The organism is Fimbriimonadaceae bacterium (assembly GCA_019638795.1).
GTDB lineage: Bacteria > Armatimonadota > Fimbriimonadia > Fimbriimonadales > Fimbriimonadaceae > JAHBTB01.
The window spans coordinates 1-93,461 of record JAHBTB010000009.1 but is presented as its reverse complement, the minus strand read 5'-3'; the positions used below and the strand labels follow the sequence as shown (position 1 = coordinate 93,461).

The window sequence follows — 93,461 nt, the reverse complement described above, 5'->3', positions numbered from 1 at the left end:
AAGGGACCTGCTTCTGGGCCGGTCTACCTCTTCGCGGCGCTGGTGTCGCCATGTAGCGCCCGATCGAGAATCTTTGCAAGGATCGGCTCGTTCAGGGTCTTGTTTTCGTAGACGCGGCGCAGTCCCGCGTCGGCCATCGCTGCCAACCGTCCGGGATCAGCCAGTAACTCCTTGCACTTCTGGGCGCACTCTGCCGCGTCGTCCCAGAACACCGCCTCCACGCCTTCGCAGTACAGCTCCAAGTGCTCGGTCGTCCGTTCAGCACAAAGCACGGTGCCGAGCATAGGGACTTCGATGCTGCGACCCGTATGGAGGTCGCGGTTGCCATGTGACAGGAGACCGATACAGATTTTCGCCGCCTGCACCCACTTTGCGTACTCGTCGTCGGACTTCGTGTGGCCTGACCGGACGTACGGTTTGAGGTCCTCAAACTCGGGGGCCTTGTTCCACCTGCCTCCGACGATCGTCAACGGCACGCCGAGCCTAATGAGCTCGTTGAGAAACGCGCCCCGACCCTTCATCCACGTCCCCAAGAACAAGACGTCAGACCGATAGGGGGCCAACTCTTCCTCCGTGAAGTCACGCCGTCGATGGGCGATTTCGTCGGCCGGTCGCCAGACAAACATGGCGTCCCGTGCCCCGCGGGCTAGGGCCTCACCAACGTTTGGTTGGCGCCGCACCGCGACCAGGTCGTACTCCTTGATCGCGCGCTTAAACGTGGTCCAAAGCAACCTGTCGCGCCAGCCAAAACCATCGTCGACATTGAATAGGACGGATTTCATGCCCTTGTCTCGGACTCGGCGAAGAAGCCAAGGTGACGTGAACTCTCCGTGGTCGACCCAGAGGATGTCAAAGTCCCGGCCCTTGATTTGCTCCCAAACGGCCTGGTCATAGCGGCGGGCAAAGAAGACGCCCCCAGTCTCGCGATGGAACAGTTCTGCCTTCGCATGGCTTGACATCAAAGGCTTCCAAGCGATTGACTCGACCGAATGCCCCAGGCGTTTCAGCGCCTCAAGGCGCTGCACGTTGGTTTCTCCCGCCCCTGAGTACAAGTAGACGATTCTCAGCGACATATCTGAAGTCATGGGACTTTACTTGATTGTCGCCTTCACCGCACGTGAGGGTCTCGACAGGAATACCGGATCGCCTGGGACATGAGTGAGGATATGACGAGGGTCCAAGACCTTATGCGGAGGGTCACTCAGGTCAGTCAGTTTGGGCCTGGACCTTCGACGCCGCGGTGGGGCCAGGCACGTATGCGACCCGGAGCCCCATGTGCGCCCCAGTGTACTTGACGGATTGTTTTGGGGCCGTCGGCCCCCCGTTGGGTGCCTGGGGCAACCCTCAGCGACCGAAGTTGTATAATCGTTCGACCGTCCTCGGGGTGCCGATTTTGTTCAAACGATTTTTCAACTGGCTGAAGGCGTTGTTCAACAAGACGATGGACAACCTGGAAGACCCAGACATCATGCTGGACCAGGCCCGTCGCGACATGCAGCAGGCCCTGATCGGCAACCGTGAGAAGGCCGTCCAAGCGATCACCCAAAAGAACCGCTTGCAGGGCATGCTTGACGAGGCTAACCGCAAGAGCGCCCAACTGGAGCAGCAGGCGAGCACGGCCCTCCGCCAGGGCAACCGCGAACTGGCCAAGCAGTTCCTGCGTGAAAAGGCCAACAACGACCAGACGATCGAGACCCTGAAGACCACCTTGGCCCAGGCGGTCGAGACGGTCGAGACGGTCAAGGTCGCGATCAAGCGCCAAGAGGAGGACGTCCGCCGCAAGACCGCCGAAGCCCTGGCGATGAAGGCCCAGTGGAAGCAGGCGCAAATCCAGACGTCGATCAGCAAGGCTCTCGAGGGCCTGACTTTTGAGAACGAGTACGAGGGTAGCTTCGCCGCCGCCCGCGACCGCATCAAGGACAAGCAGGCGGAGGCCGCCGCCCGCACCGAGATGATGGCGGGCAGCGTCCAGGGCAAGATGATGGCCATGGAGGACCAGGCCATGGACTTCGCCGCCGACGAAGAACTGCGCAAGCTCGAAGAAAAGCTCGGCTTGGCCGCCCCGAACATTCAGGCGACCACCCCGGCGGCGACGCAGAGCGTCGACGAGCAGCTTGAGGCGCTGGAGAAGCGCCTCGGCCAGGGTAACGGTCAGGCCTGACGCAGGCGGGTAGGGACTCGACGCCCGGGTAGGCCCGGCCCAGGTACAATCGGGGGTGTCATCTGGGTTCATTGCGAGCCCAAAAACCCTCTTTACCGACCATGTCCGCACCCAAAGACGACGCCGAGAACCAGCCCGCCAACGAGAACGAGAGTCACGTCGAGTCTCACGAGGCCGGGGAAGACGAGACGCTAGCCCAGAAGGTCGAAGGCACCTACGACGCCAGCAACATTCGTGTCCTCGAAGGTCTTGAGGCCGTACGGCTCCGTCCCGGCATGTACGTCGGCGACAACGGTCGGAAAGGCCTCCACCAAATGTTCCGGGAAGTCCTCGACAACGGTGTCGACGAGTCCTTGGCCGGGTACTGCGACAACATCAAGGTCCATATGTACGCGGACGGGTCGGTCAGTCACGAGGACAACGGCCGCGGCATCCCCGTCGACATCCACGCTGACGAGGGCATCAGCGCCCTGACGATCGTCATGACCAAGCTCCACGCCGGCGGCAAGTTCGGCGACGGGGGCGGCTACAAGGTCTCCGGTGGCCTGCACGGCGTCGGCGTCAGTTGCACCAACGCGCTCTCGGCCTGGATGGTCTCGACGGTCAAGCGCGACGGTAAGCTCTACCGGCAGAGGTTTGAACAGGGCGTCCCCGTCACCGACGTCGAGGTGGTCGGGACGTCCGAGGGCACCGGCACCACCCAACACTGGATGCCCGACGCGACGGTCTTGACCGAGACCAAGCACGACATCCACGTCATCAAACGGCGGATGAAAGAGATCGCCTACCTGAACCCGAAGCTCCAGCTGGAGATCACCAGCGACTTGGAGCCCGAGGAAAACGAGGTCTTCAAGTTCGACCGGGGCATCGTGCAGTTGGCCGAAGACATGAACGAGGCCGAGGACGCCATCCACAAGCCGATCTACTTCCACCGGGTCAGGGAAGGGATGGAGATCGAGGTGGCGATCCAGTACAACACGGGCTACCACACCAACATCCTCGCCTACAGCAACAACATCCACCAGCCGGACGGGGGCACCCACGTCAGCGGGTTCAGCCAGGCGATGACCCGCGTGATCAACGCCTACGCGCGGAAGATGAACTTCCTGAAAGAGAAGGACAAGAACCTGACCGCGGACGACGTCGCCGAGGGCCTGACCGCCGTGATCGCGCTCAAGCTCTCCAACCCCAGCTACAACTCCCAGGACAAGGTCAAGCTCGTGACCCCAGAGGTCCAGGGTGCGACCAACTCGCTGGTCGGTGACGGCCTGGCCACGTATTTGGAGGAGAACCCGAGCGTCGGCAAGCGGATCGTCGACAAGGCCATGCTCGCCCAGCGGGCGCGTGAAGAGGCCCGCAAGGCCGCCGAAGCGGTCAAGCGGAGCAGCGCGATGGACAGCTTCGGCCTTCCCGGCAAGCTCAGCGACTGTGTCAGCAAGGACCCGACCCAGTGCGAGATCTTCCTGGTCGAGGGCGACTCGGCCGGCGGTACGGTGAAGCAGGCCCGCGACCGGGCCACCCAGGCGTTGCTGCCCTTGCGCGGCAAGATCCTGAACGTCGAAAAGGCGCGCCTGGACAAGGCCCTCGACAACGAGGAGATCAAGTCGCTCATCGCTGCCTTAGGGGCGGGTATCGCGGTCGAGGCGGGACGCGTCACCGACGAAGACCTGCAGGCCAACGGGAACGGCAACGGCAAGGGTGAGAGCAAGAACTTCGACCTCCAGAAGCTCCGCTATCACAAGGTCATCATCATGACGGACGCCGATGTGGACGGCGAACACATCAGGACCCTCTTGCTGACGTTCTTCTACCGATACATGAAGCCGCTCATCACCGAGGGGTACGTCTATCTGGCCCAGCCGCCCCTTTTTGTCATCAAGGTCGGCAACAACGAGCGGCACTATGCGCAGACCATCGAGGAACGCGACGAGTTGCTGAAGACCCTGAAGAAGAAGAAAAACGTGTCGGTCACCCGCTTCAAAGGTCTGGGTGAAATGAACTCCGAAGAGCTTGAAGAGACGACGATGCGGCAGGAAAACCGCAAGCTCGTGAGGGTGGAGTACGACCGCGAGTTCGACACGGACATCGAGCTGATGTTCAGCCGGTTGATGGGCGACAAGGTGGAGCCGCGACGCGACTTCATCATCAAGCACGCGAACAAGACGGACATTGACTGGCACTATTGACGCGCCCCGGTGGGCGCGGGCCGGCAGGTAACCTGCCCGCCGCCATGGCCCGGAAGAAGCTCGTCATCATCGACGGATACAGCCTGTTGTTCCGGGCCTTCTACGGCACCGGATACCTCAGCACCGCCGACGGCCGGCCGACCAACGCGCTCTTTGGCTTCACCGCCATGCTCATGCTCATCTTTGAGCAGAAGCCCGACGCCCTGGTCATCGCCCTCGACGCACCGGGCAAAACGTTCCGCCACACCGACTACGCCGAGTACAAGGGGACGCGGAGAGAGACCCCGGCCGAACTCAGCACCCAGCTCGAAGCCTGCCGCGAGCTGATCGCCGACCTCCGGATCCCGTATGTGGAACTGGTCGGTTACGAAGCGGACGACGTGGTCGGCACGATCAGCAAGAAGGCAGAAGAAAACGGATACGACACGACGATCGTCACGGGCGACCTGGACAGCCTGCAGCTCGTCGACGAAAGCGTCCGGGTGATGACGACGAGGCGCGGCGTCACCGACGTCCTTGTCTACGGCCCCGAACAGGTGTACGAGCGGTATGGGTTCGGCCCCGAATTCGTTCCCGACTACAAGGCCCTGGTGGGTGACACGAGCGACAACATCCCGGGCGTCCCGGGCATCGGCGACAAGAGTGCGAAGCTCTTGATCCAAAAGTTCGGGCCGGTCGAGGAGATGGTCAGGCGGCAAGACGAGGTCGAGGAGAAGTTTTGGAAGAAGATCGCGCCGAACGTCGACCAGATGTTCAAGAGCAAGTGGCTGGCGACGATCGTCCGCGACGCCCCCGTCGAATATGACTTCGCACCATACGCGATCACCCGGGCAAGCCTGGAAGAGTCGAAGGCGGCGATGCTGGGCTGGGAGTTCCGCACTCACGCGAAGCGGCTGGACGCGGTGATGGCCCCCTACCTGGTCGCGGGAGACGAGGCGCCGACCGTCGCGAGCGTGGAGCGGGAGCCGGTGAGGGCCAACCTCCACGAAGGCAAGGCAAGCTGGATGTTGCTCAGCCAATGGGTCGGCCGACACCCGTACGCCGTCGTCACCCCGCCGCGCGCGGCCCAGGCGGCCATGTTCGACGAGGAACCCCCCGAGGCCTTTGTCGCCGTCGGAGAAGACGTGAGGGTGGTGGACTGGGAGACCTGCCGGCGGCTGGTCGAAGACCGGCCGGGCCAGTTGGTCGCCCACGAGACGAAGCCTCTGCTCAAGCGTGCCGGTGCCCTCGCGACACCCCGCTTCGACGCGACCCTCGCGGCATACGTGTTGCAGAGCGGACGGAGCAACTACGACCTCGGCGACCTCGTCCATGGCTATCTGGACATGGACCCTCCTGCCAGCCCTGAACTCCAGGCCGCGTCACTCCTCGCCTTGGTCCCCGTGATGGAGGCCCGGGTCGACCTGGAGGGGCAGACGAAAGTACTGAAGGAGATCGAATTGCCTCTGGTCCCCATCCTCGCCGAGATGGAACAGGCCGGGATCATGGTCAACACCGACGACCTGCGCGAGTTCAGCAAGCAACTCCAGGTCGCGATCGAGCAGTCTCAGGCCAAGGTTTACGAGTTGGCCGGGACGGAGTTCAACATCGGGTCGCCCAAACAGATCGGCGAAGTGCTCTTTGAGAAGCTAGGGCTACCGGGGCCGAAGAAAACGAAGACCGGCTATGCGACCGGGGCGGAGGTTCTTTCGGAGCTTGCCCCGGCGTACCCTGTCGCGGGGGAGATCCTTACCTATCGGGAGTTGACCAAGCTCAAGAGCACGTATGCCGACGCCCTGCCCAAGATGGTCGAGGCGGACGGGCGCATCCACACGACGTACAACCAGACGGTCGCGGCGACGGGCCGGCTGAGCAGCATCGACCCGAACCTCCAGAACATCCCGATCCGGACTGAGCTGGGCCGGACGGTCCGGCGGGCGTTTGTCGCCGGACCTGGCACGACCCTTGGCTCCTTCGACTATTCGCAGATCGAACTGCGGGTCTTGGCCCACTTCTGCCGCGACGAAGCTTTGGTCCAGGCGTTTGAAACCGGCGTCGACGTCCACACCGTCACCGCCTCCCTCATGTTCAACGTCGGCCAGGACGCGGTGGACAAACACCAGCGAGGCCTGGCCAAGATGCTCAACTACGCGGTGCTCTATGGCGTGACCGATTTTGGTCTGGCGAACCAATTGGGGGTCGGATTCGGGGTGGCGGAGGCCCGGGCGCTCATCCAACAGTACAACGAGCGTTTCCCCAAGGTAAAGGCCTACACCGACGGCATCATCGAGGAGGCGCGGAGCAAGGGCTTCACCGTCACGGCATGCGGCCGGCGGCGGTACTTCAGCGACATCCACGCAGGCAACCAGCAGATGCGCAAGTACGCCGAGCGCCAAGCGATGAACGCGCCGTTACAGGGCACGGCGGCGGACATGATCAAGCTGGCGATGCTGGACGTGAGAAAGCTCTTGGGCCCGTCGCCGACAAGGATGCTTCTCCAGGTCCACGACGAGCTCCTCTTCGAAATGGCCGACGACCGTGAGGAGTTGATGGGACCGGTCCGCCGGGCGATGGAGGGCTGCCTGCCCCTGTCGGTGCCCGTCGAGGTCGACGCCAAGGTCGGTCCAGACTGGCTCCAGATGACTCCGGTCTAGTCCGCCTCACTTGGACCAGCGGGCAAGGGTGCGGAACGTGGCCGGGACGTAGACCACCGCGACGGTCGGCTTTTTGGCCGGTGCCCAGACAAGGAGCCCGTCGTCCACCGACTGCATCTTGCAGTCCAGGGGCAACGGTAGTTCGGCACCCGATTCCAGGTTGAGCACCATTTGGCCTTGCTGGGTGCGGTACTGCACCAGGCAGGGGGCGTGCAGTCCCATGATCTTGCCGCGGATCTCGGCCGCCGGGCGGTAGCTCCACGTCGCCGTGTTGACGACACCGAGGCGGTAGGAGCCCGAGCGGGTCTTGTCGATGGTGACGGCATGGGTCGACCCGGGCACCAGGCGTCCGTCGCCGACCTTGGGGCCGACCGCCTTGTACCGGGAGTCACCGGTCTTGGGGTCGAGGGTCGAGATGCCGAAGCCGTCTTGGGTCTGGGTCAGGGCGACGAGCTTGCCCCCGACATAGGAGAGTCGGTCTCCGACCTTACCGGTCGCCGTGGTGAACCCGCGGAACCTCCCCGCGTAGGCAAACTCTGGCTCGTCCGCGTCGAGGTCGATGCTCACGACGACCTCGAACCAAGGTTTGCCGTCCCGCTCGTCCCACCGCACCAGCGTGTACAGTGTCGAACCCTGCAGGACATATCCGCTCAGGGCGCTGACTTCCCGCTTCCGCTTGCCCGACTTGAACGCCGCCTCGTTCTCGGCCATCTCCTTGGCGGAGAAGAGGCGCTTGCTCGTGGCGAACGTCGTGAACTTGGAAGAAAGCATCTTGCCCGGACGGCCGATGCTCAGGCCGCGGTTGTCAAAGGTGACGATGTCGTCCTTGTGATACAGGCGGAACGTCTGCTCCTCGACGTCCAAGGCGTCTTTCTTTGGTAAAGTAGACACTTGTTCGGTTCTCGCCGAGCCCTTGACGGTGAAGACACCGTCTTCAAAGGACAGGGTGACGCCTGGATCTTGCGCCCAGGCGGCAAGCAGGAGCGTCGCCGACCATAACATTGCCAAGTCTAGTATGAACTGCCGTGACTGCCCCCGGTACGACCACGAGGCCTCGACGTGCAAGGACGGCAAGATCAATCCGGCCACTTGGGGCCAGGCGGTGGACGCCGCCCATTACTTCGGCGTGCGTGCGGTGTGCGTCTTTTGCGAACACCGGGAAAGGCTGGTCGCCTGCCAAGTCGCCCCGTCGGCAAGGTCCCGTCCGCGCCCATAATGGGCCGATGCGTGACGAAGGTCTTTATCTGCTCTATAAGCTCCATCTGATCGACGCCGCGCTGTACGACCTCAAGCAGCATGCCGCCGCATTGGACGTCGGCAAGGAAGAGTCGGCGAAGATCAAGGCCCTGGAGACCCTGATCAAGCCGGTGAAGGATGAACTGGCCCAGGTCCAACGAGAAACCGAGGAGACCGAGACGGCCCAAAAAGCCGACGAGGAGAAGTTGGCCCGCTACGAGAAGCAGCTCTACGACGGTTCGATCACGAACTCCCGGGAAGTTGAAAACGTCCAAAAGGAGATCGAGATGCTCACGGGCCTGGTCATCACCCTGGACGACAAAGCCACTGCCCTCCGCGGACAGGCGAAGCCCTTACGGGACAAAGTGAAGCAGGCGGAGGCCAAGGTCGCCGAACTTCGGCAGGCGGGGTTGGCCAAGCAGGAGGCCGCCAAGGCCGAACACGCCCGGCTAGAGGCCGAGTACAAGCAGGCCGCCGCCAAGCGGCCGGATGCGGCGAAAGCGGTCGACCCCGGCCTGCTCCGGACTTATGAGGCGGTCAGGGCCAAGACAGGCAACACCGCGATGGCGACGGTGACGCCGCAGGACCGGTGCCAACACTGCGGGATGCATGTCCCCGAGAAGGCCCTTGACGCGATCAGGAGCGGCCGGCCGGCCCAGTGCGAGCAGTGCCGTCGCATCCTCTTCATCGTGGTGCCGGAGGCGTGATGCGCTGGATCGCCGCCCTTGTCCTCGCCTTGGTCGTGAGTGGGTGCGCCAAGTACCCGTCGAGTTCGGCGGGCCGGACGACCCGGCTCGTCTTCACCATGACGACCGACGGTCACTTCCGGACGGGCTTGGGCCCCGGTGAGTCGGGCCTCCCGTACATCTACATCGTTGCCCTGAAGCTGAACACGGACGAGAACCCGACGACCGACGGGCCGTTCCCCGTCGTCCAGCCCGGTGGCAACGGTTTTGTCGCCGGCGGTTGCACCCACTACATCCTGTGGAACCCATTGGCGTCCCCGCAGTACCAGATCTGGCAGTTCAATGACGCGACGCTGAACCAGTCGTTCTACGTCGGCGCCCCGGTCAACTACCAGACCCTGGGGGACAACGACAAGACCATGTCGTTTGAGGTCGATTTGTCCCAGCTTGTCCCGGCCGGCCAGGTGGACACGATCAAGAGCGTCCAGGTGAACTTCCTCACGATGAACAACCAGAACGTCAGCGGGGGCGGGCGTCTGTGGGACGCTTTGGGCGACTCGACGGTGACAACCCAGATCAACAGCCCGTTCCTTGTCCGGCTCCGGGCCAACCAGACGTTCACAAACGCGAACCAGGGCACCCTGGAACCGCGCGGCGACTGTCCCGACCCCGACCTTGACCTGACCGACTGGAGCGTCGAAGTCCGCTTGCCCTGACCCGATGCCGCGCGTCTCCGTCCTCCTCACTTGCTACAACCACATCGCGTACCTGCCCGCCGCGGTCGAGGGTGTCGCCGCCCAGACGTTCACTGACTATGAGGTCGTCGCGGTTGACGACGGCTCGACCGACGGCACCCGCGAGTGGCTCCGTGACTCGTGTCCCGTGCCCGTCAACTGCGTCTTCAACGAGAGGAACCTGGGGACTTACGGCGCGCTCAACGAGGCGCTGAAGCACGCGACGGGAGAGTTTGTCGCCGTGCTCAATGACGACGACCTCTGGCATCCCGAAAAGCTGGCTGAGCAGGTAAGGATGATGGACGAGCGGCCGGACGTGGGCCTTGTCCACACCGACGGGGCGTTCATCGACGGGCAGGGCGCCGAGACCGCGGGGTCGCCGCTCGGGTTCGAGTTCCCCCGCACCGAGACCGGCGACGTCCTGCTCGCCCTGGTGTACGCCAACAAGATCATCGCCAGCGCGGCGCTCGTGCGTCGGCGGTGCTTCGAGGAGTTGGGAGGGTTCAACGAGTCGTATTTCGGCTCGGGTGACTGGGAGATGTGGTACCGGGTCGCGGAGAAGTGGCAGGTGGGATATGTCGCGCGACGCCTGACCGACTACCGGGTCCACGGCGCGAACGCGTCGCACAAGCTCGACAAGATATGGCGCGACGACCAGATGTTGCGGGAATGGATCGCGCCTCGCCTGGAGACGTACCGAGGCCGGTTCCCTGACGGTGATCTCGCCGCGGCAGCCGCCCACAACTGGGCGTGTCTGGGGACGGTCCGGACGTTGAACGGCGACCCGGCGGGTGGCCGGGCGGCGTATCGGGAGTCCCTACGTCTTAGACCGGGCCGGTGGCAGAGCCGGGCAAGGCTCCTCGCGACCTTCCTGCCGAGGAACCTGTTCCGGCGCCTCCTCTAGCCGTTTCGCGGTCGGCATTTCGGCCGTATCCAAAGAAGAACAGGCCCCATGCCGACAGGGCCACAAGGCCGAAGACCACCTTGGCCGCTTGGGGCACTGCGGGGTTGAAACTGAAAAAGCCTTCGATCGGGGCGGCGATAAACATCATCGCCACACTGGTCATGCAAAGGGTGAAGGCGTCCTTGCCCGCCTCACGGACGGCGTCGAGCCGCTTCCGCCGGCCGGGAAAGACGAGGGCCCACGCCAAGACATATCCGGCGGCACCGGCGATGAACATCCCGGTCAGCTCACTGGCGCCGTGGGGCATGATCGACGAGATGAGGAACCCGATGTGGCCGACGCCGACCATGTCGTGGCTGAGCGCTCCCATTTGGATACCGGTTCGCCACAAAATGAAGGTCGTCAGGGTGCCCGCCGAGACGGTGGAGACCCCGACGGTCATGATCGCGACCCTCGGGTTGTTCGAACTGTAGAACCCCGACATCATCGTGCTCTCTCCCGCTGTGCGCGGGTCGAAGCGGCCCTCACGCCACGCGGCGAAGTTCTCCTCTTCTAGAGGGCTGACAAAGTATTCGCGGGACTCAGGGCGGACCGACAGCATGGTGTAGGAGTAACCCGCGCCGACGAGGAAGACCGCCACGGACAGCGCGAAGAAGGCGACGCGGCGGCGGAACGTCTGGGCGACGGCAAGCAGGCTCGACCGGACGACGTCGGCAAACCGCTTCGTCGGGGTCCGGTAGAGCACCGCGTAAGACTTGCCGACCACATTGTTTAGGTAGACGACGACCTCGGCGTTGCTCGAGTGGGTCATCAGGTAGGCGAGGTCGCCGCTGGCCTGGCGGTACAGGCGCACGAACTCGACGAGTTCGTTCCCGGAGAAGGCCCTTGTCGAAGCCGAACCCCGGGCGCACATCTCCTCCAACCGACGCCAGTCGGGGACGTGCTTGTTCAGGAAGGCTTCTTCGTTGTACATCCGCTCCTCTATTGTCACACGACTGAGGCGGAAACGGGGTTTCACGCCCACCGGAACCTTGGCCGGCGAGACGACGTAGCAAGGGATGAAGCCTGAGCGAACCATTCCTGACCAATAAGCGTCTAACCCTGTGGCCACCAACTTGGCGGAAAGGCGCTGGACTGGCACGGATCGTGCTACCAAGGAATGCACCGGCATTCCACCGGCGCTGAGGCCGAATGTTGAAACCGAGCACCATGCCCCGCGACGTGAGCGTTCCTGAAGAAGGCGTACCGAGCTACCTGAACCGGTTGACTCAGGCTCCATTGCTGGCGGCCGAAGAGGAGAAGGCCCTCTCGGTCGCGGCCCAGGACGGGTGCCGCGCCTCTCGCGAACGGCTCGTCGAGAGCAACATGCGCTTGGTGATCAACATCGCCAAGAGTTATCACAGCCGCTCCATCCCCCTCGAAGACCTGATCCAAGAAGGGGCGATCGGCCTCATGTACGCCATCGAGCGGTTTGACCCGACGAAGGGCTTCCGGTTCTCGACCTATGCCACCCACTGGATCCGCCAGACGATCGGACGCGCCATCGACAGCAAGGCGAAGGCCATCCGCCTGCCTGCGCACATCTCCCAGTCCCTCCGTCGTGTCGAGAAAGCGCGTCAGCAGTTGACCCGCGAGATGGGCCATGAGCCGACCCTTGAGCACCTGGCGGAGATGCTCGGCATCACACCCAAGCGGCTGGTGACGCTGATCCAGGCCTCCCAGGAACTGGTCAGCCTTGACGTCCAGGTGGGAGAGAACGAGGGCACGACGCTCGGCTCGCTCATCAAGGACGACAACTGCAACAGCCCCGAGACCATGCTGCTCAACGCGGAGATCGTCGACGAACTGCATGAGGTCATGCAGCAGCTCAACGACCGAGAGCGCAAGGTCGTCACCGCCCGCCTCCGCTATGGCGACACCGACGCGGTCAAAGTCCGGGAAGAACTGAGCGAAGAGTTCCAGGTCAGCCGGGAGCGGGTCCGCCAGTTGGAAGTCCAGGCGATCAAAAAGTTGCGCCAAGTCGCCCAGCGCCGCCGCCTGCGCGAATACCTGTCTTCCTAAGGGCCCTGGCCTGCAACCCCGGCGCGGTCCCGGGAGTCTTGACGAGGAAGACGCTGGCGCGCGTGCCAGAATCGGACTCCGGTCATGAAGGAACTCCTCGACCTAGCCCTGCACCTGGACAAACACCTCAGCGACCTTGTCGAGAAGTTTGGGACGCAGATCTACTGGATCTTGGCGCTCACCCTGTTTGTCGAGACCGGCCTGGTCGTGACTCCGTTCCTTCCCGGTGACTCCCTCCTCTTTGCCGCCGGGCTCTTCTCCCGACCCGGCACCGACGGGACGGAGCAGCTCAATGTCTGGATCCTGCTCCTCGCCCTCCCTCCCGCCTGCATCCTCGGCGACATGCTGAACTTTCAGCTGGGGCGGCTGCTGGGCCAAAAACTGTTCACCGAGAAAAGCAAGGGGATCTTCCACCGCGACAACCTGGCCAAGACCAGGGCGTTCTTTGAGCGGCATGGCGGAAAGGCGATCCTCATCGGCCGGTTTGTCCCGATCGTCCGCGCCTTGGCCCCGTTCGTGGCGGGCATGGAGGGCATGCAGTTCCGCACGTTCGTCCCGCTCAGCATGGTCGCCAACGTCCTCTGGGTCTGGGTGTGCGTCGGCGCCGGCCACATCTTTGGCAACATCCCGTGGGTGCGAGAGCACTTCGAGATCATCCTTCTCGGCCTCCTTGTGGTCATGGTCGTCTCCATCGGGCTCGAGCTCCGTCGTGACGCCAAGCACCGGGCGAAATCGGAGACCAAAGACCTCGCCCCTGATCCAGTCGAGTAAAAGCGGAACGCCCTCTGCTCACGTCGCCTGGTCGGTTTGAGGCCATAATCAGGGCGCATTGGCGTCCCTCCACATCAACGAGATCAAAGAGATCCTGCCCCACCGCTTTCCGATGCTGCTGGTGGACCGGATCTTGGAGTCAAACCCTGGCGTCAACGCCAGGGGCCTGAAGAACGTCTCGATCAACGAGGCGTTTTTCGACGGACATTATCCCGGGATGCCGATCATGCCGGGCGTCTTGATCGTCGAATTTATGGCGCAGGCTGGCGCGGTGATCTTGTTGCTCGATGAAAAGTACAAAGGAATGGTCCCGGTGATCGGGGCGATCGACGACGTGAAGTTCAAACGGCAGGTCGTGCCGGGCGACCAGCTCGTCGCCGACGTCGAACTCCTGTGGATCAAGGGCAGCATTGGTCGCATCCGCGCGGTCGCCACGGTCGAAGGCGAATTGGCCGCGCAAATGGAGATGACATTCAAACTCTTGCCGAAATGAGCGAGCAGCCCCGGGTGCACCCGTCGGCTGTCGTCGAGCCTGGCGCTGAGATCGGCGCCGGGGTGGTCGTGGGCCCGTTCTGCCATGTGGAGTCCGGCGCGACCATTGGTGAAGGCACCGTGCTGGAGTCGCATGTCACCGTAAAGGGCGGCACCACGATGGGTTGCCGCAACCGTGTCGCCCAGGGCGCGGTGGTGGGCGGCGACCCCCAAGACCGCAAGTTTCGTGGTGAACCCACTTTCCTGCGGCTCGGTGACGACAACGTCATCCGCGAGTACGTGACGATCCACCGGGCGACGGGCGAGGGTAACGCGACGACGGTGGGGAGCCGTTGCTATCTGATGGCCTTTGTCCACCTGGGGCACAACGTCCATATGGGCGACGACGTGACCGTCGCCAACAACGTCGGCCTGAGCGGGCACGTCGCCGTCGAGGACATGGTCACCATCGGCGGCATGACCGGGGTCCACCAGTGGGTGCGCATCGGTCGGCTGGCCATGGTCGGCGGCATGAGCCGCATCGTCCGCGACGCCCCGCCGTTCATGATCACCGAGGGCATGGAGCAGACCGTCCATGACATCAACGCGGTCGGCCTCCGCCGGGTCGGCATCACCCAGGAGTCGCGCCTGGCCCTCCACAAGGCGTGCAAGCTCCTCTTCAAATCCCAACTTGGACTGACCCACGCCCTGGAGATCGTCCGCCGCGAGGTGAAGATGACCCCGGAAGTCCAATCCCTTCTTGAGTTCCAGGAACGGCTGTTCTTTGGCAAGAACGGGCGCGGCGACCAGCGCTAGCGATGCGCGTGTTCCTGAGTGCGGGCGAGGCCAGCGGCGACACCTATGCCGCCGCCCTAGTCAGTCGCATTTCCGCCTTGAGGCCCGACACGACCTTCGAAGGTGTCGGGGGCAAGCGGATGGCGGCGGCCGGGTGCCGCCTCGTCGCCGACTCGACCAGTTGGGGAGTCATCGGCGTCACGATGGCGTTTGTCGCCTCGTGGAACGGGATCGGCGGCTTCTTTGCCGCCGAGCGGGCCCTCGCGACGGGGGCCCCTGGTCTCTTTGTCCCGATCGACTTTGGGTTCTTCAACATCAAACTGGCGCGGAAGGCGAAGGCTCTGGGCTGGAAGGTGGCGTACTTCGCGCCACCCGGCAGTTGGCGTCGCGACCGGCAGGGCCGCGACCTGGGCGCGGTCACTGACCTTGTGGTGACCCAGTTCTCATGGAGCCAGGAGATCCTGCAGCGGCAGGGGTGCGACGCGGTGTGGCTCGGCCACCCGCTGAAAGAGCTTGTCGCCAGCGCCCCGGCGGTGACCGACCGCGACGGCGTGGCGGTGTTGCCGGGCTCGCGCCACCATGAGGTGGCGGCAAACCTGCCCCTGGCCCGCGACGCGACCGCGGGCTTACGCGGCCCGATGCGGGTCGGCCTTGCGGCGTCGACCGACCGGGAGTGGGTCCGAGGCATGTGGCCCGAGGCCCTCTTGGTCGCCGGGGCGGTCGAGGCCCTGCGGACGTCACGGGCCGGCGTCGTCTGCAGCGGCACGGCGACCTTGGAGGCGGCCCTGTGCAAGTGCCCCTGCGTGATCGTCTACCGGGGGAACTGGCTCATGGAGATGGAGGCCCAGGTCCGTCGCCCCCGGATCGCCCACATCGGCCTGCCCAACATCATTCTGGGGCGGCGGGCGGTGCCCGAGATGTACCTGTGGCAGGCGACGCCCGAAGCCGTCCGCGCGGCCTTGGAGCCCTTGCTCGACGAGACCCTTGACCGCGGGGCCCAGCTCGCGGCGTTCGAAGAGATCGACGAACTGCTGGGGCCCGACGACGCCATCACCCAGACCGCGGCTCTTCTTGTCGAGCGATTTGGCTGAAGGGGCCCGGTCACTCCTCCAGCAGGTATTCCGCGATCATCGTCGCGGTGTCCTTCAGGGCGTCCGTGTGGGTGCGCTCGTAGCCGTGGCTTGTGTCAACGCCCGGCCCGATCAGGGCGACTTGGGCCCGGCCTCCCGCACGCCAGTACGCTGAGCCGTCGGACCCGTAGTACGGATAGACGTCCGGCACCAGTTCGACACCTTCCCGCGCCGCGATGCCGATGAGCTTGTCGCTGAGTTCTCGACTGTAGGGGCTGGCGGAATCTTTGAGGCAGATGGAGCAGTGGTGTTCGTCGCCCGCGCATCCGCTGCCGACCACCGCCATGTCCAGCACGAGAAGTTCGGCAAGGTCCTCGGGCAGGCCGTCCATACCGCCGTGCCCGACCTCCTCATAGTTGCTGAACAGCAGGTGGGTGCGCTGGGCTGGACTGACGCCGGCCTCATGGAGCGCCTTGACGGCGGCGAGCAGGCAAGCGACACAGGCCTTGTCGTCAAGGAACCGGCTACGGACAAACCCCGAGGCACTCTTCTCAAACCTGGGGTCAAAGCTGACGAAGTCGCCGACGCAGATGCCAAGCAGCTGGGTCTCTTCATTGCTCCTCGTGCGTTCGTCAATCCGGACCTCCATCGTGTCGGCGTTTCGAGGGGCGGTCCGCGCCTCCTTGTTGACGTGGTCGGCACCGTTGGCCAAGACGAGCGAGCCACGCACGTTCGTGCCGCCCCGCGCGTGGACGGTGCAGCCTTCACTCTCGACGGTGGGCCACATCAGGCCGTTGAGCGCGGTGAGCCGCAGGCGCCCGTTGGCCTTGATCTCGGCGACCATAGCGCCAAGGGTGTCGATGTGGGCCGTCAGGGCGCGGGGGTGGGCGTCGCTGAGCCCGGGCAACGTGCTCGTCAGGGCGCCTTTGCGGGTAAGCGCCGAAGGCGCGCCGAAGCTGTCGAGCTCGTTTTGCACAAACCGGACGGCCCAGGCGGTGTCGCCGCTCGGGCTGGGGGTGTTGACAAGGTCTTCGAGGACGTTCAGCAGATAGTCGGTCGAGACGTCGAGCCGCGGCATGGCGACGAGTTTAGCCGAAGGCCCGCCCACCTCGGCCTGGCTGGGGGTACATCATGCGGTCATGCCGCAAAACGTCCGCATCATCACGCTCGGTTGCGCGAAAAACGAGGTGGACAGCGAGGAGATCGCCGGGGTCTTGCGGGCGGCGGGTTATACGGTCGACGCGAGCCGGCCGGCGGACCTGACCGTGGTCAACACCTGCGGCTTTCTGGAACGTGCCAAGGCAGAGTCGATCGAGGCGATCAAGTCGGCCGTCGCCGCCAAGGGGTCGGGTCGCGTGGTCGTGGCCGGGTGCCTGTCCCAGCGTCTCGGCGAAGAGCTGGCCTCTCTCGCCCCCGGGGCTGACGCTTACGTCGGGGTCGGGCAGATGGGACGCTTCGCCGACGTCGCCGCGGCGGTGTTCGGGCATCGAGAGTCTTTTGTCGACGTCCGACCTCCCCACCACCAATGGGCCACGGTCGGTACCCGCCAGCGGACGGGCAAGCCCTGGAGCGCCTACATCAAGGTCAGCGAGGGATGCGACCACCAATGCACCTTCTGCACGATCCCGTCGTTCCGGGGCAAGCACGTCAGCAAGCCGGTCGAACGGGTCGTCGAAGAGGCCCGCCACTTGGCCGCGACCGGGTGTGTCGAGGCCAACCTCATCGCCCAAGACGTCACCCAATACGGTTACGACCTCTACCGGGAGTTCACTTTGCCCCGGTTGCTCCGCGAGCTCAACGGAGTCGACGGGCTGAAGTGGGTCCGCCTGCTTTACTTCTATCCGAACCGCCTGACCGACGAGGTCATCGAGGCGATGGCCACGCTGGAACACGTCGTGCCGTACATCGACATCCCGTTCCAGCACACCCACCCCGACGTTCTGCGGCGGATGAAGCGGCCATGGGACGGGGAACGCTACCTGCGAGTCATCGAAAAGGTCCGGGCCGCGGTGCCCGACGTGGCGGTGCGGACCACCTTCATCGTCGGGTTCCCCGGCGAGACCGAGGCGGAGTTCAGTTCGCTCCTGGACTTTGTCCAGGAGGCCCGCCTTGACCGGGTCGGAGCCTTCACCTATTCGCGCGAGGCGGGCACACCCAGTGCCGACATGCCGGGCCAGGTGCCGTTCCGGGTCAAACGCGAGCGCTACGACCGACTGATGCGCGCCCAGTCGGTGGTCGCCTTGGAGAAGAACTGGTCTTGGGTCGGCAGGGAACTCGAAGTGCTGGTCGACGAGGTGAAGGACGGCTGGGTGGCGGGCCGGTCGTTTCGCGACGCCCCGGAAATCGACGGCTGGGTCTACGCCAAGGGGTCGGCCCGCCCCGGTTCGTTTGTCAGGGTCACCGTTGACGAGGCCCATACCCACGACCTGTACGGCCACCTTGAGGGCGTTTCGCGCGCCAGAAAAGAACTTGTGCCGCTCAAGATGTCGTCGGCCGAACCGCGCTAGCCGTCACTCTTGACGACCCACGCTCCGACCTGGAACCGGGCGGTCTCGGGTTGGGCGGCCTCGTCGGCTTCCTCCTCCTCGACGACAGGGCGCGGCTCCTCCTCCATGGTTTCGCGCTGCTCTTCCCGCGCGGGGTCCCACTCGGCCTTGTCCGAGTCGGCCAAGACGCTGGCGAGGACGCCGTTGACAAACCGCCCGCTCTCGGCAGAGCCGAAGAGCTTGGCCAGTTCCACCGCCTGGGTGATCGTCACCTTGGGGGGCATGCCGGGAAGGTGATGGATCTCGTATGTCGCGAGCCGCAACACCAAGAGATCGGTGAGGGCGAGCCGGTCGACGGACCAGCCTCGGGCGAGGAACCGGTCGACGACCGCGTCGAGGGCGGGCACGTTGCGGGAGACGCCTTCGACCAAGCCCCGGAAGAACGCCTCGTTCTCGGGCGTGAGGGGGTGTCGGGTCAGGACGTCGTCACAAGCGACGGTCGAGGTGGTGCCGCCGACTTTGACGGCGTACAGGGCTTGGACGGCCATCTCGCGGGCCAGGCGGCGCGAATGGGACGGGTCGCTCATGGTGCCTGGCCTTCTGCCAGGAACCGGCCGACGAACGCGGTGCTCACGTCTCCGGAGATGTAGTCCGGGTGGCGCACCAAGCGGCGGAGGAACGGGATGTTGGTCTGGATGCCCTCGACATGGAACTCGTCGAGGCAGACGCGGAGCCGGTTGACGGCCTCGGCGCGGTCGCGTCCCGTGACGATCAGCTTGGCGATCATCGGGTCGTAGAACGGCGACACGGTGAAACCGGCGTAGACGTGGGTGTCGAGACGTACTCCGCCGAATCCGGGCGGCTCCCAGCGGGTGATCTTGCCGGTGCAGGGGGCGAAGTCCTTGTCGGGGTCTTGCGCGGTGATCCTTGCCTCGATCGCATGCCCGGCAAGGTCGACGTCGTCCTGGGTCACGGGCAACGGCTCTCCCGCAGCGATGCGGACTTGCCACTGCACCAGGTCGAGCCCGGTGACCGATTCGGTGACAGGGTGCTCGACCTGGATGCGCGTGTTCATTTCCAGGAAGTAGAAGCTGCCCGACTTGTCAAGGAGAAACTCGACGGTCCCGGCGTTCGTGTAGCCGACACTCTTGGCGACGCGCACGGCGGCTTCGCCCATGCGCCGTCTTGTGTCCGTGTCCAAGACCGCACAAGGGGCCTCCTCGACAATCTTCTGGTGGCGGAGGTTCTGGACGCTGCACTCGCGCTCGCCGAGGTGGATGACGTTGCCGTGCTCGTCTCCGAGGATTTGAATCTCCACGTGGCGCGGCTCCACCACGCACTTCTCGACCAAGAGGTCGCCGTTGCCAAAACTGGCCTGGGCTTCGGCCTGGGCGGTCTTGAACAGGCGGCCCAGTTCGTCTTCGTCATTGACCCGGCGGATGCCCCGACCGCCGCCGCCCGCGACCGCCTTCAGCAGGACGGGGTATTCGATCTGTTCGGCCCACCGGGCCGCGTCGGCCTCGTTGGCGACGACGCCGTCCGAGCCTGGGACGACCGGACAGTTGGCGTCGATCGCGGCTTCCTTGGCTCTCGCTTTGTCTCCCATCGCCTCGATGGCGCTGACGGAGGGGCCTATGAAGGTGACACCCATCGCTCCGAGGGCCTCCGCGAACCGGGCTCGCTCGGAGAAGTAGCCGAAGCCCGGGTGGACGGCCTGCGCGCCGGTGATCTCCGCCGCCATGAGGACGTTGGCGAGGTTAAGGTAGCTGTCGGTGTTGCTGGCCTCACCGACACAGACGGACCGGTCGGCGATGTGGACGTGGCGGCTGTCCGCGTCGGCCTTGGAATGGACGGCGATCGCCTCGACGCCCAACTCATGGAGGGCGCGGATGACGCGGCAAGCGATTTCGCCACGGTTGGCGACCAGAACACGTTCAAACATTCAGTACTTCTCGTGGCCCGGGTGGGGGCAGTGGATACTACCGGTCGCCGGGTCGTAGACGTAAGGCTCTTTGCCGATCGGGCACCGGGCGAGGTCTCCGGTGACCTTGGCTTCGGCTAGGCTGGCCGGCTTGGTCTCTTCGACCGGGTCGGTCGCGACCTGGATCATCTGCCGGTCTTCTTGCAGTTGCTCAAGGCAGACGGTGTCTTTGGCCTTCAGCAGCGATTTGCCGACGAGGGTCTTGCCTTGGCCGTCGGCGCGCTCGGGCTCCTTTTTGCCGCCAAAGATCGACGACCCGTTGGTGAAGACGAGCACAAGGACCAGCGCCACTGCCGCCGCCGCGATCACTCCGACCAAACCACCCCGTCCCGATTCTTTTCTCATTTTTCCATGATCCTCGCCAGGCCCTGGCCGAACTCGACAGCGGACTCATCTTCAGCAAGAAACCTTTCAAAGACACCGGAGACGGTGCTGGGCACGTCGTTGCTGATGCCCAGGGCGACGACCTCGCCGACCGATTGGCCGACCTCGATTTCATCGCCCTCGGCCAGCGTTGCGGCCCGGAAGTAGCCTACAACGGGGGCGGTCACGACGGCGACCCGGGCGACGTCGTCGGCACTGGGCTCGTCGCTTACGACCGGCGTGGGCTCCCAGTCGGGGGACAGGGTGGCCGTGACCGAACCGCCTTCGACGGCGACCTTGATGCGAGCCAGCCCGCGGGCCCTGGCCACCGCCACGGCGCGCCGCACCGTCTCTTGGTCGAGGCTGGACATGGACAGCATGTTACCTGGGCACAATTTGGGGACAAATTCGTCTCTGGGGACGGAACAGAAGCGCGCCGTTGGGCTTCCAAGTAAAAAGTGGGATACGACTGGAGAGGAGCAACGTCGTATCCCGATGCTTGTGTTCCGAAGCCTCCCTATGAACCCGTCCTGCCGCATGCGCGGCTGTCGTGCTCTTCGAGGCCCCGTATAATAATAGACAAGTCAGGTCGCCAAACGACTCTCAATTACGAACTTTTGTGCATTGTTCGTTGAAGTTTTCCCCTTGCCCGCTGGAGTGAGCCCGTAGCCGGCAGGCGCCGCCACCCTGTGGAAAACACCAGGCCCTCGCTAAATCAGCCCTGTCCGGGTGTGGCGACTGCGCCGGTGTGCCGACATGTGAATTGGCGGGGATGTTCAGGATGACGGGAGAACAAGGCACATACGGGCTTCTCGAAATGTCGGCGGTCCGCGAGATGGCGAACATTGGCCTCGGCCATGCCACGACCGCGCTTTCGGACTTGACCGGGCGGTCCTTCAACATGGAGGTGCCGAATGTCGAGACGGTCGCGATCGAGAACGTACCGGCCTTGGTCGGAGACCCCGAGGCGGTGGTCGTCGGGATCATGATGCCGATCGAGGGTGACGTCACCGGGCACATCGCGTTTGTGTTCCCGTGGGAAAGTGCCCAGACGGTGTGGCGCTACTTGCTCGGTACTTGCCCCGACAGCTTCGCCGAGGTCGACGACCTTGCCGCCAGCGCGATGCTGGAGATCGGAAACATCCTCAACTCCAGCTTCATGAACGCGCTCTCGAACATGACCGGACTGGCCATCCACGCCACTCCGCCGGTCGTGTCGATCGACCTGTGCTATTCGGTTGTGAGCACGGTGGTCGCCGAGGCCGAGCTGCAGGAAGTGGTCGCGCTGGCCATCGAAACCAAGATTTACGACTACGAGGACACCGCCACGCAGGGCTATTTCCTCTGCATCCCGACTGTCGAGGGCCTGAACCTGATGCTTCGCCGCCTCGGTGTGGCGGAGGCGGCGTAGATGTCCACGGTGTCGGCGATGATGGTCGGCATGGGGGACATCCATGTCGCCAAGGGCGACGCCGCGTACAACTGCCTCGGCCTAGGGAGTTGCATCGGCCTGGTGTTGTACGACCCGACCACCCAGGTCAGCGGCATGATCCACGTCATGCTGCCCGCGTCGTTCCCCGGGCGTCCCGCCGACAAGATCGGCAAGTTCGCCGACACGGGCGTCCCCGAAATGGTGCGCCAAATGACCGCTCTGGGTGCGGTGCCCTCCCGGATGGTCGCCGCCTACGCGGGCGGCGCACAGGTCTTCAAGTTCGGCACTCCCGGTGACTCCAAGCTCGACGTGGGGGCGCGCAATGTCGAGGCGGTCGCCGCCTTGGTCAAGAAAAACGGCTTCAAGGTCCTCGCCACGGACACCGGCGGCTCAAACGGTCGGACGGTGGTCGTGACGATCCAGGACGGCCTGGTGAAGGTCCGCACGGTCAACACGGGCGAAAAAACGCTCTGCAACCTGAAGGGATGAACTGATGAGCCAAGCGACCATCACCATTGATGACATCATCAAGAAGACGTCGGACCTCCCGACGATCCCGGCCGCGGCGATCCGTGTCATGCAGGCGACGGAGTCGCCGAACTCCACGGCGGCTTCCGTGGCGCAGATTCTGTCGGCCGACCAATCGCTCAGCGCGCGGGTCCTCCGGCTGGCAAACAGCGCCTTTTACGGGCTTTCGCGCCAAGTCAGCGACCTTCAGGAAGCGGTCGTGATCTTGGGGATGCGCAACGTCAAGAACCTTGCCCTCGTCGCGGGGACTTACCCCTGGATGAGCCGGCCTTTGCCCGGCTACTCGCTGGGTCCGCGCGCGATGTGGACGCATGCCTTCGGCACCGCGGTCGGTGCGCAGCAAGTCGCCAAGCTCAGCGGCAAGCAAAAGGACGACGTCGCGTTCACTGCGGGATTGCTCCACGACATCGGCAAGGTCGCCGTCAGCATTTGGCTGGAAAACAAGATTGTCGCGATCCTGAACTACGCGAACCGCGAAGGGCTCTCCTTTGACGAGGCAGAACGCAAGATCCTGGGTTATGACCACACCCAGGTCGGAGAGCACCTCGCCAACGCTTGGAACCTGCCGGCCGACCTTGTCGCGGCGGTGCGTTGGCACCACATGCCCGACGACGCGCCGGAGAACCCGCCGTTGGTCGACTGCGTGCACCTGGGCAACTACCTGACGATGACCATGGGCTTCGGCCTGGGTGGCGACGGTCTGCTCTATCGGTTTTCCGAAAGCTCCCTGACGCGGCTGGGTTTGAAAGCGGTCGATCTCGACCAGGTCACCGACGCCTTTGTCGAGAGCTACGAGGAGTACGAGAAGCTGTTCGAGGATTTGGTGGCGGCATGAAGCGAAAGGTATTGATTGTCGATGACTCGGCGTTCGTGCGCCGGATGCTCCAGGACTGGCTGAAGGAAGAGCCGGACTTTGAGGTCGTCGGGGTGGCGAAGGACGGGCTCGAAGGTGTGGCCAAGGCGGCCGAGCTCGACCCTGACGTCGTGACCCTCGACGTGGAGATGCCCAACATGGACGGCATCACCGCCCTGGACAAGATCATGGGGCAAAAGCAGCGGGCCGTCCTTATGGTGAGCAGCGTCACGACGGCTGGTGCGGCAGCGACGCTCAAGGCTCTTGAACTGGGTGCTTACGACTTCGTCACGAAGCCACAAGGCGGCAACAGCCTCCGGTTGGTCGAGGCGAAGAACGACTTTCTCGAACGGTTGCGTGCTTCTCGATACGCCCGGTTCGGTGGAGGCAGGCCAGCAAGCCCGCCGCCGCCGGTCCGGGCCTCGTCCAAGCCGTCGGACAAGGTGGTCTTGGTCGCGAGTTCGACTGGCGGGCCCCGCTCGCTGGTGAGCCTGTTCCAATCACTACCCAAGGGGTTTCCCTGCCCGGTCGTGATCGTGCAGCATATGCCGCAGGGATTCACCGCGAGCTTGTCCGCCCGGCTGGACAGCTTGGGCACGGTTCCTTGCCGCGAGGCAAGGGACGGAGACCGTCTGGAATCTGGTCAGGCCTACATCGCGCCGGGTGGCTTCCACCTCTCGATCGGCCATGGCGCCCGTCTGACCGTTGGTGACGGCCCGACCGTCCACGGGGTCAAGCCGGCCGCCGACATTTTGTTCAAGTCGGCGAGCGAAGCGTTTGGCTCCCGCTGTCTGGGGGTGGTCATGACCGGTATGGGACGTGACGGTGCCGACGGCGCCGTCGCCATCCGGGCGAAGGGGGGCAAGGTCTTTGGCGAGGCGGAGTCGTCCTGCGTCATCTATGGGATGCCCCAGGCGGCCAAGAAGGCCGGAGGGATCGACGCCGAGTTTGACCTAAGAGAGCTGGGTGCGGCGATTGTCGCCGGTACGACGGGGAGGACGGCGCTTGCTTCCTAGTTCCGCCGACTGGGCCACGTTTTACGCGCACTTTCTGCGTAAGACCGGCATCGACCTGGCGCTGTACAAGGCAAACCAACTCCAACGGCGCATCATCGGGATGGCCGAGCAGCAAGGTTGCGCCGACCTTGCCGCCCTGTGGGTTTGGCTGGGCAAGGGGCCGCAGAACCTGGACTGGTTCCTCGACAAGATGGCGATCAACGTCAGCGAACTGTTCCGCAACCCGGAAAAGTGGGCCGACCTAGACACCCGGGTGATCCCCGACCTCTTGATGCGGTCGAAGTCCCTGCGAGTTTGGAGCGCGGGATGCAGCTATGGGGCGGAGGCCCACAGTCTCGCCATGGTCTTGGACGCTAAGTACCCCGGCTCGCACCGCATCGACGGTACCGACATCGACACCGCCGCGCTGACGCAGGCCAAAGAAGGGCGCTTCGTGGACTCCGACGTCCGGTGTGTCCCCGATGCATACAAACGTGCCTATCTCCACCGGTCCGGCGACCACTGGGTGGCCGACGACAAGCTGCGCAAGTACCTGAGGTTCAGCCGTCAAAACCTTCTGGCCGACCGGTTTGACAAGGGCTTTGACCTGATAATGTGCCGGAACGTGGTGATCTATTTCACCGATGAAGCCAAGGATAACTTGTACCAAAGGTTCTTTGACGCCTTGGCTCCCGGCGGCTACCTGTGGGTGGGTAGCACCGAGCGTGTCTTCAAGGCCCACGACCTTGGGTTCGAGACACCTTTACCGTTTTTCTACAAGAAACCACTGATGGGTCAAAAAGAATGGCGAACCGCATCCTGATCACGGACGACGCCCTCTTCATGAGGGTGACGTTGAAGAACATCCTGTCGCAAAACGGCTACGAGGTCGTCGGCGAAGCCCAGAACGGGCTGGAAGCCGTGAAGCTCTACCAAGAGTTGAAGCCCGACCTTGTGACCATGGACATCACCATGCCGGAGATGGACGGCCTGGCTGCCCTGAAGGAGATCCGGGGGATCGATCCAGGCGCCAAGGTGGTCATGTGCTCGGCGATGGGGCAAAAGAACATGGTCGTCGAGGCGATCCAGTCGGGGGCGAAGGACTTCATCGTGAAGCCCTTCCAGCCTGACCGCGTCTTGGAGGCCGTCAAGAAGCTTCTCGCGGCCTGAGCGGAAGCGGAGACATTGGCATGAAAGTCGAATACGTCTCCCCGTTCGTGGGCGCGTCGATCAACGTGGTCCAGACTTTGATCGGGACGACACCGAACCGTGGCCAGTTAAGCGCCCGGCCGCAGGTGTTCACTTCGCAGCAAGTGAACATCGTGTGCGGTGTCACCGGCGACGTCGAGGGCCAGGTCATCTACGGTATGTCCGTCGTCACGGCCGACAAAATCGCCTCGGCAATGTGCGGCACCCAGATCGTCACCTTCGACCAGCTGGCGGCGTCGGCCATCGCCGAACTGGGCAACATGATCAGCGGCAACAGTGCGACGTTGCTTTCCCAGCAAGGGTACGTCGTGGACATCACCCCGCCGACCATCGTCAAGGGCACGAACGTCAAGATCACGACGCTGGACATCCCTGCCCTGGTCATCCCGATCGAGATCGGTGACCTCGGCCACATTGAGATCAACGTCAGCCTCCAAGAGCGCGCCAAGCGGTCGGCGGCCTGACAAAAGCCCGAGGGGCCCATCAAGCGACCCGTCCCGGACATTTCCGGGGCGGGCCGTCCCTTTTGTCATTCGGGCTGGACAAGCATGTTCCCGCTGGTGACCGTTCGCGCCGCCCCGCGCAATAAGACCCGGTCGCCCCGGACCGCGGTGCCGACGCGGCCGCGTCGGGACGACAGTTGTTCGCCGACAAGGCTGTCTTGGCCCAAGACCCTGCTCCAATAGGGGCCAAGGGCGCAGTGGGCCGACCCCGTCACCGGGTCTTCGTCGATGCCGCTCTGGGGGGCAAAAAACCGGCTGACGTAGTCGGGGCCGCCCGGAGCGGCACGGGCGGTCAAGACGACACCCCGGAGGCCGGTGGCCCTGACGGCGTCCATGTGGGGGGCCGCCGCCTCGACCTCGGCCTGTGAGCCCACCACGACGAACCAGTCCATACGGTTCGCGCCGGTCCAGACGGGGCGGACACCCAGGGCCTCCCCGACGCCAGGCGCGTCCCCCGGCTGGGGGGCCTCGGCTGGAAAATCAAGGACGACCAGACCGGACTCTTGCCGGGCGGTGAGCACGCCGGACTTGGAGCGGAACGTCGCGGGCGACGTGGCGGGAATGACGCCGGACTCCCAGAGCCAGTGGGCCGAAGCGAGGGTGGCGTGTCCGCACAGGTCCACCTCGACCGACGGCGTGAACCATCGGAGACCGAACGCGCCGGCTTCGGCGACGAGGAAGGCGGTCTCCGCCTGGTTCATCTCCGCCGCGACGCCCTGCATCCAAGCGTCGCTCGGCCAGGCTTCCAGCAGGCAGACTCCGGCGGGGTTGCCCGACCAGGGCCTCTCGGTGACAAAGGCGTCGACGAGGGCGAAGGGTCTCGACATGGCTCGAGTCTGGGTCAACCGGGGACGAGAGCCTAGGCCAAGGACGTCCCGTGCAACTCTGGGCTTGGCGCGTCGTATCCTATCAAGCACGCCATGGCACGCAAGCGGTTCCCCGACATCAGCACCGATGCCTTTATGGCCGACACCGACCGGCAAGCCCTTGAGGCCCTCAAGAAGATCCCGTTCTTCGAGGTCGTGCTCCGCAAGTTCCACGAGATCGGCGTCGACCGGGCCCTCTACGTGATGAACATGGGGATGTCGGTCCGGTGCGGGCCCAAGCAGTTCAAGACGCTGCACGAGATCCTGCGGGAGTCGTGCGAGATCCTCGACATGCCGGAGCCGGAACTCTACGTGACCAACAATCCGTTCCCGAACGCATGGACGGGCGGGGTGGAGCGACCCTACATCACGTTGCGCAGTTCGATCGTCGACGCGTTCACGGACGAACAGCTCTTCGACCTGATCGGCCATGAGTTGGGCCACATCAAGGCCGGCCACGTCTTGTACATGGAGATGGGCCGGGTGCTCATGCAACTGCTCGACTTGCTCGGGCAATACACGTTCGGCGTCACCAGCGCGGCGTCCACCGGGTTGGTCGTCGCGTTCTTTGAATGGAGCCGGCAGGCCGAACTGACGTGTGACCGGGCTGGTCTCTTGACGTGCCAGGACTTCCACGTCGCCTCGGACTCCTTACTCCGCCTGACCGCCGGGTCCACCCGCTTTGCCGGGGAGATGAGCGTCGACGCCTTCCTTGACCAAGCGAGGATGTACCAGGACATGTCGCTCGGCGACGAGATCATGAAGCTGTTGGTGTTCCTGGCCTACGGGGCGTGGTTGACCCACCCGATCCCCGTCCAGCGCATGCAGGAACTGGAAAGGTGGCACCTGAGCGGGGCCTACGACAAGATCATGGCGGGCGACTACGCCAAGTCCCCGGCCAAGGCCGCCCGCTTGCCCTGAGGCGGCGGTTCGGGGCAAGATGCTTCCGTGAACCCAATGATGACTCCTCAGGCCCAGCAGCTCCATGCATGGGTCACGACCGCGAACGGCTTCGAGGGGTACAAAGTCGTCCGCTACATCGGGGTCGTGCGCGGCCTCACCGTGCGCAGCCGTTCTGTGATCGGGCAGGTCGGCGCGGGGCTGCAGTCCCTGTTTGGCGGCAACATCACCCTCTATTCAGAGCTGTGCGAACACGCCCGCCAAGAAGCCTATGACCTGATGATCAGCCACGCGGCCCAGATGGGGGCGAACGCGATCGTGGCGATGCGCTACGACGCCACCGAACTGGCCCAGGGCATCACTGAGGTGCTCGCCTATGGGACGGCTTGCGTGATCCAGCAGGTGGGCCCTTAGCCCTTGGTCTTGTAGCGCGAGTCCGACTCAAGGACCGCCTTGCCTTTGCACAGGCTGCCTAGGGTCGTCTTGAGGGTGCGCACGACGTCCGACTTTTCCCAGATGAGGAAGTAGCCCGCCCCACCCTGGGCCAGGCTCGTCGGCATGGCGACCTCGTAGGTCTTGGCGTCCTCCAAGGGTGCGCCCAGTACGGTGATCGACGTGACGCGGTGGTCGGCCGGTTGGTCTTTGTCAAAGGTGACGTCGACCCCACTCAACTGCAGGAAGCTCGGGTTGGGCGATGGATAAAGGCTTACCGAACGCTCGATCGCGGCCCGGAACTTCTTGCCGGTGAGCTTGACCACGGAGACCGTGCCGGCGGGGAACTGGAGCCACGAGGAGAGGTCGTTGTTCTTGCCGGTGGGGTTGAGCACACCGTCGGGAACGAAAGCCACCGGGGCCGACGTGGCCGAACACAGGATGTCGGCGATCGACTGGCCGGGTGAGGCCTTCGACGGCTCTTCGGCCAAGGCCGAGCACGCCGCCAAGGCAACGGCGGCGACAAGGCATTGACGAATCAAGAGTTTCATGGCGACCCTCAACCTATTTGTAGGGCCAAACCGCTCGGCGTTCCGGCCGACCGGGACCTTTTCCGGGTTCAGAAGTCCGTGTCGATGCCCATCGAGCGTGCGGTCCCCGCGACGATCCGGATGGCCATCTCTTCGTCAGTGGTGTTCAAGTCCGGCATCTTGCGCTTTGCAACCTCGATCGCCTTAGCCTTGGTCAGCACGGCGACCGTCTGCTTGCCCGGGGTCTTGGATCCGGTCTCGATCCCCACCGCCTGCTTGATGAGGGCGCTCATCAGCGGCTGCTTGACGACAAAACTATAGGAGCGGTCTTCGAAGACGGAGATCTCGACCGGCAGGAGGAAGCCCATCTGCGGGGCGGTCATCTCGTTGAATTTCTTCAGAAACTCCATCATGTTGATGCCGGCCTGACCGAGGGCGGGGCCGACGGGGGGAGCCGGCGTGCCTTTGCCCGCGGCGATGTTCAACTTGATGACGCTGGTGATCTTCTTGGCCATAGGAGCGCTTTCCTTTCCGTCCTCGTCACGGAGACTGTGGAAGCGGCAGTCGGGACCACGAGGGACGCGTGAGGGACGAAAGATACCCGGTCCGGAGCGGCATCTCAGGACCCGGCCGGGCTGTGTCACACTTCATCGCAACCCCCGAGAGCAATAGCCGACGATGCCTGAAGTCTCTTTGAAAATCCCCCAGATCGGCGAAGGCCTTCAAGAGGCCCGCTTGGTCGCGTTTCTGAAGCAACCTGGTGACCACGTCAAACGCGACGAGGCGATTTACCAGATGGAGACCGACAAAGCGGTCATGGACGTCGAGTCGCCCCATGAAGGCAAGGTGGTGAGGTGGTTGGCCCGACCCGACGACGTCCTCGCCATCGGAGCCGACGTCCTCGTGATGGACGTGGCCGACGCGGCCCCGACCGAGCCCGCCGGGGGCGAGGTGACCGTCCACGTGCCCCAGATCGGCGAAGGTCTCCAGGAGGCCCGTATCGTCGCTTTCCTCAAGCAGCCCGGCGACGCGGTCAAACGCGACGAGGCGATCTACCAAATGGAGACGGACAAGGCGGTCATGGACGTCGAGTCGCCGTACGCCGGCACGGTGCTCCGCTGGCTGGTCGAGCCCGACCAGATCGTCGCCATTGGGGCGCCGGTCGGTGTCCTGGCAAGTTCCGACACTCCGGTCGCGGCGCCGGCCCACGGCCCCGCCCCCACGGCCGCGCCAACTTCGGCAGTGACCCCCCCCGCGGCCACGCGCCGTGACGTGCCCCCTCGCACCCGCGCCTACGCCAAGGAAAAGGGCCTGACCGAAGAGGTGCTGGCCCAAGTCCCCGCCGCAGGCGCAAAGCTGATGCCTGCCGACATCGACGCCTACCTGGCGTCGTCGGCCCCGTCCGGGGCGAAGGGTCACACCGAGGCGCCGTTGCCTGCCAAGCAGAGGGTGCTGGCCAGTCGGCTTGTCCGCGGCAACCAGCTCGTCGTGCCCGGCATGATGAGCGTCGCGGTGGACTGGACGGCCATCGAGGCGGCCAGGGCGAAGGTGAAGGAGTCGCACAGCGATTTTCAGCCGAGCCTTTTCACCATGTTCGCTTATGCCGTCGCGAAGGCGGCCGCGCAGCACCCCGTCGTGCGATCGACCCTGGTCGGCGACAGCACGGTGCGGACGTACGAGCACGTCAACCTCGGTGTGGCCGTGGCGCGGCCGGGGGACGAGCTCGTCGTCGCCGTCGTCCACGACGCCGACACGTTGTCGTGGCCAGACTTCGCCGCCGCCCTGCGCGACCGGATCCACGAGGCGCGCGATGGCAAGGACCAGGCCGACGAGAGCGTCACCCTGAGCATCACGAACATGGCGGGCCACGGTGTGCGCGACGCCATGGCGGTCGTCGTCCCCCCCGGGGTGGTGACCGTGTTCCTCGGCGAAGCCCACTGGGGCGTCACCAACGACCACGAGCCGCCGCGGTTTCAACGGCAGAGCAATGTGGGCGTCACCATTGACCACCGGCTGATCAACGGCGTCGGCGGGGCGGAGTTCCTGAACACACTCAAGCAACTGGTCGAGCAGATCGACACAGTCCTCGGACCATGAAGAAACCGATCATTGGCGTCACGATGGGGAGCACCGACGACCCGAAGACCGGTGCGAAGTACGTCAAGCACGTCCTGAACCGCGACTATGTCGACCGGCTGGCCGAGGCAGGCGCCGCCGTCGTGTTGCTGCCCCCCGGAACAGACCCCCTCACCGTCCTGCCCGTCCTCGACGGGTTGCTGATGACCGGCGGCAATGATATCGACAGCTCGCGGTGGGGTGAGCCCCTCCATCCCGAGGCTGACCTTGAGGACCCCCGCCGGGCTGCCCTCGAACTGGAACTCTTGAAGCACGCCGACCCCCGCTTGCCGGTGTTCGGCATTTGCTACGGCTGCCAGATGATCAACGTCCACCATGGTGGTGGCCTGACCCAGCACCTCCCCGACGTCGTGGGCGACGACAAGCACCGGGGCAACCCCATGCAGGACTACAAGGTGGAGCCCGGGTCAAAGCTCGGCCAGATCGTCGGCCCCGACGCCCAGGGCCGGAGCAGCCACCATCAAGCGGTGGGCGCGGTGGCGCCAGGCCTGCGCGTGGTGGCGCGTCACGAGGACGGCACAGTCGAGGCCGTCGAGACCGACGACGACCGGTGGGTGATCGGTGTCCAGTGGCACCCGGAGCGGAGCGAGGCCGACGCCACCCCCAAGTTGTTCGAGTCCTTTGTCGCCGCCGCCCGGCGATACCAGGAGGAAAAGGCCGCTTGCGGCACCTGGTGAACGGGCGCGAGGTCGAACTGACGGCCGACCCGAGCGTCACCGTCGTCAGAGGGCCGGACCGGTTGGTCGTGCACACCCCGGAGGGCACATCGACGGCCCTCGTCACACGGGTCGGAGCGAAAACCCTTGTTTCGGTCGGAGGACGGCAGTTTGAGGTCTCCCGCGCGACGCGAGAACGTTCTGGCGAAGGCGCCCAAGGCTCAGGGACGAAACTAGCACCGATGCCTGGCCTGGTCGTGGACGTGTTTGTGGAACAAGACCAATGTGTGGCTGTCGGTGACAAGCTCTTGGTGCTTGAAGCCATGAAAATGCAACACGTGGTCACGGCGGACGTCGCGGGGAAGGTCTCCGCTCTACCGGTGGCCAAGGGCCAGCAGGTTTCAGAGGGCGACCTGCTGGTAAGAGTCGAACCTTCGGCTGGGGTAGGGCATGGCGACAAAGATCGCGGATCTTGACTTTGCGATGCAAGTGGGTCGCTATCGCGACGCTTGCGACTTCGCTGGCGTCCGCGAGCGCAACCTGTTCCTCGTCGACTTCCGCGCCGCACTCCAGCGACTGCCCTACTTCCAGGTCCACAAGTCCGAGATCACCTACGGCAACGACCCGATGGTCGAGGTCTGGGGCAAATACAGCGTGACGCGCAGGCACATCGACATGGTCAAGCTCGACCTGATCAACGTCATCGAGCAAGACGTCGCCGACGACCGCTCGTGGTGCTATAGCTTGGTGGCCAAGGAAAGCGGGTTCCAGCTGCGGTTCTTGTGCCGGCTGGACAACAACTGCTTTGTGACCGCCCTTCTTCACGTCCATCCCGTCCGCTGACGGACGGACCAGGCACAATCCCCACCGTGGCCCGCATCATCGAAGTCGGCCCCCGCGACGGTCTTCAGAACGAAAAGACCCCGGTCGACACCGCCGTCAAGGCTGCCTTTGCCCTGGCCCTTGCCGACGCTGGTCTGCGCGAGATTGAACTGACCAGTTTCGTGTCGCCCAAGTGGGTGCCGCAGTTGGCCGACGCGGCCGAAGTGTCGGCGGCGGTTTTGGGCCGTGAGGATGTCGCATGGTCGGCCCTTGTGCCAAACGTGAAGGGGCTCGACCGGGCCGTGGCCGGCGGCCACCGGCGGATCGCGCTCTTCACTGCCGCGAGCGACGCGTTCACGACCAAGAACATCAACATGACGGTTGCCGAGTCGCTCGATGCCTTCGCCGAGGTTGTCCGCTCGTTCCGGGACCAGGTGCCGGGCGGGCACGTCCGGGGGTACGTGTCGACGGCCTTCGAGTGTCCCTATTCGGGCCGGGTCGAGCCTGCCGCGGTCGTCAGGGTCTGCGAGCGGTTACTGGAGGCCGGTGTCGACGAGTTGAGCTTGGGCGACACGATTGGCGTCGCTGTCCCCGCTGAAGTCCGGCGTCTCGCCACGGCCGTCCGGTCGTCCGTGCCCACGGAGCAAGTCGCCTGGCACTTCCACGACACCCGGGGCACGGCGATGGCCAACGTGTTCGCTGCCATGGAGCAGGGCTACGACGCCTTCGATTCCAGTGCCGCGGGCCTTGGTGGGTGTCCCTATGCCCCGGGTGCGGGAGGAAACCTCGCCACCGACGACCTGGTCTACGCGCTGGAGCGGACCGGGGTCGAGACCGGGGTCGACCCCGTAAGACTCGCTATGGCGAGCCTGCCGGTGCTTGAGGCCCTGGGTCGGGCACCGCATGCGAAGGCTCAGCAGGCGGTTCTGGCGGGGGCTTGTAGGTGAGGCGTTGGTAGACGCCGTATCCGGCTAGGGCGACGGACACCGCCGCGACGACCCATGTCGCCACGCGCTCCTGACCCTGAAGACCGAACTCACGCCAGTTGACGGCGAGGACGGTGATCCCGATGGGGACCATGGCGGGCAGCATGCCGATCCCGAACGGCGAGATGGCGAGCAGGAAGTAGAGGGCCATGACCGGGGCGAGCCACAGCACCGTCCGGCGGGCGCGCATGCCGAAGCGGTGCAGGCAGGCGAAGAACATGCCCATGAACGCCAAGTCGGCGGGCCCGACAAGCCCGAGGTCCACGACCTTGGCGGCCGGAGGAGGCTCGCCGGGCTTGGCCTGGTTCACCTGGGGCACCGACATCGCGACCGCCTTGAGGACACCGGGGTTCTGTTCGACCACCTTGGCGGTGGGGGCGAACGGCGTCATGACCAGAAAGACGTCGAACCCGGCGAGGAACAGCGCGACGGGGAGGAGGAGGCCCTTCTCTTTGAGCACCAGCGACACCAAGCCGCCCAAGCCAAGGCACCACACCAGGACCCCGCTCTGCATGGCCACGACACCGCCGACGCCTGCCGGCCCCTGTCCACCGGCTGACCGTGCCACCGCAAACCCGACGACATGGAGGGCGACACCGGCGGCCAAGACGAGGGACGCCTGCCCGGCCCGCCAGGCCGTCGCCCCGCCGACGTAGAGGGCGACGATCGGCCCACCGACGAAGACCAGGGTCGAAAGCAGGGAGAGCGGGGCGACAAGGTCTACCGGCACCGGCACCGCCGCGACGAGCAGCCGCAAGAGCGCCAAGACGGCGACCCAGGCGAGGAAGAGACCAAAGGGGCGGCCGTCAGTCCACCGCGACGGTTTGGATGTCTGCTCGTTCGGTCCCAAGGGCCTCATGGTACACCGCGACGACCCGCGAGACCATCTTCTCGACCGTGTATTCCGCGGCGGTTTCGCGTGCGCCGGCGGACAGACGTTCGGCGAGGCGCCGGTCGGTGATGATCTGGCGCAACGCCTCGGTGACCTCTTGGGGCCGGTTGGAGACCAGGAACCCGTTCTCGCCGTCGCGGACGGCGGCACCGGCCCCGCCGCCTTGGACGACGACGGCAGGCAGACCGTGGGCCATCGCCTCCACGACGACCAAGCCCTGGGTCTCCGTCATCGAAGTGAAGGCGAAGACGTCGGCGGCGGCATAGTACTGGTCGATCTCTTCGCGGGAGACAAAGCCAAAGAACCGGACCCGGTCACCGACCCCGGTCTGGCGCGCCAGGGTGCGCAGTTCTTCACGCTGGGGACCGTCGCCGACGACCCACAGGTGGAGGCGGGACGATTCGGCGAGAAGGGGGGCCATAGCGGCGACGAGGACGGGCAGGTTCTTCTCTCGGGCGATCCGGCCGGCATACAAGACGACGGTGTCCGCGGGGCCAAGGTCGAAGCGGGCGCGGGCGGGCCCGCGCATATCGGGCGGGGGGAGGCGGACCCCCGTCGGGACCACGACATAGGGTGTCCGCACGGCGTGCCGGCGGAGCCACAGCCCGGCCGCGTCGCTGGGGGTGACCACACGGGCGACGTGGTTGTAGAAGTAGTTGGTGTGCTTGGCGATCTTGAACCGGGTGTACCGATGGGGCAGGAACGGGACGTAGTGGGCGTACTTGTCGTACTGGGTGTGGTAGGTGGCGACGACGGCCGTCTCCTCGGACTGCGCCCACCGGAGGCCCACCATACCGACCGTGAACGGGGTGTGGCAGTGCACGACGTCGAACCGGCGTCGGCGGAACTCGCGCAGGTAACCGTAGAACGGGGGGACGCTCAGCGGGTAACCGGGTGCCCATGGGGTCAAGACACTGTGGAACCGGACGGTGTTGGGGTCGCTCTCAACATGCCCGGGGTAGCCGGACGTGAAGAGTGACACTGAGTGCCCCAGGGCACGCAGGCCCCGGACCAGTTGGTCGACAGAAACGCTGACGCCGTTCAAGACCGGCAACGCGCTGTCGGTGAACATCGCGATGCTCAACCGGCGGCCGGCGGCGTCTGGGGTCACTCCTCGGGGAGTCTACCGTGCTCTTCGACGAACTTAGCGAGGCCGCTCAAGCGGAAGCGGCGCTGTCCGCCCGCCGTGCGGTGGTGCTCCAGCCAGCCCCGGTTGGTGTACCGCCGGACGGTGGCGGGGCAGACGCCCAGAAGGCGGCTGACGTCTTCCAGGGTAAGGACCGGGTCGACGAGGCGGCGGATCAACTGCTCGCGGGTCTCGCCGAACTCGCCTTGGTAGTAGCGGGCGGTCACGTTGTCGCTGAAGAACCGACCGAGGAACTCCATGTGCCGGGGCAGGCTCTCCAAGAGTTCCTTGAGGCCCTGGTCGATGACTTGCTCGGGCTGCTTGTTCTTGGCGCGGCGTGGGCGCGGGGCGCTCAACTGCGTCTTGCGGAAGCGCTTGGGCTCCGACGAGCTTGCCGACTTGCTCCCCTTCTTGGTGTCGAGATACGCGTTTTCGATGTACTCAAGCGGATCAAAGGACTTCGTCGAACCGGCCATGGCGTATGCGTGATAATGACACAATGGGCCTAGGCCGTTAGGCCGTAAATCACGCGAGAATCATCGCATCTCCAAAGGAGAGGAACCTGTACTTTGCCTTCACCGCCTCCTCATAGGCGTCGAACAGGTGTTTTTGACAGGTGAACGCGCACAGCATGGCCAGCATCGTGGTGCGGGGCATGTGGAAGTTCGTGACGATGGCGTCCACATTGCGGAATGTGTAGCCTGGCGTGATAAAAATTGACGTCTTCTTTCGGCCCGGGGTGACTTGGCGGGGGCCGTCGGAGAAGGACTCGATCGTGCGGACGGAGGTGGTGCCGACCGCCCAGACTCGACGTTGGCAATTGGCAATCAATTCTGCCGTTTCCGGAGGCATCTCGCAGGTCTCGCCGTGGATCTGGTACGACTCGACCGTCTCGGTCTGGATCGGACGGAACGTGTCGAGGCTCACATCGAGGGTGACGAAAGCGATATCGACCCCCCTTCCCTTGATCGCTTCGAGGAGCGAAGGGGTGAAGTGCAATCCGGCCGTCGGGGCCGCCGCACTGCCGGGACGAGTCGCGTAAACGGTCTGATAACGTTCTCGCTGGTCATGCGCGGATTGGATATATGGAGGAAGGGGCACCGTGCCGTGTTCCTGCAGCTTGTCCCGCCACCTTTGGCCGTGGAGGCGGATCCGCCGGAGGGGGCCGTCCTCTCCCACTTCCACCGTGCCGTCGAGGCCGTCGCCAAAGGCGACCCGCGTCCCAGGCTTGAGCCGCTTGGCCGGGCGGAGAAGGCACTCGAACAGGCCGTCATCGACCTCACGGAGGAGGAGTGCCTCTGCTTCGCCGCCGCTGGACTTTCGGCCGACGAGTCGGAGCGCGCTGACGCGCGTGTTGTTGAGGACGAGGAGGTCGCCCGGCTCGAACTCCTCGACGATGTCGCGGAAGACCAGGTGACGGACCGCCCCGGTGATCCGGTCCACCCGCATCAGGCGCGAGGCGGACCGGTCCGCCAGGGGCTCTTGGGCAATGAGCTCCTCGGGCAGTTCGTAGTCGAGCTCGCCGGTCCTCACCCTTCAACCACCTTGGGCAGGTCGGCGAGCGTCGCCAGCACGCCTTCGGCCGATTGGCTCGCTGAACGGTCGAGGAGCAGGGCGTGGCAGCCGGCCTCCTTGGCCCCGCGCACGTCGTCCAGGGGGTTGTCGCCGATGTGGAGCACCTCGTCGGGCCGGACGCCGGCCCGGTCAAAGAGGGCCTGGAACAGACGGGGGTCGGGCTTCTCCCAGCCTTCTTCCATGCTGGCGAGCACGTGGGCGAACCAGTCGGTCAGAGCGAACTCACGCAAGACCCGGTGGAGCGAGTTGTCCCAATTGCTCACGACGACCATTGGGAACCCCATCGTCTGGAGCGTCGCCAAGCAGGGCAAGACGTCGTCATAGAGGCGGAACACCCGCGACGGCGGGCCATAGATGATCCGGTCGGCCTCGTGCACGACGGCGTCGGTGTGCCCGCGTCCCAGCCCGACGCGGTCGAGCCAGTCACTGGTCAGTTCCTTCCACCAGGCACCACAGGCCGCCTCGCTGCGCTGAAGGTTGATCTGGCGGAAGCCACCCCAGCGGGAGGCCAGTAACCGGTCATACACCTCGCCGGCCACTTGCCGGTCAAAGCGGAGTCCGGCCGCTTCGGCAGACTCACAGGCGACGCCCGAGGGGTTCCACCTCGCCTCGACCAGCGTCTGGGCGCAGTCAAAGCTGATGACACGGATCGGCATGGGCACCGCCTAGGATGACCAAGCCCACGCCCATGCCGGGGCCGAACGGTCAAACGTCCCATTTCTCAGGGGTGCACGTCACCTCAGCCCTGGTGCATAGTATTTCTAGCCATGCGTTCAGGCTTCACTCAGCGAGCGTCCTTCTTACTTGCAGCCTCCTTGTTGGTCGCGGCATTGGCGACCGCCGCCGTCGATGGTTTTGTCCTTAAGCGGACGGCAAAGGCAGGCGACACCAGCAAGTCCAAGATCAAGATTGACTTTGATTACCAAGGCAGTCCGGTGAACGTGACCATCGACGCGACGTCGAAGATCCTCGAGGTCAAGGACGACGGCAGTGTCGTCGAGGAAACGGTCCAGTCAAACCTCTCGGTGATGATGGCCGGCACCGAAGTCGCCCACCAAGACGAGGCCGGCACTTCGAAGGTGACCCGCGACAAGCGTGGCTTGGCCACCGAAATCGGCTCTGCCGAAGAAGGGGGCAACAACTGGCGCAACGAGCGCATTGTCGGCTTGGTCTATCCGGAGAAGGCGGTGAGCGTCGGAGACAAGTGGACCCACGAGTCGGCGGCGGACAAAAACAAGGAGCTCCCTGCTGCCAAGGCCAGTTACGAGGTCCAGGGCAAAGAATCCTACAAAGGCAAGGATGTCCTCAAGATCTCCTTTGAGTTCGAGGAGTCGGGCGTGGACGACGCGATCACCTCGACCGGGACGATGTGGGTCAGCATCGCGTCGGGCGAAGTGCTGAAGGCCGAGGGCAAGATCAAGAACTTCCCGATCCCTCAGACCGGCCCGGTCGACGCGACTTGGAAGCAAGAGTCGGCCTGACCGAGAAACCAACCGGCAGCTAAGGGGCGCACCGTGCGAAACGGTGCGCCTCTTCCGCGTCTGGGGGACACCCAAGTATCATGGGGTCAGGGTGAGACGTTTCTTGGTCCTCTTGACATTCATGGTGGTCGCGACCGCGTTCGCCGCCGCACCGGTGGGCTTGGAGCGGACGACGAAGGTCGGTGACAAGGCCGAGTACACGCTCCTGTTGGACTTCAAATATCCGAGCGGCTCGGGCACCTTCAAGGCGTCGATCTCTGAGGAGACCAAGTCGGCGGGAGAGTCGGGTTTCCAGGTCACGCGCACCTATAAAGACGCCGTCGTCATCGTCGACACCAGCGAGTACAAGCAGAACATGGCGCCTTACACGGTGACCTTTGACAAGTCGGGCAAGCTGACCATGGTGAGCGGCGACGAGATCGGCCCGGACTCGCTCAGGTTTACGCGGCTGTGGACTTTCGTCGCGCCAGGGAAGCCGGTGGAGGTGAACGACACTTGGAAAATGACCGAGGCGGAGAACAAGGACGCCGACCGGCCCGCCTTCGAGATTGATTTCACCTATGTCGGTCAGGACGCCATGGCCGGCTTTGACTGCGCCAAAGTGTCCTTCACTTCCAAGGAATCGGGGGAGAGCAAAGCCTCCGCCGAAGGGACGTTTTGGATTCGGCTGAGCGACGGGGCCGCGGTCAAGACGGAGGCCGGACTGCACCAGGCCCCGAACGCGGGCCAGGCGATCGACGGCAAAATCAGCTACGCCCTCAAACCCTGACGCTTGGGCCGCGCCACCTGGTGGCACCGGCGGCACCGGGCTTCGTAGGCCTCGGTCGCCCCGACCAAGACGATCGGGTCGTCCCACTTTGCGGGCTTTCCGTCCACGAGGCGTTGGGTGTGGCTGGCCAGGGCGCCGCACCGGATGCAGATCGCCCGGAGCTTGACGACCTCGTCGGCGAGGGCCAAGAGTTGCGGCATCGGTCCGAACGGCATGCGCCGGAAATCTTGGTCAAGTCCGGCGGCAACGACCTCCTTGCCCCCGTCCGCCCACGCGACGACGGCGTCGACGATCCGGTCGTCAAAGAACTGGCATTCTTCCACGACGACGACGTCGGTGTCGGGCCGCACCAAGGAGACCAGTTCGTCGACGCCGCTCACGGGAGTGGACTCCAGCGAGACTCCCATATGTGAGACGATCCGGACGGCGTCGAACCGGCGGTCAATGGCCGGCTTGAAGACCTGGACCTTCTTTTGGGCGTAAAGGGCACGTCGAGCACGTCGGATCAGCTCTTCGGTCTTGCCCGCGAACATGCTGCCGCAGACGACGGTGATCTCGCCAGGACGCTTCATTCGTCTCCGTCCTCCATGTCCGCCTCGAACATCTCTTCCATCTCGTCGCCCAAGTCCTCGTCCATCGCCTTGCCCATCTCGCGGACCATGCCGCGCATCGCCGAAGGGCTGTCGGGCTCGCCCATGGCCTCTAGGTCGTCGGCCAACTCGTCGATCCGGGTGTCTTCGTTCCGGCCCCGACGAAACCTGCTCATGAGCCGGGTGAGTTGGCGGCCGCCGCATCGGGGGCAGACCTCCTCGTCGGGTTCGGCGGTGACACCCATGAGGAGAGCCACCTTGGCGCCACAGGCGCCGCAACGGTACTCATAGACGGGCATCGGCCCAAAGATTACCGCTCGTCGGGGAGGACGATGCCGCGCATGATGACCCGTTGGGCGGCGAGGAACACGACCAGGGTCGGCAAGGCGACCAGGGTCACGGCGGCCAGCATCACCGCCTTGGGTGCGGCCTGCTGTAACTGGTACACGTAGACCATGAGCGTCCAGATGTTGCGGTCTTGGGCGACCAGGAACGCGTACAGGAACGAGCCGTAAGCGCCCATGAAGGCCATGAGGGCCAGGTAGCCCAGCACCGGCGTGCTGAGCGGCAAGGCGAGCCGCCAATACATCGTCACCTCCCTCGCTCCGTCCATCTGGCCGCTCTCAAAGACTTCGCGGGGGAGCGAGTCGAAGAACCCCTTGAGCAGGAAGATCATGTAGCCGCTGGCGGCCCCGGGCAAGACGAGGGCGGCAAAGGTGTTGAGCAGGTGCAACTCCTTGAGCTGCAGGAAGGCAGGGATCATCGTCACCTCGGCGGGGAACGCCATGGTGGCCAGGAGGAATACGAGGATCCGGGCGGTGGCCCGCATCGGGTACCGGCTGAGCGCATAGGCCGCCATCGGGTTGACCGTCAACTGGATGACGATGGCGAGGACGCAGAAGACCGCGGTGTTGACGAGGGCGCGACCGTTGGTGAAGACGGCCCGGGTCACATACCGGAAGTTGCGCGTCGCCATCTCGGCGGCAATGTCGACGCGGTGGGCGGAGACCCATGCCCTCTCGTCGGCCATGACGGGAAACTCCCCGCCCGGCGGTACGGCGAAGTGGACGGGGCTGGCCTTGACTCGGGCGTCGAAAGCCTCCCGGAGGGGCCCGGCCGAGGGGAGCCTCAACTGCTCGAAGGACTTTGCGTCCCGGGCCACGTCGGGTGGGACCCTGGCGAACTGGTTCTCGCACCGCACTCTCATCCAGGCCTGGAAGACCGCGTCGGGACGGACAGGGACACGGAACTCCGCGGGCAGTCCGCGCTTGAACTCCAGCCAGTCGGACCATCGCTGGGTCTTGGCGGGTTTCCAGTCGGCCCGGTCCAGGTGCTCGGGCACCGGGGTCATGGCGAGAAAGTCCCCCTGAAACTCGTTGAAGGCGTAGTTGACCGCCTCGACCGACTTGTACTTGCGGCGGAGCCAGTCCTGCCACCTTTCGGCCAGGCGGCTGGTGACCGCGTTAGTCGGCATCGTGAATCCTGCCGTCCACTGGTCTGGCTCCAGGGAGGTCAGCCAAGCCCGGTACGCGTCGATCTCGGCGGCGTCTGCCTGGTCCCCGACTGCTGCGGAGGCCATGGCGTCGAGCTTGCCTCCGTACTTGTCGAAGCGGTATTTGGCGAGGAGTTCGTCGTCGCTGGCCAGGTAGGCGGGGACAAAGTGACCGTCGTTCTGGTCGCTCGGGCCCTTGAGGGCGATGCTGAGCATCGAGGCGAACGGGTAGACGGTGGTCAGGGCGCCAAGGGTCAGGACGATGTACAAGACGGCCATCGCTAGCCGCGCCCGCGGCCGGTGCCTGCCAACCCGTCCGACCAGGGACATGGCCACATTGTAGCCGTCCCAGGTGTTTTCACCGGACTTCAAAAAACCCGGCAAAAACACTGAATACTAGTAATTTTACTAGGTGCCCAGCAATTGTGACAGGGAACAAGACACGTGTCAGGCCGGAAACGAGCACGGGATCCCCAAGGACGGGGAGCGAGGTCCGGCATCAAGGAAGAGAAACATGTCTTTTCGCATCAACACTAACGTCACGGCGATCAACGCCCTTCGCAACCTCGGCATGACCGGCCAGTCTTTCGCCAAGTCGGTCAACCGCCTCTCCACCGGTCTGAAGATCAATTCGGCCGCCGACGATCCGTCTGGCCTCATCTTCAGCGAGAACTTCCGCGCCCAGATCAGCGGTGTCGACGCGGCGATCCGCAACAACCAGGACGCGATCAACTACACGAAGACCGCCGAGGGCGCCCTCGACGAGATCTCCAACCTCCTCCGCGACGCACGGTCCTTGGCGGTGCAGAGCGCCAACACCGCCGTCCTCAGCTCCGACCAGTTGCAGGCGAACCAGACCCAGATGAACCTGATCGCGGAGTCGATCAACCGCATTGCCTCGCAGACGCAGTTCGGCACCAAGAAGCTCCTCGACGGAAGCTCAGGCGTCAACGGCTCCGTCATCGACGCGGCGGCTCTCAAGAGCATCACGTTGAGCGGCACCTTCGACGGGACGTCGCTGACGACGACCGGCACCATCGGTGTCAATGTCACGACGGCGGCTACAAAAGGCTCGGTGTCGGGCACCCGGACGGTCGCGGCGGCCAGCGAGGCGGCCTACCTAGGCACCGCCGTGGGTGCGGCAGCGGCCGGCAACTTCTCGATCAACGGCTTCCAGTTCACCGTCGCGGCGACGGACACTTGGGGTCAGGTCATCGACAAGGTGAACGCGGCAAGCGGGTCTACCGGTGTCGTGGCCCAGTCCAACTACTCTGCTGGCAACGGCAGCATCGTCTTGAACTCTACGACTTACGGCAAGAAGGGCGACTTCACGCTGGCTGACAGCGGAGTCCTTCTCAGCGCGGCCGGTTCATCGGCCAGTGCCGCGGTCGACGCGGTCGCCGACGTCACCATCGGTGGCCAGACCGTGACGTTCAACGGCGGTAAGGCGGGCAATGACGGCCTCACCGTGACGGACACGGAAGGCAACCGGATCGTCCTCACCGAGACGGCTTCGGGCAACTACGCCTCGGCTGGCTTCGTGAACGTCGGCTCGGCCCAGTTCCAGACTGGCGGCAACGCCAACCAGACGTCCGTCCTCTCGATCGGCAACTTCTCCGCGTCGACATTGGGGTTCAACAACCTTGACTTGACGAGCCAGACCGGGGCGACGGCGGCGATCATGGCGATCGACGCGGCGATCAGCAACCTCAGCGACAAGCGGGGCGAGATCGGCAGCTTCCAGCGCAACATCCTCGAGTCCAACGTCCGCTCGTTGGGTATCGCCAAGGAGAACCTCAGCGCGACCGAGTCGGCCGTCCGCGACACCGACATCGCCGAGGAGATGACCAACTACACCAAGCTCCAGATCCTGCAGCAGAGCGGTCTGGCCGTCTTGGCCCAGGCCAACCAGGCGCCCCAGTCCGTCCTCTCCCTGCTGCGAGGCTAAGGGTGAGGCGCCGGCGAGCGCCGTCCGAAGACGGTGGGGGGCTACCCTCACCGCCCTCCGGAGACAACCAGAAGGACTTTTATCCTGCGAAGAGACCGCCCGGGCACCCGTCCCGGGCAGTCGTCGCGTCTGGGCCTGTCACCATGGGACGGAGTGGACAGGCACGACCTTGCTGACGAAGCGGCGACCCGCGCTTGCGGGGCGTCGTTTGCCGACATTTGGGCCCCCGGCGACGTGGTGCTCTTGGAGGGCCCGCTCGGGGTCGGTAAAACGACCTTTGTCCGCGGGTACTTGGCTGAGCTGGGCTTCACCGGGCCCGTGAGGTCTCCGTCTTTCAACATCGTGTCGGTCTACGGGACGGAGCCTCCGGTGGCGCACATCGACCTGTACCGGCTCACCACCTGGCACGGGGTCGGGATCGAAGATTTGCTCGACGACCATGTCGTCTTGGTCGAGTGGCCGGATCGCGCCGAAGGGATGGTCGCCCCGGACCGTGCCTGGCGGCTTAAGTTCCTGTTCCGCGAGGCAGGCCGGACGGTGGCGGTCTTGCCGCCGAGACGCTAAGCCATACTGAGGCATGCCCGTCCGCGTCGGTGTGCTGAGCTCGGCCCACGTCCACGCCCCAAGTTTCGTCGCTTGTTGCCAGGCCAGTGCCCAGGCCGAGGTCGTCGGGCTCTGGGACGACGAGCCGGCGCGGGGGCAGAGCTTCGCCGACGGACGGGGACTCGCGTTCTTCGGCGACATCGACGAGCTCTGTGGCCAAGTGGACGCCGTCGTCGTGTGTAGCGAGAACATGAAGCACGCCGACCAAATCGAGGTGGCGTCGCGCCATGGGCTGCACATCCTGTGCGAGAAGCCCGTCGCGCCCGTTCCTGACCATGCGGTGAGAATTGAGAAGGCCGCCACACTGGGCAAGGTGTTCATGACCGCGTTCCCGTGCCCCTTCTCCCCGGCCTTCCAGCTTCTCCACCAAAAGGTGAAGGACGGCGTGGTCGGTCGGATTCTCGCGGTCAACGCCACGAACCAAGGCACGTGCCCCTTCGGGTGGTTTATCGAGAAGGACAAGTCAGGAGGCGGGGCGATGGTCGACCACACCGTCCATGTCACCGACCTGCTGCGGCGCCTGCTCGGCGAGGAGCCGGAAACCGTGCAGGCCTTTACGGGCAACAACGTCTACGGTCAGGACTGGGAAGACACCGCGATGGTGAGCGTCGGCTTTCCCAGTGGGGTTTTCGCCACCATCGACAGCAGCTGGAGCAAACCGATGGGTTACAAGACGTGGGGCAACGTCAAGCTCACGGTGGTCGGCGAGAAAGGAGTGGTCGAGACTGACCTCTTCACCCAGGGGTACGACGTTTACACCCAGGCCCACCGGCAGTATGGCGTCGGGGCAAACCTGGACCAGATGATGGTCGATGAGTTCCTCAATGCGGTCATCGAGGGACGGAGCCCGTCGGTCACATTGTTCGACGGCCTCCAGGCCAGCCGCGTGGCCATGGCCGCCTACCGAAGCGCCACAAGCCAGGGCGAAGTCGTCCTCTTGTAGGCGGAACCCCTTAGTTGCCAAGAATGGCCGGGAACACGGCGACGCCCGTCAGACTTGTCTTGGTCGGCGTGCGGGGGATGATCCGGAGGTATCGGCCCACCACCGCCTGGGCACGGTAAGTCAGGGTGGTCGCCCCGTCGGCGTCGTTTGCGACTCGGGCTTTGTGGGCGGCCAAGTCGGTCTCGCGGAGCCAGGTGCGGGCCGACGCGACGGGTTGTGCCGTGCCGTAGACCGCGATGTCGAAGGCCTGCCAGGGCGGACTCCCCTTGGCAAAGGCCAGCCGGACCTCGCCGATCGGTCGGTCGCGGCCCAGGTCGATCTCGATCCAGCCTGGCTTGGACGTGGTGTCGATCTCGAACGCTGTGTCCGGCTTGCCGTCGACCAATGCGACCAGTTGGGCCGGGGGACTGCCTGCCCCGTCGCTGACGATCTTGTTGATGGCAAGGTCTTGGTCGGTGGCGATCTCTCCGCTGCTCTGGTTCACCCGGAACTCGACCGTCCCGACCGACTTGTTGCCTCGCGCGACCTCCTGCCATAGCGTCCACACGGGCAACCAGACCGACTCAACCGTCTTGCCCCGCTTTGTACGGACTTGGACAAAGAGGTTGCTGCCGTCCGCGGCGACGTGGCCGAAGCAGTTCTTCTTGCCGGCGCCGTCGTCACGGCCTGACACCCGGACAATGCCGTTGGCGTCGGTCTTGAGGTGAAGGGCGGCGGCATCGTCCGGCACCCCGTCTTTGGCCGGAACGTAGTCCACGTCGCATCCCGCCAAGGGTTGACCCTGGTAGTCGCGCAACTTGATGAGCAAGACGGTGGGCACCTGTTGGAGCAAAGGCAGGCACTGTTCCCGCGTCTTCCCCATGCTGGCGTTGGCAAGGTAGACCTCGGGGGCGCTGAATCCAAGCGACGCCTGGAGGGCGACGGGGTTCTCGACGGCCTCGGGGAACCCAAGGGGCGGCAAGGGGAGCAGGCTCAGCCAGTGGGTGTCGTCCCGGTAGTCGCGGGCGACCTGTGGCCTCGCCTCAGGGCCAGACTTGCCAAAGACGGGGCCGTACCGCGTCTCCAAGAAAGCCCGCCACAGCGTGCGGATGTTCGTCGTGGCCGACAGGGTGACCTGAGCGGCGTCGGCGACCGGCCGGGTCGAGACGCGGAAACGGACGCGCCCACCATCCTTGGCAAAGCTGTACCGGCTCATCGGCAAGAGGTACGAGTTCATCGCCAAGACCAACGACTGGGCGGTCGCCAACTCTTGGGGCCCGCCCCCGGTGCAGACGATCGGCTCGCCGTCGGTCCAAACGACCGTCTCGTTGTTACCGAGGTCGGTGTCGCCGGGGCAGTCGGCGCTGACCGTCATCCGGTTCAGGCGGGGGTCGGCGGCAAAGGCCTTGGGGTGGGCCGCCAGAGCGACGGTCGCCGTCTCGCCGGGTGACAACGCGGCCCGGTCGCTGGTGCCCGATTCGGTCCCGAGACGCCAGGCCACCTTGCCTGCGGGGGCCGGGGCAGCGCCTAGGTTGGCGACGGTCGCCGACCATCCGTCGCCCGCGGGTTCCACCGCCAGCACGGCCAGGTCTGGCCCGTCCGCGCCTGGTTCGCCGAACTCGACGACAAGCTTAGGCTTGCCCTCATAGAAGTCGTGGCTGAGGAAGGCGGTGCTTCCGGAGAAGGTGAGCCGGAACCCATAGTTCTGGCCCGGATGGTCAAGTTGCCATTGGACGGCCTCGGCCAACCCGTCGATGACGTACTCTTCCCCGGCCAAGGCCCCCTTGGCGGAGACGGCGACGGCGTCGTCGGCCGCGCCGGGCGTCGTCCACTTTTCAAATCCGTGCCACGCGCTGTTCCAGGTGGCGGCGAACGCCGGAGTCGCCGTCGGCTTCTTTGCGGTGTCCGCCCCGTCGTCCGGCCCCTCGTCCCAGTCCCGGGTGAGCCGCCCGACGGACTCCAGTCGGGGGTCGTCCTTGGAGACCGGGGTCAAGACGAGTTTGGCGCTGGTCACACGCCGAGACTTGCCCGCCGGAGTGTCGATCTGAGGAAACCGTAGCAGGACGGCCAATCCCGGTCCGCCCCGAAGGACGGTGTCCCGGCCAAAGTCCACGTCGGCCTTGGAGCGGTCGATGGTGGTGTCCTGCGACAAAGTGGTCGTCACGACGGCCGGGGCGACGCGGTGAGGCATGACCGGCGAGGCCAACGCGAGCAGCGGGACGAACATGCCCGCAGTCTATCCGGGCAGGAGGGCCGCGTAGTGGACCCGGTCGCTGCGCTTGCGCGGCGGGTCCAGAGTGTAGCTCTCGAAGGCGCGGACCTGGGTGAACCCCGCGTCAGCGAGAGCTTGACGGACCTCTTCGTCACTGTGGGCCCGCTGCACGTGCGTCTCGTGGATCTCTTCGCCGTCGCGCCAAAAGGTCATGTCCACGTGGATGACCCGGGTCGAAGGGTCGTAGTCACCCTTCCATTGGTAGCGGATCTTTGCGTTGCGCCTGAGCTCCACTTGGTCGAACATCGCCTCCTCGAAGGCGTAGGAGGTGTTCAGGTCGAAGATGAAGGACCCGCCCGGCTCAAGGTGTTTGGCGACGCGGTCGACCGCGGCGCGAAAGCCGTCGAGGTCGGCGACGTAGTTCAGGCTGTCAAAGAAAGAAAAGGCCCCGTCGAACGTCTGGCCTAGGTCGACGGTGCGCGCGTCGGCCACGTGATAGCCGATGTCGAGCCCCTTCTCCGCGGCCTTGCGACGGGCCGCATCGACCATCCCTGGGGCGATGTCAAACCCGACGACCTCGTAGCCCGCTTCGACCATCAGTTCGGCGACGTTGCCCGTGCCGCAACAAACGTCGAGGAGACGGTCGGGCTGGTGTTCGATGGTGGCGAGCAACAGGCGGTAATAGCCCGCCCACATGTCGTAGGGGACGTTGGCCATCAAGACGTCGTAGTGGGGCGCTATCGGCCCGAACGATGCCATCGACCGCTATCTTACGCTTTGGGCTGGCTTCGGGCCCGGATGATGATCGCCACGGAGTTGAGGAGCACCAGCGAGGCGACCAGCACGATGATCGCGGCGGCGACGAGGGGCTTGAACCCGGGGGCCGGCCGCGTGATCCAGTCAAAGATCTGGAGCGGTAACACCGTGTAGCGCGACGTGACGTCCTGGGGCAAGAATGTGACGTAGCCGACCGCACCCACCACGATGAGCGGGGCGGTCTCGCCGATAGCCCGGCTGGCGGCGAGGATGATGCCGGTCAGGATGCCTCCCATAGCGTTCGGGAGGACGACGCGGACGATGGTCTGCCACTTGGTGCACCCAAGGGCTAGGGAGGCCTCCCGATAGGAGCGCGGCACCGCCTTGATCGCTTCCTGGGAAACGATGATGACCATAGGGAGGACGAGGATCGACATCGTCAACGAGCCGGCGAGGATGTTGAAGTCGAGGCCCATGACGGCGACAAAGACCCCGAGGCCCAGCATGCCGAAGACGATCGACGGGACACCGGCAAGGTTGGCGATGTTGATCTGGATGAACTCGGTGAGGCGAGTCTTACGGCTGGTGAACTCTTCCAAATAGACCGCCGCCGCGATCCCGACGGGGACGGTGAAGAGCAGCGTCAGGCCCATCACCCAGAGGCTCCCTACGATCGGGGACAGGATGCCGGCCTTTTCCGGGCGCGGGGCCGGGAAGGTCGTGAGGAAGTCGGGTCGGAGACGGGCGGCCCCGTCGACGAGGAGTTTGCCGATGATGACGACTAGGACGGCGACGGCGAACGCCGCCGCCAGGAGGCAGAGGCTCCCGAACAACTTGTCCGCCCGCCGGCGGCGCCTGAGAACGGCGGCCGACTGGTCGGCGGTCAGTTGCCTCACGCGTACCCCCTGCGGAACCGGCGGACCAGCTTTTGGGCGACGAGGTTCATCACGAGGGTCATGATGAAGAGGGTGATGCCGACGGCAAAGATCGTCTGGTACTCCGGCGACCCCCGGGACGCGTCGCCTTTGCTCACGTTGACAATGTATGCGGTCATCGTCTGGATCTCCTCGGCGGGGTTCAGGGTCAGCTTGGGAGTCGCCCCGGCCGCGATGGTCACCGCCATCGTCTCGCCGATCGCCCGCGAGACCGCGAGGATGAACGCCGCGACGATGCCGCTCAAGGCGGAAGGGATGACGATCTTGGCCGTCACCTCGGCCTTGGTGGAGCCCAGGCCGTAAGCCGCCTCACGCATCGCTTTCGGCACGGCGGCGACGGCGTCTTGGCACAGGGACGCGACCAGGGGGAGGGCCATGATCCCGACGACGATGCCGCCCGAGAGGGCGTTGGTCGAACTGATCTCGGGAAAGACGGTCTGGAGGACGGGGGTCACCAAATTGAGCCCCAGGTAGCCGAAGACGACCGACGGGATGCCCGCGAGCAACTCTAGGGCGGGCTTGAGGACACGCCGCACATTGAACGGGGCGTACTCGGCCAGGTAGACGCCGACGAGCAGGCCGAGGGGAACGGAGACAAGGGCGGAGACCGCTGTGACGAGGAGCGTCCCGCAAACCAGGGGGAGGACGCCGTATTGGGCGGGCTCAGCGGCGGGGGTCCACGTCGTGCCGGTCAAAAAGCTAACCGGGCTGTGGGCCTGGAAGAACACAAACGCTTCGCGAGCGAGGACAAAGACGATGCCGACCGTGGAGAGGACGCAGGCCAGCGCGCACAAGAAGCACGCCCCGCGGGCGACGCCTTCGGACAGCCTCCGGGTGTCCCATCGTTTGGCGGCAAACGCGGGTGGGCGGGCCGGGCCCAAGGTGGGTTCGCTGGCACCTCCCATAAAGTCAGGCCTTCTTGGCGGCCAGGTCGCGGTACGGGGTCCCCGGCGCGGCCCCCAGAGTCAGCGAGCCGACCGTCCGCTTGGCCAGCCGGTCGAGGGCAAACTCGTAAAGGTCGTCGGGCAATGGGACGTAACCGGCGTCGGTCACGGCTTGAACGGCGTTTTTGGGGTCAAGGACGAACTGGGCGAACTCGAGGAGAGACTCCTTGGTGTCGAGGGCCTTGGCGTCGATGTAGAGAAGCAAGGGCCGGCTGAAAGGCGCGTAAGAGCCTTCGAGGATCGAGTCCTTGGTCGGGGTCACCGGCCCTTTGCCCGCGTCCACTGGGATGACGCGGACTTTGTCGGCGTTGAGTTCGGCGTACGAAAAACCCATGTAGCCCAAGGCGTTTTCGTCACGGCCCACGACCCCGACGATTCCGTCGTATTCGGCCTGTTGACTGTAGTCCTGGCGGGTGTTCTTGCCGCTCTTGTTGACCACCTCGTTGAAGTACTCGTAGGTCCCGTGGGCGCTGGTGGGGCCGACAAGCTTGATCTCCGCGTCGGGCCAAGTCGGATCGACTTCGTTCCACTTCCTCACCGTGCTCGATTTGTCCCAGATCTTATGGAGTTGGTCGACCGTGATCGACTTGAGCCAGGTGTTCTTGGGGCTGACGACGATGCACAGTCCGTCGTAGGCGATGGCGACCTCGATGTAGGTCTTGCCGATCGATTTCAGCTTGACGTCCTCGTCCTTCTTGATCGGTCGGGAGGCGTCGGCAATGTCGATTTCCCCAGCGATGAACTTCTTCATCCCGGCGCCAGTCCCCGCTTTGCCGACCGTGACGGGGGTCTTGCTGAGCGCCCGATGGGCGGACGCGGCCGCCTCCATGATCGGATAGACCGTGTTGGACCCGTCCACGTTGACCGCCACGCCGGTATTGCCCTTTGGCGCCGGCCCGGAGCCGCATCCTGCCGACGCCAAGGCGACGAACAGGGTGACCGAACTAAGAAGACCTGTGACCAAGGGGCGCGCCGTCATGCCATGGACAATGTAGGTCCGCGATGTTAAAGGAGTGTTAACACCCGGACTTGCGCTCTAAAACGACCATTGCGGCGGCGAGGCCGCGCTCGTGGCTGATGGAGAGATGGAGGACGTGGGTCGAGGCGTCGAAGGAGGGATGGTGGACCTCCAGGTAGGGGCTGCCGTCCTCCTTGTTGAAGACCTCGACGTCGTGCCAACGGCGCACACCGGGAAGGCATTTGGCCACGGCCTCCTTGGCGGCCCATCGGCCCGCGACCCGGGCCAGTGACATCTTCTGCCCGCGTTCGCGGGAGGTCAGGATGCGCTCCGTGAACCCCGGGCGTTTCATCGCTTGGGCGACCCGCGCGGTTTCGACAACATCGACGCCGATCCGCTCGATCATGCCTCGGGGTTCGCCTCCAGCAGGAGCTCGGACACGTCGGCGAGGCGCCGGTCGGCCAAAGCGGGTTCCAGCATGATGCGGCAGAACGGGCAGGCGACGGCGATGGTCGGCGCCCCGGTGGCAAGGAGTTCTTGGGCGCGTCGGTCGGCCGGTCGGTGCCCGGGGGCGTCGTCGGCCCACATCCTTCCTCCCCCTGCCCCGCAACACAGGGTCTTTTGGGCGTGGCGCTCTGGTTCGACAAGGCCGGTGACGACGGGGAGCGGGTGCAGCGTCTCGCGGGCCCACAGCGAGATGTCTTCGTTGAAGTCCGATTCGACGCCGAGGAGCGCCCGGGGCGCGTCGGCCTCGTTGTTCACGCGGGCCAGGTAGCACGGGTCGTGGAGGGTCACGCCACCGTCGGCGGAGGCTGGCTCGAGCTTGCCCTCTTGCACCAACTTGGCGAGGAGCTGGGTGTGGTGCCAAACCTCCATCTCGGCCCCGAAGTCGCCGTACTCGTTCCGAAGGCTGTTGAAGCAGTGTGGGCAAGCGGTCACGACCTTGGTGACGCCGTATCGTCCGAAGACCGAGGTGTTTTGCTCGGCCATCGCCTGGAAGGTGAACTCGTCGCCCGTACGACGGGCCGGGTCTCCCGTGCACGCTTCTTCGCGGCCCAGGCACGCAAAACTGACCCCGGCCGCCCGCAGCAGGCGGGCCACTGCCTTGGTCGTCTTGACCGCTCCCGGGTCGGTGGCCCCCGCGCAACCCACCCAAAAGAGGTACTCGAACGGTGCTCCGTCCCGGCAGAGGGGCACGTCGAGCCCCTTCATCCAGTCTTCGCGGACATTGTCGGCTTGCCCCCAGGCGTGGCCCGTCGAGCCGACTTGGCGCAGCATCATCGCCTGCGGTCCGGCCAGTTTGCCTTCGGCGACGAGGTTTCGCCGGACATCGACGATGAGGTCCACGTGGCGGATCGAGACGGGACAGGCCTCGACGCAGGCGTGGCAGGTCGTACAGGCCCACAGGTCGTCCTCCCGGAGGCTGTCGAGCAAGGGGCTGTCACCGGCTGTCCGGACGCCTTGCACGATTTGGCGGGGGTCCAGGGTCTTGCCGACGCCGTTGGCGGGGCAGACTTCGGTGCACCGGCCGCACTCCATGCAAGCGTCGAGGCTGGCGAGGTGCCACTGGCTGAAGTCCTTGGCCTCCACGGCCCCGACCACGCCGGTGGCCTCCACGTCTTCCATCGCCACCTTGGCCAAGGCCCCCATGGGGCGTGCGGGCCGCTGGGTGGCGACGAGGGTGCCGACGACGATGTGGCGGAGCCGCATACGGGGGAGCATCACGAAGAACGCCCACACCCACGCCATGTGGAACCACCAGAGTCCGACATACACCGGAGGGCTCAGGGGGCCGATGACTTGAGCGAGCCCGTGTCCTACCGGTGACCAAACGTCCCAGACATGGGGGTCGGCGGCCATCCGGGCGGCCTCAAGGACAAAGCCCGTGACACCGCACACGAGCAGGATGACCAGGGCGGCGATGTCGGTCTTGTCGCCCTTCAACGTCGGGGGCCGGCCAGCGCCAAGACGGCGGGCAAGCGCCCAGACACACCCGACGACGAACATCGCGCCAAGCATGTCAAAGGTGGCCTCGTAGAGGAGGAAGTAGGCCCCCCGGTGCCAGTTTGGTATCCCCACCAACGGCGCGTAGGTGGCCATGGCCAGCAGGGTGGTCGCCAGGGTGAGGGCGACGAACCCGTAGAACAGCATCAAATGCATCGGGGCGCCGCTTCGCGGCCGGCTCCCCTTCACCTTGCGCTGGCCAAGGACCAGCCTGGCGACCTCCGGCCACCACGGCAAGGCGGGTTCGTTCTTCTTGCCCCGCCACCAAGCCCGGGCCATCACGACGAACTGCCCCGTCATGACCGCCAGGCTGGCGAACGTCAGGATGTAGAAGACCGCCTTGGGCACCGGGCCCGGCATGAACAGGAACTCAGTCCGCGTCGGCTGCATGTTCTTGGCCTGGTCCAGTTTGACCTGGTAAAGGGTCTTGAGTCTATCGCCTGGCACAGTTGCCTGATCTTCATGCCAAGAGGCAAGGCTCGTTGCCAGTCACAGTATCCTCGGCCCTATGGACACTGTGAGCGTCGACCGGTTTGGTCGCGTCGTGATCCCTAAGCCCGTGCGCGACCAGTTGGGGCTGGATGCGGGGGCAGAACTGACCGTCGAAGTCGTCGGCGACGCGGTTCACCTGGTGCCGGTCAGCGACAGCGACCGGATCGAGACGCGCGACGGCTTGGTCGTCTTCACCGGCGAGGTGCTTGACCAAATCCGATCGGGCAGGGGTGCTTGATGGTCGTCGTCTTCAGCCTTGACGTCCTCCTGGCGGCGATGGTCCAGGGACACCCCGACCACGCGCGGTGTTCGGCCGCGCTGCGGAAAGCGAAGCAGGGCGAGATGACCATGCTGGTCGCCCAGCCGACAGTGACGAGCCTCTTCGCCGCCCTGACCGGCTTGTCCGTCCGCCCACGGATCACCGCCTCCATGGCGGCCCGTCTGGTGAAGGGCAACATTGACCCGAGCCAGGTGATCGCGGTGAGCCCCGCGGTGGTGTGGCAGGTGGTGGACCGGGCGGCACGGACCGGTGCCCGTGGCCGCGAAGTGGCGGAGCTTGTCGTCGTCCACGCCGCCCAAGCCGCCAACGCCGACCACGTGCTGAGCCTTGACCCGCGCGCCCTGGACCGACTCGGCGACCTGCCGCCCGGCTTCGTCGTGGCTCCCTAGGCCAAGCGGAGCGGCGAGGTGCCGACGCCGGTCGCGGCGTAGGCGGCCGCGATCACGGGAAGCACCGTCACGCTCTTGTTCGCTTCGACCAAGTAGTCAAGAAGGAAGTCGTGGGCGGCGGCGTCGACGGCGTTGTCGCCCGTCCCGACTCCCTCGAAGGCAAAGACCACCCAGGAGCGGTTGCGCTCGGCGGTTTTCACGACGTCGACCAACTGGCGCCCGGTGAAGTCAGCGGTGGGCACGCAGGCCAAGCGTTGGTTGTCGGGCTTGGGGAGGTTGTTCAGGCCGGTGACCCCGGTGCGGACGACGTTGAACAGTTGGCCGACGTCGTCCAGGTAGGGCAAGCCGTCGGCGCACACGTCGTTCCCCCACGGGAGGCCGAGGCTATGGTCGGTTTGTTCGGGGAACAACTCTTCAAGCAGGAAGTCGGCCTCCTCGACGTCGTCCACGATCATCTGGGGGGTCCATGCGGGGAGCGAACCGTCGGGGAGCGAGGACCCGAACAGGCACCCGTTCCCCATTTCGTGGCCCGCCTTTTGGGCCGCACGCCACTCGACCACTGATTCGAGCAACAGGGTGGGTTCGGCGTAGAACGTGCCTTTCAACCCGTGCCTGTCCAGAGCGGGCAGGGCCGTGTTCAGATGACACAGGAGGGTGCCGTCGTAACTCAGCGAGACAAGTGCACCCATTGTTCGTCCCCGCAAACCTCTCCTCACTGTAATGTACGAAAAGAAGTTGGGTTTCGAAAAAATACTGGGGCATTTTGTGATCAATAAGTTTGTTTCGGCGTCAGATTGGCCGTCGGCGTGGCCCGGTTAGCCTGCTGAGGTCGGGATAAACTCGCCCCATGTCTAGTTCGTACGGGCGTGTTTTCAACTTTTCTGCTGGGCCAGCCGCCATTCCGGTTCCCGTCCTAGAGCAGGCGCGCGACGAGATGCTGAACTGGAACGGAGCCGGACTCAGCGTCATGGAGATGTCGCACCGGGGCAAGTCGTTCCTCTCGATCTACGAGGCGACCGTGGCAAGCGTCCGCGAGCTGCTGGGCGTGCCTGACAATTACAAGGTCTTGTTCTTGCAGGGTGGGGCCAGCACCCAGTTCTCCCTGGTCGCCCAAAACTTTCTGAAGAGCTCCGCGGACTATGTCGTGACCGGTGTTTGGGGCAAGAAGGCGGTCGAGGCCGCCAAGATCGAAGGTCCGGTCAACGTGGTTTGGGACGGCAAGGCTGAGAACTACAACCAGGCTCCCGACCTCGGTTCGCTCACCTTCGACCCCGGTGCCGACTACATCCACGTGACGAGCAACGAGACGATCCAAGGTGTCGACTACGGCACCGACCCAGACCTAGCCGGCACGGTCTTCTGCGACATGTCGTCCAACATCGCGTCGAGGCCGCTGGACATCAAGAAGTACGCACTGGTTTATGCCGGCGCCCAGAAGAACCTTGGGCCGAGCGGCGTGACGTTGGTGATCGTCCGTGACGACCTCCTGGAGCAGGTCAACCCCGGGCTCCCGCCAATGGCCGACTACAAGGTCCAGGCGGCCAACGACTCCATGTACAACACGCCGCCCTGTTGGGGGATTTACATCCTCGGCCTGGTCTGCCGCCACTGGTTGGCGTTCGGCGGACTGGCGGCAGTCGAGAAGAGCAACCGGGCCAAGTCCGACGTCCTTTATGCCGCCATCGACGGTAGCGGCGGGTTCTACAAGGGCCATGCCGTACCGGCCAGCCGGTCGCTGATGAACATCCCGTTCACCCTGCCGAGCGACGAATTGACCGAGGCGTTCCTCGCCGAGACGAAGAAGCTGGGATTCTTGGAGCTGAAGGGCCATCGGTCGGTCGGCGGGTGCCGGGCGAGCCTCTACAACGCCTTCCCCATCGAAGGGGCCCAGGCCTTGGCCTCGTTCATGGCCGACTTCGCGAGCAAGAACGGCTGATCGGCCACAATCAGGGACTGTATGGCTGGCCATTCCAAATGGAAGAACATCCGCTTGCGCAAGGGCAAGCAGGACGCGATCCGCGGCAAGCTCTTCACCAAGATGGCGCGCGAAATCATCGTCGCCGCCCGTCTCGGCGGTGGTGACCCGGGCACCAACGCACGGCTGCGCTTTGCGATTGACAAGGCCAAGGCGGCGTCCTTGCCCAAAGAGAACATTGACCGGGCCGTCGCCAAGGGCGTCGGCGGCGGGGAGGGCAGCAACTACGAAGAGATCTGCTACGAAGGCGTCGGCCCCGGTGGCGTCGCGTTCATGGTCGACGTCTACTCGGACAACCGGAACCGCACCGTCGGCGAGTTGCGCCATGCCTTCACCAAGTGCGGCGGGAACTTGGCCGAGAACGGTGCGGTGGCTTGGCAGTTCAAGCAGGTCGGGCAGATCATGGTGAAGAAGTCGGCGGTGGACGAAGACACCCTGACCTTGGCGGCACTGGAAGGGGGCGCGGACGACGTGGACAGCGACGACGAAGAGTTCTACACCGTCGAGACTCAGGTGTCCATGTTGCACGCCTGCAACGACGCACTCAACAGCCAGGGTATCCCGACCGAGGAGGTCGGCATCACCCGAGTGGCCACCAACATGGCCGAACCTGACGCCGATGTCTTTCCCAAAATCATCAGACTGATGGACATGCTGGAGGACCTTGACGACGTGAAGGAGACTTACGTCAACGTCGAGATCCCTGAGGACGCCTACGAGGATTGACGCCGACTTGGCCGACCGGACACCGCGCGAGCACCGCTGGCCCGTCCTGACCCTGGCGGTGATCTTGGTCGACCTGGGTGTCGCCGCGCTGTCCCTGTTCCGACCCGAGACCGTCGACGTCTTGGCCTTCTATCCCGACCGTCCGGTCGTGTGGCAGGCCGTCACCAGCCTCTTTGTCCACGCGAACACGGTGCACCTCCTGGGCAACCTGGTCTTCTTGGCGGCGGTCGGCCCGCTGGTCGAGCTGTCGAAGGGGCCCGCCCGGACGGCCCTCGTCTTCTTGGCTTCGGGGGTGGTCGGCGTCGCCGCCCACTGGGCGTTCGCCCGAGGCACCGGCTCGCTCGTCGGGGCCAGCGGAGCCATCGCCGGTTGCGTCGGCTATGCCAGCGTCGCCTATATGGGCAAGCGGGTCGCCGTCGCCCCGAACGTCGGGGCCCCGGTCTGGGTGCTGGCCTTGGTTTGGCTGGTTGCCCAGGCCGTCGGGATGATGATGAAGGCGGGCGACGGGGGGGCGGGGGCGTCCTTTTCCGCCCACCTCGGCGGCTTCTTGGCGGGCATTCTGGTCGCGGCGGCTTGCCGGGTGTGGCGTGACCAAAACGTGAGCTTGGGCCACGAGGTACTGGAACGGTTGAACAGCCAGGGGCCGGTCGCGGCCCTCGCCGCCGCCGAAGCTCACCTGGCCAAACACCCCGACGACGTCGTGGCCCATCGCCAGGCGGCACGGGCCATGCTCGACCTTGGCCGGTCGGACCAGGCGACGAAGCAGTGGTGGCACATGGCTTGGGCTTGTCCAGGCCATGCCGCCGAGGCGGTCCGGGAGGTCGCAAGGCTGGACGGGTGGCGGGCCGAGACAAGCGTCCGCCGTTTGCGGCTCGCCGCCACTCTGGAGGCCACGGACCCGGAGACGTCCGGGGCGTTGCTCCGCTCGGTGGCCGAGGGGCCGACCGACGACCCGGAAAGGCCCAACGCCCTCCTCGCCTTGGCTCTTGCCGCCCCGTCGCCGGAGAGCGCTTCGGCTTTCGCCGCCCGTCTCGCCGAGGACTATGCCCTGCATCCGGCGACCGAGGTGGCCCGGCACCGGGGGCTGCTGCCATGAAGCAACACTGGCGCAACGTGCGGCCCGCCGTCCTGCCGGTGCCGATCTACCTCTTGGCGCGGCTGATCGGTATGACGGTCCGGATCAAGAGCGAGGGTTACGAAGAGGTCAAGGCCCTGCCCGGAGGCAAGATCATGGCCGGCTGGCATGGCCGCACCTTTTTGGCGACCCAGTTCTTCCGCAACAAGGGCGTCTGGACGATCATCAGCCAAAGCAAGGACGGTGACATGCAGGACGCGATCTTCCGCCGCTTCGGGTTCAAGACGATCCGGGGGTCGACGGGCCGCGGTGGCATGAAGGCGGCGATCGAGTCCATCCGGGTGCTCAAGGACGGTGCGACGATGGCCTTCACGCCGGACGGCCCGCGCGGGCCGAGCGGCGTGGTGCAAGAGGGGATCATGCTGATGGCCCGCAAGTCCGGCGCGGCGATCGTGCCGGTCGGGGTCGCGGCCGAGCCGTGCTGGCACGCGCGGACGTGGGACCGCTACATGGTGCCGAAGCCGTTCGCCCGCGGGATCATGGTCTTTGGCGACCCGATCTATGTTCCGGCCGATGTGTCGGCCGAAGACCAAGAGGCGATCCGGTCACGATTTGAGCGGGAGATGCACCGGCTGGAAGCGTACGCGGAAGATTGCCTGAGGGCCAAGTAATGTGGTTGTTGAAGACGTCGCATCCCTGGCTTGCGTGAGGCGCGTTCAGACTTCGCCGAGAATCTCGGCGGTAGGCGAGCTGGCCCGGACCTTCTCGATGTGCAAGGCCAGGATGCGCCGGCCGTCGCTCTCCGAGACGGTGAACCGGAAGCCAGAGTCGTCGATTTGCTCACCTTCGGCGGGCTGGCGGCCGAACAGGCCGAAGACGTAGCCGCCCACGGTGTCGAACTCTTCGCTGGAGAGGTCGCTGCCGATCACATCGTTGAGGTCGTCGAGGTGCAGTTTGCCTTTGACCGTCCAGCCGTCGCCGTCGGCATGGACATGGAGGTCTTCGACGTCGTACTCGTCGACGATTTCGCCCACGACCTCCTCGACGAGGTCCTCGACGGTCACGATGCCGGCAGTGCCGCCGAACTCGTCTTGGACGACCGCGAGCTGGGTCTTGTGTTGCCGAAGCTCACGCAAGAGGTCGTGAAGCGGCTTGCTCTCGGGGACAAAGAGGGCGGGCCGGACGATCTCCGAGAGTGGTCGCTCGATTTCCCCGGCGAGGAGGGCGGAGAGGACGTCTTTGGCATGGACGATCCCGACGATCTCGTCGTCGGTACCTTCGAACACAGGCAACCGCGAGTGCCCGGACGCCTCGACAAGGCGGGCGACGTCGACGAGGGACGTGGTGGTCGGGATGCTCTCCACGTCGGTCCGTGGGGTCATTACCTCGCGGGCGACGGTGTCCCCGAACTCAAACACCGAGTGGAGCATGACGCTTTCCTCCTGCTCGATCTCGCCCGTCTCCTCGTAGCTCTCCAGGATGCCCCGGATCTCTTCTTCCGCCTTGTCTCCGGGGGCGAACGTCGCCTCGGCACCAAACCGCTGGGTGAAGAGGCCCGCCGCGGCCATGGCCAAACGTCCCGGCACGGAGAAGACCAGGCTGGCCACGGTGATGAACCGGTGCAGGCGCAGGGCGGTCCGGTGGGGGTGCACGACCGCGAAGGACTTGGCGACAAGTTCGGAGAAAACCACGTTCAGGCCGACGACGGGGACGCTGAGGAGGGCGGCCGCGCCAAGCACGGGTCCGAGGGCAAGGTTCCAGGGTGACTCGGGCCTGAGCCAACCGAACTGGATGGCGAGGAACGGGGCGGGAAGGAGGCAGAGGAGGAGCAGCCAGGCCCGCATCGTCTCGGCCCCGAGGACACAGGCGGCGGCGTAACGCGGCTTGTTGTCCAAGAGGTCGCGAAGCGTGGCCGGCTGCGGTGCCCCTTCGTCGTACATCTTGGTGTGGGCAGGGCGAAGAAACTCGACGGCGGCCTCACCGGCGACGAAGGCGGCGCTCATCGCCATCACGGCGACAAAGGCGAGCGTGAGCAAGGTGCCCGAGCCCAGGTCGAGCCGGTCGAGAAGGCCGACCGACTTGAGTCCGGCGGCCAAACCCCCGATGGGGGCGGCGAAAAGAAGGGTGCCGAAGGTGGAAGCCAGGAGCGTGCTACCCATGGTCATTCGCGGGCGCGGGGCCGGCGAACGTTCAGGAGGCTCGTCTTTCATACTGCGTGCGGGGTCATTGTACTATTTCGGCCAAAAACCGAAGAGAAGCGCACCCACGATCGACCCTACCGCGGCGCCGAGTGACAATTCGAAGATCGTGTGGTACTTGGCCTCCCAACGGCTTTGGGCGATGATGCAGGCCAGGAGCACGGCAAGTGCGGAGGCGACCACGTTGCCGCCGCTGACAAAAATGACGCAGGTGGCGAAGAAGAAGCCGTAGGCGGCGTGCCCCGAGACCAGGCCCCCTTGGAGCACCTGACCGTGGCGCCCGATGCCCTTGCCGATCAGCACCGCCACGAACACGAGGAAGACACCGGCAAGGATGCGCACCATAGCCGGGGTGGTCAGGGTCTCACTGGTCAGGTTGATGCGGATCCGTTCCCAGTTGTCTTCGCCCAGGGCGATCATGGAGCCGACGATGATCGCCATGATCGTCGTGATGAGGACGGCACCGGCGGCGATGTCTTTGGCGAACTTGGCGAGGGGGTGGTACTTGTCGGTGACGAGGTCGACCGTGGCCTCGATCGCCGAGTTGAACATCTCGGCGACGAGGACAAACGTGATCATGAAGAGGAGCACGAGGATCTCGCGCAGGCGGAGGCGGAGGATCAGCGCGCCGATGACGGTGACCAAGGTCACGTAGAGATGCACCCGCATGTGACGCTGGGTGCGGAACGTGTGGATGATGCCGTTGAACGCCACGCGGAACGGCGTGACGACGTCGCGCCTCGGCTTAGCCATCCAGGGCTCCGTGAGGCAGGCTCGACCACTCGGGTTCCACGGGCAGTCCGGCGGCGGCCATCACCATGTTCATACGGGACAGCATGGCCGATCGATCCGCGTCGGAATGGTCGTCGTAGCCGAGGAGGTGGAGGACGCCGTGGACGGCGAGCATGGCCGCCTCGTCCACCGGCCGCACCCGGCGGCGCTTGGCCTGGGCGACGGCAAACCGCCACGACACCATCACGTCGCCGAGATGCCCCGCCGGATTGGGTTGCGCGGGAAAGCTGAGGACGTCGGTGTCCTCGTCCAGGCCCCGATGCGTGCGGTTGGCCTGGCGGATCTCGTCGCCGGCGCAGACGACGACGCAAACATGGCCCGGGTGCCGCGGGCGTTCGAGTTCAAGGGCGGTCCGTACGGCGTCGGTCAAGGGCCGCAGCACCTTGCGGCCCGCGGTCAAGTTGACGACCTCGACAGAGTGTCGGGCCAGACGTGGCGACACCCCGGACTCAGGAGCTTGGGGCCGGGGTGTCGGGCTTGTTGACACGGTGCGCCTCAGCGCATCGTCATGCGGCGTCGGCTTTGGCGACGTCGCTTCTCACTCGGCTTCTCGTAGTGGGAGTGCTCTTTCAGCTCCCGCAGAAGGCCCGACTGCTGCAACTTGAGGTTGAAGCGCTTCAGGGCCTGGTCAATGGATTCGTTGGCGTGGACGGAAACTTGGATCAAAAGGATGCTCCTGTAACCTTAGAATGATACCCTGGTCGGGGCGGTTTCTTCAGGGTGCCGGGTCCTCGTGGGGAGGGGCGACAAACAGATATTCGCCGACCCCCTTGCTCACTTTGTCGCCGGGCTTCTTGTCGAGGCAGACGACAAGGAGCCGGGAAGTCTCCCCCATTTGGGCGAGTCGGTAGGCGATGCCCTGGCCGTAGGCGACGTGGCCCGAGCCGGCAAGAATGACCATGGTCGAGTTCCCTCGCCACGACATAAAGTCCTTGGCCGACTTGGCCATCCCCGTGTCCCAAGTCACCTGGGCGGCGTACATGTTCTCAAACTGACCCGGAGGCATGTCTGGGTGACCGCCCATCATCGCGGTGAAGTAGGCGCGGTGGTCGGCGTTCTTCGTGTCGATGCCCGGCACCCAAGTGCGTTGGTCGGCGGTCAGCGCGTCGGGTCCCTTGCGGCCCACTTGGCGCACCCAGTCGCGGGGGACGTTCAGGGCCGCCATGCGCAGGTGCCGCGCCCTGATGACGTCGAAGACCGGCTTGTAGAGGTTGTAGTCGTAACCCCACTGCGTCTTCCAGTTCGCAGTTTGCTGAAACTCAGCGTCGCTGATCCGGCCCGTGGTGAACGGGTCGATGTTCTTCTGGTTGTCGCGGGTGAACATCTCAAAGCCGACGACGACGTCGCGCCCGGTTGCCGCGACGGCCTCGATGATGGCGGCCTGGGCCCGGTGGTGCTCGGCGTCCGGGTGACTTTCGCCGACAAGGACGTACCGACAGGCCGCCCCCGCCTTGCCGATCTCGGCCAGGCTGACGCCGGCCCCGTCCGAGGCCCGCGTGTATCCGGCCCGGACCGTGACCTGCCCCGGAGCCCCGATGGCCAGGTTCCACGGATCGACGTCGGCCAAAGCCACAGCGAAGAACATGGCCCTAGTCTAGCTGAACCACAGGGCGTTCCCTCCCCGCGTGTTGTCGCCGCGCGGTGCCCGCAGGACAAGGGCGACGACGACGCCGGCCGCCGCCACGCATCCTGCCGCCGCAAGCGGCGCCCAGGTGTCCTTGATGGTAAAGCCGCAAAACACCGCCCCGCCGAGGCCGAGACCCAAGGCGGCCCAAGCGATGACGAGACGGCCAAGGAACCGGGAGCGCGCGTCGCTCCGGCGGACGACTTCGAGAAGGAACGGCTTTTGGCAACCGCCGCAAGCCAGGTTGCCCGGAGGGTTGAGGTGGCCGCAAAGCGGGCATTTCACCGGTTGGTGGAGTCGCGGGTCCGTGCTCTCCCGCATCCATCTCTTCAGCATGGCCTCTTCGCGATAGAACAGCTGGCGGACCGACTGGAACTTGACCGGGTCGAGGTTTGTGCTCAGCCCCTCCAGAGTCTTGGTGGCGAGGCCGATGGCATGGCCCTGGAACCCATGGTTGTAGAGAGCTTCGCTCAGGGCGAAGTAAGCCGCGATGTTGTCCTGGTGCGCCGAGATGGCGGCATGGAGTTTGTCGATCAGTCCCGCGTTGATCTCGCGGAACTCGTGGAGGCCCATGCGGTGGCAAGCGAACGGGAAAAACGCCAAGGTCAGGGCCGAGACGATCAGGATGCCGCCCGAGACGACGAGGGAGCCGCTGGCGACGGTGAGGCCGGCGAGAGCCCCGACGACGGCAAGGGCGATGACCCCGGCGACCAGGTCAAGTTCACCCATGACCAGGGACCTGACGATCCAGACGACCGCCCAACCCATGACGGGCACAGTGGCCAAGGCGATGAGCAGTCCGTACATGTCTGAGTCGGCCCTCCGCCACTCAGTGTAACGGAATCAGCGGGTTTTTTCGAGGTCGGACTCGCCGACGAGCAACACGTAATGGGGTGTGAACTCGAGTTCTTCTTTGGTCAGATGCTTCTTGGCCTCTTCGCCCACGCTTTCGAGAAACTTCGTGCGGAGTCGTTCGGTGGCCTCGCTGTGGACTTGCCGCATGGCGGGGCTGAGGCTGTCCAAGTCGACTTGGACGGCGACCTCGTCGGTGTTGTAGTGGTTCGACACCGTTCCGGTCAGGCCGACAAGGTGGGGGAACAGCTTTTCGGAGAGGTTGCCCGAGCCGTCCTTCTCGCCCGTCACGCGGACGCTGTCGCCTTCCTTGACCTTCGCCATTGTCTGCCAGGATACCTGGCCCAATGTCGGTCACCAAGACCGGTCGACGGCGAAGCTGGCCAAAGCTCGCAGGACGACGCCCCGGCTGCCGAACCCGTCCAGGTGGGCCATTGCCGCCTCAGTGGCCCACTGGGCGGCTTGTCGCGAGGCCTCCAGGCCGACTACCGACGGGTAGGTCAGCTTCTTCTTGTTGGCGTCGCTACCGACCGCCTTGCCGAGTTCTTCGGCGGTGGAAACAACGTTCAGAACGTCGTCATGGATCTGGAAGGCGAGACCCACCGCGTCGCCAAACGCCCGGACCGACGTGACTTGGCCCGAGTCTGCACCGCCCAAGACCGCCCCGACGACGCAAGACGCGGAGATGAGGGCCCCGGTCTTCCGACGGTGGATCTCCTTCAGATGGTCGAGCCCGGCCCCGCTCCCCTCTGCGAGGATGTCCATCGTCTCTCCCCCGACAAGCCCCCGGGAGCCGGTCGCCTGGCTGACGGTGCCGACGGCGGCGACGACGCGGCCCGGTTCGCGGTGGCAGGTGGAAAGCGTCTCGAACGCAAGGGCAAAGAGGGCGTCCCCCGCGAGGACGGCCATGGCCTCTCCGAACTGGACGTGGCACGTCGGACGGCCTCGCCGCAGGTCGTCGTCGTCGATCGCGGGAAGGTCGTCGTGGATCAGGGAGAAGGTGTGCACGAGCTCAAGCGCGCACGCCGCGTCGAGGGACTCGGCCGGATCGCCGCCGACCGCCTCGCAGGCCGCCAGGCACAGGGAGGGCCGAAGCCGCTTTCCCGGTGCCAACGCGGAATACCGCATGGCCTCGTGAAGGGAGGTGGGCTCGACGTCGGCAGGAGGGAGCAGGGCGTCGAGACGGGCGTCGACCAACGACCGGTAGGCCGTAAGTCGCTGTTGGCCGTCCACGGCGGGCAGTGTACCAGTGGCCCAAATTGACGCTGAGGTAACTTGACCCGAGCCATGGCGACCATCAGGCCTTTCCGGGGCCTTCGCTTCAACGCCGCAGCGGGTCGGCCAGCCGACCTCGTCGCACCCCCCTACGACGTGATCAGCCCCGAAGAGCGTGAGGCTCTGGCAGCGAAGAACCCCCACAATGTCGTCCGCTTGACTTTGCCGGAATCTGCACCGGACGACCGGAGCAAGTTTGTCAAGTACGCGCGAAGCGCGGCCCGGTTGGAGGAGTGGCGACGCGAAGACGTCCTGTCCCTGGAAGAGAAGCCCGCCTTCTACCGCTACACTCAGACCTTTGACGTCCCCGGCATGGCGACGTTGGAGCGGACGACCCTAGTGACCCTGATCAAGGTCGAGCCCTATGACAAGGGGGTCGTCCTGCCGCACGAGCAGACTTTCCCCAAGCACAAAGAAGACCGCTTGCGGATCCTTGAGGCGACCCGTTCCCACCTGGAGTGCATTTTTGGACTCTACGAAGACGAAGCGGGCGTCCATCAGGCCGTGGTCTCCGCGCCGGGCCGAGAGGTCGCCGACTTCACGACTCCCGAGGACGGCATCCGCCACCGGTTTGCCGTCGTGGACGACGCACCGACATGCGCCGTGCTGGCGGAGATGGTCGGGCCGAAGACGGTGTGGATCGCCGACGGTCACCATCGGTACGAGACCGCATTGGCGTTCCGGGAGCAACTTGGCCCGCGGGACGGCTTGGTCCCCGAAGACTTCATGATGATGGCGCTCTGCAGCATTGACGACCCTGGACTCGTTTTGCTGCCCACCCACCGCATTCTGAAGCGGTCGACCGGGACCGTCGCCGAACTGAAATCCGGCCTTGCGGAACATTTCCTGGTGACGGAGGCCTCGAACGCAACATTGATGGCACGTATCGCCGCCGCGAAAGAGAACGACGGGGCGCAGGCGTTTGGGGTCGCCCTGCCTGGTGGCACTGGGTGGGTGTGCGTCGCGAAGGATCCGGCGGGTCTTGCCGCGAGCGTCGCGGGGGGGCGTTCGCCCCGACTCGCGGGTTTGGACGTGACGATCCTGCACGACCACATCTTCGCCCAATTGCTGGGCCTGACCGGACACGACTTCTTTGACTACACCCGGATCGAAGAGGAAGCCTTGGCCAGCGTTGAGAACGGGGCCCCCGCCGCTTTCCTGATGAACCCGCCGTCGGTCGAGGACATGCGGGTCATCGCGTTGGGCGGGGAGAAAATGCCCCAGAAGAGCACGTATTACTATCCAAAGTTGCTGAGCGGCTTGGTCGTTTGGTCGCTTAAGGATTTTGAGGCATGAGGCTGCGGCTCATGGGCACCGGAGGGGCGGACGGCGTCCCCGGTTTCTACAGCGACTCCCGCGTGAGCCGCTATGCCCGTGAGCACAAAGGCAAAGACGTCAGGACCCGGGCCGCCGCGGTCGTCGACGACGCGCTCAAGATCGACCTTGGCCCGGACACCTGGTACCAGGCGGCCCGCGACGGGCTGGACGCCCGGGACTGGACGGCGATCCTCTTCACTCACTCCGACGCAGACCACTTCGCTCCCGACGAGCTGATGTACTGCCTGTTCCCGTTCAACCAAATGGAGTACGCGGGGTTCACGATCTATGCGAACGGGTTCATCTGCCGTCGGATCTTGGAGAAGTTTCCCGAGTGGCCGTTTGAGCTCGTCATGACCAAGAGCTTCTGCCCCTTTGTCCACGGCGGGTACCGGATCACTCCGGTCCAGGCGCACCACAATCCGAGCGAAGACTCACACAACTACATCGTTCAGGACGGCGAGTCCACCCTGCTTTACGGTACCGACACCGGTGTCTGGGACGAGCCGACGTGGGAGGCCCTCCGCCACTTCGAACTGGACTGCTTGGTCTTGGAATGCAGCGAAGGACTCGCGAGCACGACCTACGACGGACACTTGGACGCCGCCGAATATCTGCAGGTGGTGGCGCGGCTCCGAGACATGGGGACGGTGACGGACCGGACGACGGTGGTGACGACCCATCACAGTCACAACGGCGAAGCCACCCATGCCGAACTCCTGGACTTCTTCACGCCTCACGGCGTCATCGTCGGTTACGACGGCCTGGAAATCACCTTCTAGAAACCGACAAGCCCCTGGGTAAAGCAACCCAGGGGCTCGTCAGTCCTGCGACGAGGAGTGGCCTTTCAGCCCTTGCGACGGCGGCGCACCAGGGCGGCGACACCAAGGCCAAGGGCGGCCATCGTGCCGGGCTCCGGCACGGCGCACGCGGTGTAGCGGACGTCGTCGATGCCGATCAGGTCTCGGGTTCCGTCGAGGGCGTCGCGGGTCATCGTCACCGTGACCATGTTGACGGCCAGCTGCGGATCGACGAACCCAAGGAACTCGGTGGCGGCGGTGCCGTCATTCGGGTTCGGCGCCGGCTTGTCCAAGATGGCGCTGCCGCTGTTCCCGTTGAGGTCGTTCCACGCCACGGTGAAGACGCCCGGGAAGTTCTCTTGGGCACCGGTGAAGTACGCGCCGAAAGCGCTGACCGGCATGTCGAAGACGAACGTGACCGACTCCACCAAGTTGTTGCCGGTCTGCCAGAACTTCAGGAACTTGCGGCCGAACGGGGTGGTGTTGTAACCCAAGTCCACGGTCGAGTCCGCACTGACCTCAGTCTCCGGGCCTGAGCCGTTGACGACCGTCACGCCGGGTTTCGGCGAGAACGAATTGAACGTGCCCAGCGGCGAAGACTCGAACGTGATGACTCCGATCGGGTTGATGTCACCGGCCAAGGTGTCAAACGCGGCGGCGGCGGCGTCGGAGTTGGGCCGCGGGTCTCCCGGTCCGGTGTCCGGATCGGTGCCCCAGATAACAAGAGCCATTGAGTTGGCTGAAAAGGCCGCCAATACGGCCAAGGAGAGCAAAGTCCTCTTCATCTCTAGTACCTCGAACAGACGCAGGCATAGTTACTTGCCCGCACGTGAGATTATATCAACGATTCGCCAGATTGGCGAAAAAATAGTCCGTAAAGTCACATCTATTTGACACCCTGCGCCGCTTTTCCACACTCCGGTCCGTCCCAACCTCCAGGCACGGAAGAGCCTGCCGTCGGCCATGGAGGGCCAGAAAGCCCGTCGGGAAACCGACAATGAGGAATCCATGGCCTTCATCGCCGACTGGTTCACGTTTGGGTTCGACCCCGACTTCGACGACGGGGTGCGTGCGTTTGAGCGGGGCGAAGACATGGCGGCCGCCCAGGCCTTTCGCAAGTCGGCCGCCGCGGCGCCCGACTCCTGCCATCGCGAACGCGCGGCCGGCCGACTGGTGTCCGTCCTCCGCCGGATGGGACAGCAGGCGACCCATCGCGGCGACTTGGTGACGGCCCGAGAGGCGTTTGCCGAAGCCATGCGCCTGAGGCCCACTTACGCCGACCTGAGAATCGGCGCGTCGTGGGCGTGTTTCGTCGGCCATGACTTCAAGGGGGCCTTCGACCACGCCCAGGCGGCGGTGGCCATTAATGCCGAAAACGGTCAGGCCCGGGTACTGATGGGCCTCGCCTTGACCGGACTCGGAAGGGCTGAGGAAGGCTTTGCCACGGTGCAAGAGAACCTCAAGGCGTGGAGGGAGGCGCCGGGCTCGATACTGGACGCGCTCGGACTGTGGTCGGCGGGTGACAAGAGCGGCGCCGCAAACCTCGCCATGGCGATCAAACCACCGCCACCGCTCGCCGTCGACCAACAGATCGCGACCGCGGACGCGGCGATGAAGGACCGCAAGTGGGACCAGGCCGAGGCGGGGTACCGGGCTGTCTTGACGATGAAGCCGGGCTATGCCGACGTGTGGGCGAAGCTCGGGCAGTGCCACCTGAACATGGACGACTACGAACGGGCCGCCGTCGCGTTCCAGGAGGCCATCAGCATCAACGAACGATACGCCCAGGCATGGTCTTTGCTTGGGGTGGCTCTGAGACGCTCGGGAGAGGAGGAGCCTGCCTTGGAGGCGTTTCGGCGGGCCCTCGAAATCGACCCCAACGAGCCGGTCGCGACGCACGAACTGACTCGCCGCCGGGTTTGAAAATGGACGACCGGGCGGCCTTGGGCCGCCCGGTATGTACTCGGCCTTAGGGGAAGATGCCGCGCGTCGTCGTGGCCCGGGCGACCCGCTCGACGGCGATGATCATCGCCGCGGTCCGCATGTCGGTCTTGTGCTTTTGGTGCTTCTCAAAGACCGCCGCATAGGCGTTGCGCATGATGTTCGCCAGCCGCTCGTTCACCTGGTCTTCGGACCAGAAGAAGTTCTGAAGGTCTTGGACCCATTCGAAGTACGACGTGACGACGCCGCCGGCGTTGGCGAGGATGTCGGGGATGACCGGCACACCCTTGTCCGAGAGGATGTTGTCGGCCTCAAGCGTCGTCGGGCCGTTGGCGCCTTCGACGACAAGCTTGGCCTTGATCTTGTCGGCGTTCTCGCCCGTCAACTGGCCTTGGATGGCGCACGGCATGAGGATGTCGCAGGAGAGCTCAAGGAGTTCTTCGTTCGACAGGGCGTCGGCGTCCTTGTAGTTGCGGATACCGCCCTCGACGCCGCTGTAGCGGGAGTAGAGCTCCTTGACGGGGAGGCCCTTCGGGTTGTAGATGCCGCCGGTGGCGTCGCTGACCGCGACGACGACGGCCCCGTTTTGTTCGGCCAGCTCTGCGGCCACCGATCCCACGTTGCCGAAGCCTTGCACGGCGACGCGCTGGCCCTCGAAAGACTTGCCCATCGACTTACAGGCCTCGATGGCGGTCACGACGACGCCGCGCCCAGTGGCTTCGATGCGGCCCTCGGACCCTCCCAACTCGATCGGCTTGCCGGTCACGACGCCAGGGACGGTGTAGCCGGCTTGCATGGAGATCGTGTCCATGATCCAGGCCATGACTTGGGCGTTCGTCCCGATGTCGGGAGCGGGGATGTCGCTGCGCTCGCCGACGATAAGGTTGATCTCGGTGATGAACCGGCGGGTCAACTTCTCCAACTCACGGCGGGAGAGTTGCTTCGTGTTGACCTTGACGCCACCCTTGGCGCCGCCGTAGGGGATGTTGACGACCGCGCACTTCCAGGTCATCCACATGGCGAGGGCGGTCGTCTCGTCGACGTCGACGTGGGGATGGTAGCGCAGGCCGCCCTTGGTCGGTCCCCGGCTGGAGTTGTGCTGGACCCGGTAACCCTGATAAACCTTGACTTCGCCGTTGTCCATGACGACGGGGAAGTTGACGGTCAATTGCCGTCTGGGTGTCCCGAGGACCTCGACCAGTCCCTCGTCAAGGTCTAGATGTTTTGCCGCGACGGACAGCTGCTTGCGCGCCATCCCGAGAACGTCGATTTCACTCATGCCCTTCAATCATCCTTGTTGCGGAACATGCGGCGCACCAGCCCGTAGATGGGAAAGGCAAGCACACCGTTGTACACAGCCGAGCCGATTGTAGCCCGCATGAATCCGCCAATGTCCGACGGTGGGGAGATCAGCATGGTGAAGCCGGCATCGACACAGGTGCCGACTGCGACCAAAGCCGCACCAAGGGGTAGGGCGACCTTGATCTCGACCCGCTCCAAGAACCCGAGGAAAAAGCACACCAGAGTCCGGCCGACGGTGAACGCGGCCATGCTTGCTCCGGAGAGGCCCCCGGTCAAGACGCCCGAAACGCAGGCGACGACGGCGGCCCGCCCGGGCCGGACGCTGAGCCCATAGGACAAGGCGAGGACGAGGAGGAAGCTCGGCCTGGCGTCGTAGATGGCCAAGTGGCGCGCCAACCCGGCTTCCAGCACAGCGGCGACGAACAGGAGCCCGGCCGTGGCGAGATACTGACGCCAGACGTTCACCGCAGCACCACCACGTCGGCACCCTGGGACAACTTGGCGCGCGGCACGACATAGGCTCGCTTGGAGCCGGTCTCGATGTCGTCCCTTACCTCGACCACGTCACCGATGCGCAGGCCACGGGGGTAGTACTGGGAGAACCCCGACGTGACGATCACGTCGCCGAGCTTGACGTCCACGTCTTCGACAATCTCCATGACCAGCCGGCGGCTTGTCTCGCCGCGCACCAGGCCGACGGCCTTCTGGTTCCCTTCCAGCAGGGCGGCCACACGCAGACTGGGCGATGTCAACAGGGTCGCGGTCGAGGTGTTCGGGCCCACCGAGCTGATCTGGGCCAGCAGCCCTTGCCCGTTGGCCACCGGCATGGCCGGTTGGATGCCCTTGTCCTTGCCGACGTTCAGGGTGATGCGGTTGTCGAACGGGGAATAGCCGATGATTTGCGCCCCCACTTTCTGCCGGCCGTAGTCAGGCAGCTGCTGAAGGGCCCGCAACGATGCGATTTGGGCCTGAAGTTCCTGGGCCGAGTCGAGATAGATCTTGGCGGCCTGAAGTTGTTCGCGGAGTCGGGAGTTCTCTTGGCGGAGCCGAGGCGCCTCACCGACGCCGACCACGTTGTCCCGGAGGTTTTGGGCGGTACGGTCGATGCCGCCCCCCAAGCGGGCCAGGGTCGTCTGCACGACGGTGGTGACCGGGTCCATTTGGCCCGCGGCCCGCGCCCGGTTCTGCCACTGACCCAGCGCGACGCTGACGACCAAGCATGCCGCCAGGGTCATCCAGTCGAACTTGATGGGCCGGTCTACGTCCGCGATGCTCGCTCCAGCATGCGCCGGATGGCCGGGCTTTCGCTCAGGGCGTCCAGCATGCGTCCCGTGCCGATCGCCACGCAACTGAGCGGGTCGTGGGCGACATGGACAGGCATACCGGTTTCGCGTTCGATGAGCTTGTCAAAGCCACGGATCAGCGCACCTCCTCCTGCGATGACAATACCGCTGTTCATGCAGTCGGCGGCAAGCTCGGGCGGGGTGGCCTCCAGGGTGAGCTTGATCGCCTCCACGATCGTCATGAGCGGCTCTTTGATGGCGTCACGGATCTCGACGCTGGTGACCTCTGTGCTACGGGGAAGGCCGGTGATCAAGTCGCGGCCCTTGACGACGATCGAGAGTTCGCGCTCGAGCGGATAGGCCGAGCCGATCTCGATCTTCGTCTGTTCGGCGGTGCGGTCGCCGATGTAGAGGCTGTAGGCACGGCGGACGTAAGCGGCGATGGCCTCGTCGATCTCGTCTCCGGCCACGCGGATCGACTTGCAGTGAACGATGCCGGCCAGCGAGATCACGGCCACCTCGGTCGTGCCCCCGCCGATGTCGACGATCATCGAACCCACCGGCTCCTCGACCGGCATGCCTGCCCCGATCGCGGCGGCCATGGGCTCTTCGATAACGTAGGCTTTGTGGGCCCCCGCCTTCTTGCACGCGTCAAGGACGGCGTCGCGCTCGACCTCGGTCACACCGCTGGGGATCCCGACCACGACGGTGGTCATGAGTGTCCATCGCTTCTTCGACCGCTGGACAAAGTCACGGATCATCGCCGCGGTCTGCTCGTAGTCGGCGATCACGCCGTCGCGCAACGGGCGCATGGCGACGATGTTCGCGGGGGTGCGCCCCAGCATCCGCTTGGCCTGCTCGCCGACGGCAAGGGTCCGTTTGGTCTCCTTGTCGATGGCGACGACGCTGGGCTCGCGGATCGTGATGCCCCGGCCGGCGACATGGACCAGCGTGTTGGCGGTGCCGAGATCGATTCCGATGTCTCGGGCAAACGTGCTATGGAACCACTTGGAGACGGGGTCGCTCATCGTTGCGCCATGGGCCGCGGGGCCTCGTTCCGCTCAATCGGGGTTCCACAGGACTCGACGCAGACAAAGGCTGGGCTGACCAATGATGCCAGCCCAGCCTTGGTTTCTGCCGGAACCCTAGGCCTTATGAGGCCGTCCAGGGCAAGGTCACTTGCCAGCGGCGCGCACACCGGTCGGCGCGAGAGGGGCGCCCGGCCCACCGGCCCCGATGTTGTCCCACTTACTCTTGCCGCCGCCGACGCCCGCCGGGCCGCCTCGGCGTCCTCCGACGCTCCCGCCGCCACCGCCAGGAAGGCTGTTGGCATAGGTCACGGCCCCAGCAGGGACCTGGGAGGCCGCGGTCGGCACCTGGGTCGGTTCCGCCGGCTTTGCCGGGGTGCGTCGGGCGAAGATGAAGTACGCGGACGCTCCGACGGCGAGCACAGCCGCCACGATGATCGCGATCAAATCGTTCTGGTTCTTCAATGAAGTTCTCCTACCAAGTCCTTATCTTGTTCTGACATCCATTTTACGCCAGAGGTCACAGCCTCAGTGCCTAAAATGCCTCGTCCCGGTCACAACCATCGCGATGCCGAGTTCGTCGGCCTTGGTAATGACATCGGCGTCTTTTTTACTCCCTCCAGGTTGGATGACCGCGGTGACCCCTGCCGCCGCGGCAGTCTCGATGCTGTCGGGGAAGGGGAAAAAGGCGTCGCTGGCGAGAGCGGCCCCTTGAGCCCCGGCACCGGCCTGCTCCAGCGCGAGTCGGACGCTCTGGACACGGTTCATCTGGCCCGCGCCGACACCGAGCAGCCGGAGGGCGTCGGTGATGACGATGGCGTTCGACTTGACGTGGGGCACGATGGCCCAGGCTAGGCGCAGGGCCGCCGCTTCTTCTTCAGTCGGCGCGCGCTGGGTGACGACGGCCCACTCGTTCCCGGGGTCCTCGTCGGACTCTTGCACCAGCACCCCGCCCCGGACGGCCCGGACGGTCATGGTCTGGACGTTCGGCGGCAGGGCCGCCTCCAGCAATCGGACGTCTTGCCCCCATCCGGACCGGTTCCGGAACACGTCGAGTGCCTCGGGCGTGTAGCCGAGGCCGATCACGACCTCAAGGAAGTTGCCTTTCTCCGCCATCGCCTCGGCGGTCTCGCCGTCGATCAGACCATGAAAAGCCGCGATACCGCCGAAGGCGCTCACCGGGTCGCTAGCCTTGGCGACCCGGTAGCTGGCCCCAAGGGTCGAGCCGACCGCCGCCCCGCAAGGGTTTCCGTGCTTGATGATGGCGCAGGCACCGGCGGGCAGGTCGGCGACCAACTCCCAGGCCGCCTCGGCGTCCAGGATGTTGTTGTAACTCAGTTCCTTGCCGTAGAGCTGTTTGGCCTGGGCGATGCCGGGCTCGGCGAGGGGGTCGACGTAGAGGGCGCCGCGTTGGTGGCTGTTTTCGCCATAGCGCAACGACAGGGACCGGCGGAGCCCGACGGTCAAGGTCTCGGTGAAGGGGTCTTCCCCGGCCGACTTCGTCAGGTACCGGCTGACCATGGAGTCGTAAAACGCGGTGTGGCGGTAGGCCTTCGCGGCCAAGGCCTGCCGCTTGTCCGCCAGTGTCCCGTCCGCCAGCGCGGCGAGGACGGCGGAATAGTCGGCCGGGTCGACGACCACCGCGACGTTGGCGAAGTTCTTCGCCGCCGCCCGGATCATCGCCGGGCCGCCGATGTCGATCGACTCCACCGCCTCCTCGAGGTCGTGGGGGCGCGTCACGGTCTGCTCGAAGGCGTAGAGGTTGACCGCGACGACGCTGATCGGCTCGATGCCGGCCTCAGCCATCTGGCCCTGGTGAGACGGGAGTCGGACGTCGCCGAGCAGGCCGCCGTGGACCTTGGGGTGGAGCGTCTTGACCCGTCCGTCCAGCATCTCGGGAAAACCCGTGACGTCGGCCACGTCGGTGACGGAGAGCCCGGCGTCGCGGAGGGTTTTGGCCGTCCCACCGGTGCTGACGAGATCAAACCCCTGGGCCGCGAGGCCTTGGGCAAATTCGACGGCACCTGACTTGTCGGTCAGGCTGAGAAGGGCCCTCGGCACGGCTAACCTCCCGTCCCCGTCGTCGTGGTCGTCGGATGTCCGACGTCTCCGCCGGTGAGAGGGGTCGATTCAGGGTTCTTCATCTTGATGTCGATCTTTTGTTGGGTGGCGAGCCCCTCGGCGTCGGTCGCAGTGAGTATCAGGGTCGTGGCCTTGAGGACGGTGATGTCTTGCTTGCCCTTGGTGGGGTCGAGTTCCAGAGTCTGGTCGCCGGACTGGAGTTGCAGTTTGGTGGTCTGGGCGCATTCCCACTCGATCGTGACCCGGTTGTTGAACGAGTCGATTTCGACGGGGGTGGCCTTGAACTTCAGTATCTGGGCCCGGCTTTCCTGCAGGATGTTCATCGTCACCGACTTGTCCACCGTCTTGCCGTCCGCGTTACGGGCGATGAGCTTGTAGACCACGGTGCCCTGCATGTCGGCCCGGACCTGCACCTGGTCGGTGGCGAGGTCGAGTTTGATGTTGACCGGCTGGAGGATAGCCTCGGTGACCGACGGGCCGAACTTATAGGCGACTAAAAACGTGTCGCCAAACCTGACCTTGCTGGGCTTGATGACGAACTCAAGGATCTCAGGCAGGGGCGCCTCGGTCCGGGGGACGATGACCAAGCGGCGGACCACCTCTTCGCTCTTCCTGTCGTCGCGTACGGCGTGGATCGTCACGGGTACCTCGCCGGCGGTGGTGAACGTCTCCGTGCGCTCGCCGACCGGGTCTGTCTCGATCGTCTTGTTGCCGATGGTCAGCACGACTCCCGAGGCGTTGGTGGCCTTCCACCGGATGACGACCTGGTCGTTCACGGTGGCACGGTCGGTGCTGAGGCGAAGGTACTCGACGTCGGGCGGTTTGGGCAGGAGGAGCACCCAGGCCATGGCGATGATGGCGAAGACCATCGCGGCGACAAAGGACATCGGCGTCATCAGGGCGCGTTGCTCGATCTGGGCCGAGGCGCTGGCGGCGACCGCCGGGTTCGCCACGCTGCGACCGGTGACGCTGACCTGGTGCAGGCGGGTGCGGGCGAACAGCGACTTCGAGGTCGAACTGGCGCGAAAATGGACGTCGCGGGAGCTGCCCGGGGCCAGGCTCACCTGGTTCATCTCGAACTCGTAGGCAAAGGCGTCCTCGGTGTCGTTGGCAAAGAGTTGGAGGGCCTGCTCGGTGTTGCCCAGGTTGCTCGCGATGACGGTGAACGCGGCGTCCTGCCGGAAGAGTGAGACCTGGGATCGTCGGGGCGAGACGTCGATGGCGAGGTGCGTGAACGATTTGATCTCGAGCATGCCCTGCATGGACTTCGCCTCGCCGCTTTCCAGCGAGCGGACGCGCACCACGAAGGGGTAGGAGCCTGCTGTGCTGTCGCTGTCGCGGGGCGGCTTGAGAAAGATCCGTTCCGAGCGGTCCGAACCCGGCTCCAGGGCAAACGTGGGCACGGGCACCGCCGTCCATTCGGGGTCAAGGCCCTCGACGCTCAGCTCGTAATGGTCCTCGGCCTCGCCGTGGTTCACGACCTCGACGATCATGGGCACCGACGTCCCCGGCTCGACCTGAGCCGTGTCTGTCAGCAGGTTGACCGCGAAGCTCATCGGTAGGCGATTGTAGCAGACCTCCCGCGGGTCTACCGGGGACGTAAACTGGTCTGATGCTCGCCGTATGGAGCTTGGCGGCCACCTCGGCGTGGGCCCTCGGAGTCCAGACCGGGGCGGTCGACATGACCCCGCCGGAGCCGCTGCCGTTGGGCGGCTACACCGCGCGAAAGGGGGCCGTGTCCGAGCCCGGCGAGGACAAGCTTTGGGCCCGGGCCGTGGTCCTGACCCAGGGAGGAAGGCGGTTGGCCGTCGTCTCCTTTGAGACCCTGACCATCCCGGAAAGCCTGGTCGAGGCGGTCCGCGCCGGCGTCCCCCGTGGGACCGACCTCTTTTTGGTCGCCACCCACACCCACTGCGCCCCCGACAGCCAAATGCTGAACAAGCGCATGACGTTGGGGATTCCTGGCATCGCCGACTACAAGAGGAAGTGGCTGGACTGGACGGCGGGCAGGCTGGCCGGGCTGGTACAGACGACCTTACGCCGCCCCACCGTCCGGGTCGACGGCCTGGTGGAGCGTCAAGCCTTTGTCAATCTCAACCGAGCCCGCCGCAAAGGTGCCCATCCGGACCCCACCTTGACCATGGTGTCGGCGGGTTCCCGGCCCCTTTTCGCGTCGTTTGCGGCCCATGCGACGGTCTACGGCGAGCGCCGGCTCCGCGTCAGCGGAGACTGGCCGGGTGCATTGTCGGCGGCGACCGGGGCGGCGTTCTTACCCGGGGCGATCGGCGACATGTCGCCGGTCGCGGACGGGGCCGACCCAGACAAGGCGGTGGCGGGGATGGTCGAGACGATGCGGGCGGCCCTGGGGCGTGCCAGACCGGTGACGGTACGGGGACGCTTGAGGACGGCGAGCCAGGCGGTGCGCCTCGAACCGCCGGTGCCGAGCCCGGCGTTCATCGCCGAGAACAACGTCCCCGAGGTGCTGGCCAAGGTGATGGTCGCCAAGTTCGCGCCTCCTTCGGCCACGGTGTCGGCCTGGTCTTACGGGAACCTGGCCGTCGTCGGGGTCCCGGGCGAGCCGACGGCGGCGGTCGGGCGAAGGATCGTGGCGGCGGGCCGGGCGGCCGGGTTCGCGACGACGCTGGTCGTCAGCCACTGCAACGGGTGGTGCGGCTATATCCTGGAGGCCGACGACTATGCCCGAGGCGGCTACGAGGCGACGCTGAGTTTCAACGGGCCCACCACCGCCGACCGCGTCGTGGAGGCGTGCCGGGCCGCCCTCCGCCACATGCGCTAGTTGATTTGGTAGGCGGCGCTCCGGCGCGCCATCCAGCGCCCATGGGGGATCAGGCTGAAGCCGAACTGCTCGTAAAGGCCATGGGCGTCTTTGGTCGCCAGCACCACCTGGCGGATCTCTCGGTAGTCCGGGTGTTCGACGACCGCTTGCATGAGGGCTTTACCGACGCCTTGCCCTCGTGCGCCCGGGTCCACGATGACGTCGCACACCCAGGCGAACGTGGCATGGTCGGTGACGACCCGGGTGAATCCGACCTGCTTGCCGTCGATAAACGCGGCAAAACAATGGGAGTTGGCGATCGACTTCTCGATGACCTCGCGTGGACGCTCGGCCGCCCAATACGAGTCATGAAGCCACTGGCTGACCAGGTCGACATCGATTCGGGACCGGTCGTCCGAGACTTCGACCATCACCCTTGCTTCCTGGCCCACGTGGTGCCCCCGGGCGTGTCGCGCAGTTCGACGCCGGCCTCGGCCAGAGTCGCCCGGACGCGGTCGGCCTCGGCGAAGTCCTTGTTCTTCTTTGCGGCCGCCCGACGTTCGATCCACTCCGTGACCGTGACGCCGTCGACCACCGGCTCGGCGTCGGCGCATTTCTCTTCGGCGGTCTCGCGCCAGAGCCCCAACAGGCCTTCGACCCGGCGGAGGAACCAGGCCGCCGCCTCGGCCTCGTCTTTGCCGAGTTCGTTCTGACGGAGGATCACTTTGGTCCCTTCGATCGCTTTGGCGATGGCGACCGACGTGTTGAGGTCGTCGCACATGGCGTCGAGCATCTCTCCGGCCACGCGCTCCAGGTCGGAGCCTGTCGGGGCGCCCGGTGCGGCCGGTACGGCCCCGAGGGTCGAGGCGACGCGGCGCTCGCACTCGCGGAACCGCTCGACGTTGCCTTGGGCGTCGCGGAGGTTCTGCATGGTGAAGTTGAGCGGCTTGCCGTAAGGGACGCTGATCAGGGCATAGCGGAGGGCGAGGGGGTCGAAGCCTTGCTCGATCAGGTCGCGGACGGTGAAGAAGTTGCCCTTGGACTTGGCCATCTTTTCGCCCTCGACCTGAAGGAAGCGGGTGTGGACCCAGTGGTTGCTGAACGGCTTGCCCGTGTAAGCCTCGCTTTGGGCGATCTCGCACTCGTGGTGGGGGAACATGTTGTCCTCGCCGCCGCTGTGGAGGTCGATGGTGTCACCTAGGTAAGCCCGGGCCATGGCGGAGCACTCGATGTGCCACCCCGGGAACCCCCACCCCCAGGGCGAATACCACTGCATGAGGTGTTTGTCGTCCTTCTTCCACAGGGCAAAGTCAGCCTGCTGACGCTTGTTTTCGTCGAGGACGACGTCCCGGACGGCTTCCTTGAGACCGTCCCTCGTGTTGCCGCTGAGTTTGCCGTAGCCAGGGTCACTGTCGACGTCGAAGTAGACGCCGGTGGGAGTCTCGTAGGCGTGGCCCTTGTCGATAAGGGCTTGGGTCATCACGATCTGTTCGCGGACGTGCTGGGTGGCCTTTGGGCGGACGGAGGGCTCGGTGAGGTTGAGGCGTTCCCAATCCTCGCGGTACTTCTCGCCGTAGTACTCGGCGAGCTCCCAGACGTTGCTGAACCCTTCGCCCTCCTTGCTCCGCAGGGCCTTCTCCATGCGGTCCTCGCCGCCGGCGTCGGCGACGTCGTCCTGGGTGAGGTGGCCGACGTCGGTGATGTTCGTCACCCAAGTGACGCGCCAGCCGATCTCCTTGGCAGTGCGGACGATGAGGTCGCCGGTCAGGAAGCTCCGGAAGTTGCCGATGTGGGCGTAAGAGTAGACCGTCGGTCCACACGAGTAGAAGCGCAGGTGTCCGGGCTCAAGGAGCTCCAGGGGCTTCACCACTCTCGACATGCTGTCGTAGAGCCTCAGCGTGCGGTCGGCCATTGGCGGGGATTCTACTTTTCGTTCATGACGCCGGTTCGGGCCCGGCTGTTCGGAAGCTACCCCGCCCCGCGCGGCGAGGCGGGTAGGTGTCAAGATTGTCTGACGGCCTTGACACACAAGCACATTTGGTCACCTCAGGGCGAGGGTGCCCCGGTCTTGATCGTCCTCCACGGGACAGACAGCGACGAAGAGGAAGTCCTCCCCCTGGGCAGAGCGGTCTGGCCCGAAGCGTCGTTGCTGAGTGTCCGGGGAAGCGTCACTGAGTATGGTTCGGCCCGCTTTTTTAACCGTGTCGCGGCGGGCGCGTTCGACCTTGAAGACATCACGGCCCGGACCAATGAGCTCCTGGATTTTCTTGCCTGGGCGGGCAAGGAGTACAAGTTCGACCGGTGCAGTGTCGTCGGCTATTCCAACGGCGCGAACATGGCCGCCGCCCTGATGCTGGCGGGGTACGACTTTGAACGGGCCGTGCTGATGCGGCCCATGGCGACGCACACGCCGACCCAACTGCCCAAGATCTCGACCGAGGTCATGCTTTTGCTGGGCAACCAAGACACCGTCTGCGAACCGGAGTCGGGGATCATCTTGGCCTCGACGCTGCACCGGGCGGGTGCCAAGACGCAGGTCGTCAGGATCGCCGCGCGGCACAACCTGACCCAGACGGACGCCGCCCAGGCCCGGGAGTTCTTCGGCCGAACCGGTTAGGGTCACCAAATCGCCGCGCCGTTGCTGGCGATCACGTCTCGGTACCAGTAAGCCGAGTCTTTCGGCGTCCGTTTCAGGGTCTCGAAATCGACGTGGACGAGGCCAAACCTCTGCTTGTACCCTTCTGCCCATTCGAAGTTGTCCATCAGGCTCCAGTGCGTGTAGCCCTCGACCGGTACGCCTTCGGCCGTGGCGCGGTGGAGCCACTGGAGGTAGCGGCGCGTGTAGTCGATCCGCTGGGGGTCGTGGACGCCGCCGTCGAGGGCCACCCAGTCGGTGCAGGAGGTGCCGTTCTCGGTGATGAAGAGCGGAACACCGTACCGTTCCCAGAAGAAGCGCACCGACCAGTAGATGCCGTCGGGGGTGACCGGCCAATCGAAGGCGGTGCGAGGCGCCCCGACCGACGGCCTGACCAAGCGGGCCACCCCGTCGTGATCCGGCGCGACCGGGTCGGCCTGATAGAAATTGAGGCCGAGGACGTCGATCTTCTGGTGCATTGTCGCCAGTTCGGCGCTCGTGACCCGGGGGTCGTCGTCACCCAGGGTCTGGGCCACGTCTTCGGGCCAGACTCCCTTCAAGACAGGCTCAAAGTAGAGGGCGGGCGACCAGAAGAAGTTGTCCGGCCAAACCGCAAAGGTCGCTCGGCGCGCCGCCTCGACCGCCTCGGGAGACTCGTCGGTGGGGTAGCGGACGCTCGCCACGGGGGCGTAGCTGACCCGTGCCGGTGTCTTGGCGTGCTCGCGGACTGCCATGCAGGAGCGCCCGTGGGCGAGGAGGGCGTGCTTGAGCATCAGCATCACCTCGGCGCGGCTGAACTTGGTCCCGGGGGCATGGACGCCGGTGAGGTGGCCCAGGATAAGGAAGACGACGGTCTCGTTCATCGTGATCCAGTCGCTGACCCGGTCGGAAAGAAACCCGACCGCGTCGGCGGTGTACTCCTCGAACCACTGCGGGCTCTGGGGGTTCATCCACCCGCCCTGCTTGTAAAGCTCATGGGGGTAGTCCCAGTGGAACAGGGTGACGAACGGCTTGATGCCTGCCTTGAGCAGCTCGTCGACCAGTTCGTTGTAGAAGCGGTAGCCGTCGTCATTGCGGCGACCTGTCCCTTCGGGGAACAGCCGTGGCCAGCTGAGAGAGAACCGGTAAACCTTGTGGCCCAGGTCCCGCATCATCGCGACGTCTTCCTTGAAGAGCCGGTAGTGGTCGCACGCGGTCTGGCCGCTGTGCCCGTCAAACACCTTGCCGGGCCGCTTGCACATCTCGTCCCAGACCGACGGCCCGCCGCCATGTCGGGTCGGTGAGCCCTCGATTTGGTACGCGGCGGTCGCGGAACCCCAGAGAAAATTGTCAGGAAAGGTGAGATTTGCTGGTCGTTCAAGGGTCCGCATGGTGTTTTTGAACCTGGAATGTACCTGGGCGGGCGGAAGGGCCCGGTAACGCCGGCCATGGGTAGGCGTTACAGCCGTGACGCCAGAGCCACCGTATTCCTGTCAGGTTTTCGATAGGTAGACGCCTGCATCCGGTGATGGCGGGCACAATAGATGGACTTCAGAACTGGAGGTGTTGAAATGACATTGAGGAGAGCATTGCTTCTGGCCGCGTCCGCGGCAGTCCTGCCCGTCGCGGCACCGGCGTCTATCACGTTTCACGAGGCGGCCATCTGGGACGTGTATCAGCAGACGTCGACCGCCCAGCCGGTCGCCCCGGTCAACGCCGGTTTCACCGGTCGCATTTTCACGAGTTCGGCCGGTGAAGTGACCACCGGCACACTCACACTGCCAGACACCACGACTAGGGCGATGACTGCGGGCGGCTCTTTCGTGTCGTCATTTGAGCAGTTTGGCTTTGCCAACCGGGCGGCGGTCCAGGCGGTCTACGGGCCGGGCACGTACCTTTTCCAACCCAACGCCGGTGTCCACAGTGGCGAAGTCGACTACGTGACCTACGGTGACCCGGGCTGGGCCGACCAGGTGCCCTATTTGACCGGCTCGACCTATAGCCAGTTACAGGCCATGGACGTCGACCAGGCGTTCACTTTCAATTGGAACACGTTTTCAGCGGGCGGCGACCACACGTCACTCCAAACCTACTTCTCCGTGTTCGATCTGACCGCCGGTTTGACCGTCTACTCGTCGCAAGGGGACCCGGCTTCCTTCACGTCGAAGTCGTTTGCGGCGGGCACTTTCATCAACGGGCACAGCTACCAGTATCTGATCATCTTTGGAGCATTGACCCAAGGGACTTCGACAGGAAGCTTCTCCGGGAGCAAATCGACAGCGTCGACGTACACCGACACGATGGGCTACTTCCAGCCGCAGGCCGTCCCCGAGCCGGGGACAATGGCCGTGTTGGCCATCGGCCTTGGCGCAGTCTGCCAGCGCCGACGCCGCTGATATTCAGCAGCCCGCGACATATGGAGCCTTTAACCGTATGGTTGAAGGCTCCTTGCTTTTCCTTGGTGCCGACTTAGTCGGGAAAGTCTAGAGGCGTGACGGTGGCCGGAGCCCGCACCCCGCTGCCCGACCTTTTGGTCAGGGTGTCGCCGAGTTCTTGGCGTGCATCCTCGACGTACCGTTTGAGACGGCCGACGACGTCAGGATGGAGTCCAGAGACGTCGGTTGTCTCAAGAGGGTCTGCCACCATGTCGTAGAGCGCCCATCCGGTCTGCAAGGTCGTCTGCTTCCCTCGTAGCCCGCCCGTGCCGGCCTGGACCAGGTGAAGGTAGGGATGGGGCACATGGAGCTTCCACCGGCCGGAGCGGACGGCGTCTAGCTTTCCGGGGTAGTAGTAATAGAGGCACTCCCAAGGCGACCTGACGTCCGTGGACGCGGTCAGCAGAGAAGAAATGTCGTGACCGTCGATCTTCTTCGACGGCCTCGGCGCACCGGCCCGGGCGACGATGGTCGGGAGCAAGTCCATTTGGGCGGCGATCTGGTGGCGCACCACACCGGCGGGGACGGTGCCCGGTTGCCAGAACACCGCCGGTACGCGTGTGCCGCCTTCAAAGTTGGTGCCTTTCCCCTCCCTGAGCCCGGCCGTCGACCCGGCATGGTCGCCGTACGGGATCCATGGCCCGTTGTCCGAAGTGAAGACGACGAGAGTGTTCCGCTCCAGCTTCAGACGCTTCAACTGGGCGACGACCTCGCCGACCGACCAGTCGATCTCTTGGACGACGTCGGCGTAAAGGCCTTTGCCGCTCTTGCCAAGGAAGCGTCGGCCGGGATAGACCGGGACGTGGGGCATGGATTGGGCGAGGTACAGGAAGAACGGGCGGCCCTTGTTCTTCTTGATGAAGTCCAGGGCGTAGCGGGTGTACCGGCCCGTCAGTTCGCCTTGGTCTTCAAGGGTCTTGATCTCCTTGACCCGCCTCGTGCCTTCGTACAAATATAGCGGCGGCCAGTTCTTTCCGTTCGGGGGCCACATGTCGTGCGAGTAAGGCAACCCGTAGAACTGGTCGAACCCCATCTTGGTGGGCCACGACGGCCCTAGCCCCAGGTGCCACTTCCCCACGCAAGCGGTGGCGTAACCCTTCTCTTTCAAGAGCTTGGCGATGGTGTCCTCCCGGGGATTCAGGCCGATCTTGGCGGTCGGGTTGAGCACCTCGTTGATGCCGACCCGGGCGGGATAACAGCCGGTCATCAGCGAGGCCCGCGTGGGGCTGCACGCCGGGGTCGAGTAGAAGTCGGTGAAGCGCACCCCTTCGCGGGCCAGCCGGTCGATGTTCGGCGTCTCGTAGACGTTGTTTCCGTAACAACTGAGGTCGCCATAGCCCATGTCGTCGCAGAGGATGACGACAAAGTTCGTCGGGGCGGCCGCTGCCGCGAGAGACGCCAACACCGCGGCGACCATGGCCCGATTCTACCGACGGCACTAGTCGCCCGTGGCCCACGTCATAACCGGCATGGACGCGAGGATATGGGCTCTTTTGTCGGCGGTGTTCGCCGGGGTCACGGCGGTGCTGGCCAAGAAGGGCGTCGCCGACGTGCCCGCCAACACCGCGCTGGTCGTGCGCGTCGCCTTCGTGCTGGTCTTCTCGGTCATGGTCGCGGTGGCGGCAAAGCAGATGGACCTGCAGGCCCTGCACCGGACGAACTGGCTGTTCCTCGGCTTGTCCGCCGTGGCGACGTGGGCGTCGTGGGCGTGCTACTTTCGGGCCTTGCAGGCCGGAGACGTGGCCCAGGTCGCCCCGATCGACAAACTCAGTTTCGTCATCGCCGTCGTGCTCGGGGTCGTGCTGCTGAAGGAGAAACTGACTTGGAACCTTGCCGGTGGTTGCGCCCTCATCGTCGGTGGCGTCCTTCTCACTCTGAGGTGAGTCTGTCGTAGGATGGAAGGGACATGGCCCTGATCGCCGCGCTCGTCCTGGCCCAAACCAAAGTGACGGTCTCGAAGCCGCCCGCGGCCCTGTCCTACGGAGGCTTCTACAGCAAGCACGTCTCGTTCCGGGGCATGCCCATCCTTGGGTCGGCAAAGGTAGAAGACCGAGCCTTCGCTGTGATCGTCGACACCTTCAACAAGATGCTGGCCCGGTGCCCGAAGGGCACGATGGAGGCACTCGTCAAGGCCGGCTGCCACTATTCGATCATCGCAGAAGAAGAGGGGCAGACCGACTTGCCCGAGTATGCCGACCTACGCGACGACCCCAAGACCGACTGGAACAAGCGGGCCAGGGGACTAGGGGGCAAGTATTGCAGCGGAGGGGAAGAGAACATCCTCGAATACCCCACCGACCGCTACAAAGGCGAGAGCATCTACATCCACGAGTTCGCCCACACCCTGGACGAGTTTGCCTTCAGCGCCGTGGACAAAGATTTTGTCAAAGATATCAAGGCCGCCTATGCTTCGGCGATGAAGGAGGGGCTGTGGCACGACACCTACTCGAAGACAAACCGTATGGAGTATTTCGCCGAGGGCGTCCAGATGTATTTCGACTGCGCGCGCACGGCGAGCCCCGCTGACGGCGTCCACAACGAGGTCGGCAACCGGGTCGGGCTCAAGAAGTACGACCCCAAACTCTTCGCCGTCGTCGACCGGGTCTTCGGTGGCAACCCATGGCGGTACGAGGGCAAGTACAACACGACCAAGTTGCCGCCTCCCCCGGCGCGCCCGTAGAAATGCCAGAAATGCGCAGGGCCCGACTAATTGGTCGGGCCCCGTGGCAATGCGAGGTAACTTAGGCATATCAGCGAGGGCCGACGGTGGCCCACGCTTTATTGGAGGATCCCATGAAAGGAGCCGTACGAACCCTCGTAACCACCCTCGCCTTGGCCACCCTCGCCTCGACGAGCTTTGCGTCGCTCTTCAGCGACGATTTCGACGCAGACCACACTTCCAACTGGACGGTTAACAACGGCCCGACCGACTCGGTCGCCGACTTCTTCTTCGACTACTCGAAGCTGGGTATCCCCTCGGCCAACGGCGCCGGCGGCAGCACCCGGGGGTTGATGATGCTGGCCAACCAGTCCAGCGGCATCTTCGGCGGGCTCAGCGTCTCGCCCACCGGCCAGTCCTTCACCGGCAACTACCGGGTCTCGGCCGATATTTGGCTCAACTTTGTCGGCCCGGCTCCCGGCGGCGGCAGCGGCTCCACCCAACTCGGCGGAATGGGCATCGGCACCGACGGTGCGACCGCCCAATGGCCGGGTAACGCCAACAGCGTCTACTTCATGACCACCACCGACGGCAATTCGTCCGCCGACTGGCGGGCCTACTCTTCGGCGGCCACGTCGGGATACGGTAACGGTGACCCGGTCTACTACGCCCCGTCACGCAATGCTTCCGACCCGTACTACGCGGTGTTCGGCGGCGTGACGCCCCCCGCGGCCCAGACCGCCCTCTTCCCCAGCCAGACCGGCGCCACCCAGGCCGGCAATATCGCCTTCGGATGGCACAAGTCGGTCATCGAAGTCGTCAACGGGCTGGCGACCTGGTCGGTGGACGGCCTCAAAATCGCCACCGTCGACCTGGGCACCGTCAACCTGGCGGGCAGCAACATCCTGTTCAACTACTCGGACACGAACTCCTCAAGCTCGACCGACGCCAACGACTTCCTGAACACCGTCGTCTACGACAACGTCAGTGTCGAGTCGGTGCCGGAGCCCGGCACGATGGCCCTGCTCGGGCTCGGCGTGGCCGCCGTCGTCCGCAAGCGGTCCAAGAAGTAAGGCCAGGAGAACCGGCCCCGCGCCCGGCACCGCCGAGTGCGGGGCCTTTTCATGCCTGGGTGGGGATAGAATGCCCGCGGAAGGACAGGACGATGAAGAGGTCTACAAGTCTTGACATGACGCGGCGCAAACTCCTCGAAAAGGCCGGTACCGGCGTATTGGCCGGGGCGGCCGCCCCTCTGCTCCGTGCGGCAGAAACCCCCGCCCGGCCCCGGGTCATGGGCGCGAACGACCGCGTGGTCTTCGGCCTCATCGGGTGCGGCGGCATGGGCGCGGCCAACATGCGCAACTTCATGACCCTGCCCGAGGTGGAAGTCGCCGCCGTCTGCGACGTGGACACCAGCCGTATGCCCGGAGACATCGCCGAAGTCGAGAAGAAGTACGGCCGCAAGCCCGAGGTCTTCCACGACTACCGCAAGATGCTCGAGCGGAAAGACATTGACGCCATCATTGTCGGCACCCCCGACCACTGGCATGCCCTTAACCTCATCCACGCCGTCGAGGCCGGCAAAGACTGCTACTGCGAAAAGCCGATCAGCCACAACATCGTCGAGGCCAAGAGCATGGTCGCCGCGGCCCGCCACCACAAGCGGGTGGTCCAGGTGGGCACCTGGCAGCGCAGCACCAAGGAGTTCACCGACGCGATCGCCTTTGTCCGCGCCGGCAAGCTGGGCAAGGTCGTCCTGTGCCGCGCCTGGATCACCGACACCTCCCACACCGGCACCGTCGCGCCCAGCCAACCTCCTGCCAGCCTGGACTATGACTTCTGGGTCGGCCCCGCCAAGATGGTGCCCTACGCCCCCAACCACGTCCACAACGAGTGGCGCTGGTTCATGAACTTTGGCGGGGGCAAGACGGTGGACTGGGGCGTCCACATGATCGACATCGCCCTCCTCGGCATGAGCAAGGGCCTGGACCTCGTCATGCCGACCACGGTCAGCGCCGCCGGAGGCAAACTCGCCTTCGTCGGCGAAGACCGCGACGCCCCCGACACCGTCGAGACGGTCTTCCGCTTCCATGACCCCGACTTCGTCCTCACGTGGTCGATCCTGCGAGACCATCCCGGCCGTCCCGACCACGGCACCGAGTTCGTCAGCGCGGACGGCCGCACCCTGAGGGTTTGGCGTGGGGGATGGCAAGTCCTCGACCCGAACGGCAAGGAACTACCCAAGGAGGCCTCGCCCGAGACTACCGGCCACTGGACAAATTTCTTGGAGTGCGTCAAGTCCCGCGGCGTCCCTCGCGGCGACATCGCCAGCGTCGGCCAGACCACCATCGTCTGCCACCTCGCCAACGCCGCCCTGGAGGCGGGGGAACAACTGCGGTGGGACAAGGCCAAGATGGACCTCGTCGGCCGGGTCGGCCGGAACACGGCCGGTTACCAGCGTGAGTACCGCCGCCCCTGGACGTTGCCCATCTACAAGTGACGGTCCCGCCTTGGCGGTACGTGGCGTTCAATTGCCCGGCCCAGGTCGGTAGAACCAAGGGAGACTGGGCCACGGGGCCGGGCACGTCCCTCACTTACAGGCGGCGGCGATCTGTTTGGCGCAGGTGGCGAGGTCGGTCTTGCCGCTCCAATAGGCGGCCAGCGCAGGCGCGACCGCCTTGCGGTCCCGCTCCAGGCCCTTGGCGTAGATGCCGAACGTCTCCCCCACGTCCCGGTGCCCGGGGTCAATGGCGCGGCGGACGGCTTCGGCGGCATGGAGGAAGACAAGCAGGTGGACGACTTGCTCGGCCCGGGGCTGGGGGACTTGGGCCGACCGCATCTCCTCGCGCACCTGGCGGAAGAGCCCGACGGTGGTGGCGGTGTCGTAGGCGTGAAGAGTCTCGTGGACGACGACCTCGACGAAGTCGGCACCTTCGAACCGGTTGCACCCGACGACGACAAGGGGCTGGCCCGGGGTGCGGAGGGTGATGCCACCGGCCCCCTCCAGCCGGGGCACGAGGAGGACGTCCACGGAAGCGGGGGGCTTGGTGACGCCCAGTTTGGACTCGAGGAACGCGTAAGCGGCGTCGAGCTTGGGCCGGGCCGCCATCCAGGCGTCTTGGGCTTTGGTGAGCCGGGCCTGGTCGGCCTTCCATTGGGTCTGGGCGGCGGCCTGGGTGTCGCGCATCGCCTGGGCGACCGCCGCCAACGTCTCGCCGAGGTCAAGCGAGCCGCCGACCTTGCGGCCTTGGTACCGAGAGTCGAGCAGGTCGTCGGGCGCGGCGCACTGGAGGACGACGGAGTCGACGAGCTTCCAGTAGAGGTCTTTGACGCGGCGGTCCGCGGCGGGCATACCCCGGTCAATGGCGCGTAGCGCTTCGGTGCCGGCCTGGTATCCGGCGGGTCTGCCCTCGGGGTCGAGGGCGTAGTAACGCAGGTCGCAGTAGTGCGCGGCAAAGGGGGCCGTGCGTAGCTTGACCTCGGGGGCGTGGGCTGGCCGAAGCGCGATGAAGAAGAGTGGGGCTAGGGTCACGGCTTTGTGGGCCTGCGCCCTCCCTGGGGAAGGGCGCAGGCGGGGGAGGGTCAGGCCAAGTCGAACCGGTCGAGGTCCATAACCTTGGCCCAGGCTTTGGCGAAGTCGGCCACGAACTTCTCCTTGGCGTCGTCGCAGGCATAGACCTCGGCGACCGCCCGGAGTTCGGAGTTGGAGCCGAAGACGAGGTCGACCCGGGTGGCAGACCACCGTTCGGCCCCGGTCGCCCGGTCGCGACCGACAAAGTCGGTGTTGTCCGGCGAGGTGGGGGTCCAGGCGATCGACATGTCGAGGAGGTTGACGAAGTAGTCGTTGGTGAGTTGGCCGGGGCGGTCGGTGAAGACGCCTTTGGCCGAGCCGTCGTAGTTGGCACCCAGAGCCCGGAGCCCGCCGACGAGCACGGTCATCTCGGGGGCGGTGAGGGTGAGCAACTGGGCCTTGTCGACAAGGAGGTGCTCCGTGCGGACACCGCTGCGGGCGTAGTTGCGGAAACCGTCGGCGACCGGCTCCAGGTAGCCGAACGACTCGACGTCGGTCATCTCTTGGGTGGCGTCGGTGCGGCCCGGGGTGAACGGGACGCTGACCGGGGTGCCGGCGTCGGCGGCCGCCTTCTCGACGGCGGTGCAACCGCCGAGCACGACGAGGTCGGCGAGGGAGACCTGCTTGTCAGAGTGGGCCTTGTTGAAGGCGTCTTGGACAGATTCCAGGGCCTCGAGCACCTTGGCCAGTTGGGGCGTGTTGTTGGCCTCCCAGTCCTTCTGGGGGGCGAGGCGGACGCGGCACCCGTTGGCCCCGCCCCGCTTGTCCGACCCCCGGAACGTCGAGGCCGACGCCCACGCGGTGGAGACGAGTTGGGGGACGGTGAGCCCGGTGGCGAGGATTTGCGCCTTGAGTGACGCGATGTCGGCCGCGTCGATGACCGCGTGGTCGGCGGCGGGCACGGGGTCTTGCCAAACGAGCACCTCGGCGGGGACTTCGGGGCCCAGATAGCGGCTGACGGGGCCCATGTCCCGGTGGGTCAGCTTGAACCAGGCCCGGGCGAAGGCGTCGGCGAACTCGTCGGGGTCCTCATAGAACCGGCGGGAGACCTTCTCGTAGTCGGGGTCCATCCGAAGGGCGAGGTCGGTGGTGAGCATGACGGGCGTGTTCCTCTTCGCCGGGTCGTGGGCGTCGGGCACCGACCCGGCCCCCATGCCCGCCTTGGGGATCCACTGGTGGGCCCCGGCGGGGCTCTTGGTCAGCTCCCACTCGTAGCCGAAGAGGTTCCAGAAGAAGTTGTTGCTCCACTTGGTCGGCGTGGACGTCCACGCCCCTTCCAGGCCGCTGGTGATGGTGTCTCCGGCGTTACCGGTGCCGTAGGTGTTCTTCCATCCCAGGCTCATCTCCTCCAGGGGTGCCCCGGCGGGTTCGCGGCCCACGTACTGGCCGGGGTCGGCGGCCCCGTGGGTCTTGCCGAAGGTGTGACCCCCCGCGATGAGAGCGACGGTCTCATAGTCGTCCATTGCCATACGGGCGAACGTCTCGCGGATGTCGCGGGCGGCGGCAAGAGGGTCGGGGTTCCCGTTGGGGCCCTCGGGGTTGACGTAGATCAGGCCCATCTGGACGGCGGCCAGGGGATTCTCAAGTTCGCGGTCGCCGGTGTACCGCTTGTCACCCAGCCATTCGGCCTCGTTGCCCCAGTAAACGTCTTCTTCTGGTTCCCAAACGTCCTCGCGGCCTCCGCCGAAGCCAAAGGTCTTGAAACCCATCGACTCCAGGGCGCAGTTACCGGCGAGGACGAGGAGGTCGGCCCAAGAGAGGTTGCGGCCGTACTTTTTCTTGACCGGCCAAAGGAGCATGCGGGCCTTGTCGAGGTTCGCGTTGTCGGGCCAGCTGTTGAGGGGGGCGAACCGTTGCGAGCCCGACGCCGCGCCGCCCCGGCCGTCGTGGACGCGGTAGGTGCCGGCGCTGTGCCACGCCATGCGGATGAAGAGGGGGCCGTAGTGCCCCCAGTCGGCGGGCCACCAGGCCTGGGAGTCCTTCATCAGCGCGAAGAGGTCGGCCTTGACCGCTTGGTAGTCGAGGGACTTGAACGCGGCGGCATAGTCGAAACCGGGGTCGGAGGGGTTGGAGAGCGACGAGTGCTGCCGCAGGATGTTGAGCCGGAGTTGGTCAGGCCACCAGTCACGGTTTTGGGGTCCGCCCGCGCCCTGATGGAACGGGCATCGGCCTGCTTGGGTCGGGGTTTCGGTCGACATCGGGGTTGCTCCTGTGGAAGCCAGATTGTGCCCGGACATGGGGGCCTGGGTGTCGCGTCGGACCCATGCCGGAAGATTTTGGGAACGCGGGCGCGCCGCCGGGCGTCTTGACATGCAAGCCCCGAAGGGGAGTAGCGATCCGGCATGGCCGGAAGGCGGGTACGTCAATACGCTCTGGAGACAGGGCCGGGCCGCCATCGACGCGAGACCTTCATCGCCCAGCGATGGAGGTCTTTTGTCGTTTGGGCAGGGCGGAGGAGACAACCATGATGACCTGCCCCAACTGCAGCGCCCCTCTCGTCATTGTCGAGCGACTGGACGTCGAGATCGACTACTGCCCGGACTGCCGCGGCGTCTGGCTCGATCGCGGTGAACTGGACAAGATCATCGCCCGTTCGGGCGGAGGACAAGACCGCGACCGTGGCCCCCGCCGCGAACACCAGCCGGAACGCCGCCGCTATGAGGACGACAAGCCCTACAAGAAGAAGCGCGAGAGCTTCTTTGAGGAGTTGTTCGACTTTTGACCGCCCTCGCCGGAGTCCCCGTCTGGGTCTGGGGGGCGTTCGTCGCGTTTGTCGCGGCGATGCTGGCCCTTGACCTGGGCGTCTTCCACCGCAAGGCCCACAAGGTCGAGGTCAAGGAGGCCTTGGTCTGGAGTGGCGTGTGGATCGCCCTGGCCCTTGTGTTCAACTGGGCGGTGTTCCAGTTTTGGGACGTCATCCAGCCGGGGAGCGCGACGACAAGCAGCGAGGCGGGTTTTGCGTTTCTCACCGGCTACTTGGTCGAGAAGGCCCTGAGCATCGACAACATCTTTGTGTTCATCCTCGTCTTCGGCTACTTCAACGTGCCGGAGGAGTACCAGCACAAAGTGCTCTTCTGGGGTGTCATCGGCGCCCTGCTGTTCCGGGCCGCGTTCGTGGCAGTGGGCTCGGTCCTGCTGGAGCGGTTCTCTTGGACCATGGTCGTCTTCGGCCTCTTCCTGGTGGTCACCGGCGTCAAGATGGCCCTGGCCAAGGACAAGAAGACCGACCCGGGCAAGAACCCGGTCGTCCACTTGGTGAGGCGGCTGATGCCGGTCACGGACGGGTACCACGGCCCGCGGTTCACGACCCGGGTGAACGGGAAGTGGGCGGCCACGCCTTTGCTCCTCGTCCTGCTCGTGGTGGAGTTCACCGACGTGGTCTTTGCGATCGACTCGGTGCCCGCGATCTTCGCGATCACGCCAGAACCGTTCCTGGTCTTCACGTCGAACATCTTTGCGGTGTTGGGCCTCCGGTCGCTGTTCTTCGCCCTGGCCGGGCTGGTGCAGAGGTTCCACTACCTGGGCTACGGCCTGGCGGCCGTCCTCGCCTTTGTGGGCGGCAAGATGGTCTACGGTTACGTGGAGAAGGCACTGGTGCCCGACTGGCCCAAGTTCCCCGTGGTCTGGTCGCTGGGCATCATCGTGGCGATCCTAGCCGTCGCGGTGTGGGCTTCGCTGGTGCGGTCGAGGCGGTCGGTGGGAGGTGTGGCCGGCTAGGCCCAGGGCAGGAGCTGGCGCACCGCGGTCTGCAAGACCTCTTCAGGGGTGTGGCCGCGCTCCCTCATCGACCTGAGGCTGATCGCGCCGTCGCGCTTGGACAGGCGCTGGCCGTCGGCGCAGCCGACCAAGTTGTGGTGGTGGTACGCCGGGGTGGGCAGGTCCAGCAGGCCCTGCAGGATCCGGTGGACGTGGGTGGACTCGAAGAGGTCGCCGCCCCTGGTCACCAAGGTCACGCCCTGGTCGGCGTCGTCGACGACACTGCACAGGTGGTAGCTCGTCCCGATGTCGCGCCGGGCGACGACGGGGTCGGGGACGGCTTGGACGGCCTGGACACCCCGTCCCCGGTCGTGCCAAGTGACGGGGCCGAGGTGGGCCAGGGCCTTGGCGACATCGAGCCTCCACGCGAACTCCTCGCCGGCTGCGGCCCGGGCGTCGGAGTCCGCGGCGGCCAGGTGCCGACAGGTGCCGGGGTACGCGGGGATCGGCCCGTGGGGGGCCGCTGCCTCGCTGGCCAGGGACTCGGCCACCTGCTTGCGTGAGCAGAAGCAGCGGTAGACCCAGCCGCCCGCGACGAGCGCCTGAAGGGCTTCATCGTGCCGGGCCTGCCGGGTGGACTGGAAGGTCACGGGCTGTTCCCACTCCAGGCCGAGCCAGGCGAGGTCGGCCAAGATGGCGTCGACGTACTCGGGCCTGACCCGGTCCCGCTCGATGTCCTCGATGCGGAGGATGTACCGGCCCGACTCCCGGGCGCGGTCGGCGAACTTGGCCGAGTAGGCGTGGCCGAGGTGGAGCAACCCGGTCGGGCTGGGGGCGAACCGCACGGTCTCCATCAACGCATTGTGGCCGAGGGTGGCGCTGAGGCGCCGGGGGCGAATCGTGGAGGCTCAGGGCTGGAGGCCTGCGGAGGTGACGGGTGGTCTGGTTGATCTGGTCGGTGGTGGGCGGTACAGGACTTGAAAAGGTGACGCCAATGGAGTTTGCAGGTTAGGCAGATTGAAATTTGAGATGCTTTGCGCGTCATTCTGTGCGGATTTGCGGGAAATGGAGAAATTTGATATGCGCATAGAGCACAGATAGAGTACAGGGATTCATAATATGAGCCATGCTCCAGCGCCGCAAGAAGGGGACTGGCACGGTAAAGCGCCAGAAAGAGTATAGACGGGACTCCGATGGGGTGACTCTTAGGGACGAAGAGGGCGAACCCATCGTGAAGCGCATCTTCTATCGAGGCTTCTGGTCAGCCGAGGACTGCTACGGTAAGACCCACACGGTCAGGGTCACTGATTCCCAGAAGAAGGCTTGCAGAAAGCTATTGGACGACGCAATTGAGAAGAAGCAGGCAGAACTTGAGGCGCTCAACAGCACGAAATGGCTTGAGGACAGATATGAGCGCATCGGCGCGCTTCGAGGGACGGTCATTGATGAACCGGTTAACCCGTTTCCTGAGCGACCACCCACCATCGCACAATTCATTGAAGCCTGCTATTGGGACTCTAACTATGCTTCAGGGCAATCACATGGCACCCGCGCAAACTACAAGGGCTATGTCACGAACCACCTAAACGTCCCCTACGCTGAAGGGAAGACGCCGTTGGGGGACATTCGAATGAACGCGTTGAGACTGGCGGAGTTGGCTGAGTTTGACCGGTCGAAAGAAGGTGC

At 65.2% G+C, this 93,461-nt stretch carries 101 protein-coding genes; 51 read left to right on the top strand and 50 right to left on the bottom strand.

All coding sequences use genetic code 11. The annotated features are described in order from the left end of the window. Positions 1 to 23: 23 nt before the first annotated feature. On the bottom strand, positions 24 to 959 hold the full coding sequence (locus KF857_11030) for a glycosyltransferase family 1 protein (protein ID MBX3112533.1): 936 nt from the start codon (positions 957 to 959) through the stop codon (positions 24 to 26). Positions 960 to 1,393: 434 nt separating this feature from the next. On the opposite strand from KF857_11030, the gene KF857_11025 reads away from it, so the two are divergent. The 3 genes from KF857_11025 to polA all read left to right on the top strand — a co-directional run bounded on the left by KF857_11025 (position 1,394) and on the right by polA (position 6,980). Continuing rightward, positions 1,394 to 2,161: a PspA/IM30 family protein gene (locus KF857_11025; GenBank protein ID MBX3112532.1), complete on the top strand. Its 768-nt coding sequence runs from the start codon at positions 1,394 to 1,396 to the stop codon at positions 2,159 to 2,161. A gap of 101 nt (positions 2,162 to 2,262) precedes the next feature. Further along, entirely contained in the window at positions 2,263 to 4,347 is a 2,085-nt protein-coding gene (locus KF857_11020; GenBank protein ID MBX3112531.1) for a DNA gyrase subunit B, read from the top strand. 44 nt (positions 4,348 to 4,391) lie between these two features. Then, positions 4,392 to 6,980: a DNA polymerase I gene (gene polA / locus KF857_11015; GenBank protein ID MBX3112530.1), complete on the top strand. Its 2,589-nt coding sequence runs from the start codon at positions 4,392 to 4,394 to the stop codon at positions 6,978 to 6,980. A gap of 6 nt (positions 6,981 to 6,986) precedes the next feature. Here polA and KF857_11010 read toward each other — a convergent pair whose 3' ends face one another. Next, complete coding sequence (locus tag KF857_11010) at positions 6,987 to 7,988, bottom strand: hypothetical protein (protein ID MBX3112529.1); 1,002 nt, start codon at positions 7,986 to 7,988, stop codon at positions 6,987 to 6,989. Between the two features lie 7 nt (positions 7,989 to 7,995). Between KF857_11010 and KF857_11005 the strand changes: the two genes are divergently transcribed. Genes KF857_11005 through KF857_10990 form a run of 4 tightly spaced genes read left to right on the top strand, consistent with a single transcriptional unit; the run spans position 7,996 to position 10,540 of the window. Next, positions 7,996 to 8,196, top strand: a complete 201-nt coding sequence (locus KF857_11005) for a hypothetical protein (GenBank protein ID MBX3112528.1) — start codon at positions 7,996 to 7,998, stop codon at positions 8,194 to 8,196. Between the two features lie 7 nt (positions 8,197 to 8,203). Further along, positions 8,204 to 8,923, top strand: a complete 720-nt coding sequence (locus KF857_11000; protein MBX3112527.1) for a hypothetical protein — start codon at positions 8,204 to 8,206, stop codon at positions 8,921 to 8,923. Further along, positions 8,923 to 9,618, top strand: a complete 696-nt coding sequence (locus tag KF857_10995) for a hypothetical protein (GenBank protein ID MBX3112526.1) — start codon at positions 8,923 to 8,925, stop codon at positions 9,616 to 9,618. The genes KF857_11000 and KF857_10995 overlap by 1 nt, the downstream gene beginning before the upstream one ends. 4 nt (positions 9,619 to 9,622) lie before the next feature. Further along, entirely contained in the window at positions 9,623 to 10,540 is a 918-nt protein-coding gene (locus tag KF857_10990; GenBank protein ID MBX3112525.1) for a glycosyltransferase, read from the top strand. Here KF857_10990 and KF857_10985 read toward each other — a convergent pair. Next, positions 10,461 to 11,513 (bottom strand): stage II sporulation protein M, encoded by a 1,053-nt coding sequence (locus KF857_10985; protein ID MBX3112524.1) that lies wholly within the window; start codon positions 11,511 to 11,513, stop codon positions 10,461 to 10,463. The two genes, KF857_10990 and KF857_10985, sit on opposite strands and share 80 nt — an antisense overlap. A 248-nt stretch (positions 11,514 to 11,761) precedes the next feature. On the opposite strand from KF857_10985, the gene KF857_10980 reads away from it, so the two are divergent. The 5 genes from KF857_10980 (at position 11,762) to KF857_10960 (ending at position 15,729) form a co-directional block, all read left to right on the top strand. Next, positions 11,762 to 12,601, top strand: a complete 840-nt coding sequence (locus tag KF857_10980) for a sigma-70 family RNA polymerase sigma factor (protein MBX3112523.1) — start codon at positions 11,762 to 11,764, stop codon at positions 12,599 to 12,601. Between the two features lie 84 nt (positions 12,602 to 12,685). Then, positions 12,686 to 13,372 carry a VTT domain-containing protein gene (locus tag KF857_10975; protein ID MBX3112522.1) on the top strand — a complete coding sequence of 229 codons (687 nt, stop codon included), beginning with the start codon at positions 12,686 to 12,688 and terminating at the stop codon, positions 13,370 to 13,372. A 58-nt stretch (positions 13,373 to 13,430) separates the two neighbouring features. After that, the gene (gene fabZ / locus KF857_10970) at positions 13,431 to 13,865 is read left to right on the top strand and encodes a 3-hydroxyacyl-ACP dehydratase FabZ (GenBank protein MBX3112521.1); all 435 of its coding nucleotides are present in this window, start codon (positions 13,431 to 13,433) and stop codon (positions 13,863 to 13,865) included. After that, a complete protein-coding gene (lpxA, locus tag KF857_10965) occupies positions 13,862 to 14,659 on the top strand; it encodes an acyl-ACP--UDP-N-acetylglucosamine O-acyltransferase (GenBank protein MBX3112520.1) in 798 nt (265 codons plus the stop codon). Before fabZ ends, lpxA begins: the two co-directional genes overlap by 4 nt. A gap of 2 nt (positions 14,660 to 14,661) precedes the next feature. Then, positions 14,662 to 15,729 carry a hypothetical protein gene (locus KF857_10960; GenBank protein ID MBX3112519.1) on the top strand — a complete coding sequence of 356 codons (1,068 nt, stop codon included), beginning with the start codon at positions 14,662 to 14,664 and terminating at the stop codon, positions 15,727 to 15,729. Positions 15,730 to 15,739: 10 nt separating this feature from the next. On the opposite strand, the gene KF857_10955 is transcribed toward KF857_10960, so the two are convergent. Continuing rightward, the gene (locus KF857_10955) at positions 15,740 to 16,786 is read right to left on the bottom strand and encodes a M42 family metallopeptidase (GenBank protein MBX3112518.1); all 1,047 of its coding nucleotides are present in this window, start codon (positions 16,784 to 16,786) and stop codon (positions 15,740 to 15,742) included. Positions 16,787 to 16,847: 61 nt separating this feature from the next. Between KF857_10955 and rimO the strand changes: the two genes are divergently transcribed. After that, positions 16,848 to 18,215 (top strand): 30S ribosomal protein S12 methylthiotransferase RimO, encoded by a 1,368-nt coding sequence (rimO, locus tag KF857_10950; protein ID MBX3112517.1) that lies wholly within the window; start codon positions 16,848 to 16,850, stop codon positions 18,213 to 18,215. On the opposite strand, the gene nusB is transcribed toward rimO, so the two are convergent. Genes nusB through KF857_10930 form a run of 4 tightly spaced genes read right to left on the bottom strand, consistent with a single transcriptional unit; the run spans position 18,212 to position 20,909 of the window. Beyond that, the gene (gene nusB / locus KF857_10945; GenBank protein ID MBX3112516.1) at positions 18,212 to 18,781 is read right to left on the bottom strand and encodes a transcription antitermination factor NusB; all 570 of its coding nucleotides are present in this window, start codon (positions 18,779 to 18,781) and stop codon (positions 18,212 to 18,214) included. The genes rimO and nusB overlap by 4 nt on opposite strands. Continuing rightward, entirely contained in the window at positions 18,778 to 20,136 is a 1,359-nt protein-coding gene (accC, locus tag KF857_10940; GenBank protein ID MBX3112515.1) for an acetyl-CoA carboxylase biotin carboxylase subunit, read from the bottom strand. Before accC ends, nusB begins: the two co-directional genes overlap by 4 nt. Next, a complete protein-coding gene (locus tag KF857_10935; GenBank protein MBX3112514.1) occupies positions 20,137 to 20,520 on the bottom strand; it encodes a hypothetical protein in 384 nt (127 codons plus the stop codon). Next, positions 20,517 to 20,909, bottom strand: coding sequence for a hypothetical protein (locus KF857_10930; protein ID MBX3112513.1), 393 nt, complete (start codon positions 20,907 to 20,909; stop codon positions 20,517 to 20,519). Before KF857_10930 ends, KF857_10935 begins: the two co-directional genes overlap by 4 nt. Positions 20,910 to 21,319: 410 nt before the next feature. Here KF857_10930 and KF857_10925 point away from each other — a divergent pair, with 410 nt between their 5' ends. From KF857_10925 to KF857_10895, 7 genes are read left to right on the top strand one after another with little or no spacing between them, the layout of a single operon-like run. Beyond that, positions 21,320 to 21,949 (top strand): chemotaxis protein CheC, encoded by a 630-nt coding sequence (locus KF857_10925; GenBank protein ID MBX3112512.1) that lies wholly within the window; start codon positions 21,320 to 21,322, stop codon positions 21,947 to 21,949. Next, positions 21,950 to 22,459 (top strand): chemotaxis protein CheD, encoded by a 510-nt coding sequence (locus KF857_10920; GenBank protein MBX3112511.1) that lies wholly within the window; start codon positions 21,950 to 21,952, stop codon positions 22,457 to 22,459. A 4-nt stretch (positions 22,460 to 22,463) separates the two neighbouring features. After that, positions 22,464 to 23,333, top strand: a complete 870-nt coding sequence (locus KF857_10915) for an HDOD domain-containing protein (GenBank protein ID MBX3112510.1) — start codon at positions 22,464 to 22,466, stop codon at positions 23,331 to 23,333. Continuing rightward, complete coding sequence (locus KF857_10910) at positions 23,330 to 24,367, top strand: chemotaxis response regulator protein-glutamate methylesterase (protein MBX3112509.1); 1,038 nt, start codon at positions 23,330 to 23,332, stop codon at positions 24,365 to 24,367. Before KF857_10915 ends, KF857_10910 begins: the two co-directional genes overlap by 4 nt. Then, on the top strand, positions 24,357 to 25,169 hold the full coding sequence (locus KF857_10905) for a protein-glutamate O-methyltransferase CheR (GenBank protein MBX3112508.1): 813 nt from the start codon (positions 24,357 to 24,359) through the stop codon (positions 25,167 to 25,169). Before KF857_10910 ends, KF857_10905 begins: the two co-directional genes overlap by 11 nt. After that, complete coding sequence (locus tag KF857_10900; protein MBX3112507.1) at positions 25,151 to 25,516, top strand: response regulator; 366 nt, start codon at positions 25,151 to 25,153, stop codon at positions 25,514 to 25,516. The genes KF857_10905 and KF857_10900 overlap by 19 nt, the downstream gene beginning before the upstream one ends. A gap of 20 nt (positions 25,517 to 25,536) precedes the next feature. Further along, positions 25,537 to 26,019, top strand: coding sequence for a chemotaxis protein CheX (locus KF857_10895; GenBank protein ID MBX3112506.1), 483 nt, complete (start codon positions 25,537 to 25,539; stop codon positions 26,017 to 26,019). Positions 26,020 to 26,084: 65 nt separating this feature from the next. On the opposite strand, the gene KF857_10890 is transcribed toward KF857_10895, so the two are convergent. Further along, on the bottom strand, positions 26,085 to 26,885 hold the full coding sequence (locus tag KF857_10890) for a PhzF family phenazine biosynthesis protein (GenBank protein MBX3112505.1): 801 nt from the start codon (positions 26,883 to 26,885) through the stop codon (positions 26,085 to 26,087). 93 nt (positions 26,886 to 26,978) lie between these two features. On the opposite strand from KF857_10890, the gene KF857_10885 reads away from it, so the two are divergent. Together KF857_10885 and KF857_10880 are read left to right on the top strand one after the other, a co-directional pair. Continuing rightward, positions 26,979 to 27,845 (top strand): M48 family metallopeptidase, encoded by an 867-nt coding sequence (locus tag KF857_10885; GenBank protein MBX3112504.1) that lies wholly within the window; start codon positions 26,979 to 26,981, stop codon positions 27,843 to 27,845. Positions 27,846 to 27,881: 36 nt separating this feature from the next. After that, the gene (locus tag KF857_10880; protein ID MBX3112503.1) at positions 27,882 to 28,238 is read left to right on the top strand and encodes a YbjQ family protein; all 357 of its coding nucleotides are present in this window, start codon (positions 27,882 to 27,884) and stop codon (positions 28,236 to 28,238) included. Here the strand turns inward: KF857_10880 and KF857_10875 are convergent. Together KF857_10875 and rplK are read right to left on the bottom strand one after the other, a co-directional pair. Further along, complete coding sequence (locus tag KF857_10875) at positions 28,235 to 28,807, bottom strand: 5'-nucleotidase C-terminal domain-containing protein (GenBank protein MBX3112502.1); 573 nt, start codon at positions 28,805 to 28,807, stop codon at positions 28,235 to 28,237. The two genes, KF857_10880 and KF857_10875, sit on opposite strands and share 4 nt — an antisense overlap. A gap of 68 nt (positions 28,808 to 28,875) precedes the next feature. Continuing rightward, positions 28,876 to 29,301, bottom strand: a complete 426-nt coding sequence (rplK, locus tag KF857_10870; GenBank protein ID MBX3112501.1) for a 50S ribosomal protein L11 — start codon at positions 29,299 to 29,301, stop codon at positions 28,876 to 28,878. A 163-nt stretch (positions 29,302 to 29,464) separates the two neighbouring features. Between rplK and KF857_10865 the strand changes: the two genes are divergently transcribed. Genes KF857_10865 through KF857_10845 form a run of 5 tightly spaced genes read left to right on the top strand, consistent with a single transcriptional unit; the run spans position 29,465 to position 33,347 of the window. Continuing rightward, positions 29,465 to 30,883, top strand: coding sequence for a 2-oxo acid dehydrogenase subunit E2 (locus tag KF857_10865; protein ID MBX3112500.1), 1,419 nt, complete (start codon positions 29,465 to 29,467; stop codon positions 30,881 to 30,883). Next, complete coding sequence (locus KF857_10860) at positions 30,880 to 31,599, top strand: gamma-glutamyl-gamma-aminobutyrate hydrolase family protein (GenBank protein MBX3112499.1); 720 nt, start codon at positions 30,880 to 30,882, stop codon at positions 31,597 to 31,599. The genes KF857_10865 and KF857_10860 overlap by 4 nt, the downstream gene beginning before the upstream one ends. Further along, positions 31,584 to 32,054: a biotin/lipoyl-binding protein gene (locus KF857_10855; GenBank protein MBX3112498.1), complete on the top strand. Its 471-nt coding sequence runs from the start codon at positions 31,584 to 31,586 to the stop codon at positions 32,052 to 32,054. Before KF857_10860 ends, KF857_10855 begins: the two co-directional genes overlap by 16 nt. Continuing rightward, on the top strand, positions 32,029 to 32,421 hold the full coding sequence (locus KF857_10850) for a hypothetical protein (protein ID MBX3112497.1): 393 nt from the start codon (positions 32,029 to 32,031) through the stop codon (positions 32,419 to 32,421). The genes KF857_10855 and KF857_10850 overlap by 26 nt, the downstream gene beginning before the upstream one ends. Positions 32,422 to 32,447: 26 nt before the next feature. Next, a complete protein-coding gene (locus KF857_10845) occupies positions 32,448 to 33,347 on the top strand; it encodes a hydroxymethylglutaryl-CoA lyase (GenBank protein ID MBX3112496.1) in 900 nt (299 codons plus the stop codon). Here the strand turns inward: KF857_10845 and KF857_10840 are convergent. From KF857_10840 to KF857_10820, 5 genes are read right to left on the bottom strand one after another with little or no spacing between them, the layout of a single operon-like run. After that, a complete protein-coding gene (locus KF857_10840; protein MBX3112495.1) occupies positions 33,259 to 34,236 on the bottom strand; it encodes a hypothetical protein in 978 nt (325 codons plus the stop codon). The two genes, KF857_10845 and KF857_10840, sit on opposite strands and share 89 nt — an antisense overlap. Continuing rightward, on the bottom strand, positions 34,193 to 35,389 hold the full coding sequence (locus tag KF857_10835; GenBank protein ID MBX3112494.1) for a glycosyltransferase: 1,197 nt from the start codon (positions 35,387 to 35,389) through the stop codon (positions 34,193 to 34,195). The genes KF857_10840 and KF857_10835 overlap by 44 nt, the downstream gene beginning before the upstream one ends. Then, the gene (locus tag KF857_10830; protein MBX3112493.1) at positions 35,386 to 35,880 is read right to left on the bottom strand and encodes a helix-turn-helix domain-containing protein; all 495 of its coding nucleotides are present in this window, start codon (positions 35,878 to 35,880) and stop codon (positions 35,386 to 35,388) included. The genes KF857_10835 and KF857_10830 overlap by 4 nt, the downstream gene beginning before the upstream one ends. Positions 35,881 to 35,929: 49 nt before the next feature. Further along, positions 35,930 to 36,937 (bottom strand): tRNA preQ1(34) S-adenosylmethionine ribosyltransferase-isomerase QueA, encoded by a 1,008-nt coding sequence (gene queA / locus KF857_10825; protein MBX3112492.1) that lies wholly within the window; start codon positions 36,935 to 36,937, stop codon positions 35,930 to 35,932. After that, positions 36,934 to 37,635 (bottom strand): HAD-IA family hydrolase, encoded by a 702-nt coding sequence (locus KF857_10820; GenBank protein ID MBX3112491.1) that lies wholly within the window; start codon positions 37,633 to 37,635, stop codon positions 36,934 to 36,936. The genes queA and KF857_10820 overlap by 4 nt, the downstream gene beginning before the upstream one ends. Before the next feature lie 162 nt (positions 37,636 to 37,797). On the opposite strand from KF857_10820, the gene KF857_10815 reads away from it, so the two are divergent. Then, positions 37,798 to 38,460 carry a hypothetical protein gene (locus KF857_10815; protein ID MBX3112490.1) on the top strand — a complete coding sequence of 221 codons (663 nt, stop codon included), beginning with the start codon at positions 37,798 to 37,800 and terminating at the stop codon, positions 38,458 to 38,460. 91 nt (positions 38,461 to 38,551) lie between these two features. Beyond that, positions 38,552 to 39,229 carry a hypothetical protein gene (locus tag KF857_10810; protein ID MBX3112489.1) on the top strand — a complete coding sequence of 226 codons (678 nt, stop codon included), beginning with the start codon at positions 38,552 to 38,554 and terminating at the stop codon, positions 39,227 to 39,229. On the opposite strand, the gene KF857_10805 is transcribed toward KF857_10810, so the two are convergent. Genes KF857_10805 through KF857_10795 form a run of 3 tightly spaced genes read right to left on the bottom strand, consistent with a single transcriptional unit; the run spans position 39,211 to position 41,641 of the window. Then, positions 39,211 to 39,801 carry a thymidine kinase gene (locus tag KF857_10805; GenBank protein MBX3112488.1) on the bottom strand — a complete coding sequence of 197 codons (591 nt, stop codon included), beginning with the start codon at positions 39,799 to 39,801 and terminating at the stop codon, positions 39,211 to 39,213. The genes KF857_10810 and KF857_10805 overlap by 19 nt on opposite strands. Next, the gene (locus KF857_10800; protein MBX3112487.1) at positions 39,798 to 40,118 is read right to left on the bottom strand and encodes a zinc ribbon domain-containing protein; all 321 of its coding nucleotides are present in this window, start codon (positions 40,116 to 40,118) and stop codon (positions 39,798 to 39,800) included. The genes KF857_10805 and KF857_10800 overlap by 4 nt, the downstream gene beginning before the upstream one ends. 11 nt (positions 40,119 to 40,129) lie before the next feature. Further along, on the bottom strand, positions 40,130 to 41,641 hold the full coding sequence (locus KF857_10795; GenBank protein MBX3112486.1) for a carbohydrate ABC transporter permease: 1,512 nt from the start codon (positions 41,639 to 41,641) through the stop codon (positions 40,130 to 40,132). Between the two features lie 184 nt (positions 41,642 to 41,825). Here KF857_10795 and KF857_10790 point away from each other — a divergent pair, with 184 nt between their 5' ends. From KF857_10790 to KF857_10780, 3 genes are all read left to right on the top strand, one after another. Beyond that, positions 41,826 to 43,259 carry a hypothetical protein gene (locus tag KF857_10790; GenBank protein ID MBX3112485.1) on the top strand — a complete coding sequence of 478 codons (1,434 nt, stop codon included), beginning with the start codon at positions 41,826 to 41,828 and terminating at the stop codon, positions 43,257 to 43,259. A 153-nt stretch (positions 43,260 to 43,412) separates the two neighbouring features. After that, a complete protein-coding gene (gene tsaE / locus KF857_10785; GenBank protein ID MBX3112484.1) occupies positions 43,413 to 43,823 on the top strand; it encodes a tRNA (adenosine(37)-N6)-threonylcarbamoyltransferase complex ATPase subunit type 1 TsaE in 411 nt (136 codons plus the stop codon). 13 nt (positions 43,824 to 43,836) lie between these two features. Then, a complete protein-coding gene (locus tag KF857_10780; GenBank protein MBX3112483.1) occupies positions 43,837 to 44,805 on the top strand; it encodes a Gfo/Idh/MocA family oxidoreductase in 969 nt (322 codons plus the stop codon). A gap of 10 nt (positions 44,806 to 44,815) precedes the next feature. Here the strand turns inward: KF857_10780 and KF857_10775 are convergent, their stop codons facing one another. From KF857_10775 to KF857_10745, 7 genes are read right to left on the bottom strand one after another with little or no spacing between them, the layout of a single operon-like run. Further along, a complete protein-coding gene (locus KF857_10775; GenBank protein ID MBX3112482.1) occupies positions 44,816 to 47,011 on the bottom strand; it encodes a discoidin domain-containing protein in 2,196 nt (731 codons plus the stop codon). Positions 47,012 to 47,020: 9 nt separating this feature from the next. Next, on the bottom strand, positions 47,021 to 47,755 hold the full coding sequence (locus KF857_10770; protein MBX3112481.1) for a methyltransferase domain-containing protein: 735 nt from the start codon (positions 47,753 to 47,755) through the stop codon (positions 47,021 to 47,023). A gap of 11 nt (positions 47,756 to 47,766) precedes the next feature. After that, positions 47,767 to 48,648 carry a phosphate ABC transporter permease PstA gene (gene pstA, locus KF857_10765; protein MBX3112480.1) on the bottom strand — a complete coding sequence of 294 codons (882 nt, stop codon included), beginning with the start codon at positions 48,646 to 48,648 and terminating at the stop codon, positions 47,767 to 47,769. Next, entirely contained in the window at positions 48,645 to 49,592 is a 948-nt protein-coding gene (gene pstC / locus KF857_10760) for a phosphate ABC transporter permease subunit PstC (GenBank protein MBX3112479.1), read from the bottom strand. Before pstC ends, pstA begins: the two co-directional genes overlap by 4 nt. A 4-nt stretch (positions 49,593 to 49,596) precedes the next feature. Further along, positions 49,597 to 50,610, bottom strand: a complete 1,014-nt coding sequence (locus tag KF857_10755) for a PstS family phosphate ABC transporter substrate-binding protein (GenBank protein MBX3112478.1) — start codon at positions 50,608 to 50,610, stop codon at positions 49,597 to 49,599. Between the two features lie 37 nt (positions 50,611 to 50,647). Beyond that, positions 50,648 to 50,995, bottom strand: coding sequence for a holo-ACP synthase (acpS, locus tag KF857_10750; GenBank protein ID MBX3112477.1), 348 nt, complete (start codon positions 50,993 to 50,995; stop codon positions 50,648 to 50,650). Further along, the gene (locus KF857_10745) at positions 50,992 to 53,040 is read right to left on the bottom strand and encodes a (Fe-S)-binding protein (protein ID MBX3112476.1); all 2,049 of its coding nucleotides are present in this window, start codon (positions 53,038 to 53,040) and stop codon (positions 50,992 to 50,994) included. The genes acpS and KF857_10745 overlap by 4 nt, the downstream gene beginning before the upstream one ends. A 61-nt stretch (positions 53,041 to 53,101) precedes the next feature. Here KF857_10745 and KF857_10740 point away from each other — a divergent pair, with 61 nt between their 5' ends. Next, the gene (locus KF857_10740; GenBank protein MBX3112475.1) at positions 53,102 to 53,323 is read left to right on the top strand and encodes an AbrB/MazE/SpoVT family DNA-binding domain-containing protein; all 222 of its coding nucleotides are present in this window, start codon (positions 53,102 to 53,104) and stop codon (positions 53,321 to 53,323) included. Continuing rightward, a complete protein-coding gene (locus tag KF857_10735; GenBank protein MBX3112474.1) occupies positions 53,323 to 53,754 on the top strand; it encodes a hypothetical protein in 432 nt (143 codons plus the stop codon). Before KF857_10740 ends, KF857_10735 begins: the two co-directional genes overlap by 1 nt. Here the strand turns inward: KF857_10735 and KF857_10730 are convergent. Further along, positions 53,751 to 54,443 (bottom strand): hypothetical protein, encoded by a 693-nt coding sequence (locus KF857_10730; protein MBX3112473.1) that lies wholly within the window; start codon positions 54,441 to 54,443, stop codon positions 53,751 to 53,753. The two genes, KF857_10735 and KF857_10730, sit on opposite strands and share 4 nt — an antisense overlap. Before the next feature lie 158 nt (positions 54,444 to 54,601). Here KF857_10730 and serC point away from each other — a divergent pair, with 158 nt between their 5' ends. From serC to KF857_10710, 4 genes are read left to right on the top strand one after another with little or no spacing between them, the layout of a single operon-like run. After that, positions 54,602 to 55,690 carry a 3-phosphoserine/phosphohydroxythreonine transaminase gene (gene serC, locus KF857_10725; GenBank protein MBX3112472.1) on the top strand — a complete coding sequence of 363 codons (1,089 nt, stop codon included), beginning with the start codon at positions 54,602 to 54,604 and terminating at the stop codon, positions 55,688 to 55,690. Between the two features lie 21 nt (positions 55,691 to 55,711). Beyond that, entirely contained in the window at positions 55,712 to 56,455 is a 744-nt protein-coding gene (locus tag KF857_10720; GenBank protein ID MBX3112471.1) for a YebC/PmpR family DNA-binding transcriptional regulator, read from the top strand. 7 nt (positions 56,456 to 56,462) lie between these two features. After that, positions 56,463 to 57,551: a rhomboid family intramembrane serine protease gene (locus KF857_10715; protein ID MBX3112470.1), complete on the top strand. Its 1,089-nt coding sequence runs from the start codon at positions 56,463 to 56,465 to the stop codon at positions 57,549 to 57,551. Further along, positions 57,548 to 58,201, top strand: a complete 654-nt coding sequence (locus tag KF857_10710) for a lysophospholipid acyltransferase family protein (protein MBX3112469.1) — start codon at positions 57,548 to 57,550, stop codon at positions 58,199 to 58,201. The genes KF857_10715 and KF857_10710 overlap by 4 nt, the downstream gene beginning before the upstream one ends. Positions 58,202 to 58,246: 45 nt before the next feature. Here the strand turns inward: KF857_10710 and KF857_10705 are convergent, their stop codons facing one another. From KF857_10705 to KF857_10670, 8 genes are all read right to left on the bottom strand, one after another. Beyond that, positions 58,247 to 59,689, bottom strand: coding sequence for an HlyC/CorC family transporter (locus KF857_10705; protein ID MBX3112468.1), 1,443 nt, complete (start codon positions 59,687 to 59,689; stop codon positions 58,247 to 58,249). Positions 59,690 to 59,761: 72 nt separating this feature from the next. Next, entirely contained in the window at positions 59,762 to 60,481 is a 720-nt protein-coding gene (locus KF857_10700) for a diacylglycerol kinase (protein ID MBX3112467.1), read from the bottom strand. Beyond that, positions 60,474 to 60,962, bottom strand: coding sequence for an rRNA maturation RNase YbeY (gene ybeY / locus KF857_10695; GenBank protein ID MBX3112466.1), 489 nt, complete (start codon positions 60,960 to 60,962; stop codon positions 60,474 to 60,476). The genes KF857_10700 and ybeY overlap by 8 nt, the downstream gene beginning before the upstream one ends. 53 nt (positions 60,963 to 61,015) lie before the next feature. Then, on the bottom strand, positions 61,016 to 61,186 hold the full coding sequence (rpsU, locus tag KF857_10690; protein MBX3112465.1) for a 30S ribosomal protein S21: 171 nt from the start codon (positions 61,184 to 61,186) through the stop codon (positions 61,016 to 61,018). Positions 61,187 to 61,235: 49 nt separating this feature from the next. After that, complete coding sequence (locus KF857_10685) at positions 61,236 to 62,105, bottom strand: ChaN family lipoprotein (GenBank protein ID MBX3112464.1); 870 nt, start codon at positions 62,103 to 62,105, stop codon at positions 61,236 to 61,238. Between the two features lie 9 nt (positions 62,106 to 62,114). After that, the gene (locus tag KF857_10680; GenBank protein MBX3112463.1) at positions 62,115 to 62,951 is read right to left on the bottom strand and encodes a hypothetical protein; all 837 of its coding nucleotides are present in this window, start codon (positions 62,949 to 62,951) and stop codon (positions 62,115 to 62,117) included. 36 nt (positions 62,952 to 62,987) lie between these two features. Next, entirely contained in the window at positions 62,988 to 63,320 is a 333-nt protein-coding gene (locus tag KF857_10675) for a hypothetical protein (protein ID MBX3112462.1), read from the bottom strand. 30 nt (positions 63,321 to 63,350) lie between these two features. Further along, on the bottom strand, positions 63,351 to 64,229 hold the full coding sequence (locus tag KF857_10670) for a polyprenyl synthetase family protein (protein ID MBX3112461.1): 879 nt from the start codon (positions 64,227 to 64,229) through the stop codon (positions 63,351 to 63,353). Positions 64,230 to 64,283: 54 nt separating this feature from the next. Here KF857_10670 and KF857_10665 point away from each other — a divergent pair, with 54 nt between their 5' ends. Together KF857_10665 and KF857_10660 are read left to right on the top strand one after the other, a co-directional pair. Then, on the top strand, positions 64,284 to 65,567 hold the full coding sequence (locus KF857_10665; GenBank protein ID MBX3112460.1) for a DUF1015 domain-containing protein: 1,284 nt from the start codon (positions 64,284 to 64,286) through the stop codon (positions 65,565 to 65,567). Then, positions 65,564 to 66,370, top strand: coding sequence for a hypothetical protein (locus tag KF857_10660; GenBank protein MBX3112459.1), 807 nt, complete (start codon positions 65,564 to 65,566; stop codon positions 66,368 to 66,370). Before KF857_10665 ends, KF857_10660 begins: the two co-directional genes overlap by 4 nt. Before the next feature lie 65 nt (positions 66,371 to 66,435). Here KF857_10660 and KF857_10655 read toward each other — a convergent pair whose 3' ends face one another. After that, positions 66,436 to 67,173, bottom strand: coding sequence for a PEP-CTERM sorting domain-containing protein (locus KF857_10655; GenBank protein ID MBX3112458.1), 738 nt, complete (start codon positions 67,171 to 67,173; stop codon positions 66,436 to 66,438). 223 nt (positions 67,174 to 67,396) lie between these two features. Here KF857_10655 and KF857_10650 point away from each other — a divergent pair, with 223 nt between their 5' ends. Next, entirely contained in the window at positions 67,397 to 68,311 is a 915-nt protein-coding gene (locus KF857_10650; protein ID MBX3112457.1) for a tetratricopeptide repeat protein, read from the top strand. A gap of 46 nt (positions 68,312 to 68,357) precedes the next feature. Here the strand turns inward: KF857_10650 and KF857_10645 are convergent, their stop codons facing one another. From KF857_10645 to KF857_10615, 7 genes are all read right to left on the bottom strand, one after another. After that, on the bottom strand, positions 68,358 to 69,608 hold the full coding sequence (locus KF857_10645; protein MBX3112456.1) for a Glu/Leu/Phe/Val dehydrogenase: 1,251 nt from the start codon (positions 69,606 to 69,608) through the stop codon (positions 68,358 to 68,360). A 5-nt stretch (positions 69,609 to 69,613) separates the two neighbouring features. Then, a complete protein-coding gene (locus KF857_10640) occupies positions 69,614 to 70,096 on the bottom strand; it encodes a hypothetical protein (protein ID MBX3112455.1) in 483 nt (160 codons plus the stop codon). Then, positions 70,093 to 70,866: a rod shape-determining protein MreC gene (gene mreC / locus KF857_10635; GenBank protein ID MBX3112454.1), complete on the bottom strand. Its 774-nt coding sequence runs from the start codon at positions 70,864 to 70,866 to the stop codon at positions 70,093 to 70,095. Before mreC ends, KF857_10640 begins: the two co-directional genes overlap by 4 nt. Before the next feature lie 23 nt (positions 70,867 to 70,889). Next, the gene (locus KF857_10630; GenBank protein MBX3112453.1) at positions 70,890 to 71,942 is read right to left on the bottom strand and encodes a rod shape-determining protein; all 1,053 of its coding nucleotides are present in this window, start codon (positions 71,940 to 71,942) and stop codon (positions 70,890 to 70,892) included. Positions 71,943 to 72,089: 147 nt separating this feature from the next. Continuing rightward, a complete protein-coding gene (locus tag KF857_10625; protein ID MBX3112452.1) occupies positions 72,090 to 72,407 on the bottom strand; it encodes a hypothetical protein in 318 nt (105 codons plus the stop codon). 63 nt (positions 72,408 to 72,470) lie between these two features. Then, positions 72,471 to 74,072 carry a bifunctional phosphoribosylaminoimidazolecarboxamide formyltransferase/IMP cyclohydrolase gene (purH, locus tag KF857_10620; GenBank protein MBX3112451.1) on the bottom strand — a complete coding sequence of 534 codons (1,602 nt, stop codon included), beginning with the start codon at positions 74,070 to 74,072 and terminating at the stop codon, positions 72,471 to 72,473. Continuing rightward, positions 74,006 to 75,580: a hypothetical protein gene (locus KF857_10615; protein ID MBX3112450.1), complete on the bottom strand. Its 1,575-nt coding sequence runs from the start codon at positions 75,578 to 75,580 to the stop codon at positions 74,006 to 74,008. The genes purH and KF857_10615 overlap by 67 nt, the downstream gene beginning before the upstream one ends. 56 nt (positions 75,581 to 75,636) lie before the next feature. Between KF857_10615 and KF857_10610 the strand changes: the two genes are divergently transcribed. Then, a complete protein-coding gene (locus KF857_10610; protein ID MBX3112449.1) occupies positions 75,637 to 76,821 on the top strand; it encodes a hypothetical protein in 1,185 nt (394 codons plus the stop codon). On the opposite strand, the gene KF857_10605 is transcribed toward KF857_10610, so the two are convergent. Both KF857_10605 and cysS read right to left on the bottom strand, forming a co-directional pair. Next, on the bottom strand, positions 76,818 to 77,231 hold the full coding sequence (locus tag KF857_10605; GenBank protein MBX3112448.1) for a GNAT family N-acetyltransferase: 414 nt from the start codon (positions 77,229 to 77,231) through the stop codon (positions 76,818 to 76,820). The genes KF857_10610 and KF857_10605 overlap by 4 nt on opposite strands. After that, a complete protein-coding gene (gene cysS, locus KF857_10600; protein MBX3112447.1) occupies positions 77,231 to 78,712 on the bottom strand; it encodes a cysteine--tRNA ligase in 1,482 nt (493 codons plus the stop codon). The genes KF857_10605 and cysS overlap by 1 nt, the downstream gene beginning before the upstream one ends. A 108-nt stretch (positions 78,713 to 78,820) precedes the next feature. Here cysS and KF857_10595 point away from each other — a divergent pair, with 108 nt between their 5' ends. Further along, complete coding sequence (locus KF857_10595) at positions 78,821 to 79,417, top strand: hypothetical protein (protein MBX3112446.1); 597 nt, start codon at positions 78,821 to 78,823, stop codon at positions 79,415 to 79,417. 2 nt (positions 79,418 to 79,419) lie between these two features. Here KF857_10595 and KF857_10590 read toward each other — a convergent pair whose 3' ends face one another. Beyond that, a complete protein-coding gene (locus tag KF857_10590; protein ID MBX3112445.1) occupies positions 79,420 to 80,805 on the bottom strand; it encodes a beta-glucosidase in 1,386 nt (461 codons plus the stop codon). Between the two features lie 180 nt (positions 80,806 to 80,985). On the opposite strand from KF857_10590, the gene KF857_10585 reads away from it, so the two are divergent. Beyond that, on the top strand, positions 80,986 to 81,810 hold the full coding sequence (locus KF857_10585) for a PEP-CTERM sorting domain-containing protein (protein ID MBX3112444.1): 825 nt from the start codon (positions 80,986 to 80,988) through the stop codon (positions 81,808 to 81,810). 73 nt (positions 81,811 to 81,883) lie between these two features. Here the strand turns inward: KF857_10585 and KF857_10580 are convergent, their stop codons facing one another. Further along, on the bottom strand, positions 81,884 to 83,266 hold the full coding sequence (locus tag KF857_10580) for a sulfatase (protein MBX3112443.1): 1,383 nt from the start codon (positions 83,264 to 83,266) through the stop codon (positions 81,884 to 81,886). A 52-nt stretch (positions 83,267 to 83,318) separates the two neighbouring features. Here KF857_10580 and KF857_10575 point away from each other — a divergent pair, with 52 nt between their 5' ends. The 4 genes from KF857_10575 (at position 83,319) to KF857_10560 (ending at position 87,008) form a co-directional block, all read left to right on the top strand. Then, the gene (locus tag KF857_10575; protein ID MBX3112442.1) at positions 83,319 to 83,732 is read left to right on the top strand and encodes an EamA family transporter; all 414 of its coding nucleotides are present in this window, start codon (positions 83,319 to 83,321) and stop codon (positions 83,730 to 83,732) included. A 23-nt stretch (positions 83,733 to 83,755) separates the two neighbouring features. Further along, a complete protein-coding gene (locus KF857_10570; GenBank protein ID MBX3112441.1) occupies positions 83,756 to 84,529 on the top strand; it encodes a hypothetical protein in 774 nt (257 codons plus the stop codon). 113 nt (positions 84,530 to 84,642) lie between these two features. Then, positions 84,643 to 85,581: a PEP-CTERM sorting domain-containing protein gene (locus KF857_10565; GenBank protein ID MBX3112440.1), complete on the top strand. Its 939-nt coding sequence runs from the start codon at positions 84,643 to 84,645 to the stop codon at positions 85,579 to 85,581. A 116-nt stretch (positions 85,582 to 85,697) separates the two neighbouring features. Further along, complete coding sequence (locus KF857_10560; protein MBX3112439.1) at positions 85,698 to 87,008, top strand: Gfo/Idh/MocA family oxidoreductase; 1,311 nt, start codon at positions 85,698 to 85,700, stop codon at positions 87,006 to 87,008. Positions 87,009 to 87,098: 90 nt separating this feature from the next. On the opposite strand, the gene KF857_10555 is transcribed toward KF857_10560, so the two are convergent. Both KF857_10555 and katG read right to left on the bottom strand, forming a co-directional pair. Then, the gene (locus tag KF857_10555; GenBank protein ID MBX3112438.1) at positions 87,099 to 88,040 is read right to left on the bottom strand and encodes a hypothetical protein; all 942 of its coding nucleotides are present in this window, start codon (positions 88,038 to 88,040) and stop codon (positions 87,099 to 87,101) included. 50 nt (positions 88,041 to 88,090) lie between these two features. Beyond that, positions 88,091 to 90,277: a catalase/peroxidase HPI gene (katG, locus tag KF857_10550; GenBank protein MBX3112437.1), complete on the bottom strand. Its 2,187-nt coding sequence runs from the start codon at positions 90,275 to 90,277 to the stop codon at positions 88,091 to 88,093. A 266-nt stretch (positions 90,278 to 90,543) separates the two neighbouring features. Here katG and KF857_10545 point away from each other — a divergent pair, with 266 nt between their 5' ends. After that, complete coding sequence (locus KF857_10545; GenBank protein MBX3112436.1) at positions 90,544 to 90,801, top strand: zf-TFIIB domain-containing protein; 258 nt, start codon at positions 90,544 to 90,546, stop codon at positions 90,799 to 90,801. Beyond that, positions 90,798 to 91,796: a TerC family protein gene (locus KF857_10540; protein MBX3112435.1), complete on the top strand. Its 999-nt coding sequence runs from the start codon at positions 90,798 to 90,800 to the stop codon at positions 91,794 to 91,796. Before KF857_10545 ends, KF857_10540 begins: the two co-directional genes overlap by 4 nt. On the opposite strand, the gene gluQRS is transcribed toward KF857_10540, so the two are convergent. Continuing rightward, positions 91,793 to 92,629, bottom strand: coding sequence for a tRNA glutamyl-Q(34) synthetase GluQRS (gene gluQRS, locus KF857_10535; protein MBX3112434.1), 837 nt, complete (start codon positions 92,627 to 92,629; stop codon positions 91,793 to 91,795). The two genes, KF857_10540 and gluQRS, sit on opposite strands and share 4 nt — an antisense overlap. A gap of 272 nt (positions 92,630 to 92,901) precedes the next feature. Between gluQRS and KF857_10530 the strand changes: the two genes are divergently transcribed. Then, positions 92,902 to 93,461: hypothetical protein (locus KF857_10530; GenBank protein MBX3112433.1), on the top strand; the 560-nt coding region annotated here is incomplete at its 3' end.

Excerpts from the sequence above, each read along its gene's own strand:
- KF857_10830 (MBX3112493.1), bottom strand. The coding sequence starts at position 35,880 with ATGGCCGGTTCGACGAAGTCCTTTGATCCGCTTGAGTACATCGAAAAC.
- KF857_10680 (MBX3112463.1), bottom strand. The coding sequence starts at position 62,951 with ATGTACGGACTGCTCATCGCCTTGGCCACTGTGCCCGTCATGGGTTGG.
- KF857_10585 (MBX3112444.1), top strand. The coding sequence starts at position 80,986 with ATGACATTGAGGAGAGCATTGCTTCTGGCCGCGTCCGCGGCAGTCCTG.
- KF857_10800 (MBX3112487.1), bottom strand. The coding sequence starts at position 40,118 with ATGCCCGTCTATGAGTACCGTTGCGGCGCCTGTGGCGCCAAGGTGGCT.
- KF857_10920 (MBX3112511.1), top strand. The coding sequence starts at position 21,950 with ATGTCCACGGTGTCGGCGATGATGGTCGGCATGGGGGACATCCATGTC.
- KF857_10780 (MBX3112483.1), top strand. The coding sequence starts at position 43,837 with ATGCCCGTCCGCGTCGGTGTGCTGAGCTCGGCCCACGTCCACGCCCCA.
- acpS (MBX3112477.1), bottom strand. The coding sequence starts at position 50,995 with ATGATCGAGCGGATCGGCGTCGATGTTGTCGAAACCGCGCGGGTCGCC.
- KF857_10735 (MBX3112474.1), top strand. The coding sequence starts at position 53,323 with ATGGTCGTCGTCTTCAGCCTTGACGTCCTCCTGGCGGCGATGGTCCAG.
- cysS (MBX3112447.1), bottom strand. The coding sequence starts at position 78,712 with ATGGCCGACCGCACGCTGAGGCTCTACGACAGCATGTCGAGAGTGGTG.
- KF857_10790 (MBX3112485.1), top strand. The coding sequence starts at position 41,826 with ATGTCTTTTCGCATCAACACTAACGTCACGGCGATCAACGCCCTTCGC.
- lpxA (MBX3112520.1), top strand. The coding sequence starts at position 13,862 with ATGAGCGAGCAGCCCCGGGTGCACCCGTCGGCTGTCGTCGAGCCTGGC.
- KF857_10605 (MBX3112448.1), bottom strand. The coding sequence starts at position 77,231 with ATGGTCGAAGTCTCGGACGACCGGTCCCGAATCGATGTCGACCTGGTC.
- KF857_10850 (MBX3112497.1), top strand. The coding sequence starts at position 32,029 with ATGGCGACAAAGATCGCGGATCTTGACTTTGCGATGCAAGTGGGTCGC.
- katG (MBX3112437.1), bottom strand. The coding sequence starts at position 90,277 with ATGTCGACCGAAACCCCGACCCAAGCAGGCCGATGCCCGTTCCATCAG.
- KF857_11030 (MBX3112533.1), bottom strand. The coding sequence starts at position 959 with ATGTCAAGCCATGCGAAGGCAGAACTGTTCCATCGCGAGACTGGGGGC.
- accC (MBX3112515.1), bottom strand. The coding sequence starts at position 20,136 with ATGTTTGAACGTGTTCTGGTCGCCAACCGTGGCGAAATCGCTTGCCGC.
- KF857_10720 (MBX3112471.1), top strand. The coding sequence starts at position 55,712 with ATGGCTGGCCATTCCAAATGGAAGAACATCCGCTTGCGCAAGGGCAAG.
- KF857_10755 (MBX3112478.1), bottom strand. The coding sequence starts at position 50,610 with ATGACGGCGCGCCCCTTGGTCACAGGTCTTCTTAGTTCGGTCACCCTG.
- KF857_10985 (MBX3112524.1), bottom strand. The coding sequence starts at position 11,513 with ATGTACAACGAAGAAGCCTTCCTGAACAAGCACGTCCCCGACTGGCGT.
- KF857_10570 (MBX3112441.1), top strand. The coding sequence starts at position 83,756 with ATGGCCCTGATCGCCGCGCTCGTCCTGGCCCAAACCAAAGTGACGGTC.
- KF857_10955 (MBX3112518.1), bottom strand. The coding sequence starts at position 16,786 with ATGCCGCGGCTCGACGTCTCGACCGACTATCTGCTGAACGTCCTCGAA.
- KF857_10560 (MBX3112439.1), top strand. The coding sequence starts at position 85,698 with ATGACGCGGCGCAAACTCCTCGAAAAGGCCGGTACCGGCGTATTGGCC.
- KF857_10885 (MBX3112504.1), top strand. The coding sequence starts at position 26,979 with ATGGCACGCAAGCGGTTCCCCGACATCAGCACCGATGCCTTTATGGCC.
- KF857_11005 (MBX3112528.1), top strand. The coding sequence starts at position 7,996 with ATGAACTGCCGTGACTGCCCCCGGTACGACCACGAGGCCTCGACGTGC.
- KF857_10740 (MBX3112475.1), top strand. The coding sequence starts at position 53,102 with ATGGACACTGTGAGCGTCGACCGGTTTGGTCGCGTCGTGATCCCTAAG.
- KF857_10675 (MBX3112462.1), bottom strand. The coding sequence starts at position 63,320 with ATGGCGAAGGTCAAGGAAGGCGACAGCGTCCGCGTGACGGGCGAGAAG.
- KF857_10575 (MBX3112442.1), top strand. The coding sequence starts at position 83,319 with ATGGACGCGAGGATATGGGCTCTTTTGTCGGCGGTGTTCGCCGGGGTC.
- KF857_10565 (MBX3112440.1), top strand. The coding sequence starts at position 84,643 with ATGAAAGGAGCCGTACGAACCCTCGTAACCACCCTCGCCTTGGCCACC.
- KF857_11020 (MBX3112531.1), top strand. The coding sequence starts at position 2,263 with ATGTCCGCACCCAAAGACGACGCCGAGAACCAGCCCGCCAACGAGAAC.
- KF857_11000 (MBX3112527.1), top strand. The coding sequence starts at position 8,204 with ATGCGTGACGAAGGTCTTTATCTGCTCTATAAGCTCCATCTGATCGAC.
- KF857_10895 (MBX3112506.1), top strand. The coding sequence starts at position 25,537 with ATGAAAGTCGAATACGTCTCCCCGTTCGTGGGCGCGTCGATCAACGTG.
- rplK (MBX3112501.1), bottom strand. The coding sequence starts at position 29,301 with ATGGCCAAGAAGATCACCAGCGTCATCAAGTTGAACATCGCCGCGGGC.
- KF857_10910 (MBX3112509.1), top strand. The coding sequence starts at position 23,330 with ATGAAGCGAAAGGTATTGATTGTCGATGACTCGGCGTTCGTGCGCCGG.
- KF857_10610 (MBX3112449.1), top strand. The coding sequence starts at position 75,637 with ATGCTCGCCGTATGGAGCTTGGCGGCCACCTCGGCGTGGGCCCTCGGA.
- pstC (MBX3112479.1), bottom strand. The coding sequence starts at position 49,592 with ATGGGAGGTGCCAGCGAACCCACCTTGGGCCCGGCCCGCCCACCCGCG.
- KF857_10705 (MBX3112468.1), bottom strand. The coding sequence starts at position 59,689 with ATGGGTAGCACGCTCCTGGCTTCCACCTTCGGCACCCTTCTTTTCGCC.
- KF857_10935 (MBX3112514.1), bottom strand. The coding sequence starts at position 20,520 with ATGAGAAAAGAATCGGGACGGGGTGGTTTGGTCGGAGTGATCGCGGCG.
- KF857_10650 (MBX3112457.1), top strand. The coding sequence starts at position 67,397 with ATGGCCTTCATCGCCGACTGGTTCACGTTTGGGTTCGACCCCGACTTC.
- KF857_10960 (MBX3112519.1), top strand. The coding sequence starts at position 14,662 with ATGCGCGTGTTCCTGAGTGCGGGCGAGGCCAGCGGCGACACCTATGCC.
- KF857_10710 (MBX3112469.1), top strand. The coding sequence starts at position 57,548 with ATGAAGCAACACTGGCGCAACGTGCGGCCCGCCGTCCTGCCGGTGCCG.
- rimO (MBX3112517.1), top strand. The coding sequence starts at position 16,848 with ATGCCGCAAAACGTCCGCATCATCACGCTCGGTTGCGCGAAAAACGAG.
- KF857_10990 (MBX3112525.1), top strand. The coding sequence starts at position 9,623 with ATGCCGCGCGTCTCCGTCCTCCTCACTTGCTACAACCACATCGCGTAC.
- mreC (MBX3112454.1), bottom strand. The coding sequence starts at position 70,866 with ATGACCCTGGCGGCATGCTTGGTCGTCAGCGTCGCGCTGGGTCAGTGG.
- KF857_10630 (MBX3112453.1), bottom strand. The coding sequence starts at position 71,942 with ATGAGCGACCCCGTCTCCAAGTGGTTCCATAGCACGTTTGCCCGAGAC.
- KF857_10865 (MBX3112500.1), top strand. The coding sequence starts at position 29,465 with ATGCCTGAAGTCTCTTTGAAAATCCCCCAGATCGGCGAAGGCCTTCAA.
- KF857_10685 (MBX3112464.1), bottom strand. The coding sequence starts at position 62,105 with ATGTTCTTCGCTGTGGCTTTGGCCGACGTCGATCCGTGGAACCTGGCC.
- KF857_10590 (MBX3112445.1), bottom strand. The coding sequence starts at position 80,805 with ATGCGGACCCTTGAACGACCAGCAAATCTCACCTTTCCTGACAATTTT.
- KF857_10930 (MBX3112513.1), bottom strand. The coding sequence starts at position 20,909 with ATGTCCAGCCTCGACCAAGAGACGGTGCGGCGCGCCGTGGCGGTGGCC.
- KF857_10880 (MBX3112503.1), top strand. The coding sequence starts at position 27,882 with ATGATGACTCCTCAGGCCCAGCAGCTCCATGCATGGGTCACGACCGCG.
- KF857_10795 (MBX3112486.1), bottom strand. The coding sequence starts at position 41,641 with ATGTCCCTGGTCGGACGGGTTGGCAGGCACCGGCCGCGGGCGCGGCTA.
- KF857_10820 (MBX3112491.1), bottom strand. The coding sequence starts at position 37,635 with ATGCCGATCCGTGTCATCAGCTTTGACTGCGCCCAGACGCTGGTCGAG.
- KF857_10860 (MBX3112499.1), top strand. The coding sequence starts at position 30,880 with ATGAAGAAACCGATCATTGGCGTCACGATGGGGAGCACCGACGACCCG.
- polA (MBX3112530.1), top strand. The coding sequence starts at position 4,392 with ATGGCCCGGAAGAAGCTCGTCATCATCGACGGATACAGCCTGTTGTTC.
- KF857_10925 (MBX3112512.1), top strand. The coding sequence starts at position 21,320 with ATGACGGGAGAACAAGGCACATACGGGCTTCTCGAAATGTCGGCGGTC.
- KF857_10805 (MBX3112488.1), bottom strand. The coding sequence starts at position 39,801 with ATGAAGCGTCCTGGCGAGATCACCGTCGTCTGCGGCAGCATGTTCGCG.
- KF857_10645 (MBX3112456.1), bottom strand. The coding sequence starts at position 69,608 with ATGAGTGAAATCGACGTTCTCGGGATGGCGCGCAAGCAGCTGTCCGTC.
- KF857_10975 (MBX3112522.1), top strand. The coding sequence starts at position 12,686 with ATGAAGGAACTCCTCGACCTAGCCCTGCACCTGGACAAACACCTCAGC.
- KF857_10775 (MBX3112482.1), bottom strand. The coding sequence starts at position 47,011 with ATGTTCGTCCCGCTGCTCGCGTTGGCCTCGCCGGTCATGCCTCACCGC.
- KF857_10615 (MBX3112450.1), bottom strand. The coding sequence starts at position 75,580 with ATGAGCTTCGCGGTCAACCTGCTGACAGACACGGCTCAGGTCGAGCCG.
- KF857_10580 (MBX3112443.1), bottom strand. The coding sequence starts at position 83,266 with ATGGTCGCCGCGGTGTTGGCGTCTCTCGCGGCAGCGGCCGCCCCGACG.
- KF857_10995 (MBX3112526.1), top strand. The coding sequence starts at position 8,923 with ATGCGCTGGATCGCCGCCCTTGTCCTCGCCTTGGTCGTGAGTGGGTGC.
- KF857_10545 (MBX3112436.1), top strand. The coding sequence starts at position 90,544 with ATGATGACCTGCCCCAACTGCAGCGCCCCTCTCGTCATTGTCGAGCGA.
- KF857_10700 (MBX3112467.1), bottom strand. The coding sequence starts at position 60,481 with ATGGCTAAGCCGAGGCGCGACGTCGTCACGCCGTTCCGCGTGGCGTTC.
- KF857_10890 (MBX3112505.1), bottom strand. The coding sequence starts at position 26,885 with ATGTCGAGACCCTTCGCCCTCGTCGACGCCTTTGTCACCGAGAGGCCC.
- KF857_10915 (MBX3112510.1), top strand. The coding sequence starts at position 22,464 with ATGAGCCAAGCGACCATCACCATTGATGACATCATCAAGAAGACGTCG.
- KF857_10770 (MBX3112481.1), bottom strand. The coding sequence starts at position 47,755 with ATGGCATCGTTCGGGCCGATAGCGCCCCACTACGACGTCTTGATGGCC.
- nusB (MBX3112516.1), bottom strand. The coding sequence starts at position 18,781 with ATGAGCGACCCGTCCCATTCGCGCCGCCTGGCCCGCGAGATGGCCGTC.
- KF857_10665 (MBX3112460.1), top strand. The coding sequence starts at position 64,284 with ATGGCGACCATCAGGCCTTTCCGGGGCCTTCGCTTCAACGCCGCAGCG.
- KF857_10730 (MBX3112473.1), bottom strand. The coding sequence starts at position 54,443 with ATGGGTGCACTTGTCTCGCTGAGTTACGACGGCACCCTCCTGTGTCAT.
- KF857_10660 (MBX3112459.1), top strand. The coding sequence starts at position 65,564 with ATGAGGCTGCGGCTCATGGGCACCGGAGGGGCGGACGGCGTCCCCGGT.
- serC (MBX3112472.1), top strand. The coding sequence starts at position 54,602 with ATGTCTAGTTCGTACGGGCGTGTTTTCAACTTTTCTGCTGGGCCAGCC.
- gluQRS (MBX3112434.1), bottom strand. The coding sequence starts at position 92,629 with ATGGAGACCGTGCGGTTCGCCCCCAGCCCGACCGGGTTGCTCCACCTC.
- KF857_10875 (MBX3112502.1), bottom strand. The coding sequence starts at position 28,807 with ATGAAACTCTTGATTCGTCAATGCCTTGTCGCCGCCGTTGCCTTGGCG.
- KF857_10900 (MBX3112507.1), top strand. The coding sequence starts at position 25,151 with ATGGCGAACCGCATCCTGATCACGGACGACGCCCTCTTCATGAGGGTG.
- KF857_10655 (MBX3112458.1), bottom strand. The coding sequence starts at position 67,173 with ATGAAGAGGACTTTGCTCTCCTTGGCCGTATTGGCGGCCTTTTCAGCC.